Origin of the sequence: Algoriphagus litoralis (genome assembly GCF_003259255.1) — a bacterium.
Lineage (GTDB): Bacteria > Bacteroidota > Bacteroidia > Cytophagales > Cyclobacteriaceae > Algoriphagus > Algoriphagus litoralis.
Genome location: NZ_QGOL01000006.1, coordinates 230,686 through 346,028 on the forward strand (window position 1 = coordinate 230,686; position 115,343 = coordinate 346,028).

The window sequence follows — 115,343 nt, forward strand, 5'->3', positions numbered from 1 at the left end:
AAATCGACACCAATAGCCCGAAAAAATACAGCATGACAGAATACCCCAACATGCTTTCAGGAGGCGGTAACTAATTTCAAAAAAGGGCAGTTTTTCTGCCCTTTTTCATTTTTTGCAAGGCAAAGACTGGTAACTTCAAGGCAAACTTTAGAATCCAGTACGAATCGGGCCCGACGAAATACGTCGATTTAGATAGCAAACAGTGCTTTTGCGCGATTCCGACTGGCCGAATAAACCAAGAATGACCAGATGCAAATTACCCTAATCGTCGCCAAGGCGAAAAACAATGTCATCGGCAAAGACAACCAACTGATCTGGAAACTACCCTCCGATCTCAAGCGATTCAAAAATCTCACTTCAGGACATCACCTTTTGATGGGAAGAAAGACCTATGATTCACTTGGGAAGCCACTACCCAATCGGACTCATCTGATAATTACAAGAAACCCTGACTTTGAAGTTCCTGAAGGACATTATGCATTTTCTTCTGTAGAAGAAGCATATATTTTTTGTAACAAAACTGATGTGGAACGACTTTTCATCATCGGAGGCGGACAAATCTATCAGGAGACGATTAATTCATGCGATGTTTTAGAGGTCACCGAAGTGGAAGCATCACCTGATGGAGACACCTTTTTCCCAGAGATTGATTTCAATATCTGGATGGAAACCAACCGCGCCAGTTTTCCCGCCGATGAAAAAAATGAATATCCTTTCGCCTTTGTGACTTACCAGAAAATCAAAAGCTGACCATGGAAAAATCCGTCATTTGGATTACCGGAGCCTCCTCGGGAATAGGTGAGGCTGCCGCAAAGAAATTTTCAAACGAAGGCTTCCAAGTCATCATCTCGGCCCGAAATACACAAGCCCTCGAAAGGGTTAAGTCGGCCTGTAGTCTTCCTTCAGAAGTTTTTGTCTTGAGATTAGACTTGGAGGAGATTGACACATTTGAGGATAAAGTGAAGGAAGCGATCGCTCATTTTGGCAAAGTGGACATCCTTCTGCACAACGGAGGAATCAGTCAGCGCTCACTGATCAGAGAAACACCGCTAGACGTGGACCGGAAACTGATGGAAGTCAATTTCTTTGGCACCATCGCCTTGACCAAAGCAATTTTGCCGCATTTTATCTCAAGAAATTCAGGGCACTTTGCGGTGATTTCTTCTTTGGTCGGAAAGTTTGGTTCTCCCTTCCGCTCCTCCTATGCCGCATCCAAACATGCACTCCATGGATTTTTTGACACGCTTAGGGCAGAGCATTTCCAGGAGAATATCACCGTGACAATGATTTGTCCGGGTTTTATCCGGACCAATGTATCCATGAATGCATTGACGGCAGATGGAACAGCCCTTGGGCAGATGGACGAAGCCCAACAAAAAGGCATGAGTCCGGAGGCATGTGCAGAAGAACTTTTTTCAGCCATCATCCGAAAAAAAGAAGAAGTCAACATCGGAGGTAAAGAAACGCTAGCGGTACTAGTGAAGCGGTTTTTCCCCGGCATTTTTTCCAAAATCATTAAAAAAGCAAAAGTAAGATAGCTTATACTCATCCCATGCAACTCGTAAAAGCAGAAATCATAGCCATCGGAGACGAATTGCTCTATGGCCAAATCGTGGATACCAACAGCCACTGGATCAGTCAGGAACTAGATCTCATGGGTGTGAAAGTGATACGCAAAACCACCGTCGGAGATAACCGCACAGATATCTTGACTGCATTCGCAGAAGCTGAAAAACGCGCAGATATCATCCTGATCACAGGTGGACTGGGTCCCACGCAGGATGATTTGACCAAACCACTTTTGGCAGAATTCTTCCAATGTGAAATAATCGAAGTTCCAGCGGCCGTGGCAGCCATTACAGACTTCTTCCAACGAAGAGGCCGTGAAATGACACCATTGAATATCCTCCAAGGTCATCTGCCCGCATGCTGCACCTATGTGCCAAATGAAGTAGGTACTGCCCCGGGTATGTGGTTTGAGCGAAACGGTACCTATTGGATGTCCATGCCTGGAGTACCTCATGAGATGAAAAAACTCATGAAGGACTACGTTTTACCCAAACTGCCAAGCCTTTTTCCCCTACCGGTGATTTTTCACAAAGTGATCAAGACAGTGGGTATAGGAGAAAGCTGGCTGGCTGATCTGATTAAAGACTGGGAAAATGCACTTCCTGAACACATCAAATTGGCCTATTTGCCTTCCCTAGGTCATGTCAAACTTCGACTTACTGGATTTGGAGACGAAAAACTCCAACTCCAACAAGAAATAGATGAACACATCCGGGTGATCCTCCCAACCATCGAAAAGTATGTCTATGGCTATGATGAAGAGACATTGGAAACTGCCATAGGAAAGCTTTTGCAGCAAAACGGGAAAACTGTAGCTTTGGCAGAGAGCTGTACTGGAGGGTATATCGCACATCTGATTACATCGATTGCAGGCAGCTCCTCCTATTTCCAAGGATCGGTAGTCCCATATCACAATCAGTACAAAGAAAAGATTCTGGGTGTAAAACGTGAAACTCTGGTAAATTACGGCGCCGTAAGTGAAGGTACCGTGGTGGAAATGGCACAGGGGGTTCGGTCGCTTTTTGGTTCGGACTTTGGATTATCCAGTAGTGGAATAGCGGGTCCGGATGGAGGCACTGCCGAAAAACCAGTAGGGACAGTTTGGATTTGCTGTGCAGGAGAGGGCTTTTCCGAGACTAAAAAGCTTCAACTGACGCAGGACCGAATGCTGAATATTCAATTAACAGGCGTTGCTGTTTTAAATCTGTTAAGAATTTGCATCAATCAAGAGAACAAATAAAATTTTACTAATCAGGTTTGGGTAGGAGTTCAATAAAATTTAATTTTAAAACTTGAATTTAAACCCAATTTAATTACCGAAATCACTATGGCCAATGTAGAAATGCTGATGCCCAAAATGGGCGAAAGTATCATAGAAGGAACCATCCTCACCTGGCTGAAAAAGGAAGGTGATTCCATAGATCAGGATGAATCCGTCCTAGAAGTAGCTACCGACAAAGTGGACACAGAAGTTCCGGCGACCCATGCCGGTGTCTTGAAAAAAATCCTTGCCAAAGAAGGTGATGTGGTAGCTGTAGGTGCTCCAATAGCAATCATCGAAACTGCAGCTGATAATGGAGTTCCCACTCCTTCCAAAAAAGAACCTGAAGTCGCCAAAGAGGAGCTTGTAGCCAATGCCCCCTCAAATACCGCAGCCATTCTTGCACAACCTGAGCCCGCTCAAGAGACGGCCGCTGAGGATGGACGTTTTTATTCTCCTTTGGTGAAAAGTATAGCCAAAGAAGAAAACATCTCCGCTGCAGAACTCACCAAAATCCCTGGAACTGGAAAAGATGGAAGAGTAACCAAAGAGGACATGCTTGGATACCTTAAAATCAGACATGATTCTCCTGTAACTTCTCCAGCATCCAAGGTAGTACCATCCATCTCGGAGCCCAAAGTCCAAGTAAGCATCTCCGCTAGTGACGAGATCATAGAGATGGATCGAATGCGAAAGATGATTTCCCAGCGAATGGTAGATTCCAAGCGGATATCGGCCCATGTGACTTCCTTTGTAGAAGCAGACATGACCAATATCGTCCTGTGGAGAGAGAAGAACAAGATAGCCTATAAGAACAAATATGGGGAGGGGATCACCTATACGCCATTTTTCATCGAAGCTATCGCAAAAGCGATCCGGGATTTTCCGATGATCAATATTTCAGTAGATGGTGATCGGATCATTAAGAAAAAAGACATCAATATCGGAATGGCTGTAGCCCTTCCTTCAGGTAACCTCATCGTCCCTGTCATCCGTAATGCGGATCAGCTTAACTTGGTAGGCATCTCCAAAAAAGTGAATGACTTAGCCAACCGTGCTAGAAATAATAAACTCACCGCAGACGATCTAGCTGGAGGAACCTATACAGTTTCAAATGTTGGGTCCTTTGGGAATGTAATGGGTACGCCGATCATTCCGCAGCCTCAAGTTGCGATCATGGCTGTAGGTGCAATTGTCAAAAAACCAGCAGTTGTTGAGACTCCCACAGGGGATGTGATCGCTATTCGTCACAAAATGTTCCTTTCCCATTCCTATGACCACCGAGTCGTAGATGGCGCACTGGGAGGCATGTTCGTCAGACGTGTAGCAGATTATCTTGAAGAGTTTGATCTACAAACCGGCCTGTAAAGAAAAGGGCTCCGAAAAATTTCGGAGCCCTTTTCTTTACAATGTACTTTCCCGCACCTTTCTATAGTAGTATTCCAGCTTATCTGCTAAAGCTGCCAGCCGAATCGGTTTGGTCAGGTAATCATTCATCCCTGATTCCATGGCTTTCTTCTGATCCTCCTCAAAGACATTAGCAGACAAGCCGATGATGATGATCCGATCCATTCCTGCCATTTTTCTGATTTCACGTGTAGCCTCCAGACCATTCATGATTGGCATCTGGACATCCATCAGAATCACATCAAAGGGCTGAGATTTGACTTTTTCCAGAACCTCCTGTCCATTTTTAGCTATCTCAAACTGAAAACCCAACTGCTGAAACATCAAGGTCATGAGTTGTAAATTCAAATCATTGTCCTCTGCCAATAAAATTCGGAGCTGAAAGACAGCCCCCATATCTTTGATATCCTTCCAAGTCAATTGCCGCGTTTCCGAAGAGTATTTCTCCGCATCTGACTTCTTGACAATCACCGAAAAGCTGAATTCAGAACCTTTACCCTGTTCGCTTTTAACGGTGAGCTCCCCTCCCATCAGTTCGATCATCTTTTTGGCAATAGCTAAACCCAACCCCGTGCCCTGATAGGCCCTGGTATTTGAACTTTCCACCTGGAAAAACGGATCCGTAAGCTTGGAGAGATGTTCATTGGGAATTCCGATACCTGTGTCAGTCACCCAAAATGATAGAAAATAGAGAAAATCATCTATTGGATTCAGCTCCATTTTCACACCTACATTTCCTCCATCAGGGGTAAATTTGATGGCATTACCGATCAGGTTTAACAGAATCTGATTTATCTTCCCTTTATCTCCTTCAAAAAACACATTATCGGAGTTGATATACGTAGATTCCAGCCTGATCTTCTTTTTACTTGCCAAACCTGATAAAATCTTCAATTGGGTTTTCAGTTCTTCTTCTGGATTGAAGATCGTGGGCTGCAGCTCAATTTTTCCGGATTCGATTTTTGAATAGTCAAGGATATCCCGGATGATATTCAGGAGAGAATTCCCTGAGTTTTTGATGATTTCCACATACTGCTTTTGGATCTTATTGAGGTTGGTACTTTCCAATAAGTCAATGATTCCCAAAAGCCCATTCATTGGGGTACGAATTTCATGACTCATATTGGCTAGAAATTCAGACTTAGATCTATTGGCTAGGTCGGCTGCATTCATGGCTTCCATGAGGCCTTTTTCATAGATTTTCTGTCCTGTAATGTCCTTTGAAATTGACATTACTTGATTTTCATCCAAGGGGAAAAATCGCATTTCGTAGTGTTTTTCGCCTAAAGGACCTATCCAGACCACATTTGTAGTCTGGATGGTGTTGGTAGCCTTGGCTAGGCTAAAAACTCTGGAAATTTCATCTGCCTGGCCATGTGGTACAAATTCACGGAATGACTTGCCTAAGGTGGCCAGAGAGGGATCCTGCAAGTTCTTTTTGTCCTGAACATGAAAATCCAGGACTATACCATTATTATCGTAGATGAAAATGGTGTCAGGTATGCTGTTGATCAGCGTCCGGAGCCTCATTTCACTTTGGATGATCTCCTGCCTTGCGAGGTATTGGGCTGTGATATCAGTACAGATACCCAAGCCTCCTGTAAATCTCCCCTCCTTGTCAAAAATCAATCGTTCAAAAACCCGGACTCTGATTTTTTCACTGTCAGGTTTGACGAAGTCATACTCCAAATCCATGAAATCCCGGGATTCCATCAAGGCTTTAATCGCGTGTTCCTTGACGAGATTAGCCTCAGGATGTGTAGAATCTACTTTAAACGCATTGATAAAATCCTGTTTGGAATGACCCAATACGAATTCAACCTCATCGGATACTTTAGTGATTTCCCCTTTATAATCATGAAAGAAAACAAATCCCTTCAATTCCTTCAGCAATAAATTCTGTTGCTCAAACAGCCTCGATATTTCTTGAATGTTTTCGTCCTGGATCTTGATGGAATTCAAATTGCCCTTGAGCGAAATAATGAAAAATGAAACGGTCACAATCAAAAGCACTACAACCCCCGAAAAAAGGAAAAAATAGGTACTGTATAGACCCGAAGCCAACCCCTCCATGGGAACAAAAAAAACTAAGGACGCGGGACTTTTCGCATCCCCATACGAAAACGGATACTGTGCCAGAATTCCTGAGTATTGTTCGTCCCCTTTGACCCAACTAACATCATAAAACCCCTTTAGGCCCAGATTTACATCCGCTTCTATTTGCTCCAGATCCTCCTCTTTCAATTTGACCGGAGCATCAGATTTTCTAAATCCAATCGGAACTAGTTTATTTTCATAAAAAAGGTGTTTTTCTCCTCCGGGATTTAGGTAAAAATTGGTGACATACTCTTGACTGTATTTGGGGACATTCAGGCTGTAAAGGATCCGGAAACCCAAGTCCCCTTCGATTAAAAACTGATTGTTTTTAATCGATTTGGGAAATCCACCATGGGCACGTTTTCGGATGAAATCATTCCGCTCCGTCATGGTAAACATGAGCACAGAATCCTGAAGATCTACCCAAATGGTGTCGATCATTCCGGAAAAACTAGTGAACGTTCGTCTCGAAGCCACCGTGAACTCATCCTGAAAATCATCACTATCCAGATCTGGATCCTCCAGAAATGTGATCAATATCTTCGATTCTTCCTTGAATCGATTCAAGTCAACTTCCAATCCACGCGCTGCCAGCTCTGTCTGACTGATCAAAAACTCTCGTCTGGAGTCGACTTGAGCAAAATAGATTGCATTGAAAAAGCTAATCCCCAACGAAACAACCAAAATCACCAAGAAACTTCCGATCACCGTGATCAGCCAAAAGTTGGAGCGATCTATGAAATTCCCTACCATCAGTAATTTGGAAAAACTTCGATAAGATACCAGTCGATGGAAGGAAAAGGCATGCAAACCGCCTTTTTCAAGTTTGGTTCCAACTTGAACTCAAACAGGTTTTCTTTCTGAAAAAGAAAGGTTTGTGCCATTTCTCTTACTTCTCTGCTTTTACTGTTGAAAAGATTAAATTCCGAAATCCTGAAGTTGTCAGATTGAACTGTCTCACGATACACGTGATTTTTAAGTGGGGGCAGACTCAATCCTTCTATCGCATCTGCTTTTCCCGCAACTATATCCCCTTTTTGATTGACTAAAACGTATTCCCCGTCTTCCGAATCCAAATAATTTTCAATCAGTTTAGTGATGGTATAATCTACTCCCAAAACCGCAAAAAGCCTATCTCCATCATAGATGGGATGTAAGATGGACAATATCCAACCCTTACCTGCTGGGTCCACATAGGCATCAGAAATCCACACTAATCCTCTGTTTGGATTGTGAGCAGAATCAGCCTCATAGTAGAAATTAAAGGTCGTCACGTCAATATCCGGATCGACCATATTTTTGGAATCATAAGAAGGAAATACCCTGCTGACTTGTTTTGCTGAATTGGAGTAAATCTGAACTGCCAGAGGATTTTTCTTCATAAAAGCTGCGAAAGCGCTATCCAAAGAATTGGTAAGAATTACCTCTTGCTCTGCTTCTATCCTATCAGGCGTGGTGTTCAAGATGATGATTGAACTTAAGGCGGAGTCTTCTCCTGGTATATTTTCTGAAAATGCCCCATTGTAGGTATAGGGATTGGCTAAATTCAAACTCATGATTGAATCCTTTCGATCCAATATGTTTTGGTAAAAATGGGCAATTGAGTCGATTTGGGAGGCTAACTCACCTCCTCCCACCTCCATACGATTGATCAACGATTTGATTTTCGCTAAGTCCTCAGCCGAATTTTCCTGCTCTGATTCCTTGCAACTGATGAAAAGGGCAAAGACGGAAAGTAAAAAAAATATCCGTTTTGAATAAGTCATGTTCCTTTCTGATTTCAGGGAAATTAGAGATTTTCCAACTGCAAACGAAAAGTTTTTCCCATTTCATCAAAGCGGTTTTTGACTTTATCAAAAAAATCACCGGTCAAGAAGGTATCCAATTCCGACTCCTCCAACACATCCATTTCGCTGAGCTTAAAGGTCTGCTCCATAGGGCCCAGCTCAAACTTGAGGATGTATTTATTATTCCAGGAGAAAATACTCACGCGAATTTCCTCCTGAATCAGTTCTTTCACGACTCTCATTCGGGTCTTCTAACCTCAGATTTGAACGTGATGGTGGATTTCAGTGAAGAAGCTACCGAACAGTATTTCTCCACCGAAAGCGCAACTACCTTGGCAAATTCCTCTGGAGTAGCATCTGGAGAGACCAATATGAAATTCAATTCGATATCGGTGTAAAATGCGGGAACACCGTCATTTCGGATTCCCTCCACCTCCACGGAGAAATCGATGATTTCTTTTCGCTTCTTCTTCATCATCAAGACAGCGTCCACCGAAGCACATCCACCCAAGGCCGACAGCAGCAAATCCATTGGAGACTGGGCATGCTTATGCTCGGGATCATACATGTCAATATTTACCACATTCCCCTGAGGGTTGCGTGCCTCATATTCCAAATCCGCCTTCATGCGGACGGTGACGTTCCGTTTATTAGCCATTTTTATTTACGAATTACGAGTTACAAATTACGAAGCCAGATCAAGTTTAAACTTTATCCTAAAAGTCAATTCTTGAAATTCTCGTAATCCTAGTTTTTAAATATTATTTCAAGAGAAAAATTTCTCAATTTTTCAAAATTCCAATTATTAAACTCCAAAATCACATATTCCTTCGATACTGACCGCCTACTTCATAAAGTGCCCGGGTGATTTGACCCAAGGAACAATATTTCGCAGCTTCCATCAGCCTGCTGAATACATTTTCATTTTTAACCGCTGCGACTTTCAATCCGTTCAATTGCGCTTCTTCCACTCCTTCATAGGCTTTATGCAAATTAATTAAGGTCCTAATTTGGGCTTCTTTTTCATCAGGATTGGCTCTGATGACCTCCCCTGGAGTGACAGTAGGTGAACCTTCGGAAGAAAGAAAGGTATTTACACCAATAATCGGGAATTCGCCCGTATGCTTCAGCATCTCGTAATGGAGGCTTTCTTCCTGAATTTTGCCGCGCTGATACATCGTTTCCATTGCTCCAAGTACTCCCCCACGTTCGGTGATTCGGTCAAATTCCACATAAACGGCCTCCTCAACCAAGTCTGTCAACTCTTCGATGATGAACGCTCCTTGCAGCGGATTCTCATTTTTGGTCAATCCCAATTCTTTATTGATGATCAGCTGGATTGCCATTGCTCTACGAACGGAAGCCTCAGTAGGCGTGGTGATCGCCTCGTCATACGCATTGGTGTGGAGCGAGTTACAGTTGTCATAAATCGCATAGAGCGCCTGCAGCGTGGTGCGGATATCGTTGAAGTCGATTTCCTGCGCGTGCAAGGACCGACCCGAGGTCTGAATGTGGTACTTCAACATCTGTGACCGTTCATTTGCCCCATACTTCAGCTTCATGGCTTTCGCCCAGATTCTTCTCGCTACTCGGCCTATTACTGCGTATTCCGGATCGATTCCATTGGAGAAAAAGAACGAGAGATTCGGTGCAAAATCATTGACATTCATCCCGCGGGAGACATAATATTCCACATAAGTGAAGCCATTAGACAATGTCAATGCCAGCTGTGTGATCGGATTGGCGCCAGCCTCGGCGATGTGGTAGCCAGAAATAGACACCGAATAGAAGTTTCTAACTTTCTGATCGATGAAATATTGCTGCACGTCTCCCATCAGCCGGAGCGAAAATTCAGTAGAGAAAATACAGGTATTTTGCGCTTGATCTTCTTTCAAAATATCCGCCTGAACAGTTCCCCGCACTTTGGAAAGGGTATCGGCTTTGATCTTTTCATAAACTTCAGTGGGCAAAACCTGATCTCCGGTTACTCCGAGAAGCATCAGGCCCAATCCATCATTTCCCTCAGGAATCACTCCATGGTAGATCGGCCTAGGAAGTCCCTTTTCCTTAAAAATGGAATCTATTTTAGCATTGATTTCATCTTCCAGACCATTGGCTTTGATGTAAACTTCACATTGCTGATCGATGGCTGCATTCATGAAAAATGCCGTCATCGTCGCCGCAGGACCATTGATTGTCATCGAAACGGAGGTCATTGGATCCACTAGATTGAATCCCGAATAGAGCTTTTTGGCATCATCCAGGCAGCAGATATTCACCCCGGAGTTGCCTATTTTTCCATAAATATCAGGTCGGTAATCTGGATCTTCCCCATACAAGGTCACTGAGTCAAAAGCAGTGGAAAGACGCTTGGCAGGCATTCCTTTGGACACGTAGTGGAATCGCTTATTGGTTCGCTCAGGTCCACCCTCCCCAGCAAACATCCGAGTAGGGTCTTCGCCTTCCCGTTTGAATGGAAAAACTCCTGCTGTATATGGAAACTGTCCCGGGACGTTTTCCCGCAATCCCCACTTGAGTAATTCCCCCCAAGCTTCATACTTCGGAAGTGCAACTTTGGAAATCCGGGAATTGGAAAGGGACAACGTATAGGTCTGAATCTTGATTTCCTTGTCCCGAACCTTAAAAATGTAAAAGTCATCCTGATACTTGGCTGCTTCAGCTGGCCAATCTTCTAGCCATTTCTTGTTTTTCGGATCGAGATTGAGCTCTACTTGCGCATAGACTTCCTGCAACTCCTTAATCAACCGATCCACATCATCAACTTTGGTTGATTTGATCGCTTCGATGGATTTTTGGATGCTGTAGAGTTGCTGCGCAATTTCTTTCTGCTCCTCCACCCACTTATCGTAGTTTCGGTTGGTCTCAGTGATCTCACTGAGGTAGCGGGTACGAGCAGGAGGAATGATATAAATCTTCTCGGAAGAACCTGAGACGAGTTCGGAAGTGCTTTCCCATCCTTCGAATTTCTCAGCGACTTTGCCAATCAAAGCCCGATACAGTTGATTCATGCCCGGATCATTGAATTGGGAGGCGATTGTCCCAAAGACCGGAAGCGAATCATCAGCAGCATCCCAGAGGTTGTGATTGCGCTTAAACTGCTTTTTCACATCACGAATCGCATCCAAAGCACCACGCTTGTCAAATTTATTGAGCGCAATGACATCAGCAAAGTCAAGCATGTCGATCTTCTCCAGCTGAGAAGCAGCACCATATTCCGGTGTCATCACATAAAGCGACAGATCAGAATGCTCAATGATCTCGGTATCAGACTGGCCAATACCGGAAGTTTCCAAAATCACCAGGTCAAAACCTGCAGCTTTAACTGTATCAACCGCATCCTGTACATATTTGGAAAGGGCCAAATTGGACTGACGGGTAGCCAAGGAACGCATAAAAACCCGTGGATGATGGATTGCATTCATTCGGATTCGATCTCCCAAAAGTGCTCCACCGGTTTTGCGCTTCGAAGGATCCACAGATATGATTGCCAGCGTTTTATCTTCAAAATCAATGATAAATCTGCGGACCAGCTCATCGACCAAGGAAGACTTACCAGCTCCGCCTGTTCCAGTGATCCCAAGGACCGGAGTAATGGCCGCTTTGCTTTTAGCTCTTACACGTTCTAGCAGGGCTTGGGAGTTTTCAGGAAAGTTTTCAAAAGCAGAAATTGCTCGCGCAACATGCTCTTTTTGGCTTTGGACCAAATCAAATCCCTCTGGCAATTCATCCCCAATCGGGAAATCACAAGTCTGAACCAAGTCATTGATCATGCCTTGAAGTCCCATGGCCCGCCCATCATCCGGTGCATAGATTCGGGTGATTCCATACCCATGCAGTTCTTTGATTTCCTCGGGAAGGATCGTACCTCCACCCCCTCCGAAAATTTTGATGTGGCCCGCTCCTCTTTCGCGAAGCAAATCATATATGTATTTAAAAAACTCGACGTGACCACCCTGATATGAAGTAATAGCGATAGCCTGTACATCTTCCTGAATGGCACAATCCACGATCTCCAATACCGATCGATTATGCCCCAAGTGAATCACTTCGCAGCCTGTGGATTGGATGATCCGTCGCATGATGTTGATTGCCGCATCGTGTCCATCAAAAAGTGAAGCTGCGGTGACGATTCGAATGTGATTTTTGGGCTTATAGACTTCGACTGTTGTGGTCATGATTTTGGGTAAATATCCTATTTGGTTCAGTTTACAACGCTTTTAGCCAAAAGTCGGCTATTTATTTTACGCCTGCGAATATAACAATTTTAGAAGAGCAGGGACCTTGAGTCGGCCCCAAAGACAAAATATTATTTGGTAAAATTTCAAGACCCTTCCTAGAAAACGTAGGAAATAAGCCGTCTTTTTCTCTCCAATTGAAATTTCATTTCGCCAATCATCTTTCAGGATTTAAAAAATATGGAAATACAGCGCTGCGATTTTGATTTATTGGCCTTCTGAGTAGTTTAGTGATTCATTCGACCCTGAAACCCTTCATGACCTCAAAACAATACGCCTTTTTTGTCTCCATCACGGCTGCTTTGGGCGGCTTTTTATTTGGATTTGACACTGCTGTAATCTCAGGTGCTGAGCGCGATATCCAAGAAATCTGGAAACTCAGCGATTGGATCCATGGATTGGCAATTGCTTCTGCTTTATACGGAACGGTGATCGGAGCGCTATTTGGTGGGATTCCTGCCGACCTTTTTGGAAGAAAGAAAAGCTTGCTCTGGATTGGTTTATTCTATTTTATCTCGGCGGTAGGATCTGGTTTAGCTTGGGATGTGGAGTCATTCACCTTCTTTAGATTCCTAGGTGGACTTGGCGTAGGTGCATCCTCTGTGGTCGCTCCGATGTATATTTCAGAGATCGCTCCTGCGAAAAACAGAGGACAATTAGTGGCACTTTATCAATTTAATATCGTCTTTGGGATTGTGGTCGCTTACGTTTCCAACTATCTCATCGGTACTGCAGGATTACCCGAAGACTGGAGATGGATGCTGGCTGTAGAAGGTATTCCGGCCTTAATTTATAGCATCATGATCTTCAGAATACCGGAAAGTCCGCGCTGGTTAATCGCCAAATTCAATGATCAAGTGAAAGCACGAGAAATCCTGACTCGAACAGACCCAGATGGAGTCGATGAAGCGATCCGTTTGGCTATCGCTGAAGAACAAAAAATGAAGCAAAAGGCAGGATTTGGCGCTCTCTTTAGCTCCCAATTTTTCTCCAGCACCATGTTGGCGGTCTTGATCGCCTTTTTCAACCAAGTCTCCGGGATCAATGCAATCATTTACTTTGCCCCAAGGATATTTGAAATGGCAGGAATCTCCACCGAAAACGCTCTCATTTCCACGATCGGAATCGGATTGATCAATTTGTTTGCAACTTTCTTTGGATTGTATCTGATCGATAGGCTTGGCCGGAAAAAACTCATGTACATTGGCTCATTTGGGTATATTTTATTTCTGGGCTTGATGGCTTTCAACTTTCTCGGACCAGGTATTCCAGCCTTCTGGCTTCCGATCTTTGTATTTGGATTCATCGCTTCTCATGCTGTGGGTCAAGGTGCTGTGATCTGGGTTTTCATTTCGGAGATGTTTCCCAATGAACTTCGCGCATCAGGTCAATCCTTGGGTTCATTCACGCATTGGATTTTGGCAGCTTTGATTGCAAACGTGTTTCCGTTTTTTGCAAATAGTTTTGGTCCGGGCTATATCTTCGCGTTCTTCTGCGGAATGATGGTTCTTCAGTTGCTTTGGGTGCGATTCAAAATGCCCGAAACCAAAGGTCGATCTCTGGAAGAAATTCAAAACGATTTACATAAAAACCATGCGTGATCAAGTAGTAGTTTTTGGGGAAATGCTCTGGGACTGCCTCCCCACAGGTGCTGTAGCGGGCGGTGCCCCGATGAATGTAGCGCTAAATCTCCACCAACTCGGGCTGAATTCCCAACTCATCTCAGCAGTGGGAGCCGATGAAGATGGCGCTAAGTTACTGGGTTTTTTGAGGGATTTCGGACTTCCTTTGGACTTGATTCAGATTAAAGAAGACCAAGAAACTTCGAAGGTTTTGGTGGACACCTCTGACCCCGAAAACATCAAATACTCCATCATTTCACCTGTAGCATGGGATTTTATCCAATGGTCGGAAGAAAATGACAAAGCTGTGGAAGATGCCGATGCATTTGTTTTTGGATCACTGGGAGTCAGAAATCCAGAAAGTCTCAAAACCTTAATCAAACTGCTGCATCATCCCACACTTCGGATTTTTGATGCCAACCTCCGCCCCCCATTTTATGATTTTGAAGTCATCGAAACCCTCCTGGGCTTTACCGATGTGCTCAAAATCAACGAAGACGAACTGGAGATTTTCGCAGATTACTTTGGCACAGAACCTACCGTCTCATCACTTTGCGCGTATCTAGACCAGCATTTTCCCATGGAGATCATCTGCATCACGCAGGGGGCTAAGGGTGCCTTGATTTACCAAAAGGGTGAAATCTTTTCGCATTCAGGGTACAAAGTGACCGTGCAGGATTCGATCGGTGCAGGGGATGCATTTCTGAGTGGTTTTATCAAAACCTACTTGGAAGAAAAATCTCCAAACGAAATCCTTGACTTTGCCTGCAAGATTGGCGGATTTGTCGCAACACAAAAAGGCGGAACTCCTAAATATAGCGAAGCTGATATTCATCGGATTGGAGTAGTGTAAATCCTAAAGAGCAAGTGGTTATTTAAGTTAAAACAAAAACTAAACCTGTCTTCTAAAAACTGACCACTGCAAACTGCGACTGCTTACGACTTACTGCAGAACTTCCCTCAAAATCCCTGTTCCCAGCCCAATCATATACCATTCGCTGATTTCCAAATCGATAAAGGCCATCATACCTGGCAGCAATCCCACATAATTCCCATTTGTCAAGTGTGCTATTAGCACACTGATCGTGGGATTGTGTCCGATCATCATGCAGGATTGTGCATCTTTGGGTGTTTTTTCCAATAATTCCAGCAAGGTCTCCATATTCCCGTCATAGATATCCTTTGTATATTCTTCCAGCGCAATAGGCACATGTTTTTTAAGGATCTCGGCAGTTTCGCGGGTTCTGGTAGCAGAAGAACAATACATGAAATCTACGTGCAATCCACCCTGCAAAAGTATCTGGCCGAGGCGATTCAGATTTTCTTTTCCCCGGGAAGTCAGCTGTCGCTGAAAATCCACTCCATCCGAAAAGCCTGCCTCACCATGTCGTACAAGAATTAAATGCTTCATTTCGAAATCATTTTACCATTTCATTTCTACTGAAAATCCTCAAAAATCCATCCAATTCCAAAGTCAACATTTTTTATTATTTGGAGGAGAAAACTATGCCCTCTATTTTTAGCTTTTCGTAATTGGCCTTTCGGTCATGAAATTTCCCCTTTTCTCTATGTCAAAAAATCTAGTCATTGTCGAATCCCCTGCCAAAGCTAAGACCATTGAAGGTTACCTTGGCAAGGATTTCAAGGTAGTCTCCAGCTACGGTCACGTACGGGATCTCCCTAAAGGCGACAAAGCAATAGACATCAAAAACCGCTTCAAACCGACATATGAAGTCACTGCCGACAAAAAAGAGGTAATCAAAAACCTCAAATCCCTGTCCAAAGATGCCGACATGGTCTATCTGGCAAGTGACGATGACCGGGAGGGAGAGGCCATTTCTTGGCATCTCAAAGAAGTATTGAATCTCAAAGAAGACCGAACAAAGCGGATCGTTTTCAGAGAAATCACCAAAAACGCGATCACCAAAGCTATCGAAAACCCACGCGGAATCGACTATGATTTGGTCAATGCTCAGCAAGCCCGTCGGATTTTGGACCGTTTGGTAGGTTTTGAGCTTTCGCCTATCCTTTGGAAAAAAATAAAAACAGGACTTTCAGCGGGACGTGTCCAGTCAGTCGCTGTCCGATTAATTGTTGAGCGTGAGCGGGAAATCGAAGCCCACAAGGCCAAATCTTCCTTCCGGATCACTGCGGTATTTGAGGTGGAGGGAAGAACCTTCCAAGCCGAACTCCCAAAGAAATTTGAAACCAAGGCTGAGGCAGAAGACTTCCTCAAAAAATGTCTCGAGGCTTCTTTCTCCGTAGCAAATCTGGAGAAAAAGCCAACCAAAAAGACTCCTGCGGCACCATTTACCACGTCTACGCTTCAGCAGGAAGCTTCACGCAAGCTCTACTTCTCCGTAGCTCAAACCATGTCTGTAGCTCAAAAGCTCTACGAGGCCGGTAAGATCACTTACATGAGAACGGACAGCACCAACCTCTCTCAAGATGCGATGGCTGCCGCCAAAAGTGCCATTGAGCAGTCTTTCGGAGGACAGTATCACAAATCAAGACAGTTTACTACCAAGTCTGAAAGTGCTCAGGAAGCGCACGAAGCCATCCGTCCCACTGACTTTTCCCAAACTCAGGCTTCGGGAGACCGAAACGAGCAACGACTCTACGAACTCATTTGGAAGCGGGCCATTGCCTCCCAGATGGCCGACGCTGAATTGGAAAAAACGGTAATCACCATTGCCATTTCCAACTCCACGCTGAATCTGGTGGCGACAGGAGAAGTGATCAAGTTTGACGGATTTCTGAAAGTCTACCTCGAAGATACCGACGACGAACCTGAGGACGACGAAGAAGGCAACAAGTCACTTCTGCCTCCGATCAGCATCGGACAGGGACTGAACCTCCAAGAGATGAAAGGTCGGGAAACATTTAGCAGACCAGCCCCGAGATACACGGAAGCTTCTTTGGTGAAGAAACTTGAAGAACTGGGAATCGGCCGACCTTCGACCTATGCCCCGACCATTTCTACGATTCAAAAGCGGGAATATGTCGTCAAAGAAGCCCGCGATGGCACTCCGCGCAACTACGTGGAAATGAAGATCGCTAAGGGCAAATTTCAGGATTTGACCAAAACAGAAAATACCGGCGCAGAGAAAAACAAACTCTTCCCTACCAATATCGCCATGGTGGTCAATGACTTCCTGGTGGAGCATTTCCCGAATGTGATCGACTTCCACTTCACCGCAAGGGTTGAAAAGGAGTTTGATGACATCGCTGCAGGAGGACAGGATTGGCAGGATATGATCGACGGATTTTACGGCAAATTCCACCATAGCGTCGAGGAGACCGAGCAAGTGTCCCGTCAGGATGTCAATACCAGCCGCCTGATTGGCCAGCATCCGCAAAGTGGCAAAAACGTCTATGCTCGACTCGGGCGCTTTGGACCTCTGGTGCAGATCGGCGAGACTGAAGATGAAGAGAAGCAGTTTGCCAGCCTTAAAAAAGGTCAGTTTATCGAAAACGTCACGATGGAAGATGCCCTCGAACTATTCAAACTTCCCCGGGAAGTAGGATTTTTTGAGGACAAAAAGATGACCGCTGCCATCGGTAGATTTGGACCCTATATCCGACATGACAGTGCTTTTTATTCTTTGGGAAAAGAGCAAGACCCGATGAGCATCACCGAGGCAGAAGCCATCGAACTGATCCAAAACAAGCGGGAAGCAGATGCCAAAAAGCACATCAAAACCTTTGATGAAAATCCGGAAATCCAAGTCCTCAACGGACGCTGGGGCCCCTATATCAAAATGGGGAAAAACAACTACAAAATCCCCAAAGGAAAAGAGGCTGAGCAACTCACCTATGCCGAGACCATCGAGATCATCGAAAATCAACCGGATGCAGGGAAGAAAAAAGGCAAGTTTCCGGCAAAGAAAAAATAATCATAATCCGACCTCAAAAGGGTCGGATTTTTTTTGGATTAAAGGTTTTCAAAATCTAAATCATCCATACCTAATCCCTGTCGTGCTGTGGTAAGTCAAAGCACCCTTCCAATTCATGGAATTGAATTCAAGTTCATAAATTGATATGAAAATTGGAAAGAAATATCCTGGCTTTAACCCAAAAGGACATTTGGCATTAGTAAGTGGAATTGCAAATTCCAGAAAATAGAAAGGTGTAAAAACAATCTACCCCTAGCCTCAAGAGAAGCACAACCCAGTAAAACATAAGACTTCGCCGAGGTAGGGTGATCTATTCGTCACTTCCAAAAAACCAAGAAGATGAAAAAACTCCGACGAGATGGGAGCTTTTCAATCATTTGGGGAAAAGCAATACAACTACGGCTCTCCATCCCCAATCAGCCTTGCCTCCTGCTGGTGCTGCCAAATTCAGTCTTGGACCTACTGCAAATTGAATTTTTTGAGACCCAAGTGCCGTCACACCACTGACCGTGGGATTGAGCCATAGTGTCGTTTGATCTGAAATCCAGTTTTGGGTCCACTCGAGGTTTCCTCCTAGACCTGCACCAGAACTCCAGTTGTAGATCAAAAATGGCTGAACAAACAGCTGACTTACCTCAGGCCTATCTGCATCCCCAGCTACTGACCAAAGTTGATTGGCCAATGCTCCGATAGTCCATCCATTCGACTGTTTCAATGCAACAGCAGTTGGTCCCATTCCGAATTTTTTGGTGGTCAGAAAATCATTCGTACCCACAGGCAATAACAATGCGGGGCCCACTCCCCAAGTAAGTTTTTCTGAATTTTTAGGCGAAAAAAAAGCGGAGAGTACGGCATCACCCAGCCCGGATTGCTTCTGTCCTTCTCCGGTTATATTGTATTGGGTAACGATTGGCAAGACCACACGGGTGATCATATTGACATTCTTCCCGATGGAAATAGGTATTACAGGTTGAAAATTAAGTGTGTTTCGTGTGCCTCTATAAGTCCCTATCCCATAGTCCGTGTTATTCTGAAAGGGAATTGAAACCAAAGAAGCTATGGGATTAGCCAGTTTTTTTGCCAATTCTGCAGCATCATCCTGAGAATAAGCAGAAAAAGATATCCAGAGAAAAATGAATAAAAGCCAAGTGGGTCTATTAAGTTTCATGACTGTTTTGTGAGGTTTTCTATACTGAATATAAGCTTTTTGTAATTGAAAGAATAATTCCATCGGACATGAATGGAAACCATTTTCCACCGCTGAACTGCCTCAAGGAGCTTTCCTGAATTTGGCCTATAAAAAAAGAAAGAGGATTTTAAGTCGGGGAGCGCTCTTGGTTTGAGTATAGAATTGAGAAATCAAAAATTGGAAATACTGGCCTTCAATGGCTCATAGGTTTTGGAAATCAAGTCTAAACTTCCCAATCCTTAAAACATGAAGATACAAGATGAACATCACCTGAGCTCCACCAAAATTCTCCAGCGACACCTATGAAAAAGGCTCCTTCATGAGGAGCCTTTTGTGTTAAGATTCAGAATTTTACTTATTTCTTCTTGATTTCCACTCTTCTGTCTCCATCCTCGGAACCCTTGGCTCCTCCTCTACTGATCAAGCCTCCTGCCTCGGTGTGAATTCTGTCAGAGTTTAAGCCTTGCGTCACCAGATAGTCTTTCACGGCTAGGACACGTTTTTTGGATATTTCCAAATTATAGGAAACTGATCCGGTATTGTCCGCAAATCCAGTAAGGACAATCTCGGTAGCAGGATATTCCTTTAAATACATGATCAATTCCTCCAGCTTGTCTTTCTCTTTTTGATTTAGTTCGGTTTCATTGATCCCAAAGTAAACCTCTATTTTACTATGATCCAGCAAAATAAATTTTGGCTTAGGCTCAAGTTGAGCTGATGGTTGATTTAAGTTATCCAATGCTTTTTCCAGACTGTCGATCCGAATCGAATCCATCTGAATCTGACTCATCAAGAGGGAATCTCGCTTCATCTGTTCCAGCTCTTTGGACTTTTCCCCGGAATTGGAGATGGCGGCTGTTGTAGCCGCTGTTCCTCCCACTAACAGCGCATCTTTCAACAACTCATTATTTTTCTTTTCGAGCTTTTCTTGCTTTTTCCTATTCTTCTCTATTTTTCTTGCGGTTTTATCGTCGAGAGTTGATTCAGAGTTCACCTCGATCTCCTGCGAGGCTGTAGATGCAGTTTGGTCTGAATCGGGAATTTTGGAAGCGAATGCCATTATCATTGCCGAATCGCGCTTAGCTTGCGCGAGAAGCATGTCACTTCTGAATCGCTCCATTTCCTTCTCAAACTCGCTTCGCGAAATACTTTCAGAACTTGATCGAGCCTGATAGCTGTTTTGGGAAACGCTGTCCAGATAAACTGCTGTAGCTTCATTTCCAGAATAGATGATTTTACTTACCTGACCCGGATAAATCATCAATTCTCTAGTGATCGCAGCAGTATCAAGTGAAACTAGCCCCTCCATTTTAATTTGGTCAAGGGAATCCAAGTCAGAAATGATATCTGATTCAATCGTCGAAAGACCGGTGAGATTTCCCTGAATTCTCGCACGTTCATTTTCCAAATTGGTCAAGCGGGTGGTATTGAATTCTTCCGAAACAGTGGTATCTGATTTGGCAAGGCGAATGTTGGTATAGATCTGATCAAGGTAACTTTGGTTTCCGCTGATGGCAGATTGAATTGAGTCCAGAGAAGATTTGAGGTACGTTTTTTCTGTTTCAATATTCGCCAAAGTCATCGAATCAAGACTGACGCGCTCAGCATTCAATTTATTCTGCTCCCAGGATGGGAGTTGTATTACAGTGAAATAATTGTTCCCCTGCCGCTGTGTATTTTTGATCGAATCAGCCTTTGCCAATTGACTTTGGGAAAGTTGATCTGGCACAAAAGTATATCGGGGAACCACCACGGGCGTTTTAAAACTTGCTTTGTTAGGCCCAATGCTGAATTTTATTCCCACTCCATGATAGAGGTACCAATCAGGCCTTCTGTTGTCAAATCCTCTGTTATTATTCGCCGGATCGACCACATTGGTGCCCGGCTTGGCAGCATATTCCTGAAAATCTGAATCGTAGGTCAGGCGGTACTGACCAGCCACATCATCCAGATAATCTGATGAAGCTCTTTTAAAATCAGATTGTGCAAATAATTCTACACCGTTGGAAATCCGTATTCTGAATCCCAATCCCAGATGTGTATAGAGTGAAGTCCTGACATACCCGCCAGGAAGTTCAGTTTCCAAGTCGCTCAGATTGGTCTCAAATCTCCCGTCAGGAATAGTCCCAAGGTTTGTGTAATCGTATCTAGCCCCATTTTCATCCAGCAAATCGCCGAATACATTGAAAGTCTGAACACCAAATCCCAGAACTAAATACGGTGCAATTATGGACTTGCCGGACAATAGCCAGTTGTTGTCAGGCTTAAAAACCAAAGAAAGCCCTGCATCATAGAGGTTGGCTTGAAAATTGAGCGCACGATCAAAATTTTGGCCCGTAGTAAAGAGTGTTCCGTCATTTTGTACAAAACGATCACTTGAGCCAAATTGATAACTACCCGCTGTAAACATCAGTCCGACAGAATTTCCAAGTGCCCGCTCAGCAGATAGCTGAAAGGATAAATCGTTAGAATACTGCTTGTATCGGTTAAACAGCAGGGAAAACTGTCTGAAGTTATTCACTCCTAAAGGTCGGATGTCTCCAAAATAATTGGAAAAACCTCCGCTGAACCCAAATCTCCACTTATATCCATATTGCTGAGCAGAGGAAGGAAGCGCAAGCGCCAAAGCAATTATTACGATCAAATACTTTTTCATCTGCTTATTTTTTGTTTCCAAAACCCAACCAAATATTGAATTCTGCACTCAACCCAAGGAAAGGACTAAATGACCTCAATGAATTTCCGTTGGCTTGGTTCGTTGTAGTAAAAGTTCCCCCGGCATTTAACCGGATAAACCTGAAGAAATTATATCCCAATCCAAGATAAACCGGCCTGTCAAACAATGGTCCTTTTATGCTTTCCTCAAGTGAATTTTCCATCCCCCCTGAGACGAATACTCCGGTGCTAATCGACACGTTATTCATAAATTTGGTAAAAGTCCGATTGCCCAATGGAAAGGAAAAACCCAAATAAGGACTATACACAAATTCTTGCTGGGGAAGTGTCTTGGACAGGGAAATAGCACCATATCCCAAATTGATCGGAATTACATTCGCTTTCTTTTCGGATGGATAGTTTTGAAAAAACTTCTCGTCTACCCTGGCAAGCATGTTGGTACTGAGATACTGGTCTATTTCAGAAGAAACAATGGCCATCAGTTCATCCAAATATTTCTGGGAATATATTGCCTGTGCATTTTCATTCTCCCCTACTTCATCAACATTATATTTGGCGTTTCCCATTTTAAGGTTTTTACGTTGGTGAAGTTTGTTTCTCGTCAGGTCAGAGAATCCCGGGAATTGTAGTCCATTGGGCAATTCAAAATAGTAGGCTCCGGTCTCCACGATTTTGGACATATTGATCAATATCTGATCATCGGAATCTTCAAAGTGAATCCCGCCTCGTTTTATCGAAGTGATCGTATTCATATAGGTTGATAAATTGACCAGAATTAATTTTCTCAATTCCTCAATCTCTGGCTTTCCTGCTTTTTGATAGAAGCCAAACTCGACATGATAGTCTTCATTGGACCTGAGTGGCTCTTCAATTAAAATCTGGAAGGACAATTCATTGTACCCAAAAGGGGCTTTCCAAAAATAAGAATAGCCTGCATTCTGAGATTTCTTTGAGGGATATAGGGTCACCTTGACCAGCTCAACCCTACTTGGTATGGCTCCTCGGATGTAAAACTTTTCCTCAGCAGGGAGTGGCTTCCCTCCATTCAGCCGGTTCTGCAATAAATCAAAATTTATCGTAGTTAGAGCCTCTTGAGCTAGGATCGACCCTGAAAGAAGACAGAATAGAAAAACGAATAAACATTTCATTGACTTGGGTTTGGTGGAAAAGGTTAAAATCTAAATGGATGAACTACTCAATTACCAATACAATTTAAAAATTGTCAATCTAATTCCTTCACAAAAATTTAATCCTTAAAACAATATTCACTAAAAATTTTATTTTGTGAAAACAGAAAAAAACGATCCCCTTAAAAATTGCCTTCATTTGATCACACCCTTGTATCCTGCTCCATTGCGAATGGCTCTTTCGCTAGGCGAGCCACATTATGGACTTTATTCTCAAAAGACCTGATTTCCTCATCCTGAGCAGAATCGCGAGCAACCTTCACTGAATGAAGCAGTCTACCGACTTCACTCAGTGAGATCATCAAAGGGCAGGATACAGCTTCTAGTTATTAATAAACGGGTAACTGAAATAGGGCTGGTGAGCAGGCCAAATCAAGTCGAGGTATACCTAATAAAATTAAGCTACTGGTAGAATTGTGGATATACTTATTGTCTAAATTCAAGCAGAAAGTCTCAAAACAAATTTTAGTCAAATTGAACCGAAAAAAACTAGTCGTACTGTCCGGTGCTGGAGTCTCCGCAGAAAGTGGCATTCGGACCTTTCGTGACAGCAATGGGCTCTGGGAAAATCATGATGTCATGGAGGTGGCTTCGCCGGAAGGTTGGCGGAAAAATCGAGCCCTTGTGCTGGAATTCTACAACCAGCGAAGGAAGCAAGCCAGAGAATGCCAGCCAAACGAAGCACATCGGGCTTTAGCTCGACTGGAGGAATATCTTGATGTCCAGATCATCACTCAAAATGTCGATGACCTTCACGAGCGGGCCGGCTCGACAAATGTGCTTCATCTTCACGGTGAACTGAATAAAGCCCAAAGTTCGGTAGACCCAAAATTGATCTATCCGATGGATAATTGGGAAATCAAGGAAGGAGATCAATGCGAAAAAGGAAGTCAGCTTCGCCCATTTATCGTCTGGTTTGGTGAGGCGGTGCCCATGATGGTTCCGGCGATGAAAATCGCGGCACAGGCTGATTTTTTTCTGGTGTTGGGCACCTCTATGCAGGTTTATCCTGCTGCGAGTCTGATTGACTATGTACCCCGATCAGCGGCTAAATTCCTGATTGACCCAGCAAAGCCCGAATTTTCTCTTCCAAATGATCTCACTTTCATACAAAAGAAAGCTACTGAAGGAATGACTGTTTTCACCCAATTAATTCTCGAAAAAATCAAGATCGACGGGTGATTCTAGTCCCGGAAAAGAGAATTCACATTTTTTTATTCTAGATTAAAAGCCCCAATCAATACCCCAAATACCTAGCTTAAAATCTATGCAATTAAAAGTGGCGGTCATCGGTGCTGGCCCCTCAGGAATCACCGCTCTGAAAAACCTTCTGGACCAGGGTATCTCTGCTCTTGCCTTCGACAGAAACGAAGAGGTAGGTGGAAACTGGATCTACTCGGAGGACGAAAGCCATTCGAGCGTATTTGAGACCACGCATATCATATCCTCCAAGACCCTCTCCCAATACGAAGATTTCACCTTTGATGAATTCGATCCCGAGGCAGCAGATTACCCTTCGCATGATACGCTTCGCAGGTATTTTCAAGCCTATGCTGCAAAATTCAACCTCTACCCCCATATCCAATTTGGCACACTGGTGGAGCATTGCAAGCGGATCGATGCCCAGTCTTGGGAAATCACAACTTCCAAAAATGGCCTAGAAACTACTGAAACCTTCACGCACCTCGTCGTCTCAAACGGCCACCATTGGAAACCCCGGTATCCGGACTATCCCGGAACTTTTACAGGTGAATTCCTTCACTCGCATAATTTCAAAAAAGCCGAACCCTTTGCCGGAAAGCGCGTCTTGGTCATCGGAGGAGGCAATTCTGCCTGTGATGTAGCCGTAGAGACGAGCCGGGTATCTAAGAGCACAGCCATCAGCTGGAGACGTGGCTACTGGATCGCTCCCAAATTCTTTTTTGGCAAACCATCCGACAAAGTCGCTGAAGGAACCAAATGGCTCCCTGTGAAGGTGCGTTCATTCTTTAATGAACTGTTGTTGAAATTTTTCTGGGGAGATTACAAAAACTATGGCCTCAGACCTATCCAGGAACCCTTTGGCGCCACGCACCCTACCATCAATGATGAACTGATGCATAAAATCCGCCATGGAAAAGTAAAACCCAGAATGGACATCAGCCGATTTGAGGACAGACAGGTCATCTTTGAAGATGGAAAAACCGAGGAATACGATACGGTCATAGCTTGCACAGGCTACTGGCTGAGCCACCCATTTTTTGACAAAGATTTTATTGACTACTCTTCAGGTCCCGTACCACTCTACCTGAAAATGTTTCATTCGGCATATCAGAATCTGTACTTTATCGGGATGTTTCAGCCGCTGGGATGCATCTGGCCGGGAGCGGAATTGCAAAGTAAACTGATGGCTCAGGAGCTGATCGGTAACTGGAAACGCCCAGAAAATATTCAGGAACTTTGCGAAAAAGAAGTTACTCATCCGCACTATCAGCAGGTCAATTCTCCCCGGCATACCATTACTGTGGATTACCATCTTTTCGTCAAAGCACTCAAACGAGAACTTTCCAAAGCATCCGTTACCAAAAAATCACCTAGAGTTAGTCAGTCCGAACCTGTTTCTACTTGATTTTGGATGAAACGATTTAGCAAATACCTCCTTACTGCTCTTGCCTTTTGGCTCCTACTTTTTCTGGGCTGGGAGTGGTGGTATAGTTTTCCAAAAGTTAGATGGACTCCCATTTCGTTTCCTCAGACCCAGGAAGAAAAAATAGATTCGGTTTTAGTCCAAAGTCTCAGCGAGTATTTGATTCCGGGTATGGCAGCGGGAATCATCGAGGAAGGAAAAGTGACTTATCTCAAGGCATTTGGATTTGAAAATCTGGAAACCAAGGACTCGCTGACACTGCAGAGCCTGATTCCGGTAGCATCAGTCTCCAAGATCTTCACAGCGTTGACTCTGGCCAATTATGGTTTGGAAAAAGGCATAGGTATCGATACGCCTGTCAATTCCCTCCTTCCAACTGGCAAAAAATTGAGCTCCGAATATGACCATATCACCCTGCAACAGTTGCTAACGCATACCTCTGGCCTCAGCGATAGGCGGGGAATCGGAACTATCTGGAGAGGCAATGCGCAAAGAGACCTTAGTAACCTACCCAGCCAATTAAATCTACCCAACTTACAACAGCGGGAGTTCAAGTATGCCGATGCCAATTTTGACTTGATCGGTTATCTAGTGGAGACAATAGAAAATCAACCTTTTGAAGTCATTTCACAATCTAGGATTCTCACGGTTGGAGGTATGGAAAACGGCGAATATGTAACTCAGTGGCCTTTGGATTCCCTTGCTATCTCTGGATATCAGCGAACCTTAGTATGGAAACGAATCGAGGAAAAAGCGTTGGTTTTGGAGCGATTTCCATCGCCGTCCTCAGGATTGGTCCTCAGCTCAGCGGATCTAGCCAAGATCCTTCTTCACCTCAGTCGGGAAGAAATGGGAATCTTCGGTGATGAATTGGATTGGCTGAAAGGCAAAACCGATACCCCGGCAGGATTTCAATCCATTGTAATAAATGATATAGCGTTCATTGGTCATTTTGGAGGTCAGGGAGGACATAGCTCGCTTGTAATCTTTTCTCCAGAATTAGATCTAGCTTTTTTCCTTGTATCCAATGCACAGGATAAGTCCGATTTCAGAAAAGCAGTCGCAGGAGAAGTTTTAAAAATCAAAAGCAAATGACCACTTACCAATGAAACTTTCATTTCCACATCCCTTGATCATTTTACTCGGTTTTATTACTCTGTCGGCATTGGCCACTTTGGTGATCCCGTCCGGAAGTTTCGACCGGGTTTTGGATGAGGATACAGGTAGAGAGATTGTGATCCCTGGGAGTTTTAAGACCATCGAAGATGTCAATCCCAGTTTTTGGGAGGTGTTAAAAGTTATACCGGAAGGGTTTGTTGCAGGTGCAGACATCATTGTCCTGATATTGATTTTGGGAGGGGCATTTTACATAGTAGAAAAAACCGGAGCGCTTCAGGCTGGAATTGAGGCTTTGATTTACCGCTTCCGCTCTTCGAAATTCCTGCTTTTTTACATTTTAGGGATCGTTTTTGCTATGGGAGGTGCTTCCATATCCATGCAGGAAGAACTGATTCCCATGGTTCCGGTCTTTGTTATTTTGGCCACCAAACTGAATTATGATCTTCGATCCATCATTGCTATCACGTTAGGGTCTTCCTTGGTCGGTTCGGCATTTTCACCGATCAATCCTTTTGTCGGTCTTTTAGCACAAAATATTGCAGAAGTTCCCCTCTTTTCGGGTGTGGTATTTCGGAGCACGGCATTCGTTTTTGCACTTTTACTCTGGATTACCTACCATGTCCGTGCAGGTAAATCAAAGCTACCTGACCAGGAAGTCTCCGAGTTGAAGCCCAGTCCTCTGTCGCTGAGAAATGCATCCATCCTATTTATTTCCTTTGGAGGTATCGGCGTTATGATATATGGTATTACAGCATTTGACTGGGGCTATATTGAAATGTCCGCCTTGTTTTTTCTGATAGGGATAGTTTGTGGATTGGTGGGGGGTATGGGATTGAATGGAACAGCAAGAACCTATGTGGCGGGATTTGGCGAAATGATTTTTGCAGGAATGATTGTAGGTTTGGCGAGAAGCGTCTATTTGATTTTAGAAAAAGGAGAAATTATCGACCCGCTGATACAGGCACTCTTCTCTCCGCTAGAATCACTTCCAGAAGCCTTGGCCGTCGCAGGAATGTTTGTCAGTCAGGCGCTGGTTCATATTCCCGTGCCCAGCACCTCAGGACAGGCTGTTTTGACGATTCCCTTGACTGCACCGCTGTCTGATCTGATCGGTCTCAGTCGTGATGTAGCTGTGCTGGCATTCCAATATCCGGCAGGACTGATGGATCTGCTTACTCCGACCAATGGTGGAATGATGGCAATAATCGCAAGTGCGGGAATCAGCTATAAGGACTGGATTTCTTACATTTGGAAAAGCTGGCTCTTCATTGCCTTAATCGCACTCGCAGGCTGTTTCCTCGGAATTCTTTTATTCAAATAATACTAAAACCTATCTAACCAATGCAAATCAACGATCACAATCCCCTTCTTCCCTATCAGCCAGCCTCTGATCGATACAGTCAGATGAAGTATCGCTACTGCGGAAAAAGCGGACTTCAACTGCCTGAAATCAGCTTGGGTCTATGGCATAATTTCGGCCATAATGCCGACATGACATTGGGTAGAAAAATCCTGAGAAGGGCTTTTGATCTAGGTATTTGTCATTTTGACTTGGCGAATAATTATGGTCCTCCATTTGGCTCAGCAGAGGAGAATTTTGGTCGAATCCTTAAAAAAGATTTTCTCCCCTACCGAGATGAATTGCTGATCTCCAGCAAAGCAGGTTGGGATATGTGGCCGGGTCCTTATGGGAACTTTGGCTCAAGAAAATACCTCATCGCCAGCTGTGACCAAAGCCTAAAGCGAATGGGACTGGATTATGTCGATATTTTCTACCATCACAGACCCGATCCCAATACGCCACTGGAAGAAACTATGGGCGCTTTGGATCAACTCGTACGGCAGGGCAAGGCGCTCTATGTGGGAATTTCTCAATACAGTGCCGAAGACACAGCCAAAGCTTATGACATTTTGAAGTCCCTCGGAACTCCCCTCCTCATCCACCAGCCTCGCTACAGCATGATTGACCGCTGGGTGGAAAATGGACTGATGGATGTTTTGGGTGAAAAAGGAATAGGAAGCATTGCTTTTTCACCATTGGAGCAGGGAATGCTTACCGATAAATACCTCAAAGGAATCCCGGCCGACTCCCGTGCTGCCAAAGACGGACGCTATCTGAAACCTGAATCACTTGCTCCCGAAAAGTTGGAAATGATCAGCAAATTGAATGAGATCGCGCTAAAAAGGGGGCAATCCTTAGCCCAAATGGCCATTGCTTGGCTGCTGAAAGATCCACGGATCACTTCTGTCCTGATCGGTGTATCCAAACCCGAGCAACTGGATGATAACGTGGCTGCTGTTGCAAATTCCACATTCACGTCTGACGAAATCACACAGATCAAAACCATCTTGCGGGCCTAATGCCACAAAAATTATCCTCACGAAGTGCCCTGATTTTGATTGTAATCGCTCAATTTCTGGGCACTTCGCTTTGGTTTGCAGGAAATGTAGCAGCGCCTGAGCTTGAACTAGCCCTAGGATCTACTGGCCTTACCTCATGGATTACCTCTGTAGTACAACTTGGGTTTATCATCGGCACGTTTACCTATGCCCTTGGTTCTTTTGCTGATCGATTTTCTCCTTCCAGGGTATTTTTACTCAGTGCACTATTTGCTGCCATTTTCAACCTATTAATTCCCTTGACTCCCCTGAGTCTAGTTTCGGTTTTGGGATTACGTTTTCTGGTGGGGTTCTTCCTAGCGGGAATCTATCCAGTAGGGATGAAGATTGCCGCAGATTACTTCGAAAAAGGCTTGGGTTCAGCGCTGGGATTCTTGGTCGGTGCGTTGGTCATGGGAACAGCCTTTCCATATTTACTTAAGGCTATTGGTGCTGAAATTTCCTGGGAATCAATTCTTTGGATCACTTCTGGTTTGAGTATACTCGGCGGAGTGATGGTTGGTTTGTTTGTACCTGATGGGCCATTTCGGAAGCCTAACCCAGTTTTTGACCGCAACCTTATACCTTCCTTAGTAAAAATCAAAGCGCTTCGATCCGCAGCAGCAGGGTATTTTGGACACATGTGGGAGCTGTATACCTTTTGGGCTTTTCTCCCTCTTTTACTTTTGGATTTGAGAGGAGAAACTGAAATCACCTCAGACACTTCACTAATGACCTTTGGAATCATTGCCATTGGCGCGCTTTCCTGTGTGATGGGAGGATTGATTTCGGGGAAACTCGGAAGCGAAAAAGTAGCACTTTTTAGCTTGGCCGGATCCGGGATTTGCGGATTGATATTGATCCTTTTCCCAACTTTCCCCAAGGAATTAATTCTCCCATTTCTATTGCTTTGGGGCATTTTGGTCATCGCGGATTCCCCTCAGTTTTCTACTTTGGTGGCTCAAAGTGTCCCTGCAGCCTACCGGGGAACGGCACTCACTTTGGTTAATTCGATTGGGTTTGGGTTGACGATTCTCAGCATTCAATTCAGTCAATTTTTAAGCAATTTATTTAGCCCAAGGGAGTTTTTGGGTTGGTTGCTTATTGGGCCCGTTTTGGGAATTTTGGGGTTTAGGTATTTCAAGGAGTAATTATTTACCATGTGGAATCTTACAGGTCTCTGAATAAAAATTTTTAACCGAATCCACTTTGCCTCCCTTTTGAAGGGGAAATTTGCCAAAGGCCACCATCAAACCTTTAGCTTGTTTACTGAAGTGCAAGTCGAGCTACGCTTAGTATAAACTTCCTGAAATTCAGGCACTTGATTCAATAGCCTATCCAAAAAAAAGAGGCCTCTTGCGAGAACCTCTTTGCTAGCGAGTCTAACCGGACTACTATCTAACTACATTTTCAAGATTGGCCAAATAGATCCATTTCTGGTCTCTGGAGTTCAGGCCTGCATTCACTGCATTTCGTTGCTCCGCCGTTTGATTCATATCCTCATACGCCTGTGCATTGAAAAACTGCACATAATCTTTGTACAGGTTAACCGTGAGATGGGTTGAGGAAGCTTCGGAACCTTGTGGAAGGGCAGCTCTGAGAAAGCTCCAATGGCCCATCATCCCCTGGTTGATTCTGCTCTGGTGAATTGGCTTAAACACTTCAATTTCCGCTTTTTCGTAATCAGAAAACTTGCCTTCTACCGCCTTCATCAAATCAAAAGATGCCAAGACTCCAGGTTTGTATTGAAAGTTGTCATTGGTGGATGCCAATTCTTTCATATACAACCTGACTGGAGAATCTCTAAAGGCCAGCGATTGTTCAAAAATGGTCCGAACCTGTGATTCCGACAAGTGAGGATAGGCAATTTTGGTGTATTCAATCAATGCATCTTCGTCCAGTCCATTCATCATTTTCACCGGATCATCGTAGTGAGTCACCATGATGTATTGGTACTCTCCCTGCTCTGCTCCCGTCTGAACCTTCCAAAAATCCCATCCTTTGATTCGCTTATCATTCAAAGCCTGCCGATATACTTTCTCTGTCAAATCTTTAAATTCGATGTAATCAAAAAGCTGGTCTTTCTCCACCTTAATGAATTCGAATACCGAATACTGAGTTTGCTGGGCATGAAGTAAGCTTGTCCAAACTAACCCACAAATCAAGAATGCTAAAAACTTTCTCATGATAAATTGGGGTTTAGGGTTTATTGTGCTTCGAATAATTTAAAAAATAATTCTGTAAAAAATCAATTTTCAGAATAAAAACTTATTTCATAGATATTTCACCCAAGAAACTTCCTTTAAATAAAGTATTGACAAAAATGCAATTTTATTAACATGATTGGGAAAAGCTTAGTATTTTGACAATCAAAACAGAAAAATAATGAAGGGACTATCAAGAAGAGATTGGCTGAAAAGAACCTCCCTGGGAGGTGGTTTGGCACTGGTTGGGGGCACTGGAATCGTATCCTCGCTGAGTGCAGAAGAGGTAAAAAAGTATAATCCCCGACCATTGGCAGGACCGATCCGACTGGGTTCCAACGAAAATCCCTATGGCCCATCCGAGTCCATGCGAAAAGCGATGGTCGCTGCTTTTGAAAATGGATGTCGGTATCCTTGGGCATATAATGCTTCCTTGGTGAAAATGATCGCTGAGAAAGAAGGTGTCCCTGAGGATTACATCGTGCTGACAGCGGGCTCGACCGAGGGTCTAAAGGTAGCCGGAATCACTTTTGGCAGGGGTCGGGAAATCATCAGTTGCGCCCCGACATTTCTCTCCATGATGGAGTATGCAGAGCTCTGGGGCACAGAAATCAGTTGGGTTCCGCTAAACAAAGACCTGGATTTTGATCTCGATGAGATTGAAAAGCGAGTAAGCTATGAGACGGGTTTGGTATTCCTATGCAATCCGAATAACCCCACCGGTAAACTGTTGCCGGCTGACCGAGTCAAAGATTTTTGCGAAAAAGTAAGCAAGCGGACCGTGGTATTCAGCGATGAAGCATACTATGACTACATCACCGAGCCCAATTATCCATCCATGGTGGAACTGGTCAAAAAAGGACATGATGTAGTCGTCTCACGAACCCTATCCAAAGTATATGGACTGGCAGGGATCAGATTGGGCTATCTGGTGGCCAAACCTGACTTGGCAAAAAAACTGAGTGACCGAGTCGTGGCAAACACAAATATTATGGCCATTGAGGCTGGAAAAGCCGCTTTGGCAGATACTGACTTTTACAAATTTGCCCTTCAGAAAAACGAAGAAGCAAAAGCGATGATCATCGAAACCTTGGATGAATTAAAACTTCCCTACCTGGAATCACATGCCAATTTTGTTTTCTTCCAATCCGGAAAAGACATCACTCAACTGAATAAAACTATGGCTGAAAAGGGATTCATCATCGGCAGACCTTTTCCTCCGCTGAATGACTGGTGCCGTATTTCCACAGGCACCATCGAAGAAATCGCCCTCTACAACAAAGCCATCAAGGAAGTTTTGGGCTAATGTTGAATCAGAATATTTTGCTAGAGAATGAAAAAGTCCTGCTCAGACCAATGTCTCGGCAGGACTTTTCCATACTTCAGGAACTGACAGGAGATCCGCAGATGTGGATCTATTTCACCCATGACCTGAGCATTCCTGAGGAATTTGAAAAGTGGGCAGAGCCGCATTTCAACCGAGAGCGACTTCAATTCACAGTCATCGAAAAAGCAACGGGTAAGCTTGCAGGTGCTACGGCATTTGGTAATTTTTCGGCTCGGGATCAGCGGGTAGAAATCGGCTGGACTTGGCTGGGCAAAGCCTTTCGGGGCACCGGAATCAACCAATCCATGAAAAAGCTGATGATCGATTACTGTTTTACAGAATGGAATTTGAAACGGGTCGAAATCAAAACCGATGTTTTAAATATGCCTGCCCGAATGGCGCTGCTGAAATTTGGCGCTGTAGAGGAAGGTATCTTGAGAAGTCATACGCTGATGACTCATGGAAGGAGACGGGATACGATTTACTACAGTGTGATCGAAGGAGAATGGATGAAAAAGTAGGCAGTGATCAGTTGGCAGTTTTCAGAGTGAAAAGCCAATAGTTCTGTCAATGAAAAGGGTGAAAGCAATCTTTACTATAAGTTAAAAAGATAAAGTGAGAAGGCTGAAATAGATTTCGGGCTAACTTGCAGAAAAAACCCGGATCCGGTCCAAATCAATCTGGTGAATGTATTGTCGGAGAATATAAAAGGTCTCCGGCACTTTGGGCACCACTTCCAACTGGTCCGGCTCAGGAAAATCAGCACTTTTCAAATACGAATACCTGCTCAGCATGCCTCCCTCAAAGTAGCAATAGGCGTTCTCTCCCGTTTCCCGTCCGGGAAGATTTAGCATTAAGTCCCGCTTGGATTTCTTAATCATGGAGATAAACGCCTCGGCACGGGCATTGTAGGCTTCAGGACTTTCGGCACTCTTACAAGCTCCCAAGCAAGTCTGGTCTTGGATCACTTCACAGGTTACTTTTCGGAGTCCACTGAGTTTTTGGCAGAGTTGGTAAGATTCGATACCTGTTTTGAGAAAAAGATTGGCTTCTTCCGAGGAGAAAAACGTCTCCAAAGGCAGGAGATTTTTGGTCACTTTGGCCACCTGAAATCGATAATACCCTGACCCATCCTGATACTGAAACAAGCCAAATAGCGTCTTGGGCATCTTCATAGCCGAATTGTAAGCAGGCCAAAGCCGCTTGATTTCCAGAGTTTCAAAAAGCAAAGCCATCAATTCCGAACCAGTCAACTGCCACTGAAGATCGACTACCTCAGCCTTCAGCTGCTGCTTCAACTGCGGCAAAACCTGCCCGGAAAAGTGCCCCTTGAACCGCTCGCGGATATTCAGTGCCTTGCCTACATAGATCACTTTCCCCTTGGCGTTTAGCATGTAATACACCCCGCAGGATTCGGGGATCTGCTTGAATTTAGTAAGGGGAAAATGCGGCGGAAGAAAAGCCTCCCCCGTATTTCTTTTAAGCGAAGACAACACGACATCCTGTCGGTCTTTGATCATTCGGTCAAAAAGCAAAGCTGTCGCTTTCGCATCACCCATGGCTCGGTGACGGGCCAGAATCGGGATTTTTTGATTTTCGCAGATCCTTCCCAAGCTGTAGGAACTGAGACCTGGAAAAACCTTTCGGGAAAGCCTAACGGTGCAGAGTTTTTGGGTTGTGAGCTCTTTTCCGATTTTGAGAAAAGCCTCCCGTATAAAGCCAAAGTCAAAATTTACCGAATGGGCAATGAAAACCCGGTCATCCAACAGTTCCCAAAGTTCATCGGATACCTCCTCAAAAGTGGGGGCATTGCGCACCATCGCATTGTCTATCCCTGTGAGTCCGGTGATGTATCCGGGAATATTCTGCTGAGGATTGATCAGCGTCTGCCATTCCTGTACAATCGATTCCCCATCGTGGATCAAAACGGCGATCTCCGTAATCCCTCCTCCTTTGGACGAACTTCCTGTGGTCTCAATATCTACGATGGCAAATTCCATGGGATAAAGTTAATCCAAAGCTTCAGGAATTAGAAGTTCGGGACATGAATTGACGGAAGACGTTTTGGGTTAAGCGGTAAATGTTGGTAAGTGATAAGGTTAGAAAGTTGGAAAACAGTAAAGTTGGGAGACTAGGAATTTGTTGGGTTGGAAAGAAATTCGATTCCTGCTTGGAGAATTCAGGGCAACGACTCTAGGGAATTGCAAATCCCAACCCGCGAGAGATTGCAGATAATCAGAAATCCTTATCTTCCCTACACATATAAAATGCCACCAACCTTTGATTTTATGAATAAGCTTAACCTCTTCGCCACCTGCTTGTCAATGACTGTTCTGATCAGTCCAACCCTAGCTCAACAAGCTCCCGATCCACTCAAGAAATCAGTTCAGGAGACCATTGACGCGCGTTACTCAGCAATGACCAATCTGAGTGATCAGATCTGGGCATTTGAGGAAATCGCCTTTCAGGAGTTTAAATCCTCCGCTGCACTATCAGCCTATGCTGAAGAACTCGGCTTCAAAGTGACTCGGGGTGTAGGTGAAATCCCTACCGCTTTTGTAGCAGAATATGGTTCAGGATCGCCGATTATCGGCATTATGGGAGAGTTTGATGGGCTTCCGGGCTTATCCCAAAACAAAGTCCCTTACAAAAGTCCCCTTCACGAAGACGCTCCGGGCCATGGTTGCGGACATAATATGTTCGGTGTGGCCTCACTGAGTGCTGCTGGAGCCATTAAGGACTTGATTGCAGAAGGAAAGCTCAAGGGAACAATCAGATTCTACGGCACGCCAGCTGAAGAGAAGTTTTTTGGCAAGCTTTGGATGATTCGTGCAGGACTGATGGACGATGTGGACATCATGATGGACTGGCATCCTGGGGATGAGACCGAAACTGATGTTCAAAAAGGACTTGCCTTGGTCGACTTTATCGTGGAATTCAAAGGTCAAGCGGCACATGCTTCCGGTGATCCCTGGAACGGACGTTCAGCTTCCGATGCACTCGAACTCTACACTTCCGGCATCAACTACTACCGTGAGCATGTCAAACCTACAGTTCGGATGCATTACCACATACAGGATGGCGGTCAGGTCGTCAATGTAGTGCCCGACTACAGCAGGCTTTGGGTGCGGGTGCGGGACACCAGCCGTGAAGGCTTGATGCCCGTATGGAAGCAAGTGGAGAAAATGGCCGAAGGCGCTGCGATCATGGCCAATGTCAGTCATGAGGTGACTTTGGTATCTGGAGTTCACGAAATCCTAGTTAATCGAACCGGCTCGGCTTACATGCAGAAAAACTTGGAAGCCCTAGGACCGATCACCTACACTGCCGAGGAGCAGGAGTTTGCAAAAAAGATTCAGGAAGCAACAGGAAAACCGCAGATCGGAATTGTGTCTGTAATCAAACCCATGAAAGAAACCTTAGAACATAGCATGGGGGGAAGTACGGATGTCGGCGACGTAAGCTGGGTAGTTCCTACGATAAGAATGAGTGGCACCACAGCGCCAAACGGAACACCTTGGCACTCTTGGGCGGTGGTAGCTTCCGGTGGGATGTCCATCGGTCACAAGGGAATGGGCTATGCTGCAAAAGCTTTGGCTATGACGATGGTGGATCTTTATCAAAATGAAACCCTGAGAAACGAGATCAAAGCCGAATTCAAAGAGAAAAAAGGCGATTACGTGTACAAAGGAATCATTCCTGATGGTCCTCCGCCATTGAAGGCGGGGTATTGAGGTAAAAACATAATGAAAAAATATACGCAACAGTTGCGGTAAGCACGCCAAAAAGGCCAGCTTACCGCAATATTGCGGGAATTAAAAGTTAGCAGCAATAATGACCAGACGAACAGCAAACATATTGACAGGCATTTTATCTATAGGACTTTTGACAATTTTACTTGTTAGGTTGACAAATGTTCCAGGCGGAATGATTCTTTCTGGATTTGCATTAGGGACAATGTGGGTTATAGTTATTGTATTGGTTTGTTTAATCTTGACCGCTATTTTAAAACGTATTTTTAAGACACAATCGTTTTTGACAATCTTATTTTTGACGACCACTATTGGGTTTGCATATTTTCACTACAAACTATACTCACCGACCTTGACAATTGTAGTGCCGACCAATTATTCAGGAGAAGTGGACTTGGTTTTAGCAAATGTAACAGATAACATATTGACACTTGACACAAACGGAATTGGTTATATTGACCAGTGGACTTTTGACAAAACATATTCAAGACCAATCGTTATTGACCAAGACGGAAATAACCTTGACAGTTTGTTAGTTGGCTTCAACCCGACTTCGTTTTGGAGTGTTGGAAAATCTTGTTGCATAGACAATCAAGAAGTCCATACCAAAGGTTTCAAAATTATAAGAAATGGTAAAGAAGTTTTTAAATTTAGAAGTTTGACAGACCTAATAAATCGTAAAATTACAAAGACAAGAAAACCAGACGAACATACTTTAATTCAAACAGAAGCAACAACAGACAGCATTGACAATGGGACGGATAAGTAGAATTACTGCTGCTAACAGCACATTGGCAATAGGCGGGGTTTCGTCTCCGCTTGACAGTTTTGTGGTAGCCGAAAGTTCAGGTCTCCGAACAAACTTCTGTGCTGAAAAGCCCGCCCATCGCCAATCTGCAAACCGTTAGGTGCAATTATACAGACAGACATGACAAGAAACGAAATACTGACATTGACGATCGCAATCATAGCGGTAATTGTTTCCGTTGCAACTCCTTTTGCCCAGAGAAAATATGAGGAATGGAAATCACGGATAAGTTTCAGATTGTATATCAAAAAATACCTTGGAGTTCTTTTTAATATCTTGACATACGACAAAATAGAATATCATGTGCCAAGTATTAAATACAATCCAGAAAAAATTAACTTGACATTACCAGAATATATAAAAAGGTTTGAAAAGGATTTTAAAGAACATCAAAACACAGTTCAATATAGGGTTGCCTTCGCTATTCTTTTTAATATTCAAAATTTATTTTCTGTTTTTAATAGGTCTAGGATAGAAATAAACCGAATTAATGTTGATGGATTATATGAGCATACATTGGCATATGGTAGTAATTTATCAAAAAAGAACTTACATAAAATATACGGACTTCTTTTATTGATGGAACATTATAACTCAATAACAACATTCCATGACAGATTTGATGGTTTAAAATCGATTAAGAGAGTTAAAAAAGATGGCGTAATTGTAGGATTTGAATTGGACAAGAATATTTTGAAAGATCAACAAATGGTTGCTGAGGATATGAAACACTTATGCAATAATGAATTATCTATTGATGAAGTTTTAAAAGTCAACAAATTACTAATTCAAGAAACCAAGGATTTTTTTGAATTTGATAAACTGAAGAAGAATTAATGGAAGAAGCTAATTTCTTTATTACAAGCATGCCGTCATCAAGACCGGCTGACCCCTCTAGGCGTAGTATCTACTCAGAATCTCTGAGGTTCAAGTAGACGCTGGGTGAAGTTTGTAACTTCACCCTAATATTCTTACCAATTTTCAATTGGCTAACCTTCTTCGGCTCTTGCATCATGAGCAAATTACAAATTTGTATTTATATTAAGGCGTAATTGCAAATTACGCCTAGTCAACGTCTCTTTTAAAATTTAACCTAAAACTACACTCAGCGGAGAAATATGGCAGAATCAAAGAATTTAACAAAACAATAATTCTTATAAATGTATGATATAGAATTTTACCTATACGGAATAATTCCGATGATAGTTGGGATTTTGATAATTTGGAAATCAATCCAGATTTCATCAAAAAGAAGATTGGTTATAAGTTGGGCTATAACATTTATAATTGCTATTTCTTTCGCATTTGCAGAATATATGCTATTCTTAATAAGCTTTACAGAATCATGGCCAACATATTTACCGCACATTTTGTTGGCTTTGAATTTAATATTGTTAGGTATTCAGTTGTTACTAAAAAATAGAAAAGATTGAGGTTTGGCTTTCTAAAACATTAATGAAATTCATATCGAGGAAACGGAAAACCAGAAACTGGAAAAGTTTATTGTTACCCCCTCTAGTCGTAGTTTACTACTCACTTCGCTGTTAATCAAATAGACGTTAGCCTAGGTGTAAATTTCCTCCCTTGCTCCAGTACCGTTGTCGAGACTGGCCCAAGGTTAAAATGATTCGTCGAGGCGAATCATTTTAACCTTGTCATACCTTTTTATTTTTTGAATTTGTAATTCAATCAAAAGTCCTTTGAAATCAGCCTTGAGCCGATGTCTTTCAGCTTTTAGCCGATAATTATGTGTTCGGAACTGATAATTAATGATTCGAACCTGTTAATTAATATCTCGGAACTGATAATTAATATCTTGGAACTGATAATTATCTGTTCTGAGCTGATAATTATGTGCTTTTAGCTGATAATTATGTGTTTGGAACTGATATTTATGTGCTTTTAACTGATAATTATGTGTTTGGAACTGATAATTAATGATTCGAACCTGATAATTAATATCTTGGAACTGATAATTACTGATTCCAGATAGATATTTAAAAATTTTTGGCTTGTAAGTCAGGCCCAAAGTTCGGCCAGCATATCCGAATATCCGCCGATTGCCCTATCTTCAATTCGGTCATAAAAATCAATTTCCACCACCTCTTTTCCCAATCCATCCCAAAATGAAAACTTGTCTGACGTTCTTTCTTCTGTTATTCTCCACCGGAGCTTTTGCCCAAAATATAGTTTCCTCGGACGAAAAAGAGATTCAAAACCTCATCCAAAACTCATTTGACGCACTTTTTTCCAACTATGATTCCAAGCAACTCCCGGATTTTTATACCGAAGACTTCCTGCTCTTTGAGCAAGGAGAAATATGGGATATGGACTTTATCAAAAACTATCTTACCCGAGCCCAAGCAAACCCAAACCCTCCCACCCGAACCAATCGATTCGAATTTATTGAGACCAAAGTGGATGGCAATCGGGGTTGGGTGGGCTATTGGAACTATGCGACAATAACCCAAGATGGCAAAGTGATCCGAGATATTAAATGGCTGGAAAGTGCCACGGCCGTGAAAACTGACAAGGGTTGGCGATTGGATATGCTCCATTCGACTCGGGTGGAAGAATAGAAATACTCGCCTGAGAATTTCAGGATTCTCCCAGGTTTATATTTTTCAAATCCACCCAAGGGTTACCCAAAAGATGGTACTGATTTAAAACCTGGCTAACTGACTGATCTTCCGTTGAGATCAAGTCCAAAATGATTTCGGCCAAAGACTCATGCCGTTTTTGTGCCAAAGAGTTGAGGAATTGTCTTCCCAAAAGTTGATTCTCTTCAGTTTTGACTTTGAAAGGACTCGCTAGGAGACTTTGGGTTTTGCCGGATAGGAACCAAGCCAAGCCTATAGTTTGCTCCACTTCCGGATCCAGCGTGGAGCAGGTAAACCACAGACTGAGGAGCAATTGTTTTTCAGGGCTATTGGAAAGCAATTCATCCACTGTGACATGGCCATAGCCCCTGATTCGATCCCCTTCCGAGTGACCCCAATAGGCCCAGATCCCGCTCATTTTTTTCAATTCCTGTAAAAAATCTTCTTTGAAATAATCCCCAGGATGGTAGGGTTTTGCGCCAGCCTGAGCCCAAAGCTCGAGCATATCCGTATAGGGAGGCTGGTATTGGCAGGAAACATGAACGTCAGCTGATTCATTTTTCGAAGGTTCATTTTGCAAATAGTGCTCCACCTCTTCCCAAGTATCCGCAAAAAACAAGGCACAAATCCATGCATTTTGAGGTTTTGCTTGGATCAATTTTGGCCAAAAGGAGATATGGCTGGACTGGGCAAATGATCGGGGAAGAATCATCATCGTAGCCAAACCGCTGCAATCCTCCTCGAGTAGGTTCATTGCCTCTTGGATGAGTCTGGGTTCTTCGGGCTGCTTGAATCCAACAAGAAAATAGCAAGGCTGAATGGAATTCAACCTTGCTATACCTTCATCGGCCTGATCCATCCACATGAACGGAATGATCAGCCCTCTTTTTTGGGTTTCTGAGTTCAATTAATTTCCCGCTAGGATAAATCTTCTTCCCAGATCAAATTCAGTGACACGAATTGGACGGAAATTAAAGGAAGCTTTGTAGACCTGCTTGGCCAACGGTCTGATCAAGTCTAGGGGTAAGCCGATAGATTTGCCTTGAAATTCCGCTTTGTAAAACTCCTGCACCAAAACAGCCTGCTGCTCTCGCTCCAGTTTTAGGAGATTACCCTTGGCTTTTTTGACATCTTCTTCTGAAAGGTTGTATCCTTTGCCAAAAAACTGAGAATGAAGCGCTTCGATCATGTAAACCCCGCCGGAGTTCACGGCCTGCCAAATATGAGTCATTTCGTGGATCAACTCATCCATAGGGAGTTTACCTTTTGATTTGTAATTAATGACATACATGGTCACAAAAGGCCTGTTTTTATTCATCCACATCACAAAATCGGCTGCGAGACTTGCATCCGTGATCTTGACCCTATCCAAGTCGATGGAGGTTCCGAATACCTTCTCGGCCTCGGCACGCTCAGCAGCGGTCAATCCCCTGTGAGAGCCAAAAACTTCCAAAATAATCCCGAAAAGAACCGCTGCTGCTGATGCGCTGATTTTGACAGCTTCTACCATCAAGGTTACTGCAGATTTACCGAGTTCAATCAGGCCTTTGATTAAGCCCTCTCTAAATGCTGCCCGAACGTTTTGGATGATCGTACCCACTACCTCTCCCAGGTGAATTGCAGTACCCAAAAGCGCAGTAAGTAATGTTTTGATGACTGATGCAGTTTTGGTAGCGATAGCTTCCAAAACCTCTTTCACTACTTTCCAAATTTCCCGAAGGGCAGTCATCAACTTCTTTGCTTGGGCTGCGACAAACTTTCCGACTTCATTCAGAACCGCACCCAGTGAAATGGCTAAATCCTTCAACGCACCGAAAATCGGGGTCAGTTCGGCAATAGTTCTATTTACAATTTCTTTCAGCATATCAAATACCTGGGTCCCGATAGCTCTCAAGGCATCAATCACAATTCTGGCAATATTTCGACCTCTATTGATCACGGCGGTCATGATCTCCCGTACGGTGCGACCCAATTTCTTGATCTCCTGCACGATTCGCTTTGCAATGTCCAAAGCAATCCTGTCCAAACGAGAAACGAAATCCAACACTTTCTTGCCTGCTGCCAGAAGTGCCTTGACCACATTGGCTAATTTGGACACGGCCATCTTTGCAATCTCAAACAAAAGTGAAGTGAAAGATCCCAACATTGATTCCAACTTTGACAAAGCTGTTCTAAGCGTACTCTCAACTTGATTTACGGCCCAGTTGAGCACGTCGATTCCTTTTTTGCCAGCTTCGATCACAGCTTGGATAAACTTGTTGAGAGCAGCTGTTCCTTTTTTCACCGCTTCAGCCAATACCTCAGCCACTGATTTGCCGGCAGCCATCACCGCTTCCACGAAGTCACTCACTTTATCCTGAGCCCAACTAGCAACTGTTGAAATGGCTTCAGCCAGGTTTTTCCCAGCAGTCTTGATCGCATCAGCGACCGTGTTGATGGCATCCTTAACAGCGTCAACGACCTTTCCTGCTGTTTTTTTCACCCAGCTCCAAAGCCCATCTGTATCATCCGGCACCATGCCTGTCTTCAGGATCTGACCCGCTGTGGTCAGCCATTCGGCTACATCTTTGATATCTCCTCCTTCGGTGAAATAGTCCTTCATCATATCCGCGGCCTCATTTCGCTTCATTCGTGCCATCTGATGTACTAAAAGAGGAGCCTGCTTAGTTTTCAAAAAACTCTTGACCACAGCTTTTCTGGAAGCTGGTTTCGCTTTTGCAGACCAAGAAGCCAATTCAAACGCCTCTTCAAAATCTCCTGCCTGACTTCTTAAAAGGATAGCCTGTGAAGTTAGGTCCAGATCTTTCACGCCGGTTCCTTCACTTACCTCCAAAACTTGCTTGATGTTCTCCCTGCTGAAGTGAACCGCATGCATGGCTTCGAATCTTCCTTTCAGGGATTTTCCCTGCTGAATTTTCTTGAATTGGGTTGGATCTAAAGTGCCCATAATTTTAAAGTTTAAAGTAGATAAAATTGAAAAACTAGATAAAAACAGAATAAATTCTATTGCAATTATACAATCACAAGCTTTTGACCATTAGTAAAAATTACTAAAAATGATATTTATCTTGGCAAGGATTTTTTTGAAAAAAATAAATTGGAATGAAACCCAATTCTAAAACAGCAAGGATTTAAAACAAAAAAGAGAAGTCCTAAGGCTTCTCTTTTTTGAATTCATGATCAACTTGACCAAGGATTTCAATTGAATAATTTCTCCAGAATCTTATAGGTAATCAAATATGTCGGTCTAACGCCCTCCATTCCAAGCGCCCCGGAAGCTAGGGTGCTGCCAGTTTCGAGCGGATTGTCTGATGCATAATAGGCGTACAATACTTTCACATTTGACCGGATACTTTTTCGGATTTTTGAGGCAGACTGGATTGCTTTTTGGTAATGGGCTCCTTCCATCTCCAAGCCTACGGCATGCCAAGAAGACTTCATGAAATAGGTCAGAATATCCCTGTTTTGCAGCGAGGTCCCAAGCACTGTCACCATCGAACCTGAATAGACTCCCAACCCGTACCCTTCAAAATCTGACTTCTTCAACTCATTTCTAAACGGATAATTATCCGCAGTACCTTCAAATACGTGCGAATCCGGAACCATGAGATCGCCTTTTCCTCCGTGGAGAATCCCGGCCTTCCCCATGATGGAAGTTGAAATAATGTTCAGGGAGTAAACTTTGTCGCCTACCCTGTATTTTTTAAGCAACTCATCAAAACATTCATAAGCCTGCTCCCCAAAAGCATAATCCATCACGACGAAAACCGGTCGCTTTTCCTTCTCTACCGGAAGAGCAACTCCGGGAATAAGGGTGTCTTTTTCAAGCCATGCCGTATCGATAATCTGCGCCCCGATATTGGTCCCAGATTCATCAGGAAGATCAACAAACCCATGCTTCTCGGCATATTCCCGTATCGCTTTGCCCTGATTATTTTTGGCTTTGACCGAGATGTCCATGGCTGTTTGCTCGATTTGCTCGTAGGAATTCAGCCCCAAAGCTTGGTGTCCGTAGATCGTATTGAGGACGCTGTGAAGATTGGCTGAGATGATGTGGATTGGACGCTTAATGAGATCAAGATTCAGCAGGGTTTCCTTGATCCGGTCGGCCCAGAGCTCCCCATAGACGTGGTGCCCTACCCGCTCTCTCAGGGTGGCGGAGAAGCTGATCTCACGATCCAAACTCTGAATTGACTCATCCATTGCAAGCTTACCCAAGTGATAGACCACAGAAAACAAGCTGTTTGAATTGCCACTTTTGGAAAACTTATCCACCGCATTCAATGTCTCATCAAATGTCTTTCCGATCAGATGACTGAGGTAAGCACTGGCACATTCTCTGTCGAATTCTTCACCCGACTGCTCTTTTTTGACGAAGTCTTCCAGCATAGTCCAGTTGGAGGAGATCCTTCCTTTAGGGTCGGTGCTGTTTCTCAGAATCTTTCGTGATTCGATATATAAAAAAGTAAGGTGGGTTAAGATATCGTAAATATCTGATCTACCCCGAGTCATCTCCACATACATAATGTCCTGATCGAGCCGATAGCAATTTCGCTTTCGTTTGGCAGGAATGATCGGAGATAAATGAGAGGTCTCATAGCCTTCGCGACTGATCAGTCTGACATAGCGACATTCTTCGATTCCACGGGGAAGTCGCTCCATGACGTAGAGTAAGCCGTCAAGTTCGATCTTTTCTGGATCAGTCAGTGTGCCATAGATCTCTGGACTAAGCGTCATCAAAGCTTGAATCAAACCCTCTCCCGAAACACCCATTGGCTTGTAACTACCTCTGTTGAAAAGGTGGCGCATGGTGATGTACAGCCGCTCAATGGCTGCTCTAGATTCTTGTGCTCTGGTTCGTTTCATAGATAAATTTTTCCGTTTTTTTCACGCATAGGATTTGCCTTTGATGATCATTCGAGGATTGAATGAGGATTTTCAAGGGCATTTCAACTAGTTGTACGTTTCCTTTAACTTCATTTGTAAAATCGCAATACAGCGATACAATCTTTACATTGACACCAGCCATTTGCTAGATTACACAAGTAAAAAAAGATTAAATTCTGCGAAATTAGGCAAAATCGCCGATTTTACCTGAATTTCTTCAGTTCGCTTCCTGGAATGAGTAACTAAAAGCAGGAGGATTTGTAATCAATAGACTTAAAAAAAAATTACACCCAAACTCCAAAATCAAACAGAATGAGCGGATTAACCGGCATAGGAACCTGAATTGGCAAATACTTTTTTTGAGGGTAGATTACTCTGCAGGACTAAGGCGTCTTTTGAGTTTGACACCCATTCCAATGTAGCCTACTGGGGAACTAAATGTCCTAAACCCCATGCGCAACTCGGGTTCCAAAATCAGGGTTTCCTTGAGCAGAATCTCTTTTCCAATTTTTACCAAAGCTCCAATCTCTACACTGGGAGTTCTGGTGTAATTCTCCACTTGGATCAGATTTTTATCAATTTGGTTCCACCCTGAAAAAAAATCTACGGTAGGTCCGACTGAAAAAGCGGCAAAGCGACTGGAATAGCGATACAGAAGTGGGACGTTCACATACCGCTCACGCACGGTGATGGTCTCAGAAATAGTGATTCCTGACTCATCGATCGACACGAAATTTTCATTGATGTCTGTCCGATAAAAAAGACCAAGTTCGATCCCGCTCCTCGCCGTAAACTGCTTCTCATAAAAAAGACCAAGATTAGGTTTAAACGTTCCAAATTGGAATTCTCCCGCAGCCAAAACACCGGCATAGCTTGGTCTAAGGTCTTGGGCCATGCTGCCCACAATTACTAAAAAGAATCCGATTACGAGGCTTGAGCACCTCAAAAATTTAAATTTCATTGCATTGGTAGTTTAGAATAATTAGACCTTATAGTTAAGTTATTCTAGAAAGACTACAAAATGCGTTAACATAAATTTTGAATTACTCGTCACTTAAGTCTGTCACCAAAAAACTTCTTTAGCTTATCCACTTTAGGTTTTACCACAAATTGACAATACGGTTGCATGCCGTTAAGATTGAAATAATCCTGGTGGTAATTTTCCGCAGGGTAGAAATTAGAGAATGCAGTGATTTCGGTGACGATTGGCCGATCAAAAATCTGGCTGGCGTTCAGCTCGGCTTTCAGTCGTGAAGCAATTTCTTTTTGGTTTTCATTCTGATAAAAAATACTGGACCGATACTGAGGCCCTACGTCTGCTCCCTGTCTGTTGAGGGTGGTAGGATCGTGAGTTGCCCAAAAAACCTCCAATAGACTTTCCAAACTTATTTTTTCCGGATTGTAAAAAACATGAATCACTTCAGCATGGCCGGTAGTCCCGGTACAGATTTGCTTATAGCTTGGGTTGGGGACGATCCCTCCCGCATAGCCTGAGACTACTTTTTCTACCCCATCCAATCGCTGAAATACTGCTTCTGTACACCAAAAACAGCCTGCTCCCAGGGTTATTAGTTCCAATCCAGCCGGGATGTCCACAGCTGTTTTAGGAAGTTCATGTTCTAAATTCATAAGAAACTATTTTCTGGATAACACCCATCGCTTCACTTTGGTTTGGTCAGTCTAGAAATCCGCACTGGACCTCTGGGTGGTAGGTTTGGGTCAATCGGTATGCCTTTTTGAGTCACCTGAATCAGGCCTTCCCGATACATCTTCATCATTTCATCCCGGATCTCGGGCATGAAAAGCATCCAATCCTCAGGATAAATCTGCCTCACTACTTCAGATGGGCAAAAGGACTTCAATTTTCTCCTTCTACAAAAGTCCAAAATCGCGACTCGGAGTACGTCCATAGGCAGATCAGCTTACTGGCAGACCATGACAAAAGCAGGAGGCAAATTGCGCATGGTGAACTTGGCCTCAATGTGTGAAAAGTATTTTGCAAACAGCTTCTTGAGCAAGTAGGAATAACAGATCTGAATAAACTTTCCCTTTTCGCTGAGCGAGTTTTTGGTTTGTTTCAGAATCTGGTCTGTAGCTTCTTTGGTGATCAGACTGAAGGGAAGCGAAGAGAGCACATAGTCTGCTTTTCTTCCCAGTAAATAATGATCCAGTTTTTCTGCCGAGTCACAAATAATCCTGACATTCGCCATGGGAAACTGCTTTTCCATGGCATCACAAAATGATCGATTTATTTCAAAAACTAACAATTCGGCAGTCGGTGACATGCGATCAATAATGCCCTGTGTGATACTTCCATCACCACCCCCAAGCTCTACTATCAATTCGGCATGCTTAATGTCTGAATACGAGAGCATTTTATTTACCAATGCCTTAGAACTGAAGGTGAGTGCACCTGTGGTATTCAGGTTGGAGTAGAGCTCCAATAACAAATCTGATTTACTCATATGATTAAAATGACGTCGGAAGATACCCGATTTTGCCTTATATTTTCCCCCTGAGTTCAAAAACTTAACAGTCCGATATGGCCCAGAAGGCTGAAATCCGCTCTACTATACCCTCTCGTCTCCAACTTGTCCTTAGGAATTATTGGGGCATGTCCCTCGTTTTTATTGGGTTAATGCTCCTGTTTCGACTGGCCGAAATCCATCTGGTGTTTCAAAACCACGTCTTGGATTTTCCAAAAAAAGAGGTTCTTTTTTGGGGTTTAATGGAAGATCTGGAGTGGTTTCTGTATTTGTTGGGTTTATTGTTTATCGTCCACCTATTGATCAGCTTACTCTCAGCAAAAATTGCCCGAATTCTCCTTTTGCTGGAATTCACCCTGTTGATGCTCATCCATTTGGCTCTGGTCTTTTATTTCATGAAGACACTTTTGCCGCTCGGCAAAGATCTTTTTGCCTACAATGCTGATGATCTTTTACTCACAATTTCTTCATCTGGTCAATTGAATGCCCTCAATCTGATCCTTGGGATTTCTTTTGCAGCAGTTGCCATGGTTTCTTTTCACTTTGGAGCAAAAAAAATCAACCTTAGCCTCACCTCCTATTTTATACTTACAGGTATTTTGTTTTCAGGGTTGCTGATCGTGACCCTGATTGAAAATGAGCAGACACTGGAAGCCAACGAAACCAGACGAAATATTGAACTCAACAAATCGAGATTTCTCACCGAGGAGGCTTTTGACCAAGTCATGTATGGAGGTGAGTTTTACTTTGACTTCTATCTGAGAGGGACCAATGACGATCTGATGATCACCAAGGAATACACCAACGATGAATACCCCTTCCTCCATAAAAACGAATATCCCGATGTCTTGAGCCCCTTTTTTGATTCACTGACTCAAGCGCCTGACTTGGTGTTTATTTTTGTGGAAAGCCTCGGCAGGGCTTATTCCGGCAAGGATGCCTATCTGGGAAGTTTCACCCCTTTTCTGGATTCCCTCGAGCAACACAGTCTGGTCTGGACCAATGCGCTGTCCTCCACCGGCAGAACTTTTGGGCTTCAGCCGGGTGTATTTGGAGGACTACCCTTCGGCGAAAAGGGCTTTTTGGAGCTCTACAAAGAATATCCCTATCATCAATCGTTGCTCAGTGTACTCAGGGACAATGGTTACGAATCTCGATATTTTATCGGTTCTGACGGCAATTTTGATCATGTGGCAGATTTTATCAACTATCAAAAGCCTGTTCAATTTGAGGATGAGAAGACTTTTTTTCCGGAGTATACAAAAACTCCCTCCACCACTGGATTTTCATGGGGGTATCCGGATAAGGATCTTTTCCTAAATGGCCTGAGGAAACTTCCAGAATCTACCACCAAACCTCAGGTCCGAATTTTTCAAACACAAACCTCCCATGATCCCTACATTGTCCCAGAAAAAGAATATTACCAAGAGAAACTCCGAAATCATCTCAGTGAAAAGCTAAATCTCAGTTCGGCCAAAATCACGGAATACCTAGCCTATGAGTCGATCTATATGACGATTCTGTATGCAGACGATGCGATTCGCTTGTTTTTCGAGGAATACAAGAAGCGTCCAGAGTATGCCAATACGATTTTCATCATCACTGGGGATCATCGATTACCTGAGGTTCCAATGGCCTCTCGAATTGATCGCTTTCATGTTCCGCTATTGGTTTTCTCCCCGCTTCTCGAGCGGAGAGATTATTTCAAAGGAATCGTGAGTCACTATGAAATTACGCCATCGATTTTGGCATTTCTAGAAAATCAAGGGTTTCTGAACTTGCCCGAAGAGGTCATTTGGCAAGGACAAGTGTTGGATACAGCCCGGACCTTCCAATCGTTTATTGCCATGCCCTTGATGCGGAATAAAAATCAACTCATGGACTACATCCATGGGGAATTTTTCCTTTCAGATGGGCAGGTTTTTACAATTTCAGACGGACTGAATATTGATCCTGTCGATGACAATGCACTGTTTAATCGACTGAATGGGGAATTTGAAGAATTCAAAAACAAGAATAGCTACATGGTGCAGACCAGAAAGCTGCTCCCACCTCCTCTTGTGGCCGGCAAGTGATTATTTCGTGTCCTTTCTGGCTTTTTTCATGACTTGGGTGATCAGGGGATGGTAATAATTCCAAAAGAAACCCTGCCTGTCAGAATAATCTGAGGCTACATACAGCCCTCGCCAGAGAATGGGCAACCCGAAAAAATAGGGAGAGCCAAAATTTCCGCTGATATCCGAATAGTCTCCGGCAAAATAATACTGAGAACCCTCCCCTGCTTTTCTGACTACAGCTGCTGGGAAAAACCGAGGCAATCCCATACTTCTCAGTCGCTGCAACCCTTCCAGCGTGGGGTCAATATCATAATAAGAGATAACCTGATAGTCACGCTCGATCATCACGACATCAAACCAATCAGGATAAGGAACCACCTCAGGAAGTCTGAAACCATGTTTGTTGATTTTTTGAGTACGGACGAGCGGAATTTTATTCTGATAGTCTGCCTGATGCTCAAATCCTTCAATCTCACCGGTCTCCTTAATAAAAATCAATCCTGGACCACTCAAATCCCAAGTTTCATGTTGCTTCTGATACTGCCTGATCATCCATTTGGGAATGGAGGTGTTGTTAAGGGTATCCAGTTCATCAAAATAACGGGCAATCCATCCGGTCCATTTGATTCCCATCAGATTTTCAAATTCAGTCCTGATCGCCTTAGGGGTAGGTGATGCCATCGAATTGTATTCAGCAACAAGCACTTTACCTTTTTCTTTGGCATGACGGATCAATTGATTATCAGCTTGATCCAATCCACCATAGATTTTTTTGGTGATTTTCACTTCGGTATTGTTGGAGAAATCACCTTCAAATACACCATAGGTGTCAGCAAAATAGATCAAACCATAGTCATCTGCTATTGTGCTGATTTCATCATCAGTCTTTCCTTTCAGATCTTTGGCTTGACCATAATCTTCCTGATCATTAGGGAAAAAGCCTAAATAATCCTTTTCACTTTGGTAAGGCTCACCGGTAGATTTGCTGTACTTCAAATGGTTCAACGTCCAGAATAGCCCCTTATGCTCTTGAAAGCTCTGATCAGGCACCGTCTTGTCTATAATCAAAATATCAAGAGGTTTGGAGGGAGTAAAATACCAAATGGCAAAACTCAGCAGCGGCAATCCTAGGACCAGTAGTATCAACAGTCTAAGTCTCCACAGAAAAAGTTTGAATTCTTCTTTCATAGTGTAATAAGACTAGAATCGATATTCGAATCCAAGGGAAAGGTTGATGTTGTTTCTGATAGTATTCGCATTTAATTCATCCCTGCTATATCCTGTAAATCCGTAAATCAAAAATCTGGGTGACACAAGCTGTTGGTAACCGAGTCGAGCGCGATAGGAATTAAGTAACTGGGATTGATCCCGTGTCTCTTCATCAGGAGAAACACCCGTACCCAATTGAATACTAAAGAAATCTTCCGCAGTCTTAAAGTAATATCGGCCAGTAAACTGTGCTGAAGTGCTAGCTCCTAGCGTAGGATCTGGAATCACATTGAGTCTGGCATTCAGCCACCAGTTCCCGATATATTTTCCTACAGAGCCTGTGATGATGTGAGTCACCGCCGAAAACCCCAGATAGCGATACCCAGCATCCACTTCCCAGGCTTTGTTAAGATTGTGATAGTAGGATGCCCCAAATCTGAATTTTGGAAAAAATGATGCTCCTGAACCTCCGATATTGATGTAGGCATACCCATTTTCTCCTATCGAAGGATACGCATCCAATTCAACCAAAGTCCCAAAGCCATCAAATCTGACCGATTGGGTAACCCTTGCGATGAGAGCCCCGGTTAATTTGGTACGGGTTCGGCCATAGACAGACCAAGTATGCCATGGAGTAATATCTCCCAGAAAAGTATCATAATCATAGGTAGTACCTACGGCATTGACTCGCCTATAGCGGTCTAGATTTTTCATATACCCCAACAGGCCTTCTGTTTTGAAACCCTTTTGAAATAAGGAATCAACCAAAACAAAAGCCTCCTGATACTGCTCCTGATAATACAACAATCGGGACTGCCGATAGGTAATTTCTTCGGGAGTCGGAGCTCCGAGGTTGGCTTTGGCACGATCAATGATTTCTTTGGCCTGAGCTAGATCATCGTTCCAAAAGAGGTTGTCAATATAAGCCACATAGCCATCGGAATAGGTCGGTGAGGCAGTAATGGCCCGCTCAAGATAAATACTCGCAGAATCATTTTTACCTTCCCAAGCATAGCTTCTTCCCACCAAAATCAGAATATCGGCATAGTTTGGATACTTTTCTAAGGCCCGAAATGCCACTTTTCTGCCTTCAGAATATTTCTTGTCAAAGATTAATTCTCTAGCCTGTACCAGTAGCTCATCGGGATCAAATGAATCCTGTGCAGTCGCGACACCAACTGCAAGGAAAAATCCCATCAGGATGAATAACAATTGCTTCATGGGGTGCTGGTTTGGGGGCTTAAGTTTTTCTTGTCTTCTGCTTTTTTGAATCCCGTACGAATCATGGATCCCCAACCACCTTTGCCTTTGATAAAATCGTAGTGCCCCTGGAGTCCCCAGAGGACAATTTTGGGGTGGATCATAAACGGCTCAGTGATAATCATCCAGATCAATCGTCTCAGGTCTTTTTTATCCTTGTAATTATTAAAAGATATCTGCTCATACAAGACACTGAAAGAAGACACAAGCAGGGACAATAAATACATCATCACCAAAAGGGAGAAAAAGTATACCGCACTGAAATCACCAATCATCAACAAAATCAAAGTATACAATACCCCCAAAGTCTCCAAAATCGGTGCGGACTTTTCAAAGACCGACCAAAAAGGGTAAGAAATCATTCCCATCAATCCATATTTTGGGTTCAGTTTAAGTGCCTGATGGAGTTGCAGCGTCTCTATAGTGCCTCTAATCCAGCGGTTTCGCTGCCGGGAAAGAATTTCATCACTCTCAGGTACTTCTGTCCAGCAAAGCGGATCCGGCACGAAGCCAACACGATACGGGATTTTTTGCTCTTCCATGTACCTTCTCATTCGGACAATCAGCTCCATGTCCTCACCTACAGTTTTGGGAAAATATCCCCCGACTGCCCGCACGAGATCTTTTCTGAAAAACCCAAAGGCACCGGAAATCAACATCAGGCCATTGACCCGGGACCAGGCCATTCTTCCCATCAGAAAAGCCCTGAAATATTCGATCACTTGGAACCTTCCCAGTTCGGATTCAGGCACACGATAGGTGGTGACTGTACCATCCTGAACATCACAGTTGTTGGCGATTCCTATTACTCCACCTACTGCGATTACTTTCCGGTTGGTCTCTTCCATAAAAGGTCGGACCATCCTGGAAATCGATTCACTTGAGAGAATACAATCGACATCGATGCAAGCTAGGATTTCCAAGTTGGCGACATTAATCCCGGTATTCAGCGCATCTGCTTTGCCTCCGTTTTCCTTATCGATGACTGTCAGTCGTCGGTAAGACATATTCCTGGATCTGTAGATGCCTCTGACGAGCTTGGTTTCGATTTCAGGGATGTAGTTGTAATTGGTTTTTTCCAACTCAAAAAATTGAATGAGTTTTTCCAGGGTATCGTCCTTGGAGCCATCATTGATTAAGATCACCTCAAATTTCCCATAGTGAAGAGAAAGTAGACTTTGCGCATTCTGAACAATGTTCGCCCCTTCATTGTACGCTGGAGCCAATATGGAAACCCCGGGTGCTATCGGTGAGGTAATGATATCCCCATAATCAGCAAATCGGTTTTTGCGTAAATAATCCCGCATCTCCAATGCACTCAAGACCATCAAAATCAGATAGATCACAATCACAGAGAAGCTCAGAGCCAAAAATATCCAGCCGAAAATCTCCAATATGAAAAAGAATAAAAAATTATACATGCTGGAGAAGGGGGTCTAAAATGTGATTCTTAATCTGTGTCATTTCCAGATCCTCATCCAAAACAAAAAGTTGCTCGAATCTTTGGCTATCCAGATCATGGAGACTTTTCATCAATACTTGCTTATTTCTTGGGTTTGTTTCCAGGAGGATTAATTCAATCAATAATTCGATTGATTCGGTATTTCCGATGACTGCGGCGGTTTTGGCTGCTGCCAAAATCAAGGTTGGATTTTCTGACGACAGACACTGATTTACAAAACCCACCTCCATGTGGGCACCCAGTGCACCATAGATTTCTAGAATCTCGATCTTCTCCACAATAGAAACATTTTCGGCCAAAGTCGACAAAATCTCGATTAGATCCACCCTACCCAGTGTTTTCACCAGCCGATATCCAAAGATTCGGATACTTGGATTGGATGACTGGAATAGCGTTTCAAGATTTAGTTTCTTTTGATGGCTGACAAAGCGGATGATCCGTAGATAATTCATCTGTTGCCAGAGTGAAAGTGGATAAGTTTGATCTCTCAAAAATGCCAAATCAACTTTTTCGGAAAGATTCAGGACTGTAGCGACTGCAAGAGATCTGATATGAAAATTGGATGAGTTGGTATGTGCTTTCACCTTAGGCAAGGCCTCCACAAGGTCCATTTCATTGATCTGAACCAAGCCCATAGCCACTTGGGCCCATTTTCTACTCGTCAGGGACTTGATGGACTGTTTATCCAAAGCCAATTTGCGGTAAAGTGCTTTTAGTTTTTCCTTAAAGTCTCCCTTCATTTTCTTATTCAAACCAATGATCCGCTCAATCAAAACCTCTCTGAAGATTGGCTTAGAAATCATGGAAGCAGGGAAATAATCATTCAAAGACACCTGATCCAGATCAAAGATTTCCTGGAGTTCTTTTTCAAAAAGTAAAGAAGTCAGGGGATCTACGATCAGGCGATCGTATTCTTTTAATAGGTGTTCCTTTCTATTCTTTCTGGCTTTCATCACCAGCATAAAGGCGATCATGCTGAGGGCTACGACAAAGAAAAAAACTATGATGATCGTGACAATCAATAGCTTAAAATCACTGATAAATCTTAGTTTAAACTTCTCCAAAGGCGTATAGTGTGCATAGGAAGCTAAAGACACAATATCTTCAGAAGGGGTAACCTCCTCTGTTCTAACTAAAAATTCGCTGCTGTTTACCAGGTTTGCGACGTATTCCCGAGTGGCTCCAAACGAAAGAACCTCTGAGAAAACCAAGTATTGGACTTCATAACCCACTCTCATTTCTATGAAATTCTGCTCCACTACCTTTGCGATAGCTAGGTCAGTGATGGGTAGGGAAACAAGTCCTGAGTCCGTTTGAGACCAGCCAAGTTGCTTGCTGAAGGAGGCTGTATCCTCCGTATCGGGCAAAAAATACCGAAAACTTAAATTAGGAATCTCCTCCTGAAGAAATAAAAAACTATGAAACGAAGCTGAGTCTGCAGGAATTAAATCCTCCTGTGCATTGACAATCGAAAATTGGAGAAGGAAGAAAGAAACAAAGAACGATTGAAGTAAAGATCTCCTCATTGGACATTATCTAAAAATCCGCTTTACACGAATCGCCAATTCATTTGGATTGAATGGCTTGGGAATAAAATCTGAAACCCCAAGATTGAATGCCTCCAATACCACTTCTTCTTCCTCGCCCAGTGAACTCAATACAATAATAGGGGTGTCAGGCCGAGACTTTCGGGCATGATGGATAATCTCAATGCCACTTCGAAAGGGCATCATCACATCGGTTATAATCAAATCAGGAGAAAAACTGTCTATCGCTTTGATTCCTTCGTTTCCATCACTCACCAAATGGGTCTGATACCCATCCTTTTTTAACCTAAACTGAACCAAACTTGAAATCAACAAATCGTCCTCTATTATCAGGATTTTTTTCATGACGTGGGGGTGAACCAACTCTAAAGATAACATCAAAGAATAATATTCAAGACTTTTTAACCGTTCAAATAAGCCTTTCAAAAATTGATAGTAGAACAAAAGCAATTTTTCGTATTTCATGATCCCGAAAATACCATTAGTCAAAAAAAAAGTTCTAAAAAAAAAATCTGCCTGCACAGTGATTATGCTTTTGTTAGCTTGCTAGTTGAAGAATAACCATCAATCGAATGAAATCTAGCATGACACAAATCTGAACACTGAGCGATGATGAAAAGTCAAGCGAGATTTCACCTGACCAATTAAAAACAAATTTCAACAGATGAAAAAACAATTTCTGAAAGCAGGAATCGTTGGATTGCTTTTGTCAGGATTTCTTTCGTCGACGGTCTGGTCTCAAAGTGACCCGACCGGAAAACGAAGAATATCTGACACTTATGCGATTACCAACGCAACAATTTTTGCAGGACCTGGACAGCAGGGCACCAAGGGTACAATCGTATTCCGAGAGGGTGTGATACTGGGTATGGGGGCAAATCTTTCCATTCCCAAAGAAGCACAGGTAATCATGGGGGATTCACTTTTCATCTACCCTGGATTCATAGACGGTGCCGGAACCATGGGTATTACCAAACCGAAAGATCCCGAAAGACCAAAAGACTTTGTCTCCTCCAATCCACCGGACGAAATCGCAGGCATCACTCCGTGGAGGTCAGCCACAGACCAATTCGCCATTACCGGCAACCAAGTCGATGATTGGAGAAAAACAGGCTTTACCCTCAGCCAAGTTTTGCCAGAGGGTGGAATGATACCAGGTCGCGCCACATTAATGGTTTTGGGAAATAGCAGTTCAGTCAATGTATTGGTAGAAAACACAGGAATTGCGGCTACTTTCTCAGGATCTAGATCCATGTACCCAGCTACGGCTGTAGGTGTCATGGCCAAGTTTCGGGATGTTTACCAAAATACTTCCTTAGCCTTGGATCATTCCAAACTATTTGCTTCCACCTCTGGAATCAAAAGACCCGAAATGACCCCAACTCAAACAGCAATGGCTGCAGTGGTACAGGGTCAGCTTCCAATCCTTTTCAGAGCGGAATCAGATCTCGAGGTGAGAAGAGCCATCTCTTTGCAAAAAGAATTAGGCTTCAAACTGATTCTTACTGGTTTGGAAAACTATGAGAATGTCATTGACCTGATCAAATCCAGTGGCACTCCGGTTTTGATCAAATTGGAAATCCCGGATGATAAAGCGGTCAAAAATCAAAAAGACGAAGATGTCACCGAAGCCACCAAAGCACAATATGCTAGGGTAAAAGAAGCCTATGAAAAGGCTCTCAAGCAGGCTTCTTTGCTTGAAAAAGCAGGTATTCCTTTTGGCTTTTCGACCGCTGACACCAAACCGGGTGATGCGATGAAAGCCATCCGAACCATGATCCAGAACGGACTGAGTGAGAAGGCCGCAATGGCAGCCTTGACTACCAATCCTGCTTCAATTCTTGGTATCAGTAGATTGGCTGGAACTATCGAAAAAGGCAAAATGGCCAATCTCGTAATCAGCACCGATTCTATTTTCAAAGAAGATGCACAGATCAAGCATGTAGTGGCAGATGGATTTATTTTTGACTACGAAGTCAAAAAGAAGTCAAGCAACGCAAATGGAAAAACTGAGGGCGGTCCAAGTCCAATAACTGGGGTTTGGGAGTATACATCTGAGACACCAGCAGGTTCATCGGGCGGTGAAATCACCATTGCCAAAACCGGTTCAGAATATTCAGGAACCATCACTTACGATGATCCATCCGGTGCAGGTAAAGTATCAGCACCCATAAAAAATGTCGCGCTGAATGGAAAGACACTTACATTCCAATTTGATGTCAATGCTGGTGGTATGTCTCTCACGGTAGACATTTCCGGAGAAATTAATGGTAACGAAATGGAAGGAACAATGGCAATCGCTCAATTCGGATCATTTCCTCTGACAGCAAAACTTTCCTCACCTAGCAAAAAACACTAATTACATGAAAAAGCTCAATTTTATACTTGCTGCTTTGCTGGGACTGGGGTTGAATTATACCAACGCCCAAACCCAAAAGGGAAGCGTATTAATAAAAAATGCAACTGTACTGACAGTGACCAAGGGAAACCTTGAAAATACAGATGTCTTGGTACAGGACGGAATCATCAAGCAAGTCGGTAAGAACATCAGTGCACCGTCCGGCGTGCAGACCATAGATGCCAGTGGCAAATACCTCATGCCAGGGATTATTGATGCCCACTCACACGTCGCTCTTGATGTGGTAAATGAAGCCTCTGCTCCAATTGTAGCTGAAGTCCGAATGAAGGACGTCGTCAATCCATTTGAAATCGGAATCTATCGTGCTCTTGCCGGTGGGGTGACTATTTCTCATGCGATGCACGGATCTGCCAACGTGGTCGGCGGACAAAATGCAACCTTGAAACACCGTTGGGGAGCTAAAGACCCTGCGGATATCATCATGCAAGATGCGCCACGTACGATCAAGTTTGCTCTCGGCGAAAACCCCACTCGTGTACACGGCAGAGGCAATAACATCCAGCCAAGAACAAGAATGGGTGTGGAAGCAGTTTTACGAAACGGCTTCAACGAAGCGCTTCAATACAAAAAAGAATGGGCAAACTACAACGCGGCTAAGTCGCAGAAAGGCAATACTGCAACGCCTCCCGTCTACAACGAGCGTCTACAGACCTTAGCGGATATCCTAGATGGGAAGATCATCATCCACTGTCACTCTTATCGTGCTGACGAAATCTACATGTTGATCAATGTGGCTAAGGATTTTGGAATCACCAAACTGGTGTTCCAACACACCAATGAAGGATTCAAAGTTGCTCCTGAAATCGCCGAGTATACTATGGGTGCATCTGTTTTTGCGGACTGGTGGGCCTATAAAATGGAGGTTTACTATTCCACTGCATTTAATGCAGCCATCCTCCAGCGTAATGGCGCCATTACTTCGATCAACTCCGATTCGGCAGAACTCATCCGTCACCTGTACCACGAAGCCGCCAAAACACAGCGTTATGGTGGATTGACTGACGACGAAGCACTGGCCATGATTACTATCAATCCTGCCAAACAATTGGGAATCGACGACAAGGTTGGTTCGATTGAAGTAGGGAAGCAGGCTGATTTGGTGATTTTCGAAGGTCATCCTCTTTCTTCATACACAGTTCCACAAATGACCTTTGTGGATGGAGTGAAGTATTTTGACATCAAGTCAGATCCAGATGATCAGCGGCAGTTTGTAAGCGCTACCGAGATGGTAGAGCCAATATTTCTCCGTACCGAAGAAGATCATCAGTGTATGCAGGACGTAGATGCTTACTTTGAAGCATTTCAGGGAGCTTTCCTGGAAGAAAAACATTAATCACCCCGAAAATTCAGACCTAACATGAATAGAATTTTAAAAACCTTTTGCGCCGCAATGCTCGCCCTATTTCCAGTGGCAGCGATGGCACAGATCGACGGGGAATTTGTAAAACCTCGTACAGGAAAATTTCTCCTGCAAAATGCTACAGTGGTGACAGTCACCAAAGGCACCTTGACCAATACTTCAGTATTGGTAGAAAATGGAAAAATCGCACAGGTGGGAGCCAATCTCAGTGCTGATGGAGCAGAAGTCATTGATTGCTTTGGAATGTTCATCTATCCAGGAATGATCGACAGCGGAACCCGTCTAGGACTAGTCGAAGTAAGCTCAGTACCAGAAACAGTGGATTATGCTGAGATCGGTAGCGTGACGCCAAATATGCAGGCATTGACCACTGTCAATCCAAACTCCGAAGCGATCGGTGTCACGAGAGTATCGGGCGTGACGACCGTATTGACAGTACCGACTGGAGGACTTTTCCCGGGCACAGCCGCACTGATCAATCTGAATGGCTATACGCCTGATCAGATGTATGGCGGATTCAAGGCAATAGTGATGAACTTCCCAAGTTCTGGAAGAAGGGGGAGATTTGACCGGAGATCTGATGAAGATGTCAAAAAAGACGCTGAAAAAGCACTCAAAGAAGCGAACGAAATCTGGGACAATGCCAAGAAATACCTGGAATTGAAAACTGCAGGAGCTGAACTCCAGTACTATCCAGAAATGGACCAGCTGTCCAAAGCCGTGTCAGGAGAACTCCCCTTGCTAATCGTTGTAGATGCAGCTTCAGATATTCAGAATGCTATCAAATGGGTAGAAGGCAAAGACATCAAGGTTATCTTCTCTGGAGTAGCAGAAGGATGGAGAGTAGCCGATGAGATTGCAAAGGCGGGTATTCCGGTCATCACCGGGCCTGTTCAGGATCTACCTACCCGTCAGTCAGATCGCTATGACACGCCCTATGCCAATGCCGGAAAAATGGCTAAAGCAGGTGTGAAAGTGGCACTCCGCACTGATGAAGAAGAAAATGTGAGAAACCTACCTTTTCATGCAGCTTTTGCAGCAGCCTATGGTTTGGGGAAAGAGGAAGCCTTGAAAGCAATCACCATCAACCCAGCTGAGATTTTTGGAATTGCTGATGAATATGGGTCTATCGAAGCTGGTAAGCGTGCCAATTTGGTGATTTCTACAGGTGATCCATTGGAGACCAGTTCCCAAATTCATCATGTGTTTATTGATGGCTACCGAATACCGATGTCAAACAGGCACATCCGATTGTATCAGGAATTCCTTGAGCGATCACCTGGCTTGAAAGCTAATTAAAAACCAAAAAGGCCATGGAAATTGTTTCTATGGCCTTTTTTTTCTTCAATATTCGAAATTTGATTTTCCAAATCGAGCAGGACCCAAAGCGACACCAAGAGAAATGATTATAATGCATGCGAAGATTCCATATGGCCTTTAAAAATCAAATTATTACCATATGAAATTCGATATTGCATTAGAAGTCGGAAAAAGTTCTTCTAGAATTTCCATTTACAAACGAACCCAAACACCCATAGTAACTTTTCCACTTTCCAACCTTACCACCTTCAACTCCTAAATGAAACAGACCTTACTCACATTAGTAGCAGCCTCCCTCCTTTCCACTGCCTCTTTTGCGCAGCAGGATGGATTTTTACCCTCGCAATTTGCGGAGCAAAAGAAATTTGAATTGGATTACCTGAAAGCCGTCAATTACGACAGATTCAAGGATCACCTGACTGAGCTCACCAAAAATCCTCATATCGCTGGGACACCAGAAAATGAACTTGTCAAAGACTACATGGTGAAAATCATGGAGGATGCAGGAATGAGTGTGAAAGTTTGGCCATACGATGTCTACCTGCCCAATCATCCAGGGAAGTCAGAACTTCAGATTATAGCTCCGGTTCAGCTTACCCTTTCTCAAAAAGAAGGAGTCATCGATGAAGATCCTTTTTCCAAAGACACGAGACTACATCTGGGATTCAATGCCTTCTCCGGAAGCGGTGATGTCACGGCAGAAGTAGTGTATGTCAACTATGGCACACGTGAGGACTTCATGAAACTAGCCGAAATGGGAGTGCCTTTGGAGGGCAAAATCGCTGTGGCTCGCTATGGTGGCAACTTCCGTGGATACAAGGCGAAATATGCCGAGCAATACGGCATGATCGGCTTGGTGGTATACACTGATCCAAAGGATTCAGGCTTTACCCGCGGGGAAGTTTACCCGTCAGGACCTTTTTTCAATGAAACCACAATTCAGAGAGGCTCTATGCTAACGCTGGATTATACTGGAGATCCCCTCACCCCAAACGAACCGGCACTTCCTCTGGATGGAAATAAAAAAGTAAAGCGACTGGACCCTCAAGAGGTTCCTTTTCACACCATTCCAGTGACTCCAATTGGCTATGGGGCTGCGAAAGAAATCCTCAGCCGAATGACGGGTTCGGAAGCACCTGAAGCATGGCAAGGTGGTTTGCCTTTTACCTACCGAATTACCGGAGGAGAGGAACTGAAAGTTCGGGTCATGGTCGATCAAAAGCCTGACTTTATTCGGGCAAACAATGTGGTTGGAACTTTTGAAGGAAGTCAGTTCCCAGACGAGTGGATCATTCTTGGCAGTCACTACGACGCTTGGAGCTTTGGTGCTACTGATCCAAACTCCGGCACCGCGATGCTGTTGACTTTTGCAGAAGCGCTGGGAGAATTATATAAAAATGGGCAAAAGCCTTCCAGATCTATTTTGATTGGGCACTGGGATGCAGAAGAACAGGGCGTGATTGGCTCCACTGAGTGGGTGGAACATTTAAAAAAAGAACTCGGCGCTAAAGCCATATCCTACATGAATTTTGACGGTGGGGTTTCCGGACGAAACTTTGGTGCTTCAGCCGCACCTACCTTGAAAAAACTTATCATTGATGCTTCCAAGGAAGTGACGTACCCTGATTCAGCCAAGACGGTTTTTCAAGTATGGGCTGGTCAAAATCCTGAACCCCGAATCGGGAATCTAGGCGGTGGATCGGATCACATTGCTTTCTACATGCACGTCGGAATCCCGTCCTTAAGTGGTGGCTCAGGTGGCCCTACCGCATACCATTCCAACTATGACAACTTGCACTATTACTCCAAATTCTCTGATCCAAGCTTCAAAATGGGTGGTGCCGTCGCACAATTATTCGGGCTTGTAGCTATCCGACAGGCGAATGCAGCTGTAATCCCGTATGATGTAGACAGATATTCCAAGGATCTCAAAGGTCACTTTGAGCAGGCGGTAAAAAATGTAAAAACAATCGACCCCAATTTCCAAGGTTTTGATCAGGTAGATGTAGCCTTGGCCACCCTGCAAACCAGCACAGAAGCCTATCACAAAACCCTGCACAAGTCGATGGCTGAGGAGACCGTTCACCCGAGCCACCTCAAAGCAATCAATGAAGCACTCATCGGACTGGAAAAAAGCTGGATTGATCCTAAAGGAATGTACTACGGTGAGTGGTATAAGTCACTCTATGTCTGCAATGACCCATTTTCAGGATATGCATCCTGGATCCTTCCTGGGATTCAATATGAAGTGGCAATCAAAAATACCGCAAGACTGGAGGAGTGGGATACGCGCTACGCGAAAGCAATTCTGGACCTAAGCAAAAAAATAGACAAGCTGACCAAACTTTTGGAACCTAAAAAAATCCGGTAATCACATCGGTAATTTCATGAAAATCAATCGAGGACAGACTTTTAAGCTGTCCTCGATTTTTTTGGTGGGCACTTTCTGGATTATTTCAATCTCCCCGATTTCAATTCCTTCACAGCATAATCCACAGCTCGTGCAGTCAATGCCATATAGGTGATGGAAGGGTTTTGAGTACCCGTAGAAGTCATACAAGCTCCATCCGTGACAAAGACATTGGGGGCCAGATGCATTTGATTGAAGCCATTTAGCATGGACGTTTTCGGATCCCGGCCCATTCGGACTCCACCCATTTCATGAATATCCAATCCCGGCGATTGGCCACTGTCAGATTTTCGAATGGAAACACAACCTGCTTTAGTTAGCATCTCCTCACCCTGCTCCAGAAAATCTTTGAGGATTTTTTCGTCATTTTCATCATAGGAGACATTGATTTGGAGCTGTGGTACGCCCCATTCGTCTATTTGGTTAGGGCTGAGCGTGACCAAATTACTTTCCTTGGGAATTGTCTCCCCCTGCATCATCATGTAAACTGACCATGGACCGGGAGTTGAATTGGCCTCCTTAAAATCCGATCCGAAAGGCATATCTCTCGCACTTCCCCATCCTGCTCGTCCAGCAGTATAGAAACTCATATAGCCACGCTGGAAGTCCATTTCCTGCTTTTTCACATTTCTGAAATTTGGCAGCATTACGGCCGTAGGTCTTCTTCCTGAATAGTAGCTATCAGCATATCCTTCAAAACCAGCACTGATCGAACCCCGATAATTGTGAAACGCGATGTATTTGCCCAAAATGCCGGAGTCATTTCCCAAGCCTGCAGGAAATCTGGCAGAAGTAGAATTGAGCAAAATCAAATTGGTATTTAGCGCAGCAGCATTGAGAAAAATAGCCTTTGCAAAATATTCAGAAGCAACTTTGGTCACCCGATCGATCACCCGTACGCCGGTGACTTTCCCTTTCTGTTCATCCCAAATCAACGAATGTACCACCGAGTCAGGGCGCAAAGTAAGGTTACCCGTCTTGGCAGCATGTGGCAAAGTTGAAGAATTCGAACTGAAATATCCTCCAAAAGGACAGCCCCGGTAGCATTGATTCCTTGCCATACATTGGCCTCTACCTTGAGCCAAATGAACATCTTTTGGCTGGGTCAGATGTGCACACCTGCCAATGATAAATTTTCGGTCTCCGTAAGCCTCAAGAATTCGCTTTTGAATTTCCTTTTCCACACAATTCATCTCCCAGGCAGGCAAAAACTCCCCGTCTGGTAAGGTATCCAGTCCATCGTAGTTGCCACTGATTCCAACGAAACGCTCCACATAGCTATACCACGGCGCCAGATCATCGTATCGGATGGGCCAATCGACCGCAAATCCATCTCTTTCTGGACCTTCAAAATCATACGTACTCCATCGTTGGGTTTGCCTGGCCCAAATCAGTGACTTTCCTCCGACTTGATAGCCCCTCACCCAGTCAAATGGCTTCTCTTGGATATATGGATGCTCTGCATCTTTGACAAAAAAATGTGCTGTGTCTTCTTTATAGGCATAGCATCGATTGACCACTGGATTTTCCAACTTGTCCGCTAGGGGAATATGATTACGATGTGGCATATCCCAGGGACTGGCAGTCATCGTTGGGTAATCCTTCAAGTGTTCTACTTGTCGGCCCCGTTCGAGTACCAGTGTTTTCAGTCCTTTGTCACAAAGCTCCTTTGCAGCCCAACCTCCAGAAATACCGGAACCAACTACAATGGCGTCGTATTGATGTGAATTCATAAATGGAAAATAACCGATTCAAATCGGACTTTTAAAAAAACGGAGTAAAAACAGTTGAATTATATTTCAAATAAAAACCCCAGACTCTGAAGGTGAATTCAAAGGCTGGGATTCCAAAATTTGTTAATTCAAGATTTGCTATTCGTATCTCAAAGATTCGATAGGATCCAGTCTGCTAGCTTTGAAAGCAGGAATATAGCCAGCTATCAATCCCACGACAATACATATAGCAAAGGAAATTATCATCCAAAGCCAAGGAACCAAAAATCCCCCCGGACCGATGAAATTGGCAATAATGTTTCCGATTCCGATTCCCAAAAGCATCCCGAAAACACCACCCAACATACAGATGACGATGGCTTCAATCAGGAATTGCTGGCGGATACGAAGCGGTGTAGCACCCAGCGCCTTTCTAATCCCGATTTCGCGGGTTCGCTCGGTCACGGAAACAAGCATGATGTTCATCAAACCAATCGATGCTCCCAAAAGTGTGATAAACCCAATTCCAAAGCCGCCTATTCTGAGGTATCCTGCTACTTCTTCCAAACTTTCGGCTACGGATTCACTTTTGGTCAGCTCAAATGAATCCTCTTGTGCCACGCGATCCTGACGGATTTTTCGCATAATCCCGATCGCTTGACCCATTTCATAATCGATTTTTCCAGGATCTGAAGCTACTCCGGTGATCCGGTAATTGAATGTCCCTCGGGTGTCTAGTCTAGCCGCGTTTTCGATAGGAATCAGAATCTGTCGGTCTGCACCTTGATCCTGCCCGACCCCACCTTGCTTATCCAAAACACCGATCACAGTGTAGGGCTTGCCGTAAAATGAAATCTTTTGATTGATCGGATCTTCACCGGGTGTGAACAGTAATTCTTCCAGCTCCTTGCCGATGATCGCCACAGAGTTACCATACCGCACCTCCATGTTACTGAAATTTCTTCCCTTGGCGAGCTTTACGGCCTTGATCGTCAGGTAATTCTCATCTCCGCCCCTTATCCGGGTATTTGGATTCGTCTTTTTGGAGCCTCGCTTCACCTCAGCTGATCCAGTCACGGAAGTAAAGACTGTAGAAATACCTATGGAGGCATATTCTTCTTTGAACTTCTGCGCCTCTCGGAAAGTAAGGCTAGGATAGGTTTTCTCCGTTTTCCCTTCTTGGACTACCCTCCCTCCACTGAAACCTTTGTTTCGAATATCAAATGAGTTGGCTCCCAAACCAGCAAAACTTTCAGCAATCTGTGCTTTAATCCCATCAATTGCAGTCAGCATTCCTACCAGCGAAGAGATTCCTATCGCAATGATGGCGCCAGTAAGTACCGTTCGGAGTAAATGTACTTTTACAGAATTAAGTGCCTCGCGGACATTTTCGATCAAATTCATGAATTGTTCGTTTTTAGAACAGCTTTCCTAGTAATCGTTACTAGTTATTCTTAATAATAAGCAAATACGGAAGATTTGGCCATTGAATGCAGAAATTTTAACAAATGCGGCAAAGAAATCGAATTTCAGCTTTGTCACCCATGTTTTTCCCCTCCTTGAAAACCATCAATGCATGCGGTCGCCCCGTATTTCCATGTTTTTCAAAACCTCAGCTTCATACACCAGCCACTCCCTCCATCTCACATTGACTTTATCTGGGTCTTGATATTTCTTTGCCAGTTCAATGAAGGTCACAAAATGGCCAGCCTCTGAGATCATCAATTCGTAGTAGAACTTTTGGAGTTCTTCATCCCGGATATTTTTTGATAAAAGTTTAAACCGTTCACAACTACGTGCCTCTATCAGTGCATTCATCAGCAATTGCTCGGTAAGCTGCTGCCACCGGTTTCCTCCCTTTTTGACAAACTCATTGAGCTTGGTGACGTACTCGTCTTTTCGGGGAAAACCGAACTTCATCCTGCGCTTTCGAAGCTGCTCTAGCACTCGCTCAAAATGCCCCCATTCCTCCGCTACGATCGGCGTCAGCGTATCCACCAATTCATCCAGATCATTGAATCTAAGGATTAAACTGATGCAGGAAGAGGCAGCCTTTTGTTCGCAGTAGGCATGATCGACCAAGATGTCTTCGATTTGCATTTCAGCTATTTCAACCCAGCGCGGATCAGTTGGAAGCTTCAAATGAAGCATTTTCTGTCTGGTGCTTTCTTCCCAAGTCATTTAAAATTACGATTTGTGAATTACGATTTACGACTTCCAAGCCGTTACAATGGCTTTTTTCGTTCCAAATGACCTACTTTTGGTGATATTTGGTCATTCTAATATCTTAGATCTCTTGTCTTGAAACTTTTCTTAATCAAACAAATACCACGAAATTCCTAAATCCAAAAAGGATCGATAACCTGTGTAATCCGGAGTTACAAAATAGCCATCCTGCTTCATGAATCCAGAATTGAGGTGATTGTACTTGAACAGGACTCGCGTTCTGTTGATCCTGAAATCCAGAAATAAATCTGCAACCGGATAAGCATAGACATCAAAGGAATTTTGGAGGTAAAACTGCTGAAAAGTAGGATTATACGCCTCCGCGAAATACGATGACTTGTACCGAATGTCAAGTCCAAGCTGCACATACACATTGTCATCAAATAGCGGACTATCGAAATAAATCCTCGTATTGGCAAAGAATTGAGGAATCCGGAAGTTATCCGAACCTTCTCCAGTGATCTCGGTAAAGATCATCTCCGCGTCTATCCGGAACTTCTTTCCAATCTGAATATTTGCAATCAAGCCCGGCATCAGCATAAATGCCTCTCCTGTAGCTTGAGTGGCTTCCTTTTCCTCATTGAAAAAGACATAATTGTTGATTCGATTCAGCGTCAGGTTTGGTCTCAGGCTAATCTTATCAAAGTCCAAAATAACCCTTCCTTTTATCTGATCTACTCCGATATTGTCAAATTCATTGGTCCAACGGTAATGGTTGCCATAGTAAATCTGCTGCATCGAAGTGGGCTTGTAGAGCGCCTTGGTGTATTCCAGTTCCAGCCATGGGGACTGGAAAAGGCCATGAATTCGAAATGCACCAGGTATAAGGTACTCCCCGTCGGCACTGATGGACCACTTTTCAGAAAGCTGACCGATCAGTTCTCCTCCGATATAGACCTCATTAAATGCTTCTCTTTTGTCGGGAAAAAATGGACTTTCCATTCGTCCATTTCTGATTCGGGTCAAGGCGTTGTAATAAAACCCTTTGAAGGAACCTTTGACTCCGAATTCATTTCTCCATTCTGCGAAATCACTCCGGTTTTCAGTGGTGTCCTGCTGATTATTTAATCTTTGGTTATTATAAAATAATGAATCTGGAGGCGACAGATCTGCTTCAAAGACAATGTTCTGATTTTTACGATCGAAGGTATGGTAGACTTGAAGTCCATTCCCAAGTTTGTATTCATGGTAGAGATGGTAGTCCTGCCGCAGATCTCTGGCTCGTGCATTTTGAAGCCATACTTTTGCATCCTCGTATGTGAAATACAAGGAAGTGGAATCTACCTCTGGAGGGATAATTCCACCAATTTCAAAAACCTCATGGTTCATTCTGGAAAAAGATCCAAGCAACCAATACTTTCCATTTTCAGAGCGGTAGTTGGTATGAAGTGAATAGGCATTTTGCTCCACCATATTATCGTCCCGCTCGACCGGATTGAGGGTTTTGCGTACGCGCATGGTATGAAAATCCAGGCCTATATTCCACTTGGGTGTGACATTTCTAGCAAAAGAAATGTCCAGCATGTTTCTATTTCCACCTCCAAAAAAAGCCGCCATCTCGGTAAATGGGGATTTGGTATCGAAATACCTGCGCTCTGCAGGATCTCTGAAATACAAATCATAAACATGAAATCCCGAACTGAGGCCGATCAATTCCGGCACTTCGTAAAAGACCGGCTTTGCGGCACTACCGATATTTGCCAAATCCTGATATTTCCAATTTTGCTTGGCAACAGGATCATAGTTGTGAAAATTCTGTAAAAGTGTATCCTGCTCGAAAAGTTTCAGTCGATTTCGTTTCAGATCTTTTTCGAAGTAAAACAGAGAAGTTTTTGGACCATAGACTTGCCTCGTGCTATCGTCCAACAGCGGCCTCCTTCCATCAGTTTCCTCTTCTTCTTGCTGCTCCACGAGCTCCCGTCCAGGTCGGGCGGTCTGACCAAAGCCACCGGTAGTCTGCCCTTGAGGAATCGGACGCTGCGCAAAAAGTGATTGCAGCGAAAGCATGGAAAACAAAATCCCAGAAATAACTATACGTCTAATCACTGCTTATTAAATTTTCCTCGGATGTAGCTGAGCAGCATTTCTTTGTCTTCAAGATCAAACTGTGCCTCAATAGGCAGCACAAAAATCGGAATTTCATCCAAAAATCCCTGATTTGACAAAGATTTAAGTTTTTCCGAGTCTTTTTCTGTAGTGAGTACAACGGGACTTTTGCCCTCGTGTTTTTGTGCCAAAGCTAAAATTCTACTGCAGTCTTCTTGGCTATAGTGGTGATGATCTGAAAACGAAAGAACTTCCAAAAGATTAAAATTCACCTTGCAATATGCTACCAACGACCGATCGTCTGCCAAGCCTGAAACCAAAATCACTGACTTCGAAAAAGAGGGACTTTGACAAACCGGATAAGGATTCCCATATCCAATTTTGGAGAAAAAGACGGGAACCTCCGGGCTCAAATAGGACTTGACACCAGATTCTACCTCAGCTCTTTGAATGCTGGAGAGCCCCTCGGGACATTTGGTAACAACGACCAAATCCGCCCGTCTTGCGCCATTTCTGCTTTCTCTCAACCTTCCCATGGGCATTAACCAATCCCTGGAAAAAGGGCTGCCAAAAGGGGTGAGCAAAATGTAAAAATCTCCACTTAGCCTTCTGTGCTGGAACGCATCATCCAATATGACCAGTTTCAATTCCGGCAAGTGGGCAGATATTTTCTCTAAAGCGGATACCCGATCTTCACCGACAAAAACCGGAATTTCCCCCTTGAACTTTCGGAAAATCTGCAAGGGCTCATCACCTACTTCAGCTGGTGTGCTGTGAATTCCAGTCTTTAGAAATCCCTTGGTCTTCCTGCCATATCCTCTGCTGAGGCTTGCCAGTTTGAATTCATTTTGGAGATTCGCAATCAAAAATTCCACCATGGGCGTCTTTCCGGTACCTCCTACGCTGAGGTTGCCTACAACCAAGGTTGGGACTGAAGATTTGAAGCTTTGGAGCAGGTGTCGGTCAAATAAAAAATTGCGGACGCTGGTGATGACCTGAAAAATCAGCGCAAAAGGTGCTAAAAGAAAGGCATACCACGGCATCGGCAAGAATTGCTATTTTTGACCAAAGAAAAGAAAAATTATGGGATACAGGATTCAGGATGTGATTTCTTACTTAGACCAATTGGCTCCGCCTGCTTATCAGGAAAGCTATGATAATGCGACCTTGATCTGTGGTGATCGAACTGCCGAAGTGACTGGCCTCCTGTGCACGCTTGATTGTACCGAGGCTGTAGTGGATGAAGCGATCAGCTTGGGTGCCAATCTCATTGTAGCCCACCACCCCATCGTGTTCAAAGGCCTCAAAAGCCTCACCGGAAGAAATTATGTGGAGCGCACGGTAATCAAAGCGATCAAGCACGATGTGGCTATCTTTGCCATCCATACCAACTTCGACCATGTAGCTACCGGGGTAAACAAGCGCATCTGCGACCGACTTGGTCTGAAGGAAACAAAGATTCTGCAACCCAAAAAAGAAACACTAAACAAACTGGTATTTTTCGTCCCTGTCGAAAATAAATCTGAGGTCTTGGATGCCGTTTTTGCGGCAGGAGCTGGACAGATTGGAGAGTACAAAGACTGCTCTTTTCAGGTAGAAGGAACCGGTACTTTCACCCCTTCGCATCATGCAAATCCATTCACTGGACAGCGAGGGGTCCCACAGTATGAAAAGGAAGTACGAGTGGAAGTGATCCTGCCTTCATACCTCAGTCAGAAGGTTGTTTCGAGCATGAAAAAAGCCCACCCCTACGAAGAGGTTGCCTTTTACCTATCTGCTTTAGAGAATGAAAATCAGGAAGTTGGCGCAGGAATGATCGGTCAGTTGAGTCATCCGATGGAAGGCTTAGATTTCTTGGATTTTCTGAAAGAAAAAATGAATCTAAGCCACCTGAAGCATACTCAACTCCTCTCAAGAAAAATCAAAACAGTTGCAGTATGCGGCGGAGCGGGAATATTCCTTCTGTCTGATGCGAAAAGATCCGGAGCGGATGCCTTTGTGACCTCGGACATTAAGTACCACGAGTTTTTTGATGCAGAAGACCGACTCGTACTTTGCGATATTGGTCATTATGAGAGCGAAATTTTCACAAAAGAATTACTTGGAGAGCTTTTGTCACAAAATTTCCCTAATATTGCACTCTATTTGACAAAAGTAGTTACTAATCCCACATCCTACCGATAGTACATGGAAAGTACAGTAGCACAAAAGCTAGACGCTATCTACAATCTTCAACTCATAGATTCAAAACTAGATGCCATCCTGAAAGTAAGAGGAGCCCTTCCAGAGGAAGTGCAAGATCTGGAAGATGAGATAGCAGGCTACGAAACACGACTCGACAAATTCAAAAATGACATTGAATCATTCGAGGAAGAAATCAAACGTTACAAGGAAAACATCAAAGATTCCGAGAAGCTGATCAAGAAATATCAAGAGCAGCAGATGAACGTGCGAAACAATCGTGAGTACGACGCCATCACCAAAGAGCTGGAATTGCAGGATCTTGAAATTCAGGTTTCTAAGAAGAAGATCAGCGAGGCCGGTATGAAAATCGACCAGAAGAAAGCAGATCTTGAAGAATTGAATGACTTGATGAAGGATCGCCAAAAAGATCTTGATCTGAAGAAAAACGAATTGGATACCATCGTATCTGAAAGTGAAACTGACGAATCAAAACTTCAGTCTGATCGAGACAAAGCCATGAAAAAAGTGGACGAAAGACTGGCGAAATCCTACACCAAAATCAGAGCAAATGCCAAAAATGGTCTTGCAGTGGTTATGGTAAAAAGAGGTGCTTGCGGAGGTTGTTTCAACACGGTACCTCCACAAAGACAAGCAGACATCAGAGAAAAGAAAAAGCTGATCGTGTGTGAACATTGTGGAAGAATCCTTGCAGGAGTGGAGGACGAAATCGAAGAAGAAACAGCAAAAACGAAGCGAAGAACAGCGAAAGCTTAATCTATAAAAAAATTGAAAATCCCCGAATATTAAGTTATTCGGGGATTTTTTATGTCCTTTTTCTTTGCTTTGTCGGGAATTTAAATGCTATATTGGAAGCTATGAAAAAGTTAGCAACACTTCTGATCTTCCTGATTTGCTGCAGTTCGGGCTACTCAAAAGATCCAGAATCCAAAACTTTTTTGGTTCTTTTTAAAAGCAAGGAGTTAAAAGAAAGTAAAACCAACATAAAGGAGATCGAATCCCAATTTTCTCCGTTTTTCTCAACAAAACATTACGCCGGAAATTCAGAACTTGCCCTGATCATTGAGATCCCTTCCTGTGATTTCGATGAGTGTTTTCTGGGTGAATTCTTGGTCGATTTAGAAGACGGACGCAAAGTCCAACTTCAGCATCTTGCGTTTAGACTTTTCGATCTTACCGAAAACAAAAACCTACATCAGCAATATGTTTTGATGTATGAAGAAAGCGTATCTGCCAAGAAAAAAGCAGCCAAAGCTACAAAGGCTGATTCAAAACCTTGAGGTGCTCTCGGTCATTGAATTTTCTGACCACAAAGGACGCATCAGGCAACTCTTCCAATAGGTAAAGACATAAGTTGTGGTGCTCAAACTGATCCATGAATCTCAGATCATAATTAAGGATCAAACTGAGAAAAATTCGCATCGCTCTACCATGCATGCAGACAAGGATAGTTTCTCCAGGTCCATTCAGAATAATTTCAATTCCTCTCCGCATTCGCTCCGCAACTTTATTTGGACTCTCTCCACCCGCGATCGCATAATCTAGGTTACCCTGCTGCCATTGATGGAGCATGTGGGTGTAGTACTCGTTCTCCTCAGGAGTCATAGGGGTACCTTCGTAATCTCCCCAAGAAATCTCATTTAGTTCAGGCAGTGCCCGAGTAGGTATTCCAAAGTCTATGAAATGCTGAATAGACTGCCGGGTACGTATGAGCGCGGTGTGATAAATCTGGTCAAACGGAATGTCCTTGTAGGACTCAAAAAAAGCAGCAGCTTGGGCCATCCCTGTCGCATTGATTGGAGCATCGATACCACTTCCTTGCACGACACCTCTTAGATTGAAGTCAGTTTGGCCGTGTCTGACCAGGTAAATTTTTTTTCGATTCAAGTTTCTCTATTTTTGTTCAGAGTCCAAATAAACTTCATTTAGCCCAATTTCAAATGATTTTTCTTTTCCAACCGTCACTTGACCAGTTGAATTTGACCAGTCAAAACACCATGGTCAGTCACTTGGGAATTGAATTTACGGGCATTGGGAATGAATACCTTGAAGCAACTATGCCTGTAGATCATCGAACCAAGCAGCCTATGGGATTGTTACACGGTGGAGCTAGTGTAGTTTTGGCTGAGACGCTCGGAAGTGTAGCTTCGTCTCTGACCATCGATACAAAAAAATATACATGTGTCGGGCTGGAAATCAACGCAAACCATCTCAAATCGGTACGGGAAGGATTTGTCAGAGGTGTGGCCAAACCCATTCATCTTGGCAAGTCGACTCAAGTCTGGGAAGTAAAAATTTTCAATCTTGAGGATCAGCTAAGCTGCATTAGTAGGATTACGATGGCGATTTTAGAAAAAAAATGAACGTAACGGAAAGCACCACCCGCACCACTTTATCCGAGATTCTGGATCTGCTTTTTCTGAAAGGATTCGATTCCGGGGGTTCTTTTGCCATCTGGAGAAAACCAAAATCCAACCGGCTGGAATTCCTGGTGGATAATGATCAAATCCCTACAAAAGTGGACTTGGCATTTGAGGAGCTTCCTGCCGGATTTATAGTACACCCTTTTGCCGATCAGGAAGACAAAAAAGCCTTTTTCATCAAATCAAGTGAATATTTTAGTCTTTTGTTGGATCAGGAAATAGGAAAAGATGATTTACCTGAATGGATAAAAACTTCTGGGCACTCGTCCAATCAATCCATTAAATCTACGCTAAAGCACGTACTTGAAGTAAGATCATCCAGCCCAGTTTTTGGAAATGAAATTGCAAACGAAAAGTCTCATTTTATTGATCTGGTAGAGAAAGGCATCAATTCAATAGAAGAAGGTAAGCTGGAAAAAGTAGTTCCTGCCCGAACCAAGTTAATTGAAGTAGCTGAGCATTTTGATCTTGCAGAAGCCTTTCAGAAAATGCTGGTCGCCTATCCCAACTCCTTTGTTAACTTCTTCCACATTCCTAAAGTAGGCACTTGGATAGGAGCTAGCCCAGAGACACTGATCAAAACAAAAGATGAGCACTTTTTTACGATGGCTCTAGCCGGCACCCAGCCTGCATCTGGCGAAAATCCACTCAAATCAGCGGCCTGGACCCAAAAAGAAATCGAAGAGCAAGCATTGGTATGCAGGTATATTGTGGATTGTTTTAAGAAAATCCGACTCAGAGAGTATGAAGAGCACGGACCAAAAACCATCATGGCAGGTAACCTTCTCCACTTGCGCACGGACTTCAAAGTGGACATGAAAGCCACTAATTTTCCACAGCTAGGATCAGTGATGTTGGATTTATTGCACCCAACTTCTGCAGTCTGCGGGATGCCTAGAAGAGAGGCGCATGAGTTTTTACAGGAAAATGAAAGTTTCGACCGCTCTTTTTTTGCGGGATTTCTCGGTCCTGTAAACATTGAAGGCGAAACATCCATCTTTGTTAACCTGAGAACTGCCTCCTTCAAAGGTACAAAGGCCATTCTCTATGCCGGTGCAGGGGTGACTGAAGACTCAGACCCAGACAAAGAATGGGAAGAAACCGAACTCAAATGCCAAATCATCGGTAAATTCATCCAAACTCCTTCCGCTTGATTATTCAGCCGATTTTAGATCTAGTGGCCATTTGTGCCAAAAAAGGGATTGAACATGCGATTCTTTCCCCTGGTTCACGCTGCGCACCGCTTACTTTGGCTTTTGCAAGGCATCCTGATATTCATGCCCGTACGATCTCTGACGAGCGTTCGGCAGCTTTTATTGCATTAGGCATGGCCCAGCAATTAAATCAACCTGTAGTATTGGTTTGCACTTCTGGCTCGGCGGCTCTGAATTACTATCCGGCTGTTGCAGAAGCGTTTTTTCAGCAAGTGCCCCTTTTGATCTTGACTGCAGATAGACCCTCAGAGTGGATTGATCAGTGGGATGGTCAGACGATTTTCCAACCTGAAGTCTATGGAAAACACGTCAAACGAAGTTTCCAATTTCCCGATACTTTCGCGACCGAGGATCAAGTCTGGCATGCAGGAAGAATAGTAAATGAAGCAATCCATGTCTCCAAGCAATTCCCAGCGGGTCCTGTCCATATCAATGTGCCCCTTCGGGAGCCTTTTTATCCTGAGGAAAATGAAAGTTTCGAATTTCCGGAAGTTCCTCACGAGTTCACTCTAGTCAGCAGCCAATCACTCCTGAGTGACGAAAGTCTAAAGCACATCAAGAATCGATTGAGTGAAGTCAAAAGGATCTTAATCGTGCCAGGTCAGCAAAAACCAAATTCTCAGGTACAGGCATGTCTAGATTCATTGGCAAAAAATCAAAAAGCTGTCATTGTAACTGATTCCATATCCAACTTACAAAGTGGACATACGATCAATCATCACGATCATTGGCTGGGAAATGAGACTTTTCATCCCAGACTTACTCCGGATTTGATCATCAGCTTTGGGAAATCCGTCATTTCTAAATCGCTAAAGCAATTTTTGAGAAAGACTGGAAGCTCCCACTGGCACATCCAACCTGATGGCCAAGCCAAGGACACCTATCAGCATCTGACGCGGATTTTAGCCTGCCCATCACCTCAGTTTTTGAATTGGCTTTCGGAAAACCTACCGGAGCAAGATCCTGCATTCCAAGCGCAATGGTTCAGCTTGGAAAAAACGGTTGAGAAGTCCTTGCCGAAGGTTCTTGAATCTGTAGAATTTGGAGAATATCCTGCATTGCATCTCGTCTCAGCTAAGATCCCGAGTCTTTCCAAGCTTCATCTTGCCAATAGTATGGCGGTGCGCTATGTCAATTTCCTCGGAAAAAGATCCCAGGAAATTATTTGTAACAGGGGAACAAGCGGAATCGATGGATCAAACAGCACAGCGGTTGGCTGTACCTTTACTACCAAAGAACCAGTTACACTGATCACCGGTGACATGGCTTTTTTCTATGATCGCAACGCCTTCTGGCACAACTATTCCACACCAAACCTCCGAGTCATTCTTCTCAACAATCATGCTGGAGGTATCTTCCGATTGATCGACGGACCCGCCAAACAGCCTGAATTGGAGGAGTTCTTTGAAACAAGACAGCAATTGAACGCAAATCACCTGGCTGAGGAATTTGGCTTTTTCTACATCAAAGCAAAAAACAAAGAAGAACTCGAACGTGCCCTGACAGACTTCTATGAACCTTCGATTCACCCAAAAATTTTGGAAATCGAATCCTCAAGTGCAAAGAATGCAGAAATCCTAAAGCAGATTAAAGCCAAAGTTTCAGCAGCGTTACTTGGGTCCTAATGGATGAAAGTAAGTTTTATTTTTTCTGAAATACCCGAACATAATCCACCTTCATCTCCTGAGGAAATACGGTACTCCCGTCCGGATTTCCAGGCCAAGTCCCACCCACTGCCACATTTAGGATAAAGAAAAAGGGTTTATGAAACTCTTCGAGTCCGCCAGGAGTGATATCTATCACGTGATATTTTACCCCATCCAATAGCCAGATGATCTCTTTTTCGGTCCAGTCGATGGAGAAAACATGGTATTCGTCATTGAATATGCCAAAGGGAAGTTTGGTGCTCCCACCGTAGTTTGCATAGTTTCCATTATTGTCCCAGTGGACAGTGCCATGGACGGTCGCGTCTTGGTTGTCTTTGTTGCCACCGATCATTTCCATGATATCGATTTCACCACATTTTGGCCAGCTGACCTCAGAAATATTTTCTCCAAGCATCCAAAGCGCAGGCCAAAGACCCTGCCCTTTGGGAAGCTTTGCCCGAATATCTATCCGACCATAGGTAAACGCCTTCTTACCCTTAGTGATCAGCCTCGATGAAGTATAAGGTTTGCCATTTACGGTTTCCCGCTTTGCAGTAATAGTCAAATTACCATCTTGGATACTGGTATTTTCTCTTTTGTAATACTCAAGCTCCTGATTTCCCCAGCCACATAGATCCGGACATCCATCTCCAAGTTCAAAAGTCCAGTCTGAGGAAAGTTCAGTCCCAGAAAACTCGTCTGACCAGACCAAATTATATCCCTCGTAACTGTCGGGACTGGTATAGCCTGCATTTGGACCTAGCCCTAACGCTGCCGCATTCATACTGATGGTCTGGGAGGAGACTACAAACTCAGTCTCGGTAGCGTGGGCCTGAACAACCAGAATAAAATTTCCTCGCTCCGTGTACGTGTGAGTTGCAGAATTGCCCTCGACCTGCCGAGTGGCTTCACCTGGAGTACCAAAATTGACCTTGAAAAAGTTGGTATTCTCGGCAGAGAAATTAGCTCTCACCACACCTTCTCCCAAATATTCGACAGTTACTTCAATGTTATCCGGCAGTTTGACTGGAGCTTCAGTTGAATCTTCAGCGCAAGAAATGAGAAAAATTGCAATAAGAAATAAGCCGGCAAATCCGATTAGTTTATTCATGGGTTTATGTATTTCCTCTGAATATAATCGGAAAAACTCTTCCAAAAAAATCAGGCAGGGAGCCCTTTTGAAGTAAAATCGGGAGCACTGGGTCTCCCGATTTTCTGAATAAAATAAATCATTAATCCCAGCTGACCAATCTCAAAGAAGGTTAGCGGAACCAACCCGAAAATGAGCCCGATTCCCGAGAAGATTAAAATCCCGGCAATCAGTCCCAATGCTCCAATTACTTGAGAAATACCAAACTTTAGATTTTTGTAACCAAAGTAACTTGCACCAATAAAAGCATATCCCAAACCAAATGCCTCGATTTTGACCCAATAATAGTCTTGGATAGTCAGCATGGATGTGAAGAGAGAAATCAGATCCATGGTATAAAACACCACATTGAACCCGATCATCACCCATAGGGCTATTTTCAGGAATCTATTAGGGAAATACCTAACCAAGGCTAAAATACCTCCCAGAAACCCAACATAACTCAGGAAGGTAATCAACTTCACACTAGCAAAAGCATTTCTGTTTTCAACAAATCCGTCTTCAATCCATTCGTATTCCATTCCGATTTCATAAAAGGCCATAAAGAAATAAAGCAAACCAGAGGCAAAAGCCAAATACAAATAGGATGGCACCTTTTGTTCCTCTCTTTCTATTCCATTATTCACTTCCTCCCACCGGTAATCCAAGGCTTCAAACAACGCCTTAACGGTGTAGCTTCTGGGAGTCACCTCCCCTGCCTCAATGCGCTGAATCGTTCGCACATTCAAGTTGCACTTCTCGACCAGTTCTTCCTGTGTCAGACCTTTGGCTTTTCTCAGTTCAGAGATTTTCTTGCCCAATTGTGGTTGCTTCATTTGTAGTAGATTTTGATTAACCATGGCAAGTTCTGGGATTGATTTTTAAAGCAGGACGTAAGCAACTCGGATTTGACCCGACATTGACCCGACATTTGAATTGGAGCTTGAAAATAGGGAATTCTAACTTTTTGATTTGAAAATTGGGAAATTACAAGATTGAAAAATTGGAAAGTTTTCAGCCTAAATCAGCGGCAAAACTTTCTTTAACGCAGGATTCCGATTTGCTGATTTCCAGATCAGCGAAAGCTCCGTAAACTGGGGAATTCCAGGAATCTCCATAAAGCGAACCCTGAGATCATAGCCCTCTTTGAGCGAAGTGGGAACAATGGCTATTCCAAGCCCATTTTCCACCAATCTGAATATCGTCAAGGCATGGACTGACTTGTGTCTGATTTTAGGAGAAAATCCAGAATCTCTGCAGATACTCATGATTTGCTCGTAGTAATAATTTGAATATCCGCTGGAGAAAAGAATGAAAGATTCTTCCTTAAACTGATTAACGGATCGAAAATCCGATACTTCAATGGGATGATTTTCCGGAACTACAATCGAGAATGTATCCCGTAAAATTGGCCGCATGTCCAGGTCCTCAGGGACCGAGGCTAAGCGGACAAACCCAAGATCCAGTTTGTCCTTTTGGATCATTTCTACTTGGACAGCATTACTCAATTCCTCCAGAGTTGTGGAAATCAATGGGTATTCTGTATTGATTCTGTTCAGCAAATCCGGTAAGACCCGATTGGAGGCAGAACCCAAAAACCCAAAACGCAACTCGCCTACTTTTCCCGATTCGATCAGTTTTAGCTGGATTTGGGTCGAATCCAGATGATTGATTACAAAATCAACTTCACCCTTCAGGAAAGCCCCTGCGACAGTCAATTCCACGTGCTTTTTGTCCCGCTCAAAAAGTTGAACTCCGAGCAATTCCTCCAACTGCTTAATCTGCCGACTGAGCCCGGGTTGGGAAATAAACAATCGCTCAGCAGCCTTCCTGTAGTTTAATTCCTCGGCGACTGCCTGAAAATATAGTAAATGCCTCAGTTCCATTGATGCTTTCTAGTTATTGCTTATTAACAAAAATAGTATCAATAAGCATCAATGCAAATCGGTAATTTTGAATGATAAACCATGGAGGTCTCTAGGAATTCGAAGGTTTTGGAATTGATTTAAAATTCCGTCCCGGTATGTAGGTCCACGCACGCGTAATTCTATCCCACAACTAATGCTTTGAGGTTTTTAAATGCAGCAAAGCACATCAACACTATGAAAACATTCCACTACGGACAAGATCTTCTGACTTCTTCTTTGGCGCTGAAGCTTGCCCGAAAAGAAATCAAGGGGATCTTCAGTCCAGAAACCATCGGAAAAGTAAATGCCTCTGCGGCCGCTGTGGCACAAATTGCCAAAGGTGAAAAGGCGGTCTATGGCATAAATACCGGATTTGGGCCACTTTGTACGACACGCATTTCAGCAGATGACACCACGACTCTTCAGGAAAATCTACTCAAAAGTCATGCTGTCGGTGTTGGGGATTACATTCCTGAGGAAATTTCCCGTCTGATGCTCACTTTGAAAATCCATGCACTGGCGCAAGGGTTCTCAGGAATCAGACTCGAGACATTGGAAAGAATGCAATGGATGCTAGAACATGATATAATTCCGGTAGTCCCTGAGCAAGGTTCGGTAGGTGCGTCCGGCGATCTGGCACCGCTTTCGCATCTTTTTTTGCCCTTGATCGGTTTGGGCAAAGTTCATTTCGCGGGCGAGGTAACCTCTACACGAAAAGCGCTGGCCCATTACTCCAAAAAACCACTTTCGCTTGGTCCAAAAGAAGGTTTGGCACTGATCAACGGTACTCAATTTATGGCGGCTTTTGGTGTGAAAATCGTCGATCGCCTCTACAACCTCCTCACCCACGCCAATATCACAGGTGCGATGATGATCGAAGGCTTGATGGGATCGATCAAACCTTTTACAGCTCAACTGCATCAATTGCGACCTTTTGCAGGAAACCAGCATGTCGCCCAAAGCATCCTCAATCTCCTACATGAATCAGAAATCGTCAATTCACATTTGAATTGCGCTCGAGTCCAAGACCCCTACTCTCTCCGTTGTATGCCTCAGGTGCATGGTGCCAGCTGGAATGCTTGGCTTCACCTCAAGGAAAGTATCGAAACTGAAATCAACTCAGTTACTGACAATCCGGTGGTTTTTGATGCAGACAACACGATTTCCGGAGGGAATTTTCACGGGCAGCCAATCGCCCTGCCCTTGGATTATGCCTGTCTTGCAGCTTCAGAAATTGGGAATATTTCTGATCGTAGAATCTATCTTTCCATTGAAGGAGATACCCCGGGCGTCCCCAAACTTTTACTCAAAGAAACTGGGCTGAATTCCGGTCTGATGATTCCTCAATACACCACGGCAGCTTTGGCTTCGGAAAATAAAGGGCTCTGTTTCCCTGCTTCGGCAGATTCCATTCCTACTTCACTTGGGCAGGAAGATCATGTGAGTATGGGTAGTATTGGCGCGAGAAAAGCACTCAGAGTCATTGGAAATGTGGAAAAAATCTTGGGGATCGAGCTTTTCTATGCAGCTCAGGCCATGGACTATCATGCTCCGCTGAAATCAGGAAAAATCATGACCGCAATTTACGAGCAGGTCAGAGAATCGATTAATCCCGTGGTTTCAGATCGAATCTTATACGAAGACATGGAGACTGCTATTGAATTAGTGAAAAGCGGGGAATTGATCGCTTTGGCAAAAAAGGTGGCTAAAAATGAAGGTTTGGCTTTTGAAACCGAATGGAGCAAATTGTTTGAATATTAAATTCTCCCACAGATTTTCACCGATAAAATCACAGATCCACACAGATTTAAAATCAGTGAAAATCTGTGGCCTTTTCTGTGTTAATCTGTGGGAAACAAAAACATGAAAAACTTAAAACTAATCGGCCCGATTACCCAACTGCTTACCCTTGACAAGCTTCCACTGAAGGGAGCTTTGAAAGACGAGCAACTTGACCTGATTTCTGAGGCTGGAATCCTGATTGAAGGTGATAAATTTCTTCAAGTAGGACCTTGGCAAAAGCTCAAAAATGAGTTTCCCGATGCAGAACTTTTCAATTTAGATGGAGAATATGTGGCGATCCCAGGACTGGTCGATTGCCACACGCATATCTGCTTTGGAGGCAGCAGAGCCAAAGATTTCGCCATGCGCAATGCTGGAAAAAGCTACCTCGAAATCGCTGAGTCGGGTGGTGGAATTTGGGATACCGTCAACCAAACGCGGAAACTGAGCTTGGAAGACCTTGCCAAAATAACGGCCAAACATGCTAATCGCCACCTTTTCGAAGGAGTTACTACCATCGAGGTGAAAAGCGGTTATGGACTTTCAGTGGACAAGGAACTTAAGATGCTTCGAGCCATTCAACTTGCGAATCTATCCACTTCAGCGGATTTGATCCCTACTTGTCTTGCCGCCCACATGAAACCCAAAGATTTCGAAGGGTCAAATTCGGAGTATTTGGAATTGATCTCTACCAAACTTTTTCCCGTTCTCAAAAATGAAAACCTCACCAATCGAATCGATGCCTTTGTGGAGAAAAGCGCATTTTCAGCTGATGAGATTAGTCCTTACTTCGAGAAGGCCAAGGAAATGGGGTTTGAACTTACAGTCCATGCAGATCAATTTTCCACAGGTGGTTCAGCGGTTGCGGTGACATTTGGTGCACTTTCAGCAGATCATTTGGAAACATCTGGGGAAAAAGAAATCAACGATATAGCGCAATCGAAAACCATCGCTGTAGCCTTGCCGGGAGCAAGTCTGGGGTTAGGGTGTTCATTCGCTCCTACGCGGAAAATTCTAGACCAAGGCGGATCCTTGGCGATTGCATCAGATTGGAATCCAGGTTCTGCACCGATGGGTGATTTGTTGGCCCAGGCTTCTATTTTGGCAACTTTCGAAAAACTAAGCACCGCAGAAGTGTTGGCCGGGATTACTTTCCGAGCTGCTGCGGCTTTAGGCTTGAATGACCGGGGTAAAATAGCATCGGGATTTTTGGCCGACTTCATTCTCTTTCCTACCTCAAATTATCGGGAGATTTTGTACCAACAAGGGAAGTTGAAACCTGAGATGGTGTGGAAGGGTGGAAATAAGATTTAAGACATTAGACTCAAGACAATAGATTTAAGAACAAAGCTCAAAAGTTCGAATTCAGGTCGTAATTCAAAAATCGTAAACCGTAAATCCCATGCAGGATCAAATCACCCAAGGAATCCCAGCCAATTTACCTCCAAAAAAGCAGCGAAATCCATCCATTTCTCATGCGCCGAAGCGGAAGGACATTCTTTCTCCGGAGAAGAAAAAGTTGGCTCTCAGAAATGCACTGCGCTATTTTCCTGCAGATTGGCACAAGGAATTAGCGGCTGAATTTTTAGAAGAAATGAAGGAATTCGGTCGCATTTATATGTACCGATTTATGCCGGATTACCCACTTTTTGCGCGAGCAATCGAAGAATATCCTGCTCAATCTAAGCAAGCAGCAGCGATCATGCTCATGATCCAAAATAATCTGGATCCTGCCGTGGCTCAGCATCCTGAGGAATTGATCACCTATGGAGGAAACGGGGCAGTTTTCCAAAACTGGGCGCAATACCTACTCACCATGAAGTATCTGTCAGAGATGACCGATGAGCAGACCTTGCACCTCTATTCCGGTCATCCAATGGGACTTTTCCCTTCATCCACGGAAGCACCGCGAGTAGTCGTGACCAATGGAATGATGATCCCCAACTATTCCAAACCGGACGACTGGGAAAAATTCAATGCGCTGGGAGTGACCCAATATGGACAAATGACGGCTGGATCCTTCATGTACATCGGTCCTCAGGGAATAGTCCACGGTACTACGATCACGGTGATGAATGCCTTTCGGAAAAAACTAAACCCTGGAGAAAGCCCAAAAGGCAAGATTTTCCTCACTGCGGGTTTGGGAGGCATGTCAGGAGCGCAGCCCAAAGCAGGAAACATCGCAGGCTGTGTGACAGTCTGCGCCGAGGTCAATCCAGCAGCTGCCAGAAAAAGGTATGAACAAGGCTGGGTGGATGAATTGATTGAAAATTTGGATGAATTGGTAAACCGGGTGCAGCAAGCCAAGGCTCAAAAAGAAGTCGTTTCGTTGGCATTTATTGGAAATATCGTGGACGTCTGGGAGCGATTTGATGCCGAAAATATCTTCGTAGAACTCGGATCGGATCAGACCTCGCTACACAATCCATGGGCTGGTGGCTACTATCCGGCAGGACTTTCTTTCGATGAATCCAATCAACTGATGGCTGAAAATCCTGAAGCTTTTAAGGAAAAAGTCCAGGAGTCTCTAAGGCGTCATGCCGCTTCAATCAACCGACATGCTGAAAAAGGAACTTATTTTTTCGATTATGGGAATGCATTTTTGCTGGAAGCTTCGCGAGCAGGAGCTGGTGTGATGGCTGAAAACGGCCTTGATTTCCGCTATCCCAGTTATGTGCAGGACATTTTGGGTCCGATGTGCTTTGACTATGGTTTCGGGCCTTTTCGCTGGGTTTGTACCTCTGGAAAAGCTGAAGATTTGAGAAAAACAGATCAGATCGCAGCTTCAATTTTGAAAGAAATCAAACAAACTGCGCCGGATTCGATCGCTCAGCAACTTCAGGACAATATCACCTGGATTGAGGAGGCGGAGCAAAACAGGTTGGTGGTGGGTTCGCAGGCGCGTATCTTATACGCCGATGCGGAAGGCCGAGCTAAAATCGCCGAAGCCTTCAATCAAGCAATTAAATCTGGAGAAATCACGGCTCCCATTGTTTTGGGAAGGGATCATCACGATGTGAGTGGGACCGATTCTCCTTATCGGGAAACGAGCAATATCTACGATGGAAGTCGATTCACCGCTGATATGGCTATTCACAATGTCATCGGGGATAGTTTCCGTGGAGCAACTTGGGTATCAATCCACAATGGTGGTGGAGTCGGCTGGGGCGAAGTGATCAACGGAGGCTTTGGATTGGTATTGGATGGGACAAATGAAGCTTCGAAGCGATTGAAATCGATGCTTTTCTATGATGTCAATAATGGAATTGCACGGAGAGCTTGGGCTAGAAATTCAGGTTCGATGGAAGCCATTCAGCGGGAAATGGACCGCAGTCCGGGGCTGAAAGTGACGGTTCCCAATTTGGTGGATGAGGAGGTTTTAAGTCAGTTGATTCAATAACCTACAAACTCTATAGGATTATTAATTTTTATAAAGTATTCTTGCAAAGAAATTAATAAAGAAAAGACATCAAGAGTATGAATCTCCATCAAAACCCCTCTCCTTTCAACTGGTCCGGCAGAAAATCAGATCAGATCGAATATTGGCATCAGGCTATCCAACCCGTAGCCAACTTGAAAATCAAAGATGATTCGAATAAGAAAGTTGGCATTTTGGGATATTCAAGTGAGGAAGGAGTCATTCGAAATCAAGGCAGAACGGGCACCATCGAAGGTCCTGCTGTAATTCGAAAAATGCTGGGATCTGTAGCGCTTCATCTCCCAGAAAACCTGCCAGTTTACGATTATGGAGATGTCTTCACCTTGGATCAGGACATGGAATCAGCGCACGAATTGATTTCAAAAACCAGCTATGAGCTTCTGGAGACAGAACACCTTCCTGTGATTCTTGGAGGAGGCCATGACGTAGCCTATGCACATGGAAAGGGCGTGATGAAGTATGTCAAGGAAAAAGGTGAAAAGCTCGGAATCATCAATCTCGATGCCCATTTTGATCTACGTCTCCCATCAAAAGGCAAAGGACATTCAGGTTCGCCGTTCTATCAATTGGCGGAAGAAAATCCTGCTGATTTCAATTATCTCGCATTAGGAATTCAGCGTGCGGCCAACCCGAAATCACTTTTTGATACAGCCGAAAAACTCAAGGCTCGATACATCGTCATGGAGGAATTCCGTCTGCACAATTGGGAATACATCGAAGAGCAAATCAGCTGGTTTATCGATTCAGTGGACAAAATCTACCTGAGCATTGATTTGGACGGGTTTTCATCAGCTTTTGCACCAGGAGTTTCAGCGCCATCGCCCATGGGCTTCAATCCCCAGATTGCGTTCAAGGTTTTCGAATTGATTGTCAAAAGCAAAAAATTTATTAGTCTGGATGTGGTCGAGCTCAATCCACAGTTTGATCAAGACAATGCCACTGCTAGACTCGCTGCTAGATCGATCGAGTATATCGTGAGAAAGGCTTTTTCTTAAAGCTCATAACGAAGAGACCATTTAATAAAAATCTTATTTTTCTTGGGTAAGTCCGAAGGGAGTCGAAGGGTCCTCGACTCCGCTCTGGATGACCCATGTCAGTAATAATTTTATTCTATCAAGGAATCCATTTAATATTCTTGAAATTCGGCTTTCGTTTCTCCAAAAAGGCATTTCTTCCCTCTATCGCTTCTTCAGTTCCATAGGCCAAGCGGGTAGCTTCACCCGCAAAAACCTGCTGTCCCACCATCCCGTCATCGGTTAAGTTCATGGCAAATTTCAACATTTTGATCGATGTCGGTGACTTGGCTAAAATCTCCTGAGCCCATTCGTAGGCGGTAGATTCAAGTTCGGCATGCGGAATTACGGCATTCACCATTCCCATGCCAAAGGCTTCCTGTGCGGAGTAGTTTCTACCCAAAAAGAAGATCTCTCTCGCTTTCTTTTGTCCCACCATTTTTGCCAGATAAGCACTTCCATAACCCCCATCAAAGCTAGTCACATCGGCGTCAGTTTGCTTGAAAATCGCATGCTCCTTACTTGCCAAAGTCAGATCACAAACCACATGAAGACTGTGCCCTCCTCCTACTGCCCAACCGGGAACAACTGCAATCACCACTTTTGGCATAAAACGGATCAAGCGCTGCACTTCCAGAATATTCAAGCGGTGATAGCCATCCTCTCCAACATAGCCTTGTTTTCCTCTGGCTTTTTGATCTCCACCTGAGCAAAATGCCCAACCGCCATCTTTGGGTGAAGGACCTTCCCCGCTCAAAAGCACCACACCAATCGAGGTATCTTCCTGCGCATCATAAAAAGCATCGTACAATTCTGCTGTGGTTTTTGGACGGAAGGCATTCCGAACTTCTGGGCGATTGAAAGCAATTCGGGCGACTCCATTACATTTTTTGTAGGTGATATCTTCGTATTCCTTGGCAGTAATCCACTCCATGGTGTTCATTTGGTTTAAATTTCGATTTTTGTGCAAGATAACAGCCTTCCGGGAAAATTGTTAATCCCTATAGCAAGGCTAAAACTCAACGCAGTTTCAATGTTTCAGCTTCATTTCAGGAATCAGATTTTTCAGTCAACAGCAGATTTTGAGCTAGCGGAGACTACACTTCCCCCTTTCGCAAAAGCTGCGTTTTCCTTTTGTGAAGCATGGATTTCCGGTGAAAACAACTTCCAGCAACAAACGTCTGGCTCTACAGGAAGCCCAAAAACCATCGAAATAAGCAGGTTGCAAATGATCCAAAGTGCTGAGGCTACCGGAGCTTTTTTTAAAACAGAATCCGAAACAAAACTCTTATGCTGCCTGAATCCAGAATATATCGCCGGTAAAATGATGCTCGTTCGGGCGATGGTCTGGGATTGTCCGATTTGGCTTGAAGAGCCAAAATCCAATCCATTTTCAAACCTAGTTGACGACATTTTACCCGATTTTGTGGCCATGGTTCCACTTCAGGTGGAAGCTTGTCTCGGAGATCCGCAGGCTTTGGCCAAACTCAAAAAAGTCTCCCATTTGATCATCGGTGGGGCGCCAATTCCCCAAAAACTCAAAAGCCAACTCATCGATAATCAACTCATGGCTTGGCAGACTTACGGTATGACGGAGACGGTTTCTCACATTGCGCTGGCAAAAATTGAAAAAACCGAATTGGAATACCAAACTCTCCCAGGTGTTGAAATCGGGCAAGATAGCCGAGGTACAATCTGGATCAAATCGCCCATGAGTGGACTAGAGACGATTCAAACCAATGACTTGGTCGAATTGACTTCCGAAACATCCTTTAAGTGGCTGGGGCGAGCGGATTTTGTGATTAATTCCGGCGGAGTAAAATTACATCCGGAGCTTCTAGAGCAGCAGTCGGAAGCAATCATGGAGACATTTTTTCCAGGAAGTCGTTTTTTCTTCTTCGGTGAAAAGGATGAAAAACTAGGAGAAAGACTGGTTTTACTTATCGAGAAATCGGAGCCAGATAAAGAATTGGCTAAGCATTTGCAATCAAAACTTGAAGCAGACCTTGGCAAATACCAAGCGCCAAAATCCATCTACTTTCTCCCGGCATTTTTGCAAACAGAAAGTGGAAAAATCAATCGGCAAAAGACGTTCAATCAACTATGATTACCCTTATTTTGAATTTCGCTTTCTTAGTGGTTTTTTCTTTTGCTCCGCAAAATACAAGCATCATCGACTTGCATATCCACGAGGCAAAGTCTGATAAGGGATTGGTCAGAATTCTGGTTTTTGACTCGGAAAAAGGCTATCCAGATCAACCAGATCAGGCACTTCGCTCCTACTCTGTACCCTTGAAAGACGGCAAATGCAATCTAAAAATTACTGACCTCAAGGCTGGCACTTACGCCATCTGTGTCATCCATGATGCAAATGAAAACGGTAAACTGGACACCAATCCAGTAGGGTATCCAACTGAGAAATACGGCTTTTCGAACAATGCGAAAGCTTATTTCAGTGCACCGGCCTTTTCCAAAGCAGCTTTTGAATTAAAGCAGGAAACCAAGCACATCCGGATTCAGCTGCGTTAATCGATATCTTTCAGCCAACCGGTGATGCTGATCCGTTCTTTTTTGGTTGGGAGCACTTCATGAGGAATCTCTCCACTGAGAAACACCACCAATCTACCGCCTAGTGGCAGGACATCTTCAATTCGCTCAGTCCCTTCTTCCTGCGAAAAATACATCCGAAGAGCTCCTTCATCTTCAGCGGTCCAAGACTCATTCAGGTACAAAATCACCGTCACCACTCGATGTGGAACCGCATGAAATTGGTCCAAGTGCCGTTTGTAAAATGAGCCGACCGGATACTTAGCAAAGTGTCCTTCAAAGGATCTCAGCCCCAGAAAGCAGCGCTGATTAAGGACTTTTCGGATTTCATCCACCTTTTCCCAATAGATTTTTTGAAGTGGGGACAATTCATCCGCGTCCATCCAGTACACTTCATCATTTCGAATTTCAGTTCTTACCTGTTTTTGCCCTCCCTTGCCGACAGCCGCATGACGGAATTTTCCCTGTTTGACCAATTCATTTTGCTCCGCAATGAGTGCTCTCCGAAATTCCTCATCGACAAAATCATCGATGATCACATAGGATTTTTGGTATATCTCCGTAGAAATGAGATCTAAAACATCTTCCATAGGGCAGTATGATTGGGCTGCAAAATAACCACTTAATTGACCGAAAAACCATACTTTTGCGCAAAGCTTACGCAATGACATCCACCAAAAATACGATCAACCGCCTGGTATTAGAGTACGACTCAGGTATAGTTCCTCCTCCATACAGTCATGTTTTCCGATTGGAATTGGACTGGTCAAAGGGAGATTTGAGTGTTTCCCTCGATCTGCATTACACGGAACGTGAAGAACTTAGCGAAGAGGAGATTTTTGACGAGGGTTTCACACTTAATGACGACTACAGCTACAAGGGTAAATTGAATTCGGTCTGGATCAAGCCACTTCAACAGCTTTTTGAAAAAACCAAGTGGACCAGCAAAGACATCGAAGACGGAGGAATCACCGTGGCTGCCCTCGAAAAAGGAAAAGACGAAGGAGTAAAAATCCCGGCCAACCAGGAAGAGTGGCAACTGATGGCTCAGGATCTGATTCAGGCGATCTACGAAACGGTGAAAAAAGAAGCTCCTCTAAAAATCGACTACCGACAAGTCACAGATCAGATTGCAGATTGCAGTCTTACGGTTCACTTTTCGGTCAGAGAAGTGATTTTTGAAATGTCAGGAAGCAGTCGTGTGATCAATTGGGAATATGCCATTCAGTTGATGAAGCTCGTGTTTACGCCGGATTACCACTATGAATTAGCCAAAGAAGAAGCGAGCAACAAGCGTGGCGCTTTTATCAATTGCGGAGATGGCTATTGGCATGAATTGGGCAAAGGTGTAGTCAATATCGATCCCTCTTTTGATGCGGTAGGGAAGATCAAGTCTGGCTTCTCAGATTTGATTGCAGAAGGATAAAATTTTGATTTGTTTTTAATTGACTGATTTAATTAACTTTAATCGAGTTGCAAATCAGTCATTATGGAAAAAAATAAAATTTTTATTAGTCATCGGCATTCGGATACGCAAAGTGACTGTCACCGACTAAAAAGCGATTTGCAGAAAATCTTTGGTAAGGATCAGGTTTTTCTCGACATCGAGAATCTCGAGCCCGGGATCAAATTTGCAGAAGCAATTGAAAAGACGCTGGCCCAAAGCAAAGTTGTTTTGGTGGTAATCGGACCAGACTGGCTTCACGTCACCAATGACAAAGGCGGAAAACGTCTTTTTGATGAGAAAGACTGGGTTCGCAGAGAAATTGCTGCCTCCCTCAATGATGCAAACACTCGAGTAATCCCCGTTTTAGTCAAAGGAGCAAGTATACCCGAGGAAGAAGATTTACCCGAAGATCTTAATCCACTGACTCAACTTCAGGTAGCTGAGATCACGACTAAGCGGTGGGATTACGATTTGGGTGAATTAATAAAAGTCCTGGAAAAACTTGTACCCAAAAGGCAGGATCTTCCTGCCCAAAATACTGCTCAAAGACCATTCATTCCCGGTCCCCCCAAACCAAAAAGCTGGTGGGCAAAAAATTATTTATGGGTATTAGGTGGAATAGTCGTCTTTTTTATTCTAATCAATCTAATAAACCCTCCTTATGATGAGAATCAACCATCTGAGGATGAAAATATCTCCTATGACTCGACAGGAGTAGACCTTAAAGATCGGGAACAATATTCTGATGCTGGAGGAGATGACCCTAATCAAGGTAACTTACCAGTCTATGAAGAAGATATAAGAACTACAAACCCCGATGGTCAAGAAATTTATGAAAGTTTGACCTTTGCGGAATCGGTTCCAGATTTTTCCGGTAAATGGTGGTTAAGAGAAAACGGAGTCAGAATGGGATATTTTATAATTTCTCAAGAAGGAACTGACTTTACTTTTGATTACTATTATTTTGATCAATTGAGCGGAAGAGGATATGGATCTTATGTTGCGTCAGATAAAGCAATTTATTCGGAGGAATTTGCATTAAGTGATACAAGAAATCCAGCCCAATTTGCTTTTATGACCACAGATAATGGTAGTACTTGGACGGGCTTAGTTCAAAAATATGCGATAGAAAACAACGCGACACTTTCTAAAGAATACTAACCCCTAATCTTCCTCAAATCCGCGTGTATATCCCGGATCATCTCGCCCAAATCATCCAGCGTTAGCGGCTTCTTTTTGTCGCCAGGATTGGGAAAATCTGTACTAATGAAGGCTTTGGCTTCCCAAATTTCAAGCACATCTTCCCCTTTGACTTCGTAAGGTTTGTAGTGCTCATTATCTGAGACCAGATACAACTTTCCGTTTTCCTCCAAATAATTGAAAACCCGCTTATACACGACTCCCTCGGTCTGGGTCACCAAGACATAGGTTTTTCCACTTTTTATTTGCTTCAGCTGGTCCACATAGCCACCGATTACGATCGTTCCGGGAATCAGCGGAAGCATCGAGTCACCTGACAACTCAAATGCCCGATAAGTAGCCTGCCGTGAAAGATTAGGTAAATGAAACTGTGGTAAAGTCTCCATGTATTCAGGATCAGCATACCCATTGAGGTAACCCGCAGAGGCCTTTTGTCCTACAAGCGTGATATTCTCTTTATCGTTTTCATCAGTAGCTATAGTCAGGATGTTTATGCCACGCTTTTGAAGTGCTTTTCTACCTTGCTTTTCGATATCGTGTTCCAGCAATTCCTCTACACCCACATCCAATACTTCACTCAACCGCAGGAGCGTTGCCAGCTTGGGTTCGGAGCGCCCATCTTCATAGGCAGAGATCATGGTGCGTTGCACATCCAGCTGGTCAGCCAGCTCATTTTGAGTGATGTTTTTTTGCTTTCGCAAAAAGCGAAGATTCGAAGCCAGAAAACTCATGCGGAAAACAAATAGAAGTTAGGATCATCTGAAGCTGGCGCCAATGGAAAAAACGGATTCAAATTCATCTCGTCAAACCTCCTTTTTTCTAATCGGCTTTTGATCTCATCTATTATGTCCCCGACGGGTTTGGGCTCACTCATCAATAGATAGCCGTATTGAGGCTGGCGCTCATCTTCTACAAAAAACTTTACCTGACAATTCCCCGAGGCCAAAGTCTTCGAGGTGATGCTGATTTTATCTGATCTTTCCATAGCTGTTTGTTTTTACGACAGCTAATATAAAAATGTTGTTTTTATAAACATACGCGCGACTGAAAAACAAACATTTTTTATTGACAATTTTCGTCAAAGATTAAAACATATTGATTTTCAGTGGATTTGTCAGAAAAATTTAGGCACACATTTCATTTTTTCCATAGTTGGTAACTGTTCATTTGACTTATCTACCGCTCAGCTAATTCTTGGAAGGAATATAAACCTTAGGACATTTTCTTTGTATTTTAAATAGAATCCATTTTCTCAAACTAGCCAACGAAATAAAGAATTACCAGTTAAATGAAATACCTCGTTATTTTTATTCTTGCATTTACAGTTGCCAATCTTGGCTACTCCCAATCCTACACAGTTAAGGGGAAAGTTTATGAATACGGAAAAGAAGATCCGATTCCCTATGCGAATATCCTCCTCTTATCTGTTTCTGATTCTTCCCAAGTCTATGGAACCATCTCGGAGATAGACGGGGAGTTTGAAATGGCCAACGTCCGGGAAGGAAATTACCTGTTCAAAATCCAGTATTTAGGCTATCAGAATTTTTTCAGAACGATAGAAGTCAATGCCAATTATGACTTTGGTACACTTAGCATTCAGGAAGAAGCTACTGCCCTCGGAGAAGTAGTTGTGACTACGAGACGATCCACAGGAACGCAAAAAAGTGACACTACGATGTACAATGCTGATGCATTCAAGACGATGAAGGATGCGAGCGCACAGGTTTTGATCGAGAAATTACCCGGCGTGATCTCTGAGGGAGGAGCACTACAAGCTCAGGGAGAAAATATCGGACAAATATTGGTAGACGGTAAGCCGTTTTTTGGGACTGATGTACAGGCAGCTTTGCAAAATCTTCCCGCAGAGGTGATTCAAAGCATTGAAATCTTTGACCAACTCAGTGAAAAAGCCCAGCTGAGCGGATTTGATGATGGGGAACGGATTAAGACCATCAACATCATTACCAAGGCCAACAGAAGAAAAGGGCAGTTTGGCAAAACCACAGGAGGTTATGGCACGGATGACCGCTATCTAGTCGGCGCCAGTATCAATGCATTCGACGAAGATCAGCGAATCACCTTTACTGGTCTGTCAAATAATGTGAACATGCTCAACTACACCAGTGATGCCAACTCCCAAGCTGATGGCAGACCTCAGGAAGGTATAGTCACGACCAATATCCTGGGACTAAACTACTCTGATGTGTGGGGAGAAAAAATCAAAATAACCGGTAGCTACAACTACTCCCAGCGTGAAAATGTAGGAATCGTCAACCGATTCAGGGAGTTCGTGACCACTGATGCCTTCAACCAACTATACACTGAAACATCCAGAGATATTCGGGTCAACAATGATCACCGGGCCTTTCTCCGTTTGGAGTATAATCCTACAGATAAAACAAGAATATTATACATCCCTCGCTTCTCGGCAGAGTCTTCTACGGAAAATTCATCTTTTGTGGGTGAAACAACAGATGGCACCAACCTGATCAACCAGGTTGACAACCTGAAAACCGGACTATACAAGGAATATGATTTCTTCAACCGCCTGATCGTGGGGCATCAGTTTGCCAAGCCTGGTAGAAGTATCACCTTCCGCGGATTGCTCCACAATGGATGGGACAACGATGAATCCGACCGAAAAGCCAGAAATGTCTATTTTGAAGAGGATGGTCAACGAAATGAAAACATTGATCAACGAACCACCCGCGAGCGCCAAGGGGACCGTTGGGAAGCAGGACTATCCTACACCGAAGCGATTGGAAAAAATGGCATTTTGGAGGCAGAATATGAAGTAGGAAATCGGGGAAACAACTCCGATCAATTGGTATTCAATGTAGAAGGAGGAGATTTTGAAACAGGAATAATGAGGCTTGACACGGCCCTGAGCAATGCGTTCCAAAGTGATTATCTCACTCAGGAGTTTGAACTCGGTTACCAGTACAGTACTGAAAAACTTATGTTACAAACAGAAGTACAATATCAGGACGCGACTCTGGACAACAACCAAGAATTCCCCGAGGCATTCGAATTAAAAAGAAACTTCAGTGCGGTATTGCCCACTGTAAGATTCGAATACAAATTCACGCAGAACACCAACATTCAGCTCGACCTCGATACCCGTACTGCTGAGCCGCAGGTACGCCAGCTCCAACCTGTAATTGACAACACCAACCCACTTCAGCTAGTTACCGGAAACCCTGATTTGGATCAATCCTACAGCAAAGAGTTCCGGCTGAGATTCAGAAGCCAAAATCCAGACACCGATAAAAGTTGGTTTGTTTTCACTCGATCGCAATTTGTCGACAATTACATTTCCAACAGTACCTTTATCGCCAATGAGCCCACCGAGATTCAGGATGGAATAATCCTTGAAAAAGGATCTCAGCTCAACAGGCCAGTCAATTTGGATGGGTATTGGGATGTCAGGTCTTGGGTGAGTTATGGAATGCCGCTGGACTTCATGAAATCAAAACTCAATCTGAATGCAGGTTTGGGACTCACCAGAAGACCCGGCCAAGTAAATGATCAGATTGGCTTCAACAACTCCCAGCGCTACAGCGGTGGTTTTTCGATCAACAGCAGCATCAGCGATCAGATTGACTTTAATATCTGGTCCAGATCTTCCTTCAATACCGTAGAAAACACCCTGAATCCAAGTTTGAACAACAATTTCTTTCAGCAACGATTCCGGGTCAATTTCAACTGGATCATTTTCGCAGGAATCATCTACCGATTGGATCTCAACCACCAAATCAACTCAGGTCTGAGCGAAGGATTTGACAATAATTTTTCGCTTATCAACATGAGTTTGGGCAAAAAAATCTTCAAAAACCAACGAGGTGAAATCAGCATCATGGCCTATGACATCTTAGGACAAAATGCCAATGTGAGACGAAATATCACCGAAACATTCATCGAAGACATTCAGACTAATGTGCTCCAGCAGTATTTTATGATCTCATTAACTTACAACCTGCGAAGGTTCAGCAAAGGGATGAATGAGGAAGATTACAATAATATGTATCAAGAGGGTCAAGGTCCTCAGGTCAATTAAGCATAAAAAAGCCCCAAAGCATACACAACTTTGGGGCTCTTTTTTTTATCGCTCCCAGAATGCTGGTGGTTCGATTCCCAACGCTCTCAGGTAAACATACCCCTGACCTCGATGATGGATTTCATTGTCGATGAAATACATCAGTGTGCAGTATCCTTTGTCCTCGTATTGGCCAAAAGCCAGCATCGTTTCCTGCAACCTTCCCTCTGGAATCTGAGGAAACCATTTGTTTATTTCCACAGTATCCTGATCCCAGATTTCCAAAAGCTTTGCTTTATTTTTACCGGAGGGATCTTTTTCATCTAGGGATTCCCATTCACCAAGTGCCAGTCCTTTGACTCCTGGCACCGCGATGGCAATCAGTTCAGCGGCTAGCTCTCCGAAAGTCCGCATTCCACCAACGCTGAAAGTGAAAAGCTCTTGTTCGGGGAATGCTTCGATTACTCTTCTTGTCAAAGCACGATGTCCCTGCCAATGGGCAAGTAACTGTTCTTTGGTCATGATTTGCTCGTTTTGTACTTGAGTTTCCATAGTATTTAGGGGTTTGTTTATGATTAATATTCAAAGAAACTGCCCATCAATGACAGCTGTATGTCAGTAGGATTTCAGATTTTTTCTTTCTTTGAAAAAAAAATAAATGAACCGGATCGACCGACTCACTGCCATTGTCACCCAGCTTCAGTCTAAAAGATTGACCAAAGCAGCCGAAATCGCCAAACGCTTTTCAATCAGTCTGAGGACGGTATATCGGGACATGCGGGCTTTGGAAGAAGCGGGAATACCGATCATCGGTGAAGCCGGACAAGGCTATTCCCTCGTGGAAGGCTATCGACTACCACCAGTCATGTTCACACAGGAGGAAGCGAGAGCCTTTGTTTTGGCTGAAAAAATCTTCGAAAAAGTCACCGACAGAGGCAGCAGTGATCAGTTTAGATCAGCGATGCTGAAAATCAAAGCCGTTCTGAAATCTGCGGAAAAGGACCAAATCGAGGAGCTATCTCCTCAGGTGGAAGTAATCCGCATGAGAAACCAACTCCAAACCGAGGAAAAAAGTAAATTCCTTCAGGTGATACTGGATTGCTTGACCAATAAAAATCCCATTGAGATCAACTACACCACATTTGAAGAAGAGCGGACGAATTTGAGAGTCGTGGAGCCTGTGGGTATCTATTATGCCTTTGAGCAATGGTACATGATCGGCTGGTGCAGACTCAGAAATGATTACAGGAATTTTCGGATTGAGCGAATTCAGGAATTAAAAGTTCTCGCTGAAAAATACCAGCCGGACGCTCATCCTACACTCAAGGAATTCCTAGATCAGGTACGGAGTTCTGAAAACCTGACTCAGATTGAAGTGTTTGTACCCTATCAAGCAGAGAAATACATTCGAGAACAAAAGTACAATCAGGGATTTGTCACTGAAAAGAGGACTGACTTGGGCATTGAGATGACCTTTATGACATCATCTGTGGAAGGCTTCATCCGCTGGATGCTGATGATGGCTGATAAAATTCGGATCATTTCCCCTCCCGAGGCCAAAGAACGAATGCGGGAATTGATCGAGGAGATTAAGGGGAATATGTAGGTTTCAGTCGATTGTCGTTAAACACAATATTTTTTTGTCTTTTTAAATCGACATTTTTATTTTATTTTTGTCGAATAAATTCGACGTTTTATGGAAATCCTTTTTTCCACTTCCAAAAATCTACTCAACCAAGTAGACAATTCGTTCTTCAGATTCCTCTTCCATCAAATCGACTGGAAACAACGGATGATTGCTATCAAAGGGCCAAGAGGTTCGGGAAAAACGACCTTGATGCTGCAGCGAATCAAATTCGGTTTGAATGCAAATTCACATGAGGCTTTGTATGTGACAGCAGATCATTATTGGTTTTATACAAACAATCTAGTGGAGACAGCCAATGAATTCTACCAAAATGGGGGCAGATTTCTGTTTATCGATGAAGTTCATAAATACCCAAACTGGTCACGAGAGTTAAAGAATATTTACGATTCCTATCCTGATCTGAAAGTTGTTTTTTCATCCTCTTCAGCTTTGGATATTTACAGGGGAGAGTCTGATTTGAGCAGGAGGGTGATTACCTATGAGCTGCCTGGATTGTCCTTTCGGGAATTTTTGAAAATCAAAAAAGGACTGGATTTGCCAGTATTCAGTTTGGCTGAAATCCAAAAAAACCACAGTTCAATCTCCTCAGAAGTCGCTCAGGCTTTTCATCCTTTACCGGAGTTTCATGAATACCTAAAAACAGGATATCTCCCAATTTTCAACGAAACCAACTTGGCAAACATTCCGATCTTTCTTCAGCAAATCATCAACACGGTCATTGAGTCCGATCTTGCTTTCATCGCTGATTACAATGCGGGTACTGCGTACAAAGTCAAAAAACTAATGGGTGTACTCGCAGAGTCGGTTCCATTCAAACCAAACCTCACTGCCATTGCCCGAAAAATCGAAACCAGCAGAGATTCACTGTATGAATGGCTGAATCAATTGGAAAAAGCTAGACTGCTCAATTTCCTGATCGCTGAAGGCAAAGGAGTTTCCCTACTCCAAAAACCGGATAAAATCTATCTGGAAAACACCAATCTTGCCTATGCTTTAAAATCGGCTCCGGATATCGGTTCGGTTCGGGAAACTTTCCTGCTTAACCAACTGAAAAATCTGAAAAAAGAAGTTCGCCTTCCTAATTCTGGTGATTTTTTGGTTGATGATCTCGTGATCGAAGTTGGCGGCAAAAACAAGGACACCTCACAGATCAAACACCTTGAAAACTACCTGATTGCTGCGGACAATATGGAGCATGGATTCGGAAAAAAGGTGCCGCTTTGGGAATTTGGGTTGATGTATTGATAAACGCTCAAAAACTTAAAAACTTTGGATGATTTGACATCGCCAATGCGAGTACGACCACCCACACTTTTCCCATAAAAACCAGCCAGTGAAGACACTGACTGGTGCACAAATAACTTTTAACAAATAACCCAATAACACTTACTTCCCAAACTTTCCTTTCAGCATCGCCAACTTATCCGCCATGGAGCCTTGGGGTTCTTTTACTTTTTGAGGCTTTGAGGCAGGTTTTTGGGGATTTTTACCCCGCTCCGCAAAAGGATCGGACTTCATGCTCAATCCGATGCGCTTGCGGGCAATATCCACTTCCATTACGGTCACTTGCACTTTCTGATTTACGGTCACGACTTCATTGGGATCTTTCACAAATCGATCCGCCAAATGGCTTAGGTGAACCAAGCCGTCCTGATGGACTCCCACATCCACGAAAGCACCAAAGGCAGTAATATTGGTCACTACTCCTGGCAACTTCATTCCCACTTTTAAGTCAGCCATGGAATTCACTCCTTCTTGGAAATTGAACACCTCAAATGACTCACGTGGATCTCTTCCCGGCTTAGCCAATTCCTCTAAAATATCCTGAAGCGTCGGCAAACCCACCGTTTCAGATACATAGTTTTTCAGGATGATTTTGCTTCGCAAATCTTCCGAACTCATTAGATCTTTAACCGAAGCGTTTACATCTTTCGCCATTTTCTCCACCAACTCGTATCGCTCCGGGTGAACCGCCGAGGAATCTAGCGGGTGTTTGGCTTTGCTTATTCTTAGGAAACCTGCAGCTTGTTCAAAGGCTTTATCGCCCAATCGAGGCACTTTTTTGAGTTGGGCGCGGCTGGTAAACGGTCCATTTTCGGTTCTGAATTCCACGATATTTTGCGCCAGCACCGGTCCCAAACCCGACACATAAGTCAGCAATTGCTTCGATGCGGTGTTGACCTCCACTCCCACTCCGTTTACTGCGGACATTACAGTGTCGTCCAAAGAATTCTTCAATGCATTTTGATCTACATCGTGCTGGTATTGACCCACGCCGATGGATTTTGGATCGATTTTCACCAATTCCGCTAAAGGATCCATCAGCCTTCGACCAATGGAAATCGCACCTCGAATTGTCAAATCTAAGTCAGGAAACTCTGCTCTTGCGACATCCGAAGCCGAATAAATCGATGCTCCTGCTTCATTGACCATCGTCACGACGACAGATTTTGGCAAGCCCAAACCTTTCACAAAAGCCTCAGTCTCCCGACCGGCAGTCCCATTACCTATGGCAATCGCCTGAATCGAATAGCTTTCCACCAAACCTTTTACAGCGTTTCCTGCCTCCACAGCTTTCCACTGTGCTTCGTGGGGAAAAATTGTTTCATAGTGCAAAAACTGACCTTGTGGCCCGAGACAAACCAACTTACAACCCGTTCGGAAACCCGGGTCAATGGCCATCACTGACTTTTGTCCCAAGGGCGCTCCCAAAAGCAATTGCCGTAGGTTTTCGGCAAAAACACGGATCGCCTCTTCGTCGGCTCTTTTCTTGGTCAGGAGACGAACTTCGGTTTCCATGCTTGGCTTAAGCAGTCTTTTGTAAGTATCCTTGATCGCTAGTTTCACTTGATCTACAGCCGTGTTGGAAGCATTTTCGAGAATTTCTCGTTCGATTACCGCTATCGCGGAAAGCTCTTCAGGACAGGCATCCAACATCAGAAATAACTCCTTCTCCCCTCTTCGCATCGCCAAAACCCGATGAGAGGGAGCAGTTTTGATCGGTTCGGACCATTCGAAATAGTCCTTGTATTTGATTGCTTCGTTCTCTTTTCCGGGAATAACTCGGGAAGTAAAAGTCCCTTCTTCCAAGAAAAGCTTTCGCATTTTTTCACGGAGAGCTGCATCCTCATTGATCCACTCAGCGATAATATCTCGGGCTCCCTGAAGGGCTTCCTCGATGGTTTTTACCTCTTTTTCCTCACTCAGGTACTTCTTTGCTTCACCTTCCAGATCGAAAGAAGTCTGGGTAAAAATCCGCTCAGCAAGCGGCTCCAAGCCTTTTTCCCGAGCAATGGTGGCCTTGGTTCTACGCTTGGGTTTATAGGGCAAATAGATATCCTCCAGCTTGGACATGGTCTCTGCCGCATCGATTGATTTCTTCAATTCAGGGGTGAGTTTCCCCTGTTCTTCAATGGATTTAAGAATCGCTTCCCTGCGCTTGTCCAGTTCACGAAGCTGCTCGATCCGGTCACGGATAGTTGCAACCTGAACTTCATCAAGTTCTCCAGTGGCCTCTTTTCGATATCTGGAAATAAAAGGAACCGTCGCACCACCGTCCAGTAAATCAATGGTAGCTTGTACCTGATGCGGTTTTACTTGGAGTTCGGAGGCGATTTTAATCTCGTACTGCATACTATTTGGAGGAATTCAATTCAAATTGGAGCTGCAAGATAGCCTTCCTTCGTAAGAGAAATCAGCTTTAATGTATGACAAGTCACTAAGGAGCTGGAAATGTGTGGGTAATTTTGATTTGGGATTTCGGATTTGTTTTCCCGAAACTTCATCATTCGAAATTCGGCATTCAGTGTTCGATATTGAAAAATTGAAAAATTACTCACCGCAGTCAAACCTCCGAGGTTTTCAAAACCTCAAAGGTCTATGGATTTATCTCAGATGCGGTAGCAGCTATATTTCTCCGCGAAGCGGAATATTTCGCTTAGCATATCTCTTAATCAAACGAGACCACAATTGTTATTCACCCGATACTTTGTACTTGGTACATTGTACTTTATACTTTAAAAATGGATTGGAAAAAAGAATTTAAGTCCTGGGGCCTGATTTTGGCCTTTTTCGCATTTCTCTATTTCACTGGATTACTTCCGGTGATCCAAGGAGGAATGCAATCAGTATTACTCGCCACAGGATTAATGAAACCAAAAATCGAAGTACCTGACTTGACCAACCAAAAGTTTGATTATCGGGGTCAATTCCGAGATTTCGAAGGAAACATCATCGACCTCCAAGACTATAGGGGGAAAACCCTTTTCATCAATCTTTGGGCATCCTGGTGTGGTCCTTGCAGGGCAGAGATGCCCCATATTGCTGAGCTTTACAATTCAGTCAAAGACACTCCAGACCTTGAATTTCTGATGATCGGACTGGACAATGATTTTTCTAAAAGCAAAGGGTTTATCGAAGGAAATTCATGGGAATTCCCATCGGTTCATGCCAGTTTTGGAATCAACCAAAGCCTGCAAAGCGAGTCAATTCCCACCACGCTAGTTGTCAACAAGGAAGGAAAAATTGTCTTTTACCAACAAGGCATGAGTAATTTCAACACAGACGAATTCCGGAATTTTCTGCTCTCCCAATAGAAAAAACAGTCTTTTGAAGCTTCAAAAGCACTTTTTCTTTGCGTACAGGTTGGTCAGATTAATGATTTGTCGTAATCTTAGCACCCAACCCAAGTAACCGATGAAAAAGCCACTAGTTCTACTCCTTTTTTCATTTTTTTCAGTGATTCAATCCTTTGGACAGCAATCCGTCCTTTGGTACGAAAAACCAGCCGAACTCTGGGAAGATGCGCTTCCGATCGGTAATGGCAGGCTTGGTGCGATGGTTTTTGGGATTCCTGGAAAAGAGCGAATCCAACTCAACGAAGACTCCCTTTGGCCCGGAGGCCCTGAGGATTGGGGCTTGGCGGATGGAACAAGAGCCCATTTGGATCAGATTCGGGAATATTTAAAGACCGGAGAACATGCTAAAGCCGATTCTCTGTTGGTTTTGAAGTTTTCCAGAAAGGGGGTCACCCGATCCCATCAAACTATGGGCGATCTTTGGTTGGATTTTCATTGGAATGATATAACCGAGTACAAGCGAAGTTTGGATTTAAGCGAAGCCATATCCCGCACGCAGTTCAAAAGCGAAGGTCATGAGGTTTCCCAGGAAGTCTTTGCCTCTGCTCCAGATCAGGCGATTTTAATCAAATTAAAGACTACGCATCCTGATGGTTTCAGCGGACTGATTCGGATGGATCGCCCGATGGATCAAAACTTCCCTACAGCGGAAACCAAATCCTTGAACGACAACCTGCTGGAAATGAAAGGAATGGTAACCCAGCGTGGTGGTCAGATTGAATCCAAACCTTTCCCGATTTTAAATGGTGTCAAGTTTAAAGTCTTGCTCCTTGCCCAAAATCAGGATGGAGAAATAAAGGCAAGCGATGCTGGACTTCAGGTAAAGGGAGCAAAAGAAATTCACCTCAAGTTGGTCGCGGAGACCAGCTTTTATCATGCTGATTTTAAAGAAAAAGCTAGCGCCACATTGGATGAAATTGCGTTTAGCAGTTGGGGACAGCTGCAGCAAGCTCATGTTCGGGAATACCAATCCTGGTACGATCGCATGAGCTTAACCTTAGGTGAAACTGCTGTCGATACCATACCAACTGATAAGCGCATTCAACATGTAAAAGCGGGACAAACCGACCTTCATCTGGAAAAACTACTTTTTGACTTCGGCCGCTATCTCTTGATTTCTTCCTCTCGTCCCGGCACCAATCCGGCCAATCTTCAAGGCCTTTGGAATCGTCATATTTCTGCGCCTTGGAATGCAGATTACCATTTGAATATCAACCTTCAAATGAACTATTGGCCAGCTGAAGTCACCAACCTCAGTGAGCTGCACATGCCGCTTTTTGACTTTACAGATGGTTTGATCGAAAACGGGAAAAAGCCGGCCTCAGTCAACTTCAACATGCGGGGAGCCATGCTTCCGCACACGACAGACCTCTGGCAGATTCCCTTTCTACAGTCCGAAACGGCCTATTGGGGAAGTTGGGTAGGCGCAGGCGCTTGGCTGGGCAGGCATTATTGGGAACATTACCTCTTTACTCTGGATCGGGATTTCTTAGAAAAAAGAGGGCTACCGGCGATTGAGCAGATTGCATTATTCTACTCGGATTGGCTTATCACAGATCCACGAGACGGAACTTTGGTCTCTGCTCCTTCCACTTCTCCCGAAAATCAGTTCATCAACGAAAAAGGTCAAAAGGCGGCCTCCACCATGGGAGCAGCAATGGACCAACAGCTGATCGCCGACATTTTCACTATCTACCTGAAATCAAATGAAATCCTTGGCAAACGCTCAGAACTGACAGACAAGATCCAAAGTCAACTAGGCCAACTTCGCCCGGGAATTCAGATCGGTTCTGATGGAAGAATCCTCGAATGGGACCGGGAATATGAAGAACCCGAGAAAGGACATCGCCACATGTCGCATTTGTATGCTTTCCACCCCGGAGCAGCGATTACCAAACGACAAAACCCAGAATTGTTTGAGGCTGTGAAGAAGACCTTGGATTACCGGCTGGCAAACGGTGGTGCAGGAACAGGCTGGTCCAGAGCTTGGCTGATCAACTTTTCCGCTAGGCTATTGGACGGAGAAATGGCCTATGAGCATATCCAAAAGCTTCTGAGCAAAGGATTGTATACTAACCTGTTTGATGCGCATCCCCCATTCCAGATTGATGGAAATTTCGGATACACCGCAGGTGTGGCCGAGATGCTCTTGCAATCTCATGAGGAGGGTGTGATCAGTATTTTGCCGGCTTTGCCGAAAGCATGGCAAAGTGGCGCTGTGAGAGGAATGAAAGCCAGAGGTGGATTTACGCTGGATTTCACATGGGAAGAAGGAGAAGTGAAAACCGTACGCCTGCATTCTGCCAAAGGCAAAAAAGTAATTCTCTTTGCTGACGGATCGGAGATTGACCTGGAATTAAGAGCCGGAGAAAGTATTGAGATGGAGTTTTGATCTGATCAGGTCTTCTTTTTCCCTGCGATAGTTATTACATACTGATAGGCTGAATCCAAGGATTTTTGCCTTTGGGTAATGTATCGAATCATTGAAAGAACAGTCAAAATTAAACTCAGCACTCCTTCCACCCACATTCCTTTTGCCAAAGCCCAAACACCAGCAAAAAGCAATACGACAGCAAAGCTTCTAAAAAACTTAGACTCAGCAATGTGTTTTTCTACAGCCTGATACAACAATGGCTGATGCAGCATAAGGTAGGCTAAGGACCATTTGAAGGCATTGAAATAGTTCCTGTCAATCACGCCTATTTCCCTGTCTTTGATCTGAATTACCATATTCACCAAGGTTTCATCAGGCCATTTCAACCTTTTTACTTTAGCGAAAACCAAGTCATCCAGATAGCTTGCGACCATATGCACAAAATGTCCCAAAACATAACTGGAAGCAGCGACCACCGAACCAGCAGCCCAGCCTTGCGGGATCTCCTGAAATAAGGGCCAATCACTCACCCATCCCGATTGCCAGACCAATCCAACCAATAATCCTCCCGGCAGTAAAATGGAAAGCAAATCCAGTAAACCCAAATTGAATTTTTCTATCATAAAAATTTAATTGTCAATACTTTAATCTAATCAAAAATCAACTATTCTTAAGCCTGATGAATTTTTTTGCAAATAAATTCCTGACAAAAATCAGTTTAAAACCAAGTTTATAACAGCTAGCAAAAATGGCATTAGGGTGAAGAGCGAGGTATTTTTGAGTTTCGATTGAATCAAAACTCAGGAAACACTTATGCCTCAAACTTCAGGTCTTCACACCTTCCATATCCCGGTGATGGGATTGGGCTATACCGTAGATACCCCGCTCAAAGTTGCCAAATTCGGAATCTCCAGTGTCGTCTCCATCATGGATGATTTCCTTTTGGAAGACATGCGAAGAATTCACTCTGAAAAGTTAAATCTCCCCTTCTCACCCATCGCCGAAACTGAAGAAGATGCTCGCGCAAAGCGGGTCCAAGCCTATCTTGACCTACTGCACACGGTGATCGAAGCACAGATGGCGGAACTCAAAACTGAAAATTGGGACGGGGAAAGTAGCATGGACCAGTTGGTCGCTTTACTCCCTGAGGAAAGTGAAGTAACCAGATTATTTGAGCAATTCCGAAACACTGAACTTTCCGAGAAATCAATTCTAAAGTCCAAAATCCTCGAACTTCTAAGGCCCGGATCTATCGATGTCAACATCATGACTAAGGTCGATAAACTCAATTATGACAAAGAAGGGAATGAGCTTTCTAGAGAATTTTCGGATGCCCTGTCGGCTTTGCGCGGCTTCGCCAAAAGTAAACTGGAAGCAGCCGTAGTCTTTTCCGCTGGGATGAATCCTGCACTTTACAGCTATGCGGAGCAGTTTCAGGACTTTTTCCCTGACGAAAATGGGAAAATCAAAAAACGAATCATCCTCAAAGTGAGTGATTATCGATCGGCTTTGATTCAGGGGAAATTTCTGTCGAAAAAAGGCCTTTGGGTTTCTGAATTCAGGATCGAATCGGGCCTAAACTGCGGTGGACATGCTTTTGCAACCGATGGATTTTTGGCAGGTCCGATTTTGGAAGAGTTCAAAACCAACCGAAAAGAACTGATCGAAACTATCAGACAAACCTGCAATCAGGGTTTGGGGGCAAAAGGGCAAGCACTTTTGTCGGAAACTGAAACCATCAAAATTACCTATCAAGGCGGAATCGGAACTGGCGCCGAGGACAGCTTCCTGAGAAGCTATTATCAACTCGACGGCACAGGTTGGGGAAGTCCATTTTTGCTGGTGCCAGAGGCCACATCGGTAGATGAGGAGACGATCCAAAAGATCATTGAAGCCAAAAGATCAGACTATTTCCTCAGCCACGCTTCTCCGCTTGGAGTTCCATTCAATAATCTGCGAACAAGCAGCGGTGAAATCCAGCGTCAGCAGCGCATCGACAAAGGCCGTCCCGGAAGTCCATGCTTTAAGAAGTTTTTGACCTTCAGCACAGAAGTCACTGACAAACCAATTTGTACCGCGTCCAGACAATATCAGAATCTAAAATCTAAAGCCTTCCACGAAGGCAAAGTCAGTCAGCAGGAAATGACCGAAATTCTTGAAAAAGACTGCCTTTGTGAAGGACTAAGCGCGCCAGCTATCTTGGCGAACGGATCTGCACCGAGACGCAATTTGAATGCGGTAACCATCTGCCCAGGCCCAAACTTGGCCTACTTTAAAAGTATCTTCAGCCTCAAGGAAATGGTAGATCATATCTATGGAAAAATCACCCTGAAACTGGAAAATGATCGTCCACACGTCTTCGTGAAAGAAGCGCAACTCTATGTGGATTATTTGAAAAAGGAATTTCAAAAACTAATCCCTGAAGCTACGGCCAAGCAGGAAGCCTACTTGGAAAAGTTCAGAAACAACCTGAACATTGGATTAAGCTATTACCAAGATTTGGTTGATTCCATTCAGATGGATTCCGAAGAAATTCTGAAAAAAATGAAAGCGCAACTGAAAGAACTTCAAGCTGAAATTGAATCGCTCAGGCCTGTTGTTTCGGTGTAAACTTTGTCAGACCGATGTCAGACTGAGCGAAGTCGAAGACCCTTCGACTCCGCTCAGGGTGACAACAGTTTTGACTAAATCCTAAGCCATTATTCCTCTTTTGAAAAATATTTTTTTTTTCAATGTAACAGGACAAAATCCCTGAAATCAAGTATTCAATTTCCAGACGTGACCTTGGGTGTCCAAAATTTCTTTCCCCCATACAGGCAACTCCGCCTTGATCCGCTCGACCAATTCATCACAAGCGTCCATAGCAGCTTTGCGATGCTTGGATGATGTGAAGACAAAAAGGCAAAGTTCGCCCACTTTGACTTCGCCTAAGCTATGGTAAATATGCATGCAGGTCAGTGGATATTTTGCAAAGATCGCTTCGCGGATTTCAAAGGCCTTTTCCAAAGCCATTTCCTCATAAGCGGTATAGTCGATAGCGATCACATTCCCTTCCGCTTTGGCGTCTGCCCGCACCTGACCGAGAAAGATGCTATGTCCTCCAATGTCCGTTTTGCTGCTGTGATTGGCGATGGATTGCGCGATTTTTTCAGGAGAAATCGGACCCTGAACAAAAATATTCTTTGGCTTTCGTTCTTTTTCCATGATCAGGAATGATTGGTTTTAAGCGCATTGATACCGCCTTTGATGGAATAAATTCGCTTTTCGGGATAGTCTCGCTGGAGTTGCTGTGCGGCTTTTTGGCTTCGGATTCCACTTTGGCAGAAAAACAAAATCTCCTCCGCATCCTCCAAAAGATCCAGCTTATCCGGGAAAGTAGAAAGTGGAATTTTCATCAAACCGGTACACTCCAAAGGAGGCAATTCTCCCGGTTCGCGGACATCGACAAACGCGATATCCAAACCCATTTTACTCATGGCTTCATCCCAAGTGAGTTGCTTGACACCTTCGCAGGCCAGTTCGTAGTCCATGATTTCAAAAGAAGTCAGTGAAGCAGGCATGTCCTCTCGGCTTTCTGGATTTGGGGTGATTTCCACTTCATAACTTTGAGAAGCAATGCTGTTAAAAAAGAGCACTTTATTCTTTAGGGGCTTCCCAAATCCACTCAGCACTTTGATCGCTTCCAGCGCCATTAGATTGCCGATGATCCCAGGAAGAACTCCTAAAACACCTGTTTCAGCGCAATTTGGCACCTCAGTAGCTGTTGGCATTTTGGGATAAAGATCCCGATAGTTGCAGGCATTTTCGCCGAGATTAAAAACAGAAACCTGTCCCTCATGCTGATAAATCGCTCCAAAAACCAAAGGCTTTCCAAGCAAAACACAGGCATCATTTACCAAATATCTTGTCGGGAAATTATCGGATCCATCAATCACTAAATCATAGCCAGAGATCATTTCCTGAGCATTTTCAACACTGATAAACTCAGGAAAAACCTCCCATTTGATATCGGAATACTTGCCTTGGAAATAGCGTGCGGCCGTTTCCGCCTTATTTTTCCCCAAGTCATTTTCCCCATAAAGTACCTGACGATTCAAGTTGGAAATGGCAACAGTGTCGCCGTCTACAATTCCAATTTTCCCTACACCCGCAGCTGCGAGATAGAGTAAAATCGGGCAACCCAGTCCACCGGCTCCGATCAGTAGAACCTTGGCTTTTTTCAGGTTTTGCTGACCCTCAATTCCAAAACCGTTCAATATAATTTGTCTTTCGAATCGACTCATGTTATCCTCCTGAAAATGGTGGTAAAAGGGCTATTTCGGCATTTTCGGGAACTTCCTGATTGCCGTTGACGATTTTTTTATTGATCGCAAGCGTGAATTTAAGGGTTTTCAACTCAGGAAATTTAACCAGCAAAGCGGCTAGAAGTTCGGCAGAATCTCCCGAATGATCCATTGACAAATCAGACAGACCAATCTTTTCGGCTACCATTCCAAAAGCTTTGATGTGAAGTGTATTGGACATTTTTTAGGGTAATTTTTGACTTAAAGATAATAGAATAGGAAATGGGCCTGCCTCTAATTCCTTGAAAATCGGCTTTGATTCCAAAGTTTTTGAAGGGATAGCTATCTTATTTTTAGCTCACAGATTACACAGATAGACACGGATAAAATAATCTGTGAGCATCTGTGACATCTGTGAGCAAACCAATTCTAAATACAAACTTTACCCTATAATCAACTTCACCGCTGCAAAGGCCAACACAAAAGCCAATAGATACTTCAAGGCTTTCGGACTGAATTTTTTCGCTCCCAAATAAGCCCCCAATGCTCCTCCCGCAACAGTAAGTGGAAGCAATATCCAGAGTTGTTGTGAAAACTCAATATGAAAAACCGAAGCACCGAGAAAGCCCGCAACAGAATTGAGGAAGATAAAAAGCGCACTCAATGCAGCGGTTTCCTTCACTCCTGCCCAACCCAACATCAGGATGATCGGTGAAAGGATAATTCCCCCGCCAATCCCGATCATTCCGGAAAGCAGACCAATCGCAAAACCAAGAATCGGTGCCATCCACCATTTTTGATCGACTTTTGAGCTTTCTGAAATCGGAAAAACACCAGCAAACCTCAGCACAGGAAAAATCAACAATACGCCTAAAATCTGCTTGTAAATGCCTGTTTCAAGTAAAATAGTTCCACCCAAATAGGCTGCAGGAATGGAAAAAATAATTAATGAGAGGAATAACTTCAGCGGAAAAACTCCCGATTTGCGGTAGTTCAAAAAGGAAATCATCGACACAAACATGTTCAGAATCAGAGCCGATGGACGAATCTCTTCAGGAGCAAAACCCAAAAGGGCCAAAATCATCAAATAGCTGCTCGCTCCGCCATGCCCGACGGATGCATACATAAATGCCGCAAAAGGCATCAAAAAATAAAGGAAAACATCCCAAAATTCCATTCAATTACCAAGGATAAAACGCGACTAAACTCCCTTCCTCCACGTGCTCAATGTCTTGGGAAATCTCCACCAAGCCATCAGCCACACCAAATGGAAGCAGATTAAATGACTCCTGACCGGGTAGCAAATGGATCTTTCCATCCACCACTTTAGCTTTCAAAAAGAAGGTAAGTGGGGCTTTTTTATCAAAATCCTTTTCCATCGGAAGATATTTCGGAGGGGACCAAGCTTCTGGATTCCCCATCCATTCGAGTAGGCATGGCTTGACGTATTGGATAAAGCAGGACAGCACCGATGCAGGATTTCCTGGTAGAGCAAAAACCAGTTTTTCACCTTTTATTCCTGCGAAAAGCGGTTTTCCGGGACGCTGTCTGATCTTGTAGAACAGTTGATCTACTCCATTTTGCTCCAAACTTCCTTTCACAAAATCAAAATCGCCCACCGAAATTCCGCCTGTAAGCAATACAAAATCCGAATCGATCAAAGCTTCTGAAATCACTCTTGTCACTTCACTTTTTTCGTCCTTGACCCTGAAGATACTGAGATCACCTATGCCGAGCTGCTGAAGATACGCTTCCAAGGTCGGACCGTTGGCATTGTAGATCTGACCCGGATTAAGCGGGTTTCCCAATTCAATGATTTCGTCCCCGGTGAGAATCAGAGCCACTTTTGGAGGGATACAGACCTCAACTTCTTGGATTCCAAGTGAAGCCAACAGTCCAATCGTACCAGGTGTGATTTTCGTACCCGCTGGGACCACTTCCCAACCCACTTTACACTGCGCCCCTTTTTTGCGGACATTAGCTCCTCTGAAAAACTCAGTAGAATCAAAAAAAATCATGTTTTCCGTCCGGGTAATGTACTCCTGAGGAATGACCGTATCCGCTCCCTGAGGAACTGGTGCTCCGGTAAAAATCCGTACTGCCGTACCTTTCTCCAAAACAAAATCTGTACTTGCACCAGCCTGAATCACCTCCACCACTTCTCGGCCTTCTCCGCTTTCATCCCATGCGATCGCATAGCCATCCATGCCTGAGTTGTCAAAGGAAGGCACATCCATCGGTGCCAATACAGCCGAGGCAGTGAATTTCCCAAGGCTTTCCTGAAGAGATAGTAAGCCGGTTTTCCCCTTGATTTGAAGGGATTTGAGAATTGTTTTGGCCTCGGAAACGGTAATAAATTCTTTCATTATCCTCCGATATTGATCATGCTCCGATTTTCAATTTTATCTGGATCAGCTTTTTCATAGTCAGCTGAAAACTGGCCGCCCAGCGCTTGGTGTTTTTGGGAAATAGAAAGCCGAATCAGCGACTCGATAGGTTCTCCTTTTCGCAAAGCGCCCAAAAGATCCAGTTCTTCTTTACCAAAAAGGCAATTCTTAATTTTTCCATCAGCAGTGAGTCTAATCCGATTGCAGTCTCCGCAAAAATGGGCGCTCATCGTGGTGATGAATGCAAAAGTCCCTGCAAAACCCGGAACCTGATATTTCTTGGCTGTGTCGTGTTTTTTATCCTCCAGCTTGGAGACATCGAATTTCTCCTTTGCAATTTCCAGCATTTGGGAAGCTGTGACGACCTCTTTACTTTGCCAGTGATTGCCCGCAAAGGGCATAAACTCGATGAAACGAACATGGAGCGGAAGCTTTTCCGTGACTTGGATAAAATCACAGAATTCGTCCTCGATCATGCCATGAAGCGCCACTGCATTGACTTTGACCCGGAAACCTTCTTTGAGCAAGAGCTGGATATTCTCCCAAACCAGATCAAACTGATCCCTACGGGTAAGCTTGTGGAATTTCTCGCGATTGAGTGTGTCCAAACTGACATTGACCGATCGGACTCCTGCTTTTTTCAGCGCATCGATATGCTTGTGGATCAAAACTCCATTGGTGGTCAGGGTCAGTTCGACCGGAAAATCAGAAAGTCGCTCTAAAATTTCTGGAAATTCTTTCCGAACCAAAGGTTCACCACCTGTCAATCGGATCTTTTTCACCCCAAGCGAAACAAAAGTCTCGGCCAAAGAAAGAATCTCATCTATACTCATCAGCTTGGATTGCGGCATCCACTCCATTTCCTCCACCGGCATGCAGTAGCTGCAGCGGAAGTTGCAATGATCCGTGAGGGAGATCCGCAGGTAATCGTGAATACGTCCAAAGCTATCAAGAAGCATGTGCGAGTTTAGGCAAAGTAAGGTTCAAAAGAAACTCCAGAAGGTAAGAGTGGTTCAAGTGAATGATTTGGCTCCGGTACTAGTCAACCCGGTTGATCCGGATTCGGGCCAAGTTTTTGACATGACGTCTCCCGGTTCGGATATCAGTTTTGGATATCAGCAATATCCCGTCTTCCATTTTCTCCAGGCTTTCTCCGTCCTTAGAAGTGATGAGATAAACCTGCTCTCCCAACGAATTGTTGAACAGCTCATTCCACGAAAAAACCACTTTGTACCCATCAGAAGCTTCAAAAATCAAATAATACTCACTCAACAGTTTTGGGCTTGGAGCGTCCAATTCAATTTGTTCTAATAAGCGTAAAACTGAAAAACCTTTCAGTTGCTTTGCTACTCCTCTTGGTTCGCCAAGGTGATTGGTGATTTCAAAATCCCCCAAATCAGAACTTGGGAAGCCTTTGATTTGAGCTATGGAGAATACTTTTTCGGTCAATATATCTCCTGAAATGTGAATGGCCTCTGTCTTTTGGGCAAAACTTTTTGGGAAAAGAAAGAGCGAAAAGAGGAAAGTAACGAATAAGGATTTCATACCAAGTCTAATTTTTTCGATAGTGAGTTGGACTCAAGTTAAGGTGTTTTTTAAAGAAATTATTGAAGTGGGTCACTTCATTGAATCCCAATGAAAAGGCAATTTCAGACACATTCCAATTGCTCTGTTTCAGAAGAATTTTGGATTCCTGTAGGATTCGGTCTGCAATTAGCTGGGAGGTTGTTTTTCCTGTCATTTCCCTAATGGCGCGATTGAGGTGATTGACGTGAATGTTCAGTTGCGAAGCAAAGTCCGCTGGTTTTCGGATTTCGATAGTCTTATGCGTATCGTCCACGGGAAATTGCCGCTCAAGGAGTTCCAAAAAGATGGAAGCGATTCGCAAAGCTGCATTGCCGTGTTGGGTCTTTTGAACTTCGGCAGGCTGCAGTTTCATCCCAAAGTGAATCAGCTCAAAAACCAAGGCTCTCAGGGAATCATATTTGTATTTGTACTCCGAATTAAACTCAGATTTCATTTTTTCGAAAATCTTCTCTATTTCCATTGCTTCCTCATCTGTCAATTCGAAGATGTGTGTACCATTTGGATGAAAGACTTCATACTGCTGAATCTGACCGAAATTCATGAAAAAATGAGGATTGAAAATGCAATACTCTCCTTTCGTTTCCGGTGCCAAATGGTCCCATTTGTAGGGCACGAGCGGATTAGAAAAGGAAAGCGCCTGCTTTTTGACCTCATAGATTCGGTCTGCGTAGAGAACGGTACTCGCTCCTTTGACCAGCATGATTTTGTAGAAATCACGTCTTCGATAGGGTACAGCTTTTAACTTTCCTTCCAAATAGGGCTCCAGCCGAAACATGTTAAAATGACCAATGTCCTGAGCCAAGCTCTCAGGAATCCAGTTGAACTTCCTCTTGTAAAATTCCTCCAGTGTTTCCGCTCGGTCCATTCCGTTATTTTTTAGAGAATTTATGCTCAAACCCATACAGCAGACTGACATTCCAAACTAGATCTTCTCCTGCAATATCAGATTTGATTTTCTGGTTGAAAAAGGTCTGAAATTTCAGCGGAAAATCTCCTTTTTTCAGGGTAAAAGCTGCATTGGCATAATAGCCAGAATTCCCGTCCACTACCAGATAGAATACCTGAGGATTGACCATCAGACTGACCTCTTTACCCAATCTCAGCTCTGGAAGTCCGACATTGAAGGCCAGGAAATCCGAACTTTTGGCACTGATTACCTGAATTCCATTTCCCTTGAGGTAATAGAGCCCAATGGAATAGCGGTCATTTAGCTTAAAGTTGGTATTGATCTCCCCGGCCAGGTATCGGTTGGCCACGAAAACCTTCTCTTCCTTTCCATCTACGATGATCTCCTTTTCCTGAAAAAGAAATGCCGGATGTCCGCCTACAGTCAGGGAGAAGCGTTTGTCTTTGATCACTTTGTACCTTCCCCAAAGGATAAAAGACCAAGGTTTCCCGTCCATACCGAAGCGAAGCATGGGATCAAAAGAAAGCCGATCCCCTCCCATGCTCAGGTCAAAAAAGACCGCGGGACGACCTAAGGAAAAGGAGGGAATAATTGAGATTCCGTTGTTGGTAGCGGTGATAGTTCCGCTGAGGTGATTTTTCTTTTCTGTCTCTTGCCCATACAGGCTTAGACTTACAAAAATCAAAAGAATGCTAAGTATTGATTTAGCATAGTTGAAATTTCGATTTTCCGCCGAGGCAGTTTGAAATAATGTGAATCCTTCCACTTCAGTCACAGATTTATCTGCAAAAGTGCTTTGATCATGCGACTTAATAGTAATTGATTTCAAATAAAAACTTACATAATTCAAACCATTCTTTCGATAGGGTTGAATTTAAGGTCCGCCGGAAAGTGAAAATCTCCATACACAAGCAAACCCTGTTTGATTTAAATAAGCTTTGGATTGATTTTGGTAATTTTTTTTTAGAACAAGGAAGTGAATTTTGTAATCAAACTTTCCTGCAAACCAATTTATGGAGATACGAAAACTCGGAAAAAGTGGACCCCAAGTATCTTCCTTGGGACTGGGTTGTATGGGTATGAGCTTTGGCTATGGTCAGGCTGCTGATAAAAAGGAAATGATTTCCCTAATCCGAAAGGCAGTGGAACTGGGAGTCAACTTTTTTGACACTGCCGAAGTCTATGGACCATTTTCCAATGAAGAATTGGTCGGTGAAGCTTTGGCTCCTTTCAAAAACAAAGTGGTCATCGCTACCAAATTCGGTTTTACGCCTGATCAGGACGAACGTTGGACTCAATTGAACAGCCACCCAGACCACATCAAAACTGCCGTGGAAGGATCACTAAAGCGACTCAAGGTCGAATCCATAGACTTACTCTATCAACACCGTGTTGACCCAAAAGTGCCAATCGAGGAAGTAGCAGGAGCTGTCAAAGAACTGATTCAAGCCGGAAAAGTCAAGTATTTCGGACTTTCTGAAGCCGGAGTAAAAACCATCCGACGGGCACATGCGGTACAGCCTGTGGCCGCACTGCAAAGTGAGTATTCCCTTTGGTGGAGAGAACCTGAGGAAGAAATCATTCCAACACTGGAAGAACTGGGAATTGGATTTGTCCCTTTCAGTCCACTTGGAAAAGGTTTTTTGACCGGGAAAATGGATGATAAAACCAGCTTTGTCCCGAATGATTTCCGAAACGTGGTACCTCGATTTGCAGCTGATGCAAGAAAAGCCAACATGGAATTGGTGCATCAACTGGAGATTCTCGCTGATGCCCACCGGGCCACGCCAGCACAGGTAGCTTTAGCTTGGCTTTTGGCTCAAAAACCTTGGATTGTGCCGATCCCGGGTACAACAAAACTGCACCGCTTGGAGGAAAATCTGGAAAGCACATTCCTTCGCTTATCCAACAGCGATTTGGAACTTATTGACCATGCGTTATCTCAACTGAAAATCGTGGGAAACCGATATCCGGAAGCTTCTCAGAAAATGATTGATCGATAAACCAAATAAATAGAGGTATGAATAAGCCAATTGAAAATCAAAAAGAAACCTCCAGAAGGAATTTTATGAAAGCAGGGTTGACGCTGGGAACCGCATTTTTAGCCTCTCCAACACTTGCAGGAGGTATGTCAAAAAGTCCCGAGGCCACTTCAGGAAAAGCAAGCATTACCAAAACCCGAACCCTTGGATCTGGAAAACACAGATTGGAAGTCACAGCTTTGGGCTTAGGCTGCATGGGAATGAGTTATCACCGGGGAAGAATTCCGGATCGCAAAGTCTCAATTGCCTTAATCAGAAAAGCCTTCGAATCCGGAGTGAATTTCTTTGACACTGCCGAAGTCTATGGCCCTTACACCAATGAAGACCTGGTAGGAGAAGCATTGCAGCCATTTCGAAAAGAAATTCTCGTTTCGACCAAGTTTGGATTCAACATCCAAAACAATCAAATGGCTGGAATGAACGGCCGGCCTGAGGAAATCCGAAAAGTGGCTGAAGAATCCCTCAAACGTCTGAGAACCGATGTCTTGGACTTGTTTTACCAGCACCGCCAAGATCCAAATGTCCCCATCGAGGACGTCGCTGGCACGGTGCAGGACCTGATTCAGGAAGGAAAAGTCCGCAACTTCGGGCTTAGCGAGGTCAATGTGGAAACTATCCGCCGGGCCCATGCCATCCAACCGCTCACTGCCATCCAAAGTGAATACCATCTGATGTGGAAAAAGCCCGAAGAAGGTGTACTTTCTGCTTGCGAAGAGTTGGGAATCGGTTTTGTGCCATATAGCCCGATGAACCGTGGATTTCTGACCGGCATGCTCAATAGCCAAACGAAGTTCTTTGCCGAAAACGATAACCGTGCCGGATTGCCTCGCTTTCAGCCCGATGCGATGGCCGCCAACCGGCCGATTGTGGAAGCTTTGATCGACTTTGGACATCAGCGTGGACTGACTCCTACTCAAGTAGCCTTGGCTTGGCTCCTCCATCAAAAGTCCTTTATTGTGCCCATTCCAGGCACAACCAAAGAAGCACACCTTATGGAGAATCTGGCAGCTGCAGAGCTTATTTTTTCAGAAACAGAGCTAAAAGAGTTGACCGAAACGATTGCAGGAATGAAAGTCTTTGGTGATCGCTACACTCCTGTGGAACAAAGCCGGGTTCAAAACTGAAAATCACATTAAAAGGAAGCATTTTCAGATTCCAAGAAATTACTTCAAAACAAAATTTTCAAAATGAAAATCTCAGTTCAAGTATTCCTGTTCCTCTTTGTTGTTTTCCAATCAAACGCACAAACCATGGACAAATCAATCGACCAACGCATTTCTGAAATCGAGGAAAAAATGGCCATAAAAAATGTGGTGGATCGTTTTTCCAA

General features: G+C 43.8%; 96 protein-coding genes (2 of these 96 only partly in view). 48 read left to right on the forward strand and 48 right to left on the reverse strand.

Features of this window, described 5'->3' with window-relative positions:
• The 5 genes from DK188_RS06745 to DK188_RS06765 form a co-directional block, all read left to right on the forward strand.
• Positions 1-74, forward strand: the 3' end of a protein-coding gene (locus DK188_RS06745) for a DUF4412 domain-containing protein (RefSeq protein ID WP_111670043.1). Its footprint begins 787 nt before the window's first position; only the last 74 of its 861 coding nucleotides appear in the window; the start codon falls outside the window, past its left edge; it ends in the stop codon at positions 72-74.
• A gap of 175 nt (positions 75-249) precedes the next feature.
• Positions 250-750, forward strand: a complete 501-nt coding sequence (locus DK188_RS06750) for a dihydrofolate reductase (RefSeq protein ID WP_111670044.1) — start codon at positions 250-252, stop codon at positions 748-750.
• Positions 751-752: 2 nt separating this feature from the next.
• Positions 753-1,538 (forward strand): SDR family oxidoreductase, encoded by a 786-nt coding sequence (locus DK188_RS06755; protein WP_111670045.1) that lies wholly within the window; start codon positions 753-755, stop codon positions 1,536-1,538.
• Positions 1,539-1,552: 14 nt separating this feature from the next.
• Entirely contained in the window at positions 1,553-2,809 is a 1,257-nt protein-coding gene (locus DK188_RS06760; RefSeq protein WP_111670046.1) for a competence/damage-inducible protein A, read from the forward strand.
• Positions 2,810-2,896: 87 nt separating this feature from the next.
• On the forward strand, positions 2,897-4,198 hold the full coding sequence (locus DK188_RS06765; RefSeq protein WP_111670047.1) for a dihydrolipoamide acetyltransferase family protein: 1,302 nt from the start codon (positions 2,897-2,899) through the stop codon (positions 4,196-4,198).
• Between the two features lie 36 nt (positions 4,199-4,234).
• Here DK188_RS06765 and DK188_RS06770 read toward each other — a convergent pair whose 3' ends face one another.
• The 5 genes from DK188_RS06770 to DK188_RS06790 form a co-directional block, all read right to left on the reverse strand.
• The gene (locus DK188_RS06770) at positions 4,235-7,087 is read right to left on the reverse strand and encodes a PAS domain-containing hybrid sensor histidine kinase/response regulator (protein ID WP_111670048.1); all 2,853 of its coding nucleotides are present in this window, start codon (positions 7,085-7,087) and stop codon (positions 4,235-4,237) included.
• Positions 7,087-8,100, reverse strand: a complete 1,014-nt coding sequence (locus DK188_RS06775; RefSeq protein ID WP_111670049.1) for a PDC sensor domain-containing protein — start codon at positions 8,098-8,100, stop codon at positions 7,087-7,089. The genes DK188_RS06770 and DK188_RS06775 overlap by 1 nt, the downstream gene beginning before the upstream one ends.
• Positions 8,101-8,123: 23 nt before the next feature.
• Complete coding sequence (locus DK188_RS06780) at positions 8,124-8,363, reverse strand: hypothetical protein (protein WP_111670050.1); 240 nt, start codon at positions 8,361-8,363, stop codon at positions 8,124-8,126.
• Positions 8,360-8,779, reverse strand: a complete 420-nt coding sequence (locus tag DK188_RS06785) for an OsmC family protein (RefSeq protein WP_232825675.1) — start codon at positions 8,777-8,779, stop codon at positions 8,360-8,362. Before DK188_RS06785 ends, DK188_RS06780 begins: the two co-directional genes overlap by 4 nt.
• A 160-nt stretch (positions 8,780-8,939) precedes the next feature.
• Positions 8,940-12,317: a methylmalonyl-CoA mutase family protein gene (locus tag DK188_RS06790; protein WP_111670051.1), complete on the reverse strand. Its 3,378-nt coding sequence runs from the start codon at positions 12,315-12,317 to the stop codon at positions 8,940-8,942.
• A gap of 305 nt (positions 12,318-12,622) precedes the next feature.
• Between DK188_RS06790 and DK188_RS06795 the strand changes: the two genes are divergently transcribed.
• Positions 12,623-13,978: a sugar porter family MFS transporter gene (locus DK188_RS06795; RefSeq protein WP_262512133.1), complete on the forward strand. Its 1,356-nt coding sequence runs from the start codon at positions 12,623-12,625 to the stop codon at positions 13,976-13,978.
• Entirely contained in the window at positions 13,971-14,852 is an 882-nt protein-coding gene (locus DK188_RS06800) for a carbohydrate kinase family protein (RefSeq protein ID WP_111670052.1), read from the forward strand. Before DK188_RS06795 ends, DK188_RS06800 begins: the two co-directional genes overlap by 8 nt.
• A 90-nt stretch (positions 14,853-14,942) precedes the next feature.
• On the opposite strand, the gene DK188_RS06805 is transcribed toward DK188_RS06800, so the two are convergent.
• The gene (locus DK188_RS06805; RefSeq protein ID WP_111670053.1) at positions 14,943-15,410 is read right to left on the reverse strand and encodes a SixA phosphatase family protein; all 468 of its coding nucleotides are present in this window, start codon (positions 15,408-15,410) and stop codon (positions 14,943-14,945) included.
• Positions 15,411-15,567: 157 nt separating this feature from the next.
• On the opposite strand from DK188_RS06805, the gene topA reads away from it, so the two are divergent.
• The gene (topA, locus tag DK188_RS06810; protein WP_111670215.1) at positions 15,568-17,895 is read left to right on the forward strand and encodes a type I DNA topoisomerase; all 2,328 of its coding nucleotides are present in this window, start codon (positions 15,568-15,570) and stop codon (positions 17,893-17,895) included.
• A 373-nt stretch (positions 17,896-18,268) separates the two neighbouring features.
• Here the strand turns inward: topA and DK188_RS06815 are convergent, their stop codons facing one another.
• From DK188_RS06815 to DK188_RS06825, 3 genes are all read right to left on the reverse strand, one after another.
• Positions 18,269-19,063 (reverse strand): hypothetical protein, encoded by a 795-nt coding sequence (locus tag DK188_RS06815; RefSeq protein WP_157963183.1) that lies wholly within the window; start codon positions 19,061-19,063, stop codon positions 18,269-18,271.
• A gap of 376 nt (positions 19,064-19,439) precedes the next feature.
• Positions 19,440-21,740, reverse strand: a complete 2,301-nt coding sequence (locus DK188_RS06820) for an OmpA family protein (protein WP_157963184.1) — start codon at positions 21,738-21,740, stop codon at positions 19,440-19,442.
• Positions 21,741-21,744: 4 nt separating this feature from the next.
• Positions 21,745-22,821, reverse strand: coding sequence for a hypothetical protein (locus DK188_RS06825; protein WP_111670056.1), 1,077 nt, complete (start codon positions 22,819-22,821; stop codon positions 21,745-21,747).
• A 600-nt stretch (positions 22,822-23,421) separates the two neighbouring features.
• Between DK188_RS06825 and DK188_RS06830 the strand changes: the two genes are divergently transcribed.
• From DK188_RS06830 to DK188_RS06855, 6 genes are all read left to right on the forward strand, one after another.
• Positions 23,422-24,129 (forward strand): SIR2 family NAD-dependent protein deacylase, encoded by a 708-nt coding sequence (locus DK188_RS06830; protein WP_111670216.1) that lies wholly within the window; start codon positions 23,422-23,424, stop codon positions 24,127-24,129.
• 85 nt (positions 24,130-24,214) lie between these two features.
• Positions 24,215-25,555: a flavin-containing monooxygenase gene (locus DK188_RS06835; RefSeq protein ID WP_111670057.1), complete on the forward strand. Its 1,341-nt coding sequence runs from the start codon at positions 24,215-24,217 to the stop codon at positions 25,553-25,555.
• A 6-nt stretch (positions 25,556-25,561) separates the two neighbouring features.
• On the forward strand, positions 25,562-26,668 hold the full coding sequence (locus DK188_RS06840) for a serine hydrolase domain-containing protein (protein WP_111670058.1): 1,107 nt from the start codon (positions 25,562-25,564) through the stop codon (positions 26,666-26,668).
• A 10-nt stretch (positions 26,669-26,678) separates the two neighbouring features.
• A complete protein-coding gene (locus DK188_RS06845) occupies positions 26,679-28,013 on the forward strand; it encodes a YfcC family protein (RefSeq protein WP_111670059.1) in 1,335 nt (444 codons plus the stop codon).
• 20 nt (positions 28,014-28,033) lie between these two features.
• Positions 28,034-29,053, forward strand: a complete 1,020-nt coding sequence (mgrA, locus tag DK188_RS06850) for an L-glyceraldehyde 3-phosphate reductase (protein WP_111670060.1) — start codon at positions 28,034-28,036, stop codon at positions 29,051-29,053.
• Positions 29,053-30,222 (forward strand): MFS transporter, encoded by a 1,170-nt coding sequence (locus DK188_RS06855; protein WP_111670061.1) that lies wholly within the window; start codon positions 29,053-29,055, stop codon positions 30,220-30,222. The genes mgrA and DK188_RS06855 overlap by 1 nt, the downstream gene beginning before the upstream one ends.
• A 243-nt stretch (positions 30,223-30,465) precedes the next feature.
• Here the strand turns inward: DK188_RS06855 and DK188_RS06860 are convergent, their stop codons facing one another.
• Positions 30,466-31,257, reverse strand: a complete 792-nt coding sequence (locus DK188_RS06860; RefSeq protein ID WP_111670062.1) for a hypothetical protein — start codon at positions 31,255-31,257, stop codon at positions 30,466-30,468.
• A 199-nt stretch (positions 31,258-31,456) separates the two neighbouring features.
• On the opposite strand from DK188_RS06860, the gene DK188_RS06865 reads away from it, so the two are divergent.
• The gene (locus DK188_RS06865; RefSeq protein ID WP_111670063.1) at positions 31,457-32,581 is read left to right on the forward strand and encodes a pyridoxal phosphate-dependent aminotransferase; all 1,125 of its coding nucleotides are present in this window, start codon (positions 31,457-31,459) and stop codon (positions 32,579-32,581) included.
• A complete protein-coding gene (locus DK188_RS06870) occupies positions 32,581-33,123 on the forward strand; it encodes a GNAT family N-acetyltransferase (protein WP_111670064.1) in 543 nt (180 codons plus the stop codon). The genes DK188_RS06865 and DK188_RS06870 overlap by 1 nt, the downstream gene beginning before the upstream one ends.
• A gap of 120 nt (positions 33,124-33,243) precedes the next feature.
• Here the strand turns inward: DK188_RS06870 and DK188_RS06875 are convergent, their stop codons facing one another.
• The gene (locus DK188_RS06875; RefSeq protein ID WP_111670065.1) at positions 33,244-34,602 is read right to left on the reverse strand and encodes an exonuclease domain-containing protein; all 1,359 of its coding nucleotides are present in this window, start codon (positions 34,600-34,602) and stop codon (positions 33,244-33,246) included.
• 288 nt (positions 34,603-34,890) lie between these two features.
• Here DK188_RS06875 and DK188_RS06880 point away from each other — a divergent pair, with 288 nt between their 5' ends.
• From DK188_RS06880 to DK188_RS06900, 4 genes are all read left to right on the forward strand, one after another.
• Positions 34,891-36,336: an amidohydrolase gene (locus DK188_RS06880; protein WP_111670217.1), complete on the forward strand. Its 1,446-nt coding sequence runs from the start codon at positions 34,891-34,893 to the stop codon at positions 36,334-36,336.
• 100 nt (positions 36,337-36,436) lie between these two features.
• On the forward strand, positions 36,437-37,123 hold the full coding sequence (locus DK188_RS06885; protein WP_157963185.1) for a hypothetical protein: 687 nt from the start codon (positions 36,437-36,439) through the stop codon (positions 37,121-37,123).
• A gap of 159 nt (positions 37,124-37,282) precedes the next feature.
• Positions 37,283-37,999, forward strand: coding sequence for a hypothetical protein (locus DK188_RS06890; RefSeq protein WP_111670067.1), 717 nt, complete (start codon positions 37,283-37,285; stop codon positions 37,997-37,999).
• 1,289 nt (positions 38,000-39,288) lie between these two features.
• Complete coding sequence (locus tag DK188_RS06900) at positions 39,289-39,741, forward strand: DUF4440 domain-containing protein (protein ID WP_111670069.1); 453 nt, start codon at positions 39,289-39,291, stop codon at positions 39,739-39,741.
• 19 nt (positions 39,742-39,760) lie between these two features.
• Here DK188_RS06900 and DK188_RS06905 read toward each other — a convergent pair whose 3' ends face one another.
• The 7 genes from DK188_RS06905 to DK188_RS06940 all read right to left on the reverse strand — a co-directional run bounded on the left by DK188_RS06905 (position 39,761) and on the right by DK188_RS06940 (position 47,114).
• Positions 39,761-40,669: a C25 family cysteine peptidase gene (locus tag DK188_RS06905; RefSeq protein WP_111670070.1), complete on the reverse strand. Its 909-nt coding sequence runs from the start codon at positions 40,667-40,669 to the stop codon at positions 39,761-39,763.
• Positions 40,670-42,709: a hypothetical protein gene (locus DK188_RS06910; RefSeq protein WP_111670071.1), complete on the reverse strand. Its 2,040-nt coding sequence runs from the start codon at positions 42,707-42,709 to the stop codon at positions 40,670-40,672.
• Positions 42,710-42,960: 251 nt separating this feature from the next.
• Entirely contained in the window at positions 42,961-44,628 is a 1,668-nt protein-coding gene (locus DK188_RS06915; protein WP_111670072.1) for a DUF6909 family protein, read from the reverse strand.
• A gap of 391 nt (positions 44,629-45,019) precedes the next feature.
• A complete protein-coding gene (locus DK188_RS06925; RefSeq protein WP_111670074.1) occupies positions 45,020-45,544 on the reverse strand; it encodes a hypothetical protein in 525 nt (174 codons plus the stop codon).
• Between the two features lie 155 nt (positions 45,545-45,699).
• Positions 45,700-46,278 (reverse strand): peptide-methionine (S)-S-oxide reductase MsrA, encoded by a 579-nt coding sequence (msrA, locus tag DK188_RS06930; protein ID WP_111670075.1) that lies wholly within the window; start codon positions 46,276-46,278, stop codon positions 45,700-45,702.
• A gap of 32 nt (positions 46,279-46,310) precedes the next feature.
• Positions 46,311-46,559, reverse strand: coding sequence for a DUF3253 domain-containing protein (locus DK188_RS06935; protein ID WP_232825677.1), 249 nt, complete (start codon positions 46,557-46,559; stop codon positions 46,311-46,313).
• Between the two features lie 12 nt (positions 46,560-46,571).
• Positions 46,572-47,114 (reverse strand): class I SAM-dependent methyltransferase, encoded by a 543-nt coding sequence (locus DK188_RS06940; protein WP_111670077.1) that lies wholly within the window; start codon positions 47,112-47,114, stop codon positions 46,572-46,574.
• A 77-nt stretch (positions 47,115-47,191) separates the two neighbouring features.
• Between DK188_RS06940 and DK188_RS06945 the strand changes: the two genes are divergently transcribed.
• On the forward strand, positions 47,192-49,210 hold the full coding sequence (locus DK188_RS06945) for an LTA synthase family protein (protein WP_111670078.1): 2,019 nt from the start codon (positions 47,192-47,194) through the stop codon (positions 49,208-49,210).
• Here the strand turns inward: DK188_RS06945 and DK188_RS06950 are convergent, their stop codons facing one another.
• From DK188_RS06950 to DK188_RS06970, 5 genes are read right to left on the reverse strand one after another with little or no spacing between them, the layout of a single operon-like run.
• Positions 49,211-50,380, reverse strand: a complete 1,170-nt coding sequence (locus DK188_RS06950) for a hypothetical protein (protein WP_111670079.1) — start codon at positions 50,378-50,380, stop codon at positions 49,211-49,213.
• Positions 50,381-50,392: 12 nt separating this feature from the next.
• Positions 50,393-51,622: a YaiO family outer membrane beta-barrel protein gene (locus DK188_RS06955; protein ID WP_111670080.1), complete on the reverse strand. Its 1,230-nt coding sequence runs from the start codon at positions 51,620-51,622 to the stop codon at positions 50,393-50,395.
• On the reverse strand, positions 51,619-53,082 hold the full coding sequence (locus tag DK188_RS06960) for a glycosyltransferase family 2 protein (protein ID WP_111670081.1): 1,464 nt from the start codon (positions 53,080-53,082) through the stop codon (positions 51,619-51,621). Before DK188_RS06960 ends, DK188_RS06955 begins: the two co-directional genes overlap by 4 nt.
• Positions 53,075-54,649, reverse strand: coding sequence for a hypothetical protein (locus tag DK188_RS06965; protein WP_111670082.1), 1,575 nt, complete (start codon positions 54,647-54,649; stop codon positions 53,075-53,077). Before DK188_RS06965 ends, DK188_RS06960 begins: the two co-directional genes overlap by 8 nt.
• 6 nt (positions 54,650-54,655) lie before the next feature.
• Entirely contained in the window at positions 54,656-55,015 is a 360-nt protein-coding gene (locus tag DK188_RS06970; RefSeq protein WP_111670218.1) for a response regulator transcription factor, read from the reverse strand.
• 319 nt (positions 55,016-55,334) lie between these two features.
• Here DK188_RS06970 and DK188_RS06975 point away from each other — a divergent pair, with 319 nt between their 5' ends.
• From DK188_RS06975 to DK188_RS06990, 4 genes are all read left to right on the forward strand, one after another.
• On the forward strand, positions 55,335-57,029 hold the full coding sequence (locus DK188_RS06975; RefSeq protein ID WP_111670083.1) for an amidohydrolase family protein: 1,695 nt from the start codon (positions 55,335-55,337) through the stop codon (positions 57,027-57,029).
• 4 nt (positions 57,030-57,033) lie between these two features.
• Entirely contained in the window at positions 57,034-58,422 is a 1,389-nt protein-coding gene (locus DK188_RS06980) for an amidohydrolase family protein (protein ID WP_111670084.1), read from the forward strand.
• A 24-nt stretch (positions 58,423-58,446) separates the two neighbouring features.
• Entirely contained in the window at positions 58,447-59,748 is a 1,302-nt protein-coding gene (locus DK188_RS06985) for an amidohydrolase family protein (protein ID WP_111670085.1), read from the forward strand.
• 280 nt (positions 59,749-60,028) lie between these two features.
• Positions 60,029-62,140 carry a M28 family peptidase gene (locus tag DK188_RS06990; protein WP_111670086.1) on the forward strand — a complete coding sequence of 704 codons (2,112 nt, stop codon included), beginning with the start codon at positions 60,029-60,031 and terminating at the stop codon, positions 62,138-62,140.
• 80 nt (positions 62,141-62,220) lie between these two features.
• Here DK188_RS06990 and DK188_RS06995 read toward each other — a convergent pair whose 3' ends face one another.
• The 5 genes from DK188_RS06995 to lpxK all read right to left on the reverse strand — a co-directional run bounded on the left by DK188_RS06995 (position 62,221) and on the right by lpxK (position 69,206).
• Complete coding sequence (locus tag DK188_RS06995) at positions 62,221-63,912, reverse strand: GMC oxidoreductase (RefSeq protein WP_111670087.1); 1,692 nt, start codon at positions 63,910-63,912, stop codon at positions 62,221-62,223.
• 138 nt (positions 63,913-64,050) lie between these two features.
• The gene (locus tag DK188_RS07000; RefSeq protein ID WP_111670088.1) at positions 64,051-65,295 is read right to left on the reverse strand and encodes an ABC transporter permease; all 1,245 of its coding nucleotides are present in this window, start codon (positions 65,293-65,295) and stop codon (positions 64,051-64,053) included.
• A 165-nt stretch (positions 65,296-65,460) separates the two neighbouring features.
• Positions 65,461-66,072 carry a tRNA-(ms[2]io[6]A)-hydroxylase gene (gene miaE / locus DK188_RS07005; protein WP_198672976.1) on the reverse strand — a complete coding sequence of 204 codons (612 nt, stop codon included), beginning with the start codon at positions 66,070-66,072 and terminating at the stop codon, positions 65,461-65,463.
• Between the two features lie 132 nt (positions 66,073-66,204).
• Entirely contained in the window at positions 66,205-68,163 is a 1,959-nt protein-coding gene (locus DK188_RS07010) for a putative porin (protein ID WP_232825678.1), read from the reverse strand.
• Positions 68,160-69,206, reverse strand: a complete 1,047-nt coding sequence (lpxK, locus tag DK188_RS07015; protein WP_111670090.1) for a tetraacyldisaccharide 4'-kinase — start codon at positions 69,204-69,206, stop codon at positions 68,160-68,162. Before lpxK ends, DK188_RS07010 begins: the two co-directional genes overlap by 4 nt.
• A 40-nt stretch (positions 69,207-69,246) precedes the next feature.
• Between lpxK and DK188_RS07020 the strand changes: the two genes are divergently transcribed.
• From DK188_RS07020 to DK188_RS07030, 3 genes are all read left to right on the forward strand, one after another.
• Positions 69,247-70,347 (forward strand): Nif3-like dinuclear metal center hexameric protein, encoded by a 1,101-nt coding sequence (locus DK188_RS07020; protein WP_111670091.1) that lies wholly within the window; start codon positions 69,247-69,249, stop codon positions 70,345-70,347.
• Between the two features lie 3 nt (positions 70,348-70,350).
• On the forward strand, positions 70,351-71,121 hold the full coding sequence (locus DK188_RS07025; protein WP_111670092.1) for a zinc ribbon domain-containing protein: 771 nt from the start codon (positions 70,351-70,353) through the stop codon (positions 71,119-71,121).
• A 101-nt stretch (positions 71,122-71,222) separates the two neighbouring features.
• Entirely contained in the window at positions 71,223-71,645 is a 423-nt protein-coding gene (locus DK188_RS07030) for a hypothetical protein (RefSeq protein WP_111670093.1), read from the forward strand.
• Here the strand turns inward: DK188_RS07030 and DK188_RS07035 are convergent.
• Positions 71,620-72,252: a histidine phosphatase family protein gene (locus DK188_RS07035; protein WP_111670094.1), complete on the reverse strand. Its 633-nt coding sequence runs from the start codon at positions 72,250-72,252 to the stop codon at positions 71,620-71,622. The two genes, DK188_RS07030 and DK188_RS07035, sit on opposite strands and share 26 nt — an antisense overlap.
• A gap of 53 nt (positions 72,253-72,305) precedes the next feature.
• Here DK188_RS07035 and DK188_RS07040 point away from each other — a divergent pair, with 53 nt between their 5' ends.
• From DK188_RS07040 to menD, 3 genes are read left to right on the forward strand one after another with little or no spacing between them, the layout of a single operon-like run.
• Positions 72,306-72,728: a hotdog fold thioesterase gene (locus tag DK188_RS07040; protein WP_111670095.1), complete on the forward strand. Its 423-nt coding sequence runs from the start codon at positions 72,306-72,308 to the stop codon at positions 72,726-72,728.
• Positions 72,725-73,942, forward strand: a complete 1,218-nt coding sequence (locus DK188_RS07045) for a chorismate-binding protein (protein WP_111670096.1) — start codon at positions 72,725-72,727, stop codon at positions 73,940-73,942. Before DK188_RS07040 ends, DK188_RS07045 begins: the two co-directional genes overlap by 4 nt.
• Positions 73,939-75,627, forward strand: coding sequence for a 2-succinyl-5-enolpyruvyl-6-hydroxy-3-cyclohexene-1-carboxylic-acid synthase (gene menD / locus DK188_RS07050; RefSeq protein WP_111670097.1), 1,689 nt, complete (start codon positions 73,939-73,941; stop codon positions 75,625-75,627). The genes DK188_RS07045 and menD overlap by 4 nt, the downstream gene beginning before the upstream one ends.
• 16 nt (positions 75,628-75,643) lie before the next feature.
• On the opposite strand, the gene DK188_RS07055 is transcribed toward menD, so the two are convergent.
• From DK188_RS07055 to DK188_RS07065, 3 genes are all read right to left on the reverse strand, one after another.
• On the reverse strand, positions 75,644-76,759 hold the full coding sequence (locus tag DK188_RS07055; protein ID WP_111670098.1) for a glycoside hydrolase family 16 protein: 1,116 nt from the start codon (positions 76,757-76,759) through the stop codon (positions 75,644-75,646).
• Between the two features lie 50 nt (positions 76,760-76,809).
• Complete coding sequence (locus tag DK188_RS07060; protein WP_157963186.1) at positions 76,810-77,613, reverse strand: helix-turn-helix domain-containing protein; 804 nt, start codon at positions 77,611-77,613, stop codon at positions 76,810-76,812.
• A gap of 183 nt (positions 77,614-77,796) precedes the next feature.
• Positions 77,797-78,663: a LysR family transcriptional regulator gene (locus DK188_RS07065; RefSeq protein WP_111670100.1), complete on the reverse strand. Its 867-nt coding sequence runs from the start codon at positions 78,661-78,663 to the stop codon at positions 77,797-77,799.
• A gap of 216 nt (positions 78,664-78,879) precedes the next feature.
• Here DK188_RS07065 and hutH point away from each other — a divergent pair, with 216 nt between their 5' ends.
• From hutH to hutG, 4 genes are all read left to right on the forward strand, one after another.
• Positions 78,880-80,445 carry a histidine ammonia-lyase gene (gene hutH / locus DK188_RS07070; RefSeq protein ID WP_111670101.1) on the forward strand — a complete coding sequence of 522 codons (1,566 nt, stop codon included), beginning with the start codon at positions 78,880-78,882 and terminating at the stop codon, positions 80,443-80,445.
• Between the two features lie 102 nt (positions 80,446-80,547).
• Positions 80,548-81,780 (forward strand): imidazolonepropionase, encoded by a 1,233-nt coding sequence (gene hutI, locus DK188_RS07075; RefSeq protein WP_111670102.1) that lies wholly within the window; start codon positions 80,548-80,550, stop codon positions 81,778-81,780.
• Positions 81,781-81,868: 88 nt separating this feature from the next.
• Positions 81,869-83,866: a urocanate hydratase gene (locus tag DK188_RS07080; protein ID WP_111670103.1), complete on the forward strand. Its 1,998-nt coding sequence runs from the start codon at positions 81,869-81,871 to the stop codon at positions 83,864-83,866.
• Positions 83,867-83,943: 77 nt separating this feature from the next.
• Entirely contained in the window at positions 83,944-84,900 is a 957-nt protein-coding gene (hutG, locus tag DK188_RS07085; RefSeq protein WP_111670104.1) for a formimidoylglutamase, read from the forward strand.
• Positions 84,901-85,018: 118 nt separating this feature from the next.
• Here the strand turns inward: hutG and DK188_RS07090 are convergent, their stop codons facing one another.
• Positions 85,019-85,852 (reverse strand): 1,4-dihydroxy-2-naphthoyl-CoA synthase, encoded by an 834-nt coding sequence (locus DK188_RS07090; protein ID WP_111670220.1) that lies wholly within the window; start codon positions 85,850-85,852, stop codon positions 85,019-85,021.
• 99 nt (positions 85,853-85,951) lie between these two features.
• Between DK188_RS07090 and DK188_RS07095 the strand changes: the two genes are divergently transcribed.
• Both DK188_RS07095 and DK188_RS07100 read left to right on the forward strand, forming a co-directional pair.
• Entirely contained in the window at positions 85,952-87,025 is a 1,074-nt protein-coding gene (locus DK188_RS07095; protein ID WP_111670105.1) for an AMP-binding protein, read from the forward strand.
• On the forward strand, positions 87,022-87,447 hold the full coding sequence (locus DK188_RS07100; RefSeq protein WP_111670106.1) for a DUF2141 domain-containing protein: 426 nt from the start codon (positions 87,022-87,024) through the stop codon (positions 87,445-87,447). Before DK188_RS07095 ends, DK188_RS07100 begins: the two co-directional genes overlap by 4 nt.
• On the opposite strand, the gene DK188_RS07105 is transcribed toward DK188_RS07100, so the two are convergent.
• Positions 87,444-88,055, reverse strand: a complete 612-nt coding sequence (locus DK188_RS07105) for a 2OG-Fe(II) oxygenase (protein WP_111670107.1) — start codon at positions 88,053-88,055, stop codon at positions 87,444-87,446. The genes DK188_RS07100 and DK188_RS07105 overlap by 4 nt on opposite strands.
• A 74-nt stretch (positions 88,056-88,129) precedes the next feature.
• On the opposite strand from DK188_RS07105, the gene DK188_RS07110 reads away from it, so the two are divergent.
• The gene (locus tag DK188_RS07110) at positions 88,130-88,891 is read left to right on the forward strand and encodes a hypothetical protein (RefSeq protein WP_111670108.1); all 762 of its coding nucleotides are present in this window, start codon (positions 88,130-88,132) and stop codon (positions 88,889-88,891) included.
• A 63-nt stretch (positions 88,892-88,954) separates the two neighbouring features.
• Complete coding sequence (locus tag DK188_RS07115) at positions 88,955-90,073, forward strand: toll/interleukin-1 receptor domain-containing protein (RefSeq protein ID WP_111670109.1); 1,119 nt, start codon at positions 88,955-88,957, stop codon at positions 90,071-90,073.
• On the opposite strand, the gene DK188_RS07120 is transcribed toward DK188_RS07115, so the two are convergent.
• Together DK188_RS07120 and DK188_RS07125 are read right to left on the reverse strand one after the other, a co-directional pair.
• Positions 90,070-90,843 (reverse strand): XRE family transcriptional regulator, encoded by a 774-nt coding sequence (locus DK188_RS07120; RefSeq protein ID WP_111670110.1) that lies wholly within the window; start codon positions 90,841-90,843, stop codon positions 90,070-90,072. The genes DK188_RS07115 and DK188_RS07120 overlap by 4 nt on opposite strands.
• Entirely contained in the window at positions 90,840-91,097 is a 258-nt protein-coding gene (locus DK188_RS07125; RefSeq protein WP_111670111.1) for a hypothetical protein, read from the reverse strand. Before DK188_RS07125 ends, DK188_RS07120 begins: the two co-directional genes overlap by 4 nt.
• A gap of 303 nt (positions 91,098-91,400) precedes the next feature.
• Here DK188_RS07125 and DK188_RS07130 point away from each other — a divergent pair, with 303 nt between their 5' ends.
• A complete protein-coding gene (locus DK188_RS07130; RefSeq protein WP_111670112.1) occupies positions 91,401-94,169 on the forward strand; it encodes an outer membrane beta-barrel protein in 2,769 nt (922 codons plus the stop codon).
• A gap of 45 nt (positions 94,170-94,214) precedes the next feature.
• Here the strand turns inward: DK188_RS07130 and DK188_RS07135 are convergent, their stop codons facing one another.
• Positions 94,215-94,700 carry a DinB family protein gene (locus DK188_RS07135; protein ID WP_111670113.1) on the reverse strand — a complete coding sequence of 162 codons (486 nt, stop codon included), beginning with the start codon at positions 94,698-94,700 and terminating at the stop codon, positions 94,215-94,217.
• A 106-nt stretch (positions 94,701-94,806) separates the two neighbouring features.
• Here DK188_RS07135 and DK188_RS07140 point away from each other — a divergent pair, with 106 nt between their 5' ends.
• Together DK188_RS07140 and DK188_RS07145 are read left to right on the forward strand one after the other, a co-directional pair.
• Positions 94,807-95,754: a helix-turn-helix transcriptional regulator gene (locus tag DK188_RS07140; RefSeq protein ID WP_111670114.1), complete on the forward strand. Its 948-nt coding sequence runs from the start codon at positions 94,807-94,809 to the stop codon at positions 95,752-95,754.
• Between the two features lie 90 nt (positions 95,755-95,844).
• Positions 95,845-97,041, forward strand: coding sequence for an ATP-binding protein (locus DK188_RS07145; protein WP_111670115.1), 1,197 nt, complete (start codon positions 95,845-95,847; stop codon positions 97,039-97,041).
• A gap of 141 nt (positions 97,042-97,182) precedes the next feature.
• Here DK188_RS07145 and DK188_RS07150 read toward each other — a convergent pair whose 3' ends face one another.
• Positions 97,183-99,429, reverse strand: coding sequence for a Tex family protein (locus DK188_RS07150; RefSeq protein WP_111670116.1), 2,247 nt, complete (start codon positions 99,427-99,429; stop codon positions 97,183-97,185).
• 389 nt (positions 99,430-99,818) lie between these two features.
• Between DK188_RS07150 and DK188_RS07160 the strand changes: the two genes are divergently transcribed.
• Together DK188_RS07160 and DK188_RS07165 are read left to right on the forward strand one after the other, a co-directional pair.
• Positions 99,819-100,391 (forward strand): TlpA family protein disulfide reductase, encoded by a 573-nt coding sequence (locus DK188_RS07160; RefSeq protein ID WP_111670118.1) that lies wholly within the window; start codon positions 99,819-99,821, stop codon positions 100,389-100,391.
• A gap of 100 nt (positions 100,392-100,491) precedes the next feature.
• Positions 100,492-102,825: a glycoside hydrolase family 95 protein gene (locus DK188_RS07165; protein ID WP_111670119.1), complete on the forward strand. Its 2,334-nt coding sequence runs from the start codon at positions 100,492-100,494 to the stop codon at positions 102,823-102,825.
• A gap of 5 nt (positions 102,826-102,830) precedes the next feature.
• Here DK188_RS07165 and DK188_RS07170 read toward each other — a convergent pair whose 3' ends face one another.
• Complete coding sequence (locus tag DK188_RS07170; protein WP_111670120.1) at positions 102,831-103,430, reverse strand: hypothetical protein; 600 nt, start codon at positions 103,428-103,430, stop codon at positions 102,831-102,833.
• A gap of 190 nt (positions 103,431-103,620) precedes the next feature.
• Here DK188_RS07170 and DK188_RS07175 point away from each other — a divergent pair, with 190 nt between their 5' ends.
• Positions 103,621-105,417 (forward strand): hypothetical protein, encoded by a 1,797-nt coding sequence (locus tag DK188_RS07175; protein ID WP_111670121.1) that lies wholly within the window; start codon positions 103,621-103,623, stop codon positions 105,415-105,417.
• Positions 105,418-105,564: 147 nt separating this feature from the next.
• Here DK188_RS07175 and DK188_RS07180 read toward each other — a convergent pair whose 3' ends face one another.
• The 9 genes from DK188_RS07180 to DK188_RS07220 form a co-directional block, all read right to left on the reverse strand.
• Positions 105,565-106,011 (reverse strand): molybdenum cofactor biosynthesis protein MoaE, encoded by a 447-nt coding sequence (locus DK188_RS07180; protein WP_111670122.1) that lies wholly within the window; start codon positions 106,009-106,011, stop codon positions 105,565-105,567.
• A gap of 2 nt (positions 106,012-106,013) precedes the next feature.
• Positions 106,014-107,090 (reverse strand): HesA/MoeB/ThiF family protein, encoded by a 1,077-nt coding sequence (locus tag DK188_RS07185; protein WP_111670123.1) that lies wholly within the window; start codon positions 107,088-107,090, stop codon positions 106,014-106,016.
• 1 nt (position 107,091) lies between these two features.
• Positions 107,092-107,331, reverse strand: a complete 240-nt coding sequence (locus DK188_RS07190; RefSeq protein ID WP_111670124.1) for a MoaD/ThiS family protein — start codon at positions 107,329-107,331, stop codon at positions 107,092-107,094.
• Between the two features lie 201 nt (positions 107,332-107,532).
• Positions 107,533-108,267 (reverse strand): sulfite exporter TauE/SafE family protein, encoded by a 735-nt coding sequence (locus DK188_RS07195; protein WP_111670125.1) that lies wholly within the window; start codon positions 108,265-108,267, stop codon positions 107,533-107,535.
• A gap of 4 nt (positions 108,268-108,271) precedes the next feature.
• Positions 108,272-109,456 (reverse strand): molybdopterin molybdotransferase MoeA, encoded by a 1,185-nt coding sequence (locus DK188_RS07200; protein WP_111670126.1) that lies wholly within the window; start codon positions 109,454-109,456, stop codon positions 108,272-108,274.
• The gene (gene moaA, locus DK188_RS07205) at positions 109,456-110,436 is read right to left on the reverse strand and encodes a GTP 3',8-cyclase MoaA (protein ID WP_111670127.1); all 981 of its coding nucleotides are present in this window, start codon (positions 110,434-110,436) and stop codon (positions 109,456-109,458) included. The genes DK188_RS07200 and moaA overlap by 1 nt, the downstream gene beginning before the upstream one ends.
• Positions 110,437-110,515: 79 nt before the next feature.
• Positions 110,516-111,022, reverse strand: a complete 507-nt coding sequence (locus DK188_RS07210; RefSeq protein WP_111670128.1) for a molybdopterin-binding protein — start codon at positions 111,020-111,022, stop codon at positions 110,516-110,518.
• A 7-nt stretch (positions 111,023-111,029) separates the two neighbouring features.
• The gene (locus tag DK188_RS07215; RefSeq protein WP_111670221.1) at positions 111,030-111,929 is read right to left on the reverse strand and encodes a helix-turn-helix domain-containing protein; all 900 of its coding nucleotides are present in this window, start codon (positions 111,927-111,929) and stop codon (positions 111,030-111,032) included.
• Between the two features lie 4 nt (positions 111,930-111,933).
• Positions 111,934-112,800: a hypothetical protein gene (locus tag DK188_RS07220; protein WP_111670129.1), complete on the reverse strand. Its 867-nt coding sequence runs from the start codon at positions 112,798-112,800 to the stop codon at positions 111,934-111,936.
• A 184-nt stretch (positions 112,801-112,984) separates the two neighbouring features.
• Between DK188_RS07220 and DK188_RS07225 the strand changes: the two genes are divergently transcribed.
• The 3 genes from DK188_RS07225 to DK188_RS07235 form a co-directional block, all read left to right on the forward strand.
• Entirely contained in the window at positions 112,985-113,974 is a 990-nt protein-coding gene (locus tag DK188_RS07225; RefSeq protein ID WP_111670130.1) for an aldo/keto reductase, read from the forward strand.
• 17 nt (positions 113,975-113,991) lie between these two features.
• Positions 113,992-115,137 (forward strand): aldo/keto reductase, encoded by a 1,146-nt coding sequence (locus DK188_RS07230; protein ID WP_111670131.1) that lies wholly within the window; start codon positions 113,992-113,994, stop codon positions 115,135-115,137.
• Positions 115,138-115,200: 63 nt separating this feature from the next.
• Positions 115,201-115,343: the beginning of a nuclear transport factor 2 family protein gene (locus DK188_RS07235; protein WP_232825679.1), read on the forward strand. Its footprint extends 379 nt past the window's final position; only the first 143 of its 522 coding nucleotides appear in the window; it begins with the start codon at positions 115,201-115,203; its stop codon lies beyond the right edge, outside the window.

Excerpts from the sequence above, each read along its gene's own strand:
- DK188_RS07185 (WP_111670123.1), bottom strand. The coding sequence starts at position 107,090 with ATGAGTCGATTCGAAAGACAAATTATATTGAACGGTTTTGGAATTGAG.
- DK188_RS06780 (WP_111670050.1), bottom strand. The coding sequence starts at position 8,363 with ATGAGAGTCGTGAAAGAACTGATTCAGGAGGAAATTCGCGTGAGTATT.
- DK188_RS06890 (WP_111670067.1), top strand. The coding sequence starts at position 37,283 with ATGACAAGAAACGAAATACTGACATTGACGATCGCAATCATAGCGGTA.
- DK188_RS07130 (WP_111670112.1), top strand. The coding sequence starts at position 91,401 with ATGAAATACCTCGTTATTTTTATTCTTGCATTTACAGTTGCCAATCTT.
- moaA (WP_111670127.1), bottom strand. The coding sequence starts at position 110,436 with ATGCTTCTTGATAGCTTTGGACGTATTCACGATTACCTGCGGATCTCC.
- DK188_RS07000 (WP_111670088.1), bottom strand. The coding sequence starts at position 65,295 with ATGAATTTGATCGAAAATGTCCGCGAGGCACTTAATTCTGTAAAAGTA.
- DK188_RS07080 (WP_111670103.1), top strand. The coding sequence starts at position 81,869 with ATGCAGGATCAAATCACCCAAGGAATCCCAGCCAATTTACCTCCAAAA.
- DK188_RS06985 (WP_111670085.1), top strand. The coding sequence starts at position 58,447 with ATGAATAGAATTTTAAAAACCTTTTGCGCCGCAATGCTCGCCCTATTT.
- DK188_RS06990 (WP_111670086.1), top strand. The coding sequence starts at position 60,029 with ATGAAACAGACCTTACTCACATTAGTAGCAGCCTCCCTCCTTTCCACT.
- DK188_RS06855 (WP_111670061.1), top strand. The coding sequence starts at position 29,053 with ATGCCACAAAAATTATCCTCACGAAGTGCCCTGATTTTGATTGTAATC.
- DK188_RS07180 (WP_111670122.1), bottom strand. The coding sequence starts at position 106,011 with ATGGAAAAAGAACGAAAGCCAAAGAATATTTTTGTTCAGGGTCCGATT.
- DK188_RS06865 (WP_111670063.1), top strand. The coding sequence starts at position 31,457 with ATGAAGGGACTATCAAGAAGAGATTGGCTGAAAAGAACCTCCCTGGGA.
- DK188_RS07025 (WP_111670092.1), top strand. The coding sequence starts at position 70,351 with ATGGAAAGTACAGTAGCACAAAAGCTAGACGCTATCTACAATCTTCAA.
- DK188_RS07065 (WP_111670100.1), bottom strand. The coding sequence starts at position 78,663 with ATGGAACTGAGGCATTTACTATATTTTCAGGCAGTCGCCGAGGAATTA.
- DK188_RS06755 (WP_111670045.1), top strand. The coding sequence starts at position 753 with ATGGAAAAATCCGTCATTTGGATTACCGGAGCCTCCTCGGGAATAGGT.
- DK188_RS06980 (WP_111670084.1), top strand. The coding sequence starts at position 57,034 with ATGAAAAAGCTCAATTTTATACTTGCTGCTTTGCTGGGACTGGGGTTG.
- msrA (WP_111670075.1), bottom strand. The coding sequence starts at position 46,278 with ATGAATTTAGAACATGAACTTCCTAAAACAGCTGTGGACATCCCGGCT.
- DK188_RS06950 (WP_111670079.1), bottom strand. The coding sequence starts at position 50,380 with ATGAAAGAAGAATTCAAACTTTTTCTGTGGAGACTTAGACTGTTGATA.
- DK188_RS06760 (WP_111670046.1), top strand. The coding sequence starts at position 1,553 with ATGCAACTCGTAAAAGCAGAAATCATAGCCATCGGAGACGAATTGCTC.
- DK188_RS06955 (WP_111670080.1), bottom strand. The coding sequence starts at position 51,622 with ATGAAGCAATTGTTATTCATCCTGATGGGATTTTTCCTTGCAGTTGGT.
- DK188_RS07095 (WP_111670105.1), top strand. The coding sequence starts at position 85,952 with ATGTTTCAGCTTCATTTCAGGAATCAGATTTTTCAGTCAACAGCAGAT.
- DK188_RS07175 (WP_111670121.1), top strand. The coding sequence starts at position 103,621 with ATGCCTCAAACTTCAGGTCTTCACACCTTCCATATCCCGGTGATGGGA.
- DK188_RS07055 (WP_111670098.1), bottom strand. The coding sequence starts at position 76,759 with ATGAATAAACTAATCGGATTTGCCGGCTTATTTCTTATTGCAATTTTT.
- DK188_RS06770 (WP_111670048.1), bottom strand. The coding sequence starts at position 7,087 with ATGGTAGGGAATTTCATAGATCGCTCCAACTTTTGGCTGATCACGGTG.
- DK188_RS07215 (WP_111670221.1), bottom strand. The coding sequence starts at position 111,929 with ATGGACCGAGCGGAAACACTGGAGGAATTTTACAAGAGGAAGTTCAAC.
- DK188_RS06800 (WP_111670052.1), top strand. The coding sequence starts at position 13,971 with ATGCGTGATCAAGTAGTAGTTTTTGGGGAAATGCTCTGGGACTGCCTC.
- lpxK (WP_111670090.1), bottom strand. The coding sequence starts at position 69,206 with ATGCCGTGGTATGCCTTTCTTTTAGCACCTTTTGCGCTGATTTTTCAG.
- DK188_RS07045 (WP_111670096.1), top strand. The coding sequence starts at position 72,725 with ATGAACGTAACGGAAAGCACCACCCGCACCACTTTATCCGAGATTCTG.
- DK188_RS06940 (WP_111670077.1), bottom strand. The coding sequence starts at position 47,114 with ATGAGTAAATCAGATTTGTTATTGGAGCTCTACTCCAACCTGAATACC.
- DK188_RS07125 (WP_111670111.1), bottom strand. The coding sequence starts at position 91,097 with ATGGAAAGATCAGATAAAATCAGCATCACCTCGAAGACTTTGGCCTCG.
- DK188_RS06880 (WP_111670217.1), top strand. The coding sequence starts at position 34,891 with ATGAATAAGCTTAACCTCTTCGCCACCTGCTTGTCAATGACTGTTCTG.
- DK188_RS07145 (WP_111670115.1), top strand. The coding sequence starts at position 95,845 with ATGGAAATCCTTTTTTCCACTTCCAAAAATCTACTCAACCAAGTAGAC.
- DK188_RS07200 (WP_111670126.1), bottom strand. The coding sequence starts at position 109,456 with ATGAAAGAATTTATTACCGTTTCCGAGGCCAAAACAATTCTCAAATCC.
- DK188_RS06885 (WP_157963185.1), top strand. The coding sequence starts at position 36,437 with ATGACCAGACGAACAGCAAACATATTGACAGGCATTTTATCTATAGGA.
- hutG (WP_111670104.1), top strand. The coding sequence starts at position 83,944 with ATGAATCTCCATCAAAACCCCTCTCCTTTCAACTGGTCCGGCAGAAAA.
- mgrA (WP_111670060.1), top strand. The coding sequence starts at position 28,034 with ATGCAAATCAACGATCACAATCCCCTTCTTCCCTATCAGCCAGCCTCT.
- DK188_RS07120 (WP_111670110.1), bottom strand. The coding sequence starts at position 90,843 with ATGAGTTTTCTGGCTTCGAATCTTCGCTTTTTGCGAAAGCAAAAAAAC.
- DK188_RS07135 (WP_111670113.1), bottom strand. The coding sequence starts at position 94,700 with ATGGAAACTCAAGTACAAAACGAGCAAATCATGACCAAAGAACAGTTA.
- DK188_RS07150 (WP_111670116.1), bottom strand. The coding sequence starts at position 99,429 with ATGCAGTACGAGATTAAAATCGCCTCCGAACTCCAAGTAAAACCGCAT.
- DK188_RS06820 (WP_157963184.1), bottom strand. The coding sequence starts at position 21,740 with ATGAAAAAGTATTTGATCGTAATAATTGCTTTGGCGCTTGCGCTTCCT.
- DK188_RS06835 (WP_111670057.1), top strand. The coding sequence starts at position 24,215 with ATGCAATTAAAAGTGGCGGTCATCGGTGCTGGCCCCTCAGGAATCACC.
- DK188_RS06845 (WP_111670059.1), top strand. The coding sequence starts at position 26,679 with ATGAAACTTTCATTTCCACATCCCTTGATCATTTTACTCGGTTTTATT.
- DK188_RS07115 (WP_111670109.1), top strand. The coding sequence starts at position 88,955 with ATGGAAAAAAATAAAATTTTTATTAGTCATCGGCATTCGGATACGCAA.
- DK188_RS07230 (WP_111670131.1), top strand. The coding sequence starts at position 113,992 with ATGAATAAGCCAATTGAAAATCAAAAAGAAACCTCCAGAAGGAATTTT.
- DK188_RS06965 (WP_111670082.1), bottom strand. The coding sequence starts at position 54,649 with ATGAGGAGATCTTTACTTCAATCGTTCTTTGTTTCTTTCTTCCTTCTC.
- DK188_RS06765 (WP_111670047.1), top strand. The coding sequence starts at position 2,897 with ATGGCCAATGTAGAAATGCTGATGCCCAAAATGGGCGAAAGTATCATA.
- DK188_RS07195 (WP_111670125.1), bottom strand. The coding sequence starts at position 108,267 with ATGGAATTTTGGGATGTTTTCCTTTATTTTTTGATGCCTTTTGCGGCA.
- DK188_RS06925 (WP_111670074.1), bottom strand. The coding sequence starts at position 45,544 with ATGGCCCAAGACCTTAGACCAAGCTATGCCGGTGTTTTGGCTGCGGGA.
- DK188_RS06970 (WP_111670218.1), bottom strand. The coding sequence starts at position 55,015 with ATGAAAAAAATCCTGATAATAGAGGACGATTTGTTGATTTCAAGTTTG.
- DK188_RS06915 (WP_111670072.1), bottom strand. The coding sequence starts at position 44,628 with ATGAAACGAACCAGAGCACAAGAATCTAGAGCAGCCATTGAGCGGCTG.
- DK188_RS07190 (WP_111670124.1), bottom strand. The coding sequence starts at position 107,331 with ATGTCCAATACACTTCACATCAAAGCTTTTGGAATGGTAGCCGAAAAG.
- DK188_RS07160 (WP_111670118.1), top strand. The coding sequence starts at position 99,819 with ATGGATTGGAAAAAAGAATTTAAGTCCTGGGGCCTGATTTTGGCCTTT.
- DK188_RS06860 (WP_111670062.1), bottom strand. The coding sequence starts at position 31,257 with ATGAGAAAGTTTTTAGCATTCTTGATTTGTGGGTTAGTTTGGACAAGC.
- DK188_RS07060 (WP_157963186.1), bottom strand. The coding sequence starts at position 77,613 with ATGAAGCAACCACAATTGGGCAAGAAAATCTCTGAACTGAGAAAAGCC.
- DK188_RS07165 (WP_111670119.1), top strand. The coding sequence starts at position 100,492 with ATGAAAAAGCCACTAGTTCTACTCCTTTTTTCATTTTTTTCAGTGATT.
- DK188_RS07110 (WP_111670108.1), top strand. The coding sequence starts at position 88,130 with ATGACATCCACCAAAAATACGATCAACCGCCTGGTATTAGAGTACGAC.
- DK188_RS07090 (WP_111670220.1), bottom strand. The coding sequence starts at position 85,852 with ATGGAGTGGATTACTGCCAAGGAATACGAAGATATCACCTACAAAAAA.
- DK188_RS07225 (WP_111670130.1), top strand. The coding sequence starts at position 112,985 with ATGGAGATACGAAAACTCGGAAAAAGTGGACCCCAAGTATCTTCCTTG.
- DK188_RS06750 (WP_111670044.1), top strand. The coding sequence starts at position 250 with ATGCAAATTACCCTAATCGTCGCCAAGGCGAAAAACAATGTCATCGGC.
- DK188_RS06995 (WP_111670087.1), bottom strand. The coding sequence starts at position 63,912 with ATGAATTCACATCAATACGACGCCATTGTAGTTGGTTCCGGTATTTCT.
- DK188_RS07210 (WP_111670128.1), bottom strand. The coding sequence starts at position 111,022 with ATGAAATCCTTATTCGTTACTTTCCTCTTTTCGCTCTTTCTTTTCCCA.
- DK188_RS07105 (WP_111670107.1), bottom strand. The coding sequence starts at position 88,055 with ATGGAAGATGTTTTAGATCTCATTTCTACGGAGATATACCAAAAATCC.
- DK188_RS07140 (WP_111670114.1), top strand. The coding sequence starts at position 94,807 with ATGAACCGGATCGACCGACTCACTGCCATTGTCACCCAGCTTCAGTCT.
- DK188_RS07030 (WP_111670093.1), top strand. The coding sequence starts at position 71,223 with ATGAAAAAGTTAGCAACACTTCTGATCTTCCTGATTTGCTGCAGTTCG.
- topA (WP_111670215.1), top strand. The coding sequence starts at position 15,568 with ATGTCAAAAAATCTAGTCATTGTCGAATCCCCTGCCAAAGCTAAGACC.
- miaE (WP_198672976.1), bottom strand. The coding sequence starts at position 66,072 with ATGACTTGGGAAGAAAGCACCAGACAGAAAATGCTTCATTTGAAGCTT.
- DK188_RS06935 (WP_232825677.1), bottom strand. The coding sequence starts at position 46,559 with ATGGACGTACTCCGAGTCGCGATTTTGGACTTTTGTAGAAGGAGAAAA.
- DK188_RS07020 (WP_111670091.1), top strand. The coding sequence starts at position 69,247 with ATGGGATACAGGATTCAGGATGTGATTTCTTACTTAGACCAATTGGCT.
- DK188_RS06975 (WP_111670083.1), top strand. The coding sequence starts at position 55,335 with ATGAAAAAACAATTTCTGAAAGCAGGAATCGTTGGATTGCTTTTGTCA.
- DK188_RS06775 (WP_111670049.1), bottom strand. The coding sequence starts at position 8,100 with ATGACTTATTCAAAACGGATATTTTTTTTACTTTCCGTCTTTGCCCTT.
- DK188_RS06875 (WP_111670065.1), bottom strand. The coding sequence starts at position 34,602 with ATGGAATTTGCCATCGTAGATATTGAGACCACAGGAAGTTCGTCCAAA.
- DK188_RS06805 (WP_111670053.1), bottom strand. The coding sequence starts at position 15,410 with ATGAAGCATTTAATTCTTGTACGACATGGTGAGGCAGGCTTTTCGGAT.
- DK188_RS06785 (WP_232825675.1), bottom strand. The coding sequence starts at position 8,779 with ATGGCTAATAAACGGAACGTCACCGTCCGCATGAAGGCGGATTTGGAA.
- DK188_RS06910 (WP_111670071.1), bottom strand. The coding sequence starts at position 42,709 with ATGGGCACTTTAGATCCAACCCAATTCAAGAAAATTCAGCAGGGAAAA.
- DK188_RS06960 (WP_111670081.1), bottom strand. The coding sequence starts at position 53,082 with ATGTATAATTTTTTATTCTTTTTCATATTGGAGATTTTCGGCTGGATA.
- DK188_RS06870 (WP_111670064.1), top strand. The coding sequence starts at position 32,581 with ATGTTGAATCAGAATATTTTGCTAGAGAATGAAAAAGTCCTGCTCAGA.
- DK188_RS06945 (WP_111670078.1), top strand. The coding sequence starts at position 47,192 with ATGGCCCAGAAGGCTGAAATCCGCTCTACTATACCCTCTCGTCTCCAA.
- hutH (WP_111670101.1), top strand. The coding sequence starts at position 78,880 with ATGAAAACATTCCACTACGGACAAGATCTTCTGACTTCTTCTTTGGCG.
- DK188_RS06900 (WP_111670069.1), top strand. The coding sequence starts at position 39,289 with ATGAAAACTTGTCTGACGTTCTTTCTTCTGTTATTCTCCACCGGAGCT.
- DK188_RS07100 (WP_111670106.1), top strand. The coding sequence starts at position 87,022 with ATGATTACCCTTATTTTGAATTTCGCTTTCTTAGTGGTTTTTTCTTTT.
- hutI (WP_111670102.1), top strand. The coding sequence starts at position 80,548 with ATGAAAAACTTAAAACTAATCGGCCCGATTACCCAACTGCTTACCCTT.
- DK188_RS06790 (WP_111670051.1), bottom strand. The coding sequence starts at position 12,317 with ATGACCACAACAGTCGAAGTCTATAAGCCCAAAAATCACATTCGAATC.
- DK188_RS06815 (WP_157963183.1), bottom strand. The coding sequence starts at position 19,063 with ATGAAACTTAATAGACCCACTTGGCTTTTATTCATTTTTCTCTGGATA.
- DK188_RS06840 (WP_111670058.1), top strand. The coding sequence starts at position 25,562 with ATGAAACGATTTAGCAAATACCTCCTTACTGCTCTTGCCTTTTGGCTC.
- DK188_RS07040 (WP_111670095.1), top strand. The coding sequence starts at position 72,306 with ATGATTTTTCTTTTCCAACCGTCACTTGACCAGTTGAATTTGACCAGT.
- DK188_RS07170 (WP_111670120.1), bottom strand. The coding sequence starts at position 103,430 with ATGATAGAAAAATTCAATTTGGGTTTACTGGATTTGCTTTCCATTTTA.